The 87,466-nt window shown below is 53.0% G+C and carries 81 protein-coding genes, 1 tRNA gene and 2 pseudogenes (1 of these 84 running past the window's edge); 33 read left to right on the forward strand and 51 right to left on the reverse strand.

From position 1 onward, the window contains the following. Positions 1-756 carry the 3' portion of a hypothetical protein gene (locus ABIE64_RS11310; RefSeq protein WP_354377490.1) on the forward strand. The gene continues 162 nt to the left of window position 1, outside the view, so only the last 756 of its 918 coding nucleotides appear in the window; the start codon falls outside the window, past its left edge; it ends in the stop codon at positions 754-756. An 18-nt stretch (positions 757-774) separates the two neighbouring features. Here ABIE64_RS11310 and hemF read toward each other — a convergent pair whose 3' ends face one another. Both hemF and ABIE64_RS11320 read right to left on the reverse strand, forming a co-directional pair. Beyond that, positions 775-1,665, reverse strand: a complete 891-nt coding sequence (hemF, locus tag ABIE64_RS11315; protein WP_051682062.1) for an oxygen-dependent coproporphyrinogen oxidase — start codon at positions 1,663-1,665, stop codon at positions 775-777. Next, entirely contained in the window at positions 1,665-2,135 is a 471-nt protein-coding gene (locus ABIE64_RS11320) for a tRNA (cytidine(34)-2'-O)-methyltransferase (protein ID WP_037987335.1), read from the reverse strand. The genes hemF and ABIE64_RS11320 overlap by 1 nt, the downstream gene beginning before the upstream one ends. A 394-nt stretch (positions 2,136-2,529) precedes the next feature. Between ABIE64_RS11320 and petA the strand changes: the two genes are divergently transcribed. Genes petA through ABIE64_RS11335 form a run of 3 tightly spaced genes read left to right on the forward strand, consistent with a single transcriptional unit; the run spans position 2,530 to position 5,130 of the window. Further along, positions 2,530-3,081: a ubiquinol-cytochrome c reductase iron-sulfur subunit gene (gene petA, locus ABIE64_RS11325; protein ID WP_007090111.1), complete on the forward strand. Its 552-nt coding sequence runs from the start codon at positions 2,530-2,532 to the stop codon at positions 3,079-3,081. An 11-nt stretch (positions 3,082-3,092) separates the two neighbouring features. Next, a complete protein-coding gene (locus ABIE64_RS11330; RefSeq protein ID WP_007090112.1) occupies positions 3,093-4,361 on the forward strand; it encodes a cytochrome b in 1,269 nt (422 codons plus the stop codon). Next, positions 4,354-5,130 (forward strand): cytochrome c1, encoded by a 777-nt coding sequence (locus tag ABIE64_RS11335; protein ID WP_007090113.1) that lies wholly within the window; start codon positions 4,354-4,356, stop codon positions 5,128-5,130. The genes ABIE64_RS11330 and ABIE64_RS11335 overlap by 8 nt, the downstream gene beginning before the upstream one ends. Positions 5,131-5,230: 100 nt before the next feature. On the opposite strand, the gene ABIE64_RS11340 is transcribed toward ABIE64_RS11335, so the two are convergent. Further along, the gene (locus ABIE64_RS11340; RefSeq protein ID WP_065701723.1) at positions 5,231-6,064 is read right to left on the reverse strand and encodes a methyltransferase domain-containing protein; all 834 of its coding nucleotides are present in this window, start codon (positions 6,062-6,064) and stop codon (positions 5,231-5,233) included. 126 nt (positions 6,065-6,190) lie between these two features. On the opposite strand from ABIE64_RS11340, the gene gloB reads away from it, so the two are divergent. Then, positions 6,191-6,961, forward strand: a complete 771-nt coding sequence (gene gloB / locus ABIE64_RS11345) for a hydroxyacylglutathione hydrolase (protein WP_114093623.1) — start codon at positions 6,191-6,193, stop codon at positions 6,959-6,961. A 14-nt stretch (positions 6,962-6,975) separates the two neighbouring features. Here gloB and ABIE64_RS11350 read toward each other — a convergent pair whose 3' ends face one another. Then, complete coding sequence (locus ABIE64_RS11350) at positions 6,976-8,223, reverse strand: ROK family transcriptional regulator (RefSeq protein WP_354377491.1); 1,248 nt, start codon at positions 8,221-8,223, stop codon at positions 6,976-6,978. 223 nt (positions 8,224-8,446) lie between these two features. Here ABIE64_RS11350 and ABIE64_RS11355 point away from each other — a divergent pair, with 223 nt between their 5' ends. The 4 genes from ABIE64_RS11355 (at position 8,447) to ABIE64_RS11370 (ending at position 12,167) form a co-directional block, all read left to right on the forward strand. Next, positions 8,447-9,475: a sugar ABC transporter substrate-binding protein gene (locus ABIE64_RS11355; RefSeq protein WP_037987330.1), complete on the forward strand. Its 1,029-nt coding sequence runs from the start codon at positions 8,447-8,449 to the stop codon at positions 9,473-9,475. Between the two features lie 190 nt (positions 9,476-9,665). Continuing rightward, a complete protein-coding gene (locus ABIE64_RS11360; RefSeq protein ID WP_037987328.1) occupies positions 9,666-10,748 on the forward strand; it encodes an ABC transporter permease in 1,083 nt (360 codons plus the stop codon). Beyond that, positions 10,745-11,533, forward strand: coding sequence for an ATP-binding cassette domain-containing protein (locus tag ABIE64_RS11365; RefSeq protein WP_354377492.1), 789 nt, complete (start codon positions 10,745-10,747; stop codon positions 11,531-11,533). Before ABIE64_RS11360 ends, ABIE64_RS11365 begins: the two co-directional genes overlap by 4 nt. Positions 11,534-11,537: 4 nt before the next feature. Further along, positions 11,538-12,167 carry a nucleoside triphosphate hydrolase gene (locus ABIE64_RS11370; protein WP_354377493.1) on the forward strand — a complete coding sequence of 210 codons (630 nt, stop codon included), beginning with the start codon at positions 11,538-11,540 and terminating at the stop codon, positions 12,165-12,167. Positions 12,168-12,181: 14 nt separating this feature from the next. Here ABIE64_RS11370 and ABIE64_RS11375 read toward each other — a convergent pair whose 3' ends face one another. Then, the gene (locus ABIE64_RS11375; RefSeq protein WP_007090122.1) at positions 12,182-12,985 is read right to left on the reverse strand and encodes a class I SAM-dependent methyltransferase; all 804 of its coding nucleotides are present in this window, start codon (positions 12,983-12,985) and stop codon (positions 12,182-12,184) included. Positions 12,986-13,067: 82 nt separating this feature from the next. Next, entirely contained in the window at positions 13,068-13,937 is an 870-nt protein-coding gene (locus ABIE64_RS11380) for a LysR family transcriptional regulator (protein ID WP_007090123.1), read from the reverse strand. Between the two features lie 123 nt (positions 13,938-14,060). Here ABIE64_RS11380 and ABIE64_RS11385 point away from each other — a divergent pair, with 123 nt between their 5' ends. Continuing rightward, positions 14,061-14,654 (forward strand): cysteine hydrolase family protein, encoded by a 594-nt coding sequence (locus ABIE64_RS11385; RefSeq protein WP_354377494.1) that lies wholly within the window; start codon positions 14,061-14,063, stop codon positions 14,652-14,654. Between the two features lie 69 nt (positions 14,655-14,723). On the opposite strand, the gene phbB is transcribed toward ABIE64_RS11385, so the two are convergent. The 3 genes from phbB to ABIE64_RS11400 all read right to left on the reverse strand — a co-directional run bounded on the left by phbB (position 14,724) and on the right by ABIE64_RS11400 (position 17,535). Continuing rightward, complete coding sequence (gene phbB / locus ABIE64_RS11390) at positions 14,724-15,446, reverse strand: acetoacetyl-CoA reductase (RefSeq protein WP_007090125.1); 723 nt, start codon at positions 15,444-15,446, stop codon at positions 14,724-14,726. Positions 15,447-15,696: 250 nt separating this feature from the next. Continuing rightward, positions 15,697-16,869 (reverse strand): acetyl-CoA C-acetyltransferase, encoded by a 1,173-nt coding sequence (locus ABIE64_RS11395; RefSeq protein WP_037987320.1) that lies wholly within the window; start codon positions 16,867-16,869, stop codon positions 15,697-15,699. Positions 16,870-17,073: 204 nt separating this feature from the next. After that, complete coding sequence (locus ABIE64_RS11400; RefSeq protein WP_037987319.1) at positions 17,074-17,535, reverse strand: Lrp/AsnC family transcriptional regulator; 462 nt, start codon at positions 17,533-17,535, stop codon at positions 17,074-17,076. A 111-nt stretch (positions 17,536-17,646) separates the two neighbouring features. Here ABIE64_RS11400 and ABIE64_RS11405 point away from each other — a divergent pair, with 111 nt between their 5' ends. Next, a complete protein-coding gene (locus tag ABIE64_RS11405) occupies positions 17,647-18,672 on the forward strand; it encodes a nucleoside recognition domain-containing protein (RefSeq protein WP_354377495.1) in 1,026 nt (341 codons plus the stop codon). Here ABIE64_RS11405 and ABIE64_RS11410 read toward each other — a convergent pair whose 3' ends face one another. Then, the gene (locus ABIE64_RS11410) at positions 18,673-19,767 is read right to left on the reverse strand and encodes an alpha/beta fold hydrolase (RefSeq protein WP_258548364.1); all 1,095 of its coding nucleotides are present in this window, start codon (positions 19,765-19,767) and stop codon (positions 18,673-18,675) included. After that, positions 19,730-20,533 carry a hypothetical protein gene (locus tag ABIE64_RS11415; protein ID WP_114093613.1) on the reverse strand — a complete coding sequence of 268 codons (804 nt, stop codon included), beginning with the start codon at positions 20,531-20,533 and terminating at the stop codon, positions 19,730-19,732. Before ABIE64_RS11415 ends, ABIE64_RS11410 begins: the two co-directional genes overlap by 38 nt. 323 nt (positions 20,534-20,856) lie before the next feature. Between ABIE64_RS11415 and phaR the strand changes: the two genes are divergently transcribed. The 3 genes from phaR (at position 20,857) to ABIE64_RS11430 (ending at position 23,411) form a co-directional block, all read left to right on the forward strand. Continuing rightward, positions 20,857-21,471 (forward strand): polyhydroxyalkanoate synthesis repressor PhaR, encoded by a 615-nt coding sequence (gene phaR, locus ABIE64_RS11420; protein WP_007090134.1) that lies wholly within the window; start codon positions 20,857-20,859, stop codon positions 21,469-21,471. Positions 21,472-22,241: 770 nt separating this feature from the next. After that, positions 22,242-22,637 carry a helix-turn-helix domain-containing protein gene (locus ABIE64_RS11425; protein ID WP_007090137.1) on the forward strand — a complete coding sequence of 132 codons (396 nt, stop codon included), beginning with the start codon at positions 22,242-22,244 and terminating at the stop codon, positions 22,635-22,637. 135 nt (positions 22,638-22,772) lie between these two features. Further along, a complete protein-coding gene (locus ABIE64_RS11430; RefSeq protein WP_354377496.1) occupies positions 22,773-23,411 on the forward strand; it encodes an LbetaH domain-containing protein in 639 nt (212 codons plus the stop codon). A 46-nt stretch (positions 23,412-23,457) separates the two neighbouring features. On the opposite strand, the gene proB is transcribed toward ABIE64_RS11430, so the two are convergent. From proB to rplU, 4 genes are all read right to left on the reverse strand, one after another. Further along, positions 23,458-24,573, reverse strand: coding sequence for a glutamate 5-kinase (gene proB / locus ABIE64_RS11435; RefSeq protein WP_354377497.1), 1,116 nt, complete (start codon positions 24,571-24,573; stop codon positions 23,458-23,460). After that, complete coding sequence (gene obgE / locus ABIE64_RS11440) at positions 24,570-25,607, reverse strand: GTPase ObgE (RefSeq protein ID WP_354377499.1); 1,038 nt, start codon at positions 25,605-25,607, stop codon at positions 24,570-24,572. Before obgE ends, proB begins: the two co-directional genes overlap by 4 nt. Before the next feature lie 179 nt (positions 25,608-25,786). Further along, positions 25,787-26,047: a 50S ribosomal protein L27 gene (gene rpmA / locus ABIE64_RS11445; protein WP_007090141.1), complete on the reverse strand. Its 261-nt coding sequence runs from the start codon at positions 26,045-26,047 to the stop codon at positions 25,787-25,789. A gap of 30 nt (positions 26,048-26,077) precedes the next feature. Next, positions 26,078-26,389: a 50S ribosomal protein L21 gene (gene rplU, locus ABIE64_RS11450; RefSeq protein WP_007090142.1), complete on the reverse strand. Its 312-nt coding sequence runs from the start codon at positions 26,387-26,389 to the stop codon at positions 26,078-26,080. Positions 26,390-26,681: 292 nt separating this feature from the next. On the opposite strand from rplU, the gene ABIE64_RS11455 reads away from it, so the two are divergent. Then, positions 26,682-26,771 (forward strand) — tRNA-Ser (locus ABIE64_RS11455). A 305-nt stretch (positions 26,772-27,076) separates the two neighbouring features. Then, positions 27,077-28,117, forward strand: a complete 1,041-nt coding sequence (locus tag ABIE64_RS11460; RefSeq protein ID WP_354377500.1) for an AAA family ATPase — start codon at positions 27,077-27,079, stop codon at positions 28,115-28,117. Positions 28,118-28,238: 121 nt separating this feature from the next. Here ABIE64_RS11460 and mobQ read toward each other — a convergent pair whose 3' ends face one another. Then, complete coding sequence (mobQ, locus tag ABIE64_RS11465; protein WP_354377501.1) at positions 28,239-29,051, reverse strand: MobQ family relaxase; 813 nt, start codon at positions 29,049-29,051, stop codon at positions 28,239-28,241. 1,003 nt (positions 29,052-30,054) lie between these two features. Here mobQ and ABIE64_RS11470 point away from each other — a divergent pair. After that, complete coding sequence (locus tag ABIE64_RS11470) at positions 30,055-30,966, forward strand: Dam family site-specific DNA-(adenine-N6)-methyltransferase (protein WP_354377502.1); 912 nt, start codon at positions 30,055-30,057, stop codon at positions 30,964-30,966. Here ABIE64_RS11470 and ABIE64_RS11475 read toward each other — a convergent pair. The 22 genes and pseudogenes from ABIE64_RS11475 to mntR all read right to left on the reverse strand — a co-directional run bounded on the left by ABIE64_RS11475 (position 30,955) and on the right by mntR (position 56,625). After that, the gene (locus ABIE64_RS11475) at positions 30,955-31,698 is read right to left on the reverse strand and encodes a hypothetical protein (RefSeq protein ID WP_354377503.1); all 744 of its coding nucleotides are present in this window, start codon (positions 31,696-31,698) and stop codon (positions 30,955-30,957) included. The genes ABIE64_RS11470 and ABIE64_RS11475 overlap by 12 nt on opposite strands. Beyond that, positions 31,691-31,939, reverse strand: coding sequence for a helix-turn-helix domain-containing protein (locus tag ABIE64_RS11480; protein WP_354377504.1), 249 nt, complete (start codon positions 31,937-31,939; stop codon positions 31,691-31,693). The genes ABIE64_RS11475 and ABIE64_RS11480 overlap by 8 nt, the downstream gene beginning before the upstream one ends. A gap of 262 nt (positions 31,940-32,201) precedes the next feature. Further along, a complete protein-coding gene (locus ABIE64_RS11485; RefSeq protein ID WP_354377528.1) occupies positions 32,202-33,818 on the reverse strand; it encodes a site-specific integrase in 1,617 nt (538 codons plus the stop codon). Between the two features lie 24 nt (positions 33,819-33,842). Then, positions 33,843-34,043, reverse strand: a pseudogene (locus ABIE64_RS11490) (DUF6538 domain-containing protein); the annotation flags it as partial. 475 nt (positions 34,044-34,518) lie between these two features. Then, a complete protein-coding gene (locus ABIE64_RS11495) occupies positions 34,519-34,821 on the reverse strand; it encodes a hypothetical protein (RefSeq protein WP_354377505.1) in 303 nt (100 codons plus the stop codon). A gap of 882 nt (positions 34,822-35,703) precedes the next feature. Beyond that, the gene (locus tag ABIE64_RS11500) at positions 35,704-36,918 is read right to left on the reverse strand and encodes a CgeB family protein (protein WP_065701744.1); all 1,215 of its coding nucleotides are present in this window, start codon (positions 36,916-36,918) and stop codon (positions 35,704-35,706) included. Next, the gene (gene wecB / locus ABIE64_RS11505; protein WP_065701745.1) at positions 36,915-37,958 is read right to left on the reverse strand and encodes a non-hydrolyzing UDP-N-acetylglucosamine 2-epimerase; all 1,044 of its coding nucleotides are present in this window, start codon (positions 37,956-37,958) and stop codon (positions 36,915-36,917) included. The genes ABIE64_RS11500 and wecB overlap by 4 nt, the downstream gene beginning before the upstream one ends. Positions 37,959-37,960: 2 nt before the next feature. Beyond that, the gene (locus ABIE64_RS11510) at positions 37,961-39,022 is read right to left on the reverse strand and encodes an NAD-dependent epimerase/dehydratase family protein (protein ID WP_247643531.1); all 1,062 of its coding nucleotides are present in this window, start codon (positions 39,020-39,022) and stop codon (positions 37,961-37,963) included. 143 nt (positions 39,023-39,165) lie between these two features. Continuing rightward, positions 39,166-40,107, reverse strand: coding sequence for an NAD-dependent epimerase/dehydratase family protein (locus ABIE64_RS11515; protein WP_065701747.1), 942 nt, complete (start codon positions 40,105-40,107; stop codon positions 39,166-39,168). Positions 40,108-40,115: 8 nt separating this feature from the next. Next, positions 40,116-41,054: an NAD-dependent epimerase/dehydratase family protein gene (locus ABIE64_RS11520; protein ID WP_065701748.1), complete on the reverse strand. Its 939-nt coding sequence runs from the start codon at positions 41,052-41,054 to the stop codon at positions 40,116-40,118. Between the two features lie 53 nt (positions 41,055-41,107). Then, positions 41,108-43,021 carry an asparagine synthase (glutamine-hydrolyzing) gene (gene asnB, locus ABIE64_RS11525; RefSeq protein ID WP_065701749.1) on the reverse strand — a complete coding sequence of 638 codons (1,914 nt, stop codon included), beginning with the start codon at positions 43,019-43,021 and terminating at the stop codon, positions 41,108-41,110. Positions 43,022-43,028: 7 nt separating this feature from the next. Continuing rightward, the gene (locus tag ABIE64_RS11530; RefSeq protein WP_354377506.1) at positions 43,029-44,354 is read right to left on the reverse strand and encodes a glycosyltransferase family protein; all 1,326 of its coding nucleotides are present in this window, start codon (positions 44,352-44,354) and stop codon (positions 43,029-43,031) included. 12 nt (positions 44,355-44,366) lie between these two features. Further along, entirely contained in the window at positions 44,367-46,250 is a 1,884-nt protein-coding gene (gene asnB, locus ABIE64_RS11535; protein ID WP_354377507.1) for an asparagine synthase (glutamine-hydrolyzing), read from the reverse strand. Positions 46,251-46,260: 10 nt separating this feature from the next. After that, positions 46,261-48,813, reverse strand: coding sequence for a glycosyltransferase (locus ABIE64_RS11540; protein WP_354377508.1), 2,553 nt, complete (start codon positions 48,811-48,813; stop codon positions 46,261-46,263). Between the two features lie 11 nt (positions 48,814-48,824). Then, a complete protein-coding gene (locus tag ABIE64_RS11545; protein WP_083195715.1) occupies positions 48,825-49,736 on the reverse strand; it encodes a class I SAM-dependent methyltransferase in 912 nt (303 codons plus the stop codon). A 25-nt stretch (positions 49,737-49,761) separates the two neighbouring features. Next, complete coding sequence (locus ABIE64_RS11550; RefSeq protein WP_065701754.1) at positions 49,762-51,096, reverse strand: ABC transporter ATP-binding protein; 1,335 nt, start codon at positions 51,094-51,096, stop codon at positions 49,762-49,764. Next, the gene (locus ABIE64_RS11555; protein WP_139189974.1) at positions 51,089-51,898 is read right to left on the reverse strand and encodes an ABC transporter permease; all 810 of its coding nucleotides are present in this window, start codon (positions 51,896-51,898) and stop codon (positions 51,089-51,091) included. The genes ABIE64_RS11550 and ABIE64_RS11555 overlap by 8 nt, the downstream gene beginning before the upstream one ends. 64 nt (positions 51,899-51,962) lie before the next feature. Continuing rightward, positions 51,963-53,087 carry a DegT/DnrJ/EryC1/StrS family aminotransferase gene (locus tag ABIE64_RS11560; RefSeq protein ID WP_065701755.1) on the reverse strand — a complete coding sequence of 375 codons (1,125 nt, stop codon included), beginning with the start codon at positions 53,085-53,087 and terminating at the stop codon, positions 51,963-51,965. Beyond that, the gene (locus ABIE64_RS11565; protein ID WP_065701756.1) at positions 53,080-53,664 is read right to left on the reverse strand and encodes an acyltransferase; all 585 of its coding nucleotides are present in this window, start codon (positions 53,662-53,664) and stop codon (positions 53,080-53,082) included. The genes ABIE64_RS11560 and ABIE64_RS11565 overlap by 8 nt, the downstream gene beginning before the upstream one ends. Then, entirely contained in the window at positions 53,661-54,608 is a 948-nt protein-coding gene (locus tag ABIE64_RS11570) for a Gfo/Idh/MocA family oxidoreductase (protein ID WP_065701757.1), read from the reverse strand. Before ABIE64_RS11570 ends, ABIE64_RS11565 begins: the two co-directional genes overlap by 4 nt. Positions 54,609-54,848: 240 nt before the next feature. Continuing rightward, a pseudogene (locus ABIE64_RS11575) lies at positions 54,849-55,951 on the reverse strand (IS3 family transposase). 239 nt (positions 55,952-56,190) lie between these two features. Continuing rightward, positions 56,191-56,625, reverse strand: a complete 435-nt coding sequence (gene mntR, locus ABIE64_RS11580) for a manganese-binding transcriptional regulator MntR (protein WP_354377509.1) — start codon at positions 56,623-56,625, stop codon at positions 56,191-56,193. Positions 56,626-56,768: 143 nt separating this feature from the next. On the opposite strand from mntR, the gene ABIE64_RS11585 reads away from it, so the two are divergent. The 5 genes from ABIE64_RS11585 (at position 56,769) to ABIE64_RS11605 (ending at position 61,868) form a co-directional block, all read left to right on the forward strand. Beyond that, positions 56,769-57,743, forward strand: coding sequence for a metal ABC transporter solute-binding protein, Zn/Mn family (locus ABIE64_RS11585; protein WP_354377510.1), 975 nt, complete (start codon positions 56,769-56,771; stop codon positions 57,741-57,743). Between the two features lie 23 nt (positions 57,744-57,766). Then, entirely contained in the window at positions 57,767-58,567 is an 801-nt protein-coding gene (locus tag ABIE64_RS11590; protein WP_065701762.1) for a metal ABC transporter ATP-binding protein, read from the forward strand. Between the two features lie 39 nt (positions 58,568-58,606). Next, on the forward strand, positions 58,607-59,827 hold the full coding sequence (locus ABIE64_RS11595; RefSeq protein WP_354377511.1) for a metal ABC transporter permease: 1,221 nt from the start codon (positions 58,607-58,609) through the stop codon (positions 59,825-59,827). Then, entirely contained in the window at positions 59,824-60,774 is a 951-nt protein-coding gene (locus tag ABIE64_RS11600) for a metal ABC transporter permease (protein ID WP_065701764.1), read from the forward strand. The genes ABIE64_RS11595 and ABIE64_RS11600 overlap by 4 nt, the downstream gene beginning before the upstream one ends. Positions 60,775-60,947: 173 nt before the next feature. Next, a complete protein-coding gene (locus ABIE64_RS11605; RefSeq protein WP_354377512.1) occupies positions 60,948-61,868 on the forward strand; it encodes a hypothetical protein in 921 nt (306 codons plus the stop codon). A 14-nt stretch (positions 61,869-61,882) separates the two neighbouring features. Here ABIE64_RS11605 and ABIE64_RS11610 read toward each other — a convergent pair whose 3' ends face one another. Next, a complete protein-coding gene (locus ABIE64_RS11610; protein ID WP_065702139.1) occupies positions 61,883-62,956 on the reverse strand; it encodes a siderophore-interacting protein in 1,074 nt (357 codons plus the stop codon). Between the two features lie 199 nt (positions 62,957-63,155). Here ABIE64_RS11610 and ABIE64_RS11615 point away from each other — a divergent pair, with 199 nt between their 5' ends. The 4 genes from ABIE64_RS11615 (at position 63,156) to ABIE64_RS11630 (ending at position 67,553) form a co-directional block, all read left to right on the forward strand. Next, the gene (locus ABIE64_RS11615; protein WP_354377513.1) at positions 63,156-64,007 is read left to right on the forward strand and encodes a GNAT family N-acetyltransferase; all 852 of its coding nucleotides are present in this window, start codon (positions 63,156-63,158) and stop codon (positions 64,005-64,007) included. Positions 64,008-64,372: 365 nt separating this feature from the next. Continuing rightward, positions 64,373-65,146 carry a motility protein A gene (locus ABIE64_RS11620; protein ID WP_110252553.1) on the forward strand — a complete coding sequence of 258 codons (774 nt, stop codon included), beginning with the start codon at positions 64,373-64,375 and terminating at the stop codon, positions 65,144-65,146. A 50-nt stretch (positions 65,147-65,196) separates the two neighbouring features. Continuing rightward, entirely contained in the window at positions 65,197-66,093 is an 897-nt protein-coding gene (locus tag ABIE64_RS11625) for an OmpA family protein (RefSeq protein WP_354377514.1), read from the forward strand. 17 nt (positions 66,094-66,110) lie between these two features. Continuing rightward, positions 66,111-67,553 carry a pentapeptide repeat-containing protein gene (locus tag ABIE64_RS11630; RefSeq protein WP_354377515.1) on the forward strand — a complete coding sequence of 481 codons (1,443 nt, stop codon included), beginning with the start codon at positions 66,111-66,113 and terminating at the stop codon, positions 67,551-67,553. Positions 67,554-67,569: 16 nt separating this feature from the next. Here ABIE64_RS11630 and mutL read toward each other — a convergent pair whose 3' ends face one another. The 7 genes from mutL to ABIE64_RS11665 form a co-directional block, all read right to left on the reverse strand. Continuing rightward, a complete protein-coding gene (gene mutL / locus ABIE64_RS11635) occupies positions 67,570-69,513 on the reverse strand; it encodes a DNA mismatch repair endonuclease MutL (RefSeq protein WP_354377516.1) in 1,944 nt (647 codons plus the stop codon). 119 nt (positions 69,514-69,632) lie between these two features. Beyond that, positions 69,633-70,991: a M16 family metallopeptidase gene (locus tag ABIE64_RS11640; protein ID WP_065701770.1), complete on the reverse strand. Its 1,359-nt coding sequence runs from the start codon at positions 70,989-70,991 to the stop codon at positions 69,633-69,635. 2 nt (positions 70,992-70,993) lie between these two features. Continuing rightward, on the reverse strand, positions 70,994-72,415 hold the full coding sequence (locus tag ABIE64_RS11645) for a M16 family metallopeptidase (RefSeq protein ID WP_063093213.1): 1,422 nt from the start codon (positions 72,413-72,415) through the stop codon (positions 70,994-70,996). 187 nt (positions 72,416-72,602) lie between these two features. Then, a complete protein-coding gene (locus ABIE64_RS11650; RefSeq protein WP_007090157.1) occupies positions 72,603-73,181 on the reverse strand; it encodes a DUF3035 domain-containing protein in 579 nt (192 codons plus the stop codon). A gap of 50 nt (positions 73,182-73,231) precedes the next feature. Next, entirely contained in the window at positions 73,232-73,705 is a 474-nt protein-coding gene (gene lspA, locus ABIE64_RS11655; RefSeq protein ID WP_007090158.1) for a signal peptidase II, read from the reverse strand. Between the two features lie 69 nt (positions 73,706-73,774). After that, positions 73,775-76,615: an isoleucine--tRNA ligase gene (ileS, locus tag ABIE64_RS11660; RefSeq protein WP_354377517.1), complete on the reverse strand. Its 2,841-nt coding sequence runs from the start codon at positions 76,613-76,615 to the stop codon at positions 73,775-73,777. A 103-nt stretch (positions 76,616-76,718) separates the two neighbouring features. Then, entirely contained in the window at positions 76,719-77,675 is a 957-nt protein-coding gene (locus ABIE64_RS11665) for a bifunctional riboflavin kinase/FAD synthetase (protein WP_062948492.1), read from the reverse strand. 339 nt (positions 77,676-78,014) lie between these two features. Here ABIE64_RS11665 and ABIE64_RS11670 point away from each other — a divergent pair, with 339 nt between their 5' ends. After that, the gene (locus ABIE64_RS11670) at positions 78,015-79,232 is read left to right on the forward strand and encodes an MFS transporter (protein WP_147262267.1); all 1,218 of its coding nucleotides are present in this window, start codon (positions 78,015-78,017) and stop codon (positions 79,230-79,232) included. 101 nt (positions 79,233-79,333) lie between these two features. Here ABIE64_RS11670 and ABIE64_RS11675 read toward each other — a convergent pair whose 3' ends face one another. Continuing rightward, positions 79,334-79,768 (reverse strand): MaoC family dehydratase, encoded by a 435-nt coding sequence (locus ABIE64_RS11675; protein ID WP_082832855.1) that lies wholly within the window; start codon positions 79,766-79,768, stop codon positions 79,334-79,336. A gap of 242 nt (positions 79,769-80,010) precedes the next feature. Between ABIE64_RS11675 and ABIE64_RS11680 the strand changes: the two genes are divergently transcribed. Next, a complete protein-coding gene (locus ABIE64_RS11680) occupies positions 80,011-80,802 on the forward strand; it encodes a class I SAM-dependent methyltransferase (RefSeq protein ID WP_354377518.1) in 792 nt (263 codons plus the stop codon). Between the two features lie 12 nt (positions 80,803-80,814). Here ABIE64_RS11680 and ABIE64_RS11685 read toward each other — a convergent pair whose 3' ends face one another. Next, complete coding sequence (locus ABIE64_RS11685; RefSeq protein WP_354377519.1) at positions 80,815-81,711, reverse strand: sterol desaturase family protein; 897 nt, start codon at positions 81,709-81,711, stop codon at positions 80,815-80,817. 103 nt (positions 81,712-81,814) lie between these two features. Here ABIE64_RS11685 and ABIE64_RS11690 point away from each other — a divergent pair, with 103 nt between their 5' ends. The 4 genes from ABIE64_RS11690 to ABIE64_RS11705 all read left to right on the forward strand — a co-directional run bounded on the left by ABIE64_RS11690 (position 81,815) and on the right by ABIE64_RS11705 (position 84,749). Beyond that, positions 81,815-82,843, forward strand: a complete 1,029-nt coding sequence (locus tag ABIE64_RS11690; RefSeq protein WP_354377520.1) for a M23 family metallopeptidase — start codon at positions 81,815-81,817, stop codon at positions 82,841-82,843. Continuing rightward, a complete protein-coding gene (locus tag ABIE64_RS11695; protein ID WP_354377521.1) occupies positions 82,830-83,054 on the forward strand; it encodes a hypothetical protein in 225 nt (74 codons plus the stop codon). The genes ABIE64_RS11690 and ABIE64_RS11695 overlap by 14 nt, the downstream gene beginning before the upstream one ends. A 424-nt stretch (positions 83,055-83,478) precedes the next feature. Next, positions 83,479-83,805 carry an ACT-like domain-containing protein gene (locus tag ABIE64_RS11700; RefSeq protein ID WP_007090166.1) on the forward strand — a complete coding sequence of 109 codons (327 nt, stop codon included), beginning with the start codon at positions 83,479-83,481 and terminating at the stop codon, positions 83,803-83,805. Between the two features lie 80 nt (positions 83,806-83,885). Continuing rightward, positions 83,886-84,749, forward strand: coding sequence for an NUDIX hydrolase (locus ABIE64_RS11705; RefSeq protein WP_354377522.1), 864 nt, complete (start codon positions 83,886-83,888; stop codon positions 84,747-84,749). A 38-nt stretch (positions 84,750-84,787) separates the two neighbouring features. Here ABIE64_RS11705 and ABIE64_RS11710 read toward each other — a convergent pair whose 3' ends face one another. The 3 genes from ABIE64_RS11710 to ABIE64_RS11720 all read right to left on the reverse strand — a co-directional run bounded on the left by ABIE64_RS11710 (position 84,788) and on the right by ABIE64_RS11720 (position 86,633). Next, complete coding sequence (locus ABIE64_RS11710) at positions 84,788-85,267, reverse strand: hypothetical protein (RefSeq protein WP_065701776.1); 480 nt, start codon at positions 85,265-85,267, stop codon at positions 84,788-84,790. A 106-nt stretch (positions 85,268-85,373) separates the two neighbouring features. Continuing rightward, the gene (locus ABIE64_RS11715) at positions 85,374-85,835 is read right to left on the reverse strand and encodes a hypothetical protein (RefSeq protein ID WP_065701777.1); all 462 of its coding nucleotides are present in this window, start codon (positions 85,833-85,835) and stop codon (positions 85,374-85,376) included. A 135-nt stretch (positions 85,836-85,970) separates the two neighbouring features. Continuing rightward, the gene (locus tag ABIE64_RS11720) at positions 85,971-86,633 is read right to left on the reverse strand and encodes an NnrU family protein (RefSeq protein WP_354377523.1); all 663 of its coding nucleotides are present in this window, start codon (positions 86,631-86,633) and stop codon (positions 85,971-85,973) included. A gap of 224 nt (positions 86,634-86,857) precedes the next feature. On the opposite strand from ABIE64_RS11720, the gene ABIE64_RS11725 reads away from it, so the two are divergent. Continuing rightward, on the forward strand, positions 86,858-87,298 hold the full coding sequence (locus tag ABIE64_RS11725) for a GcrA family cell cycle regulator (protein ID WP_007090171.1): 441 nt from the start codon (positions 86,858-86,860) through the stop codon (positions 87,296-87,298). Positions 87,299-87,466: the final 168 nt, after the last annotated feature.

Raw genomic sequence — 87,466 nt, forward strand, 5'->3', positions numbered from 1 at the left:
TGCCGAAAATGCCGGGAAAGCAATCAATCGAACCTTTCGCTGATGAATTATACCCTGCTAAACGAAGCCCTGCATGCGGGCGGCATCAAGGCCGAGTTCGAACCCGTCATATCCCCCAATTCCGAGCGCAGCCGGAAAATGATTGCATCGGGGATGGCCGATATCAAAACAGACTGGGCCTTCAACATTTCCGGAAATGACGATTTCCTTAAAACTGATCCGCTTTTAAGAGCAGGCGAGATCGAGAAAGGCCTTTATGCACCGCGCGGATTTATGGAGGGCAAAGCCGATAACGCCCTGCCAGATATTCACACACTCCGGGCGGTGGGCATCCGCAACTGGCGACTGGACTGGCAGGTTCTTGAAAGTCTGCCACTGGCAAGCCTGACCAATGCGGCGACAGTCAAACAAATGTTTTCGATCATCAATGCCGGTCGTGCCGATTTCACGTTGCTTGAATTTTCATCCCGGCCGGATATGGGCCGGGAAGTCGACGGCATATGGCTGTACCCCATTCCCGGCATAAAGGTATCCCTGCCCGAAACGCAGCATTTCATGGTTTCGCGAAAACTGAAAGATGCCGATAAGGTGATCGAAGCCCTGAACCGCGGTATCAAGACATTGCGCGACAATGGTTTTATAAGGCTTTGCCTGATGAATAATGGCGTCATCCATCCCAAAGTCGAGGACTGGCACACATTGAACGCGACGGCAGAAACAATCGATAGGGATCATCCGACCGTTTCATCGCAGTGACAGCCCCCGCCCTCTGGCTTAAGGCCAGTTGGCCTCGGGCGGCAGGGACATCAGGATCGCCTCGGTATTGCCGCCGGTCATCAGACCAAAGCGCGTTCCGCGATCATGGAGCAGGTTGAATTCGACGTAGCGTCCGCGCTTGATTAATTGGGCACGGCGTTCATCGTCGGTCCAGGATTTGTTGTAATGGCGTTTGACCAGTTCGGGATAGATGTCGCGAAAGGCGCGGCCGACATCCTGTGTGAAGGCAAAATCCGCATCCCAGTCAGCATCGAGATAATCATAGAAAATCCCGCCCACCCCACGCGGTTCGTTCCGGTGCGGCAGGAAGAAATATTCATCGCACCATTTTTTGAACCGGTCGTAATAATCATCGTCATGCGCGTCACAGGCCGCCTTCAGCGCGCCGTGAAAATCGGCGGTGTCGGCATCCTGCGGGAATACGGGGGTCAGGTCAGCCCCACCGCCGAACCATGCCTTGGTGGTCACGATATGGCGGGTATTCATATGAACCGCCGGGACATGCGGTGAACAGGGATGGGCCACCAGTGAAATGCCCGCCGCCCAGAAATTCGGATTTTTATCCGCACCGGGAATTTCAGCGCGGAATTTTTCGGAAAATTCGCCATAAACGGTCGAGATATTGACGCCGACCTTTTCAAAAACGCGGCCCTTCATGACCGACATTTCGCCGCCGCCCTGATCTTCGCCATTCTGATCTTTGCCACGTTCCCAGCTTTTGCGTTCAAACCGCCCGGCCGGTTGATCGGCGAGCGGTCCGGTATAGCTGTCTTCGAGCGCCTCGAAACTGGCACAGATTTCGTCGCGCAACTGGCGGAACCAGTTCCGCGCCGTTTCCTTGTGCTCTTCGATCTTTTGGGCGATCAGATCGTTATCGGTGCTGGTCATCAGGCCTTCTCCGGGAAGCTGTTGGTTTGGCGCAGGGCTTCGCCCAATGTCATTGCCGTAGCCATCGCGACGTTAAGCGACCGCATTCCGGGTTTAAGCGGAATAACGACGCGGGCATCGACATAATCATGCACCTGATCGGGCACGCCACTGCTTTCGGAGCCCAGCATCAGAATATCATCGGGTCGATAGTCAAAATCGCAATAAGGCACCGCCCCCTTGGTCGTCAGCAATACCAGACGCCCGGGAACGGTTCCATCCTTACGCGCCTGCACAAAGCCGCGCCAATCGGCATGGCGTGTATAATCCGCCGCCCCCAGATAATCCATCCCCGCACGCTTGAGCGCCGCCGAGGTCAGAAGAAAACCGCAGGGCTCGATAATGTCGACGGGAACCCCGAGACATGCCGCCATGCGCAGGATGGTACCGGTGTTTTGTGGAATGTCGGGTTCGAACAGACAGATTCTCATAAGGCTTTATAGACTCGCAACATTTTCGATCTGAAATCCGGGCGCAAAACCTTACAAAATTACGCCGATATATCGCCATTAGACTTATTTGGAATAAGACGAGACAAGGATATAACCACTTGGTTGTGAATACGCCAGTCTGTTAGAAAACGCTACGTTCGCTTCGATTGTGCACCGCAAAACCAAATAGGCAAATCGAATGCGAACAATTTGCAACTCCAAGTTCCCCTTAACAAACCCCCTTTTTGTTAGTATACGAACCCGGTTTCAGGCCTGAAGGCTTTGGGGCAAAAGCATTGTTTGATTTCCATCAATGGAAATTAAAGGTCTTTGCCCTAAGTGTGCAGTTGGGCATTCCGCATGCCTGTTTTGGGGGCAGAAAGAGGAATACATTATGTCGCAAACGGTGCAATCATCCGGGGACCACACTCCGGACGAGAACCGCAGGGATTTTCTGACCCTGGCGACCACGGCAGTCGGTGTTGTTGGCACCGGCATGGCGCTGTGGCCGTTCGTGGACAGCATGAACCCGTCCAAGGACGTTCTTGCGCTGGCCTCGGTCGAAGTTAACCTGTCAAATATTCCGGTCGGTCAGGCCGTCAAGGTCATGTGGCGCGGTAAACCCGTATTCATCCGCCACCGTACCGAACGTGAAATCAATGAAGCCGAAGAGGTTTCCTTGAACGAGCTGGTCGATCCGCAATCCGATGAAGCCCGTGTCCAGAAAAAGGAATGGCTGATCGTGGTCGGTGTCTGCACCCATCTGGGCTGCATTCCGATGGGCACGGCAACCGGTGAGACACGCGGTGATTATGACGGATGGTATTGTCCGTGCCACGGGTCGCACTACGACACGTCCGGTCGTATCCGCAAAGGTCCGGCACCGCTGAACCTTGTCGTGCCGACCTACACCTTCCTCACCGACACGTCGGTTCAGATCGGCTAAGGAGCAGGTAGATGAGTGCACCCGTTTGGAATAACAAGGTAGTGAAATGGGTCGATGACCGTCTTCCGGTCTTCTCCATGTTGCATCACTCCGCTTATGAATATCCGACCCCGAAGAACCTGTCCTATATGTGGAACTTCGGTTCTTTGGCCGGTTTTGTTCTGGTGACGATGATTCTCTCCGGGATTTTCCTGGTGATGAATTACACCCCGCATGCCGATATGGCGTTCTGGTCGGTCGAGCGCATCATGCGTGATGTGAACTATGGCTGGCTGATCCGCTATATCCACATGAACGGCGCATCGATGTTCTTCATCTGCGTCTATATCCATATTTTCCGTGGCCTGTATTACGGGTCTTACAAAGCACCGCGTGAAATGCTGTGGTGGATCGGTATCCTGATCCTTCTGGCGATGATGGCAACCGCGTTCATGGGCTATGTCCTGCCGTGGGGCCAGATGTCATTCTGGGGGGCGACGGTTATTACCAACCTGTTCTCGGCCTTCCCGATCATTGGCGATCCGCTGGTGACATGGCTTTGGGGCGGTTTCTCGGTTGATAACCCGACGCTCAACCGGTTCTTCTCGCTGCATTACCTGATGCCGTTCGTGATCCTTGGTCTTGTGGTCCTGCATGTCTGGGCCCTGCACACCGTACGGTCGAACAACCCGACCGGCGTTGAAATCAAGACACCGCAGGATGCAATCGCGTTCCACCCGTACTATACGATCAAGGATCTGTTCGGTATGGGCGTGTTCCTGATCTTCTTCCTGTTCTTCGTGTTCTTTGCGCCCGACTTCTTTGGCGAGCCGGATAACTATATCCCGGCGAACCCGCTGGTGACCCCGCCGCATATCGTGCCGGAATGGTACTTCCTGCCGTTCTATGCGATCCTGCGGTCCATCGACTTCACCATCTTCGGTATTCCGGCAAAGCTGCTTGGCGTGCTTGCGATGTTTGCATCCATCATCGTTCTGTTCGTCATTCCGTGGCTTGATACCTCGAAGGTGCGCAGTTCGAAGTTCCGCCCGGTTTACAAGTGGTTCTTCCTGATCCTGTTCATTGACTGCTTTATCCTTGGATATTGCGGCAAGAAGGCCCCGGATGACTACTTCTTGGGGATCGAAGGGCTTAAAGTGATCACCGTTGGCCAGCTGGCAACGCTTTACTACTTCGCGCATTTCCTTCTGGTCATGCCGATTGTCGGTAAACTGGAACGGCCCAAACCGCTTCCGGCCAGCATCAGCGAATCCGTACTCAAGGGAGGCGCAAATGCGTAAGTTTGCATTGACCGCCATTGCTGCGGCATTCGCACTGAGCGCCTTTGCCGGCACATCGGCAAAGGCCGCGGGCAACGCTCCGGTTCCGGAAGCACAGGAATGGAGCTGGCAGGGGCTTTTTGGCACCTATGACCGGGCGCAGATGCAGCGCGGTTTCCAGGTTTACAAAAACGTGTGTGCCGGTTGCCACAGTCTTCGTTTCATAGCGTTCCGTAACCTGGAAGGCATCGGGTTTAACGAAGACCAGATCAAGGCCATCGCGGCGGAATACGATATTGAAGACGGCCCGAACGATGATGGTGACATGTTCACCCGTCCGGGTATTGCGTCGGACTATTTCCCGTCACCTTTCCCGAACGACAAAGCTGCCGCTGCGTCGAACGGGGGTGCGATTCCGCCCGATCTGTCATTGATGACGAAGGCACGCCTGCATGGTCCGGATTATGTTTATGCCCTGCTGACCGGTTACGAGGAAGAAGCACCTGAGGGCTTCGACCTTGCGGAAGGCAAGTATTACAACCACTACTTCCCGGGTCATCAGATTTCGATGGCACCGCCGCTTTATGATGAAGCGGTCGAGTACACCGATGGCACACCGATGACCATGGAACAGCACGCGCATGACGTGGTTGCGTTCCTGAACTGGACGGCACAGCCGGAACTTGAAGCCCGCAAATCAATGGGCATGAAAGTTCTGTTGTTCCTGATCGTTCTGACCGCGATGCTCTATGCGGTGAAACGCAAAATCTGGCGCGATATCGAACATTAAGCGTTCGCGATATCGTCAAAAATCAAAGGCCGTCGGGAAACCGGCGGCCTTATTTGTTGGCGCATCGCAAAGCGTCGTCGCACGGAACTGCCGCCTGTGATCAGGATTTGGGGTTGGCGGGCAGAGGTTCGGTACAAGGCAATGCGGTTTCGCACGCAATGTCAGCGTGATTTCCGCTGGAATGGTTGCCAGTCGAATGATTGCCGTCCGCCGGGCGCAGGGGCGGAACAGTCACAGGGATATGTACCAGCCTGCGTTTACGCGCCGGGGTGCCGGTGCTGGCGTAAAGCTGTTTTCCCGCTTCGACAATCGAAACCCCGGCAAAGGCCTTGAACAGACGCGATCCGACATTTTCGAATGCCTGCGACCAGCGCAGCAGAAACCGGCTTTGGGTCGGGGGCAGGAAAAGGGCGCGGCTGTGCTGCACGGGCAGGAACATGTTTTCGCGCATCAGGTTCTGAAGCTGTGACACGCTATAGGGATGGCCAAAGCCAAAGGGCGTATTTTCCGACCAGGACCAGAGCGAGCTTCGGTTGGGTGTGACCACCACGATCCGGCCGTTGGGGGTCAATACCCGCCAGCATTCGCGCATCAGGCGGCGCATGGAATCGGAATGTTCGACCAGATGCACCAACAGGATGCGGTCGACCGAGCTATCGGGCAGCGGCAGCATGGTTTCTTCGGTAAGGGCGACATGGTTGGGATCGCCCGCGGGCCACGGCACGCAGCCCTGCTGGCCGGGCATGAAAGCCAGCACGCGTTCCGCCTCGCCCATGAAGGGGCGCAGATAGGGCGTGGCATAACCAAAACCCAGCACGCGCATGCCGCGGACATCCGACCACATCACGCGCAAGCGGCGACGGATCAGGCGGCGAGCGGCCTGCCCGAGGCTTCCGGCATAAAAACGGTGAAGATCAACAACATCCTGACGCATGAAAATAGCCTAGAGCCTTTTCTGATTGGATTGAAGCGCAAAAACCTTGCACGATGCGTGATTGTTTTAAGAAGCCGCAAGCTGATAGGCTTGGCACATATTCCATTCACACACGCGAGGTCGGCCATGTCCGCAGGCGATGTCTTTGTCATTCCGTGCCTTTCCGATAATTACACCTATCTTGTGCGCTGCCATGAAACAGGTACGACGGCGATTGTCGATCCGGGCGAGGCAGGCCCGGTGATAAGCGCGCTTGAAGATCGCGGCTGGTCGCTTGATATCGTGATCAATACCCATCATCACAATGACCATATCGGCGGCAATGCGGAACTGATCACCAGATATGGCGCGAAACTGATTGGCCCCAAGGCCGAAACCATGCGCATTCCCGGCATGGATCAGACGGTCGCCGAGGGGGATGAGGTGATGATCGGTGTGCTTTCCGGGCAGGTCTTTGACGTGCCGGGCCATACCAGCGGCCATATTGCGTTTTATTTTCCGGCGGTATCGGCCCTGTTTTCCGGTGACAGCCTGTTTGCATTGGGTTGCGGGCGGTTGTTTGAAGGAACGCCAGCCCAGATGTGGCAGTCCCTGCAAAAATTTCGCAACCTTCCGAGCGAGACGCTGGTGTATTGCGGGCATGAATATACCCAGTCCAATGCCCGGTTTGCCGCAACGATTGAAACCGGCAATGTGGCGCTTAAGGCGCGCTGCGCGGAAATTGACGATCTGCGCGCACGCGGCATCCCGACCATTCCATCACGCATGGACAAGGAACTGGCAACCAACCCGTTCCTGCGCGCCGATCATGCATCGGTTGCCAGCGACCTTGGCATGGAAGGCGCAACCGCCACCGAGATTTTTGCCGAAATCCGCGGGCGGAAGGATCGGTTCTGACGATCCGGTCCTGATCAGGCCATCTGCTTGAACAGGACGTTCTGATCAAGCAGATAGCGCGAAAACAGTGGCAGGCTGGCGGCACCGATGGCACGTGCGGCACTGCCGACCGCACCCTGTTCGATATGCGGGGGGGCGATGCCTTGCAGGTCGAGTTTGAGGGTGGCCTTGCGCGTGGCATCGACGATTCTAGCACAGACATCTTTGGGGAAGCCGCCATCGACAATGACGGCTTCGAAATCAATCACCGAGCAGACCGAGGTAATGGCGATTGCCAGGCCGCGCGCGGTATGGTCAATCCAGAGGTCAAGGGTTGCGCCAAGCTGATGCCAGTAATCGGAATCCTTCCAAAGCAGGGCGGGATCACGGCCTTCGCGGGTCAGCATTTCTTCGAGCACGAAGATGGATGCCTGATCGATCAACTGGCTGGGATGACCGGATCGCGACGGGACAGGCATCGAGCCAAAGGCCCCGGCATTGCCGGTTTTACCAGCATAAAGCGCCTGATTGAGCACCACCCCGCCACCAATGAACGATCCGATAAAGAAATAGGCGAAGTCGGAATAATTCGGCCCTGCCCCAAATACCAGTTCCGCCCCGCAGGCCGCCGTGGCGTCATTCTGCTGAAAGACCGGGAACGGCACGATTTCGCCGATGATGTCGATCAGATCGACTTCACGCCAGGCGCTCATATCTTCGGGCGGGGCGCCGACTTCTTCGACCCAGTTCCACAATTCAAACGGGGCGGCAATGCCGATCCCGGCGATGCGTTGGCGATGCGTGGTTGACAGGTCGCACGACAATTGTTCGACCGAGGCGCGCACGAATTTGCGGATGCCGTCCGGGGTCGGGTATTTATAGGCTTCGTTCAGGCTCGCGCGGACAGTCCCGACAAAATCCATCAGGATCAGTTCGGCGCTGCGTCGCCCGATTTTAAGGCCGAATGAAAAAACGCCATCGGGATCAAGTGCCATCGGGATTGATGGTTTGCCAACCTTGCCGCGCACCGGATCGCCGCGTTTGAGCAAGCCATCCTTTTCCAGCGCACGCATGATCACGGAAACGGTTTGCGCCGAAAGTCCGGAAAGACGGGCAATATCGGCCTTCGACAATCCGACATTGCGTCGCACCAGTGACAGGACCAGCCGTTCATTATAGGCGCGCACGCGCAACTGGTTCGCACCCCCGCCCGGATGAAGCGGACGCGCCCCCTGTCCCTCATCCCCGGCAATGTCCGGGTTGATATACAGTGAAGGTGTCATTTTTATCCTCCCACTCGGGTTCTTTATTGCCCGAATGGGTTTGAGAGTGACAGGATTAATTAATAAATCAATCGGATTTATTAATTGACAGCCTCGAGCATTTGGTGTGTCGTAGGCAACAGACAGGCACAAAAGACGTGCGCAACGATACGTTCCACCTGTCGCAAAATGAACAAATCCGGCCCAAAGGGCTGATTATCAGGTTATTCCTGGGAGGAAACAGATGAAGAAGACTCTTGTTGGCGCCACCCTTGGGGCGCTTGCGCTTGGCCTTGCCGCTGCACCGCATGCTGCCAAAGCCGATGAAATCGGTGCCTGCCTTATCACCAAAACCGACATCAACCCATTCTTTGTGAAAATGAAGGAAGGCGCGCAGGCCGCGTCGGTTGCCAATGGTGTCAACCTTTCGACTTTTGCCGGTAAAATCGATGGGGACCATGAAACCCAGGTGCAGGCGATTGAATCCTGCATCGCATCGGGTGCGAAGGGTATCCTTCTGACCGCATCGGACACCAAGGCGATTGTGCCGGTTGTCAAAAAGGCGCGTGATGCCGGATTGCTCGTCATTGCACTTGATACCCCGCTTGAGCCAATCGACTCCGCCGATGCGACCTTTGCCACCGATAACTTCAAGGCGGGCGAGCTGATTGGTCAATGGGCCGCCGCCAAGCTCGGCGACAAGGCCTCGGATGCGAAAATCGCGTTTCTTGACCTGACGCCAAGTGCCCCATCGGTTGACGTTCTGCGTGATCAGGGCTTCATGAAAGGGTTCGGGATCGACATCAAGGACCCGAACAAAATCGGTGACGAAGATGATCCCCGCATCGTTGGCCATGACATCACCAACGGCAACGAGGAAGGCGGCCGCAAGGCGATGGAAAACCTGTTGCAGCAGGATTCCGAAATCAACGTCGTCTATACCATCAACGAACCGGCAGCCGCCGGTGCCTATGAGGCGCTGAAATCGTTTGGCATGGAAGACGGCGTTCTGATCGTGTCGGTCGATGGCGGTTGCCCGGGCGTTCTGAACGTTCAGGATGGCGTGATTGGCGCAACATCGCAGCAATATCCGCTTGATATGGCCTATAAGGGTATTGAGGCGATCAAGGCCTGGGCCGAAAGCGGTGAAAAACCAGCCAATACCGAAGGTCTTAACTTCTATGATACCGGGGTCAACCTTGTGACCGGTGATCCAGCCGAAGGTGTTCCGTCGATTGATATCGATGAAGGCATGAAACGCTGCTGGGGCTAAGCCCCTTAGCGTGACGATCTGATATTCGAGGAGGGCGGTCATAAACGCCGCCCTCTTGTCCCACAAAAAGGTTACACTTGGTCTGCCCCTACCCGATCCAAGCCGGTCATCAGAACCGGCGGGGGCATTTGATGAACTGTTGCGCATGATTTTTCGCAACCCATGTTCACGACCAAGCCGGGAGGAAGCGATGAGCGAACCTGCTCGCACATCTCGCACGAAACAGGAATACGAACAGACGCTTGACGCCAGCGACAAGGCGGTTGCGCAGTTCGACCATAAAAGCCGGAACTTCCTGGATGCCACGCAGCATTTCCTGCATGGCAATCCGACGATGGTGCCGGTGATCGTCCTTGTCATTTCGATTATCATCTTTGGTGCACTGGCGGGACCGAAGTTCTTTTCGCCGTTCAACCTGTCGCTGATTGTGCAGCAGGTTTCGATCATCGGCATTCTGGCCGCCGCACAAAGCCTTGTGATCCTGACCGCCGGGATTGATCTTTCGGTCGGTGCGATCATGGTTTTGATGTCGGTCATTATGGGGCAACTTGCGATCACGCTTGGCGTCCCCGCACCGCTTGCCATCCTGATCGGGTTTGTCGGCGGCATTCTGGCCGGGATGCTGAACGGGTTTCTCGTCACCCGCATCAAGTTACCGCCCTTTATCGTGACATTGGGCACGTGGAATATTTTCTTTGCGCTGAACCTTTGGCTTTCGGGCGCGCAGTCGATCCGCAGCCAGACATTGGATGAAATCGCACCGCTTTTGAAATTCTTTGGCGAAAGCATCGCGATTGGCGGGGCGCGGATCACCTATGGCTCGGTCCTGATGCTCGTCATATTTGCCGTCCTTTGGTACATCCTGAACCATACCAGTTGGGGCCGGCATGTTTATGCCATCGGCGATGACAAGGAAGCCGCCGAACTTTCAGGCATTCGCACCAACCGCACGCTTATCATGGTTTATGGCCTTGCCGGGCTTGTCTGTGGCATTGGTGCGTGGGCATCGATCGGGCGTGTTGGCTCGGTTTCGCCGCAAAGTTTTCAGGAAGCAAACCTGCAATCGATTACCGCGGTTGTGATTGGTGGCATTTCGCTGTTTGGAGGACGCGGGTCGATCATCGGGCCGCTGATCGGGGCATTGATCGTTGGAGTGTTCAATTCGGGGCTTCGGCTTGTCGGGGTTGATGTTCTTTGGCAGGTGTTTGCAATCGGCTGGCTGACGATTATTGCCGTTGCAATCGACCAGTGGATCAGAAAGGTATCGTCATGAGCACGGATAAAAAACCTGTCCTGACCGCACGCGGTATCGTCAAACGCTATGGCCGTGTGACCGCACTTGATCAGGCGGATTTCGACCTTTATCCCGGCGAAGTCCTTGCGGTGATCGGTGATAACGGTGCGGGAAAATCATCATTGATCAAGGCGCTTTCGGGGGCGATCACTGTTGATGAAGGCACCATCGAGCTTGATGGCAAACCGGTGCGTTTTTCATCACCGATGGAAGCCCGCGAAGCCGGGATCGAGACGGTTTATCAGAATCTTGCGCTTTCGCCGGCCCTTTCGATTGCGGATAACATGTTCATGGGGCGCGAGCTGCGCAAACCGGGCTTTATGGGCAAATATTTCGGGGCCCTTGACCATAAAGGAATGCAACGCATCGCGCGGGAAAAGCTTTCCGAGCTTGGCCTGATGACGATCCAGAACATCAATCAGGCGGTCGAAACGCTTTCGGGCGGGCAGCGGCAGGGGGTTGCGGTTGCCCGTGCGGCGGCCTTCGGATCACGCGTCGTGATCATGGATGAACCGACCGCGGCCCTTGGCGTCAAGGAAAGCCGCCGGGTGCTGGAACTTATTGCCGATGTCAAATCGCGCGGCATGCCGATTGTGCTGATTTCGCACAATATGCCCCATGTGTTCGAAGTGGCAGATCGCATTCATGTGCATCGTTTGGGCAAGCGGCTTTGCACGATCAATCCTGATGATTACAGCATGTCGGACGCGGTTGCCTTTATGACCGGGGCAAAGGAGCCGCCAGAAATATCTGCGGCGGCCTGAATTCATGGTGCCGGATATCGACACCCTGACGGCGATGATCAGGGCCAGACAGATTGGTGATCGACGCCTCCTTGTCGCGATCGCCGGAGCACCAGCCTCGGGCAAGTCAACCTTGTCCGAACGGCTTCATCACCATCTGGGGGGTGATGAAGCCGGGGCTGTTGTCGTGCCGATGGATGGCTATCATTTCGATGATGCCATCCTTTCTGCGCGGGGATTGCTGCCGCGTAAAGGTGCGCCGGAAACGTTTGATACCGGCGGCTTCAAACGCACGCTTGAAGCGATCCGTACCGATGATGGCGATGTTTATGTCCCGGTATTCGACCGCCATCTGGAACTGTCACGCGGATCGGCCCGATGCGTTTCACGAAGCCATCGCATTGTGCTGGTCGAAGGCAATTATCTGTTGCTCAACCAGTCGCCGTGGGATCAGTTGGCAAGCCTGTTCGACCTGACCCTGTTCATCGACACACCGCTTGCGGTTTTGGAAAAGCGTCTTGCTCAGCGGTGGCTTGACCACGGACATGACCAGCCTTCAGCGCGGCAGAAAGCATTGGATAATGATATCCCCAATGCCAGAACTGTTGCCGAGTACAGCAAGTTCGGCACAGCCATTATTATAAATAACGCCTGATAGGATGGTTTGAATTACCGTTCTTTTCGCAACACCAGCGTATAGCACATCGGGATCTGGACTTTCCTGTCTTCATAGATATCAAATTCAGTTTCCCGATTTGAATGCGGATATTCGTTAAAACGTTCCAGTTTTAATCCGGCCGCGACAGCCGCAGACACGATTTCGCCCATCGTGTGGCTAAACCACCATGAAACCGGCCCCTGCCCACCATCAGATCCGTCATACGTTATGGTATCTTCGTTTGCGTGTGGCCCACGGTCAAAATATGATTGAGACGGTGAAAACGGATCGGCAGAAGTCGGATCAAACATTTCAAGAAACGGGTGGGTTTCATAGATAACGAGCACCCCATCCCGAGCCAGCAGCCCTGAGACGGCATCGAAGAAACGTTTCAAATCCGGCATCCAGTTCAGAACACCAATGGTAATCAAACCAAGGTCAAAATCGCCCGGCGTGTCTTGCGGCAATTCGTAAATGTCAGCACAGAGAAAATCACATTTCCGTCCCGATAGATGCGCCAGCTTCCGGGCTTGCGCGAGAAATGCATCGGATTGATCAATCCCAAGCACAGTTTTTGCGCCCATGGCCGACAAGGACAGCACTTCGCGACCGTTATTGCAGCACACCTGCACGACGCGTTTTCCCACGACACCGACATCCTCCAACGTTTCCCGCAAGGTTTCGTCAAACGTCGAGAAATCGGCTTTCGCAACCTCGGCCAAAAGTCGTTGCCAGGTTTCACCGGCTTCATGCAATGGTGCAGAGGCATCCCATGCGGCACGGTTGGCCGATGTGTATTTTTTGTTCTCGTCCATGGCCCGCCCCACCAATATCATAAGTTGTAGTATTTCAACAATCACAACCAATACAGCGGACTGTCAAACGAACAATGCAGGATCACACGGATTTAATTGCCGGATTGCCAATCAGCACATCAGACACCCATTCGGCAACAACCCGCACACGCGGCACATGGCGCATGTCCTGATGGATCAGGAGCCAGATTTCGCGTCCCTCCGGCTCGATATCGGGTTTGCGCGTCAGCCCCGCGAGGCGATCTCCCAAACATCTTGGCAACAGGGCAAAGGCATTGGCCGAACATGCCATCGTCGCCATGATGGATCCGCGATTGGAACGGCTGATGGTGTGGCGATTGGGGAAATGGCGGTTGAGCCATATCTGTTCGGGCTTGTCGGCAAACGCATCGTCAAGATCGACCCACGGTGCATCGGTCGGGTCATCCATCCCGGCGGGACCATAAATACCGTATTCCATCACACCGATTTTCCGGATGTGAAATGCCCCGGTTTGTGGCCTGGCAAGGCGTAGCGCAATATCGGTTTCACGTTGCGGCAGGCTTAGATTGCGGTTGCCGCCAATCAGTTCGACGCAAAGGGATGGATGGTTTGATGTCAGTTCCCCCAGACGCGGGGCAATGCAGTTTTCAAAAATCACATCCACCCCGGCAACGCGAACAACACCCGATATTTCCGGACGGGCTACCTTTTCCGACAGAGTGCCATTTGCTTCGAGCAAGGTACTGACTTCGGCCTCCATCGCCCTTGCGGTTTTCAGAAGGCTTTGTGCGCGCAATGTCGGGCGCATCTGGCCATCCCGACGCAGCAGGACAGGAAAGCCGGTGGCTTCTTCAAGGCGGGCAATACGGCGCGCAATCGTCGTCTGGTTGACGCCAAGTTCACGCGCGGCCGCACTCATGGTATTTGCGCGGCAAACGACGGCGAATGTCCGCAAGGCTTCCCAATCCATGGATCATCAACCGGTTATAATTTCTGCATATACGCAGATCATATCTGCAAATTGACGGATTTAAACTGCAAACATGCAGATACATGATCAGGCCATTCAAATGACTTTGAAAGGACAGCCACCATGAGTGCACAATCCATCTTTGAAATTCTTGGCGTTGAACTTCCGACCGGATCGGCGCGGGATGCTGCATTGATCGTGATCGATGCCCAGGAAGAATATCGCAGTGGCAGGTTGAAGCTATCAGGGCTTGAACCTGCACTGGACAATGTGGCCCGCCTGATCGCCCATTGGCGCGCGCAGAACGGCACCTTGATCCATATCCAGCATCACGGACAGGGTCTGTTTGATCCCGAAGGTCTGTATGCCAAGATCATGGACGAAGTCGCCCCGCGCGACGGCGAGCCGGTTCTGACAAAGAATGTACCCAATGCCTTTGGCGGGACTAATCTGCGCGACCTGATTGATCAGGCCGGATTGAAACATGTGGTGCTGGCCGGTTTCATGACACATGTCTGCGTGTCGACCACCGCACGTTCCGCCAACGAACAGGGATTGCAGGTCACCATCGCGGGGGATGCGGCCACCACACGCGACCTGCCCGCAACATCCGACCACGCTACTATCCCGGCCAAGGAATTGCACCGCGCCGAACTGGCCATTCTGGCCGATGCGTTTGCCAAGGTTGTGACGACCGGGGATGTTCTAAAAGCTTGATTGTAAATGCAAAACACCCCGCAGGATTGCTGCGGGGTGTTTTGATGAGTGTGAGCGCAATCAGTACGATCAGAACATATGCTGTCCGCCATTGAGCGACAGACAGGAACCGGTGATGAAGCCGGAATTCGGGCCACACAGGAACAGAACGGCCTGTGCGATTTCCTCGGCCTCGCCAAGACGACCAACCGGGATTTTGGCGATGATGCCTTCCAGAACCTTTTCCGGAACGGCGGCGACCATGTCAGTATTGATATAGCCTGGCGCGATGGTATTGACCGTCACACCCTTGCGCGCGACTTCCTGTGCCAGTGCCTTGGTAAAACCATGCACCCCAGCCTTGGCGGCGGAATAGTTGGTCTGGCCGAGCTGACCGGCCTGACCATTGATCGACGAGATATTGACGACCCGCCCGAACCCGCGTTCGCGCATGCCTTCAAGCACCGGCTTGGTCATATAGAACAGCGCGCTTAAATTCGTTTCGATCACCGATTGCCAATGGTCAACCGACATCTTGTGCATGAAGCCATCACGGGTAATCCCCGCGTTATTGACCAGAATATCAACCGGCCCGACTTCGGATTCCACCTGTCGAATGCCATCCGCACAGGCATCGGCATCGGCAACACTCCATTTGAAGGTCGCAATGCCGGTTTCTTCGGTGAAAGCGCGGGCAGCGTCATCATTGCCTGCATAGTTTGCAACAACCGTATGGCCCGCTTCCTTGAGCGCCAGGCTGATCGCCTTGCCAATTCCGCGTGTGCCACCGGTTACCAGTGCCGTTTTTGTCATGGTCGCCTCCCTAAACTTCAGTCATCCAATTCATGTATCGGTATCCCGTAGTTTGCCCTTCTACGATATGCGAAATTTTAATCCACAAAACCAATTATAAACGTAACTTTATTTCCCATTCATGATTCATGTCACGTAAAATGCGTAAACTCTGGTCGAATTTCATCTGCGCCCGAGGGGATAAACAAACAGGGCAGCCCCCAAAGGAGGCCGCCCTGCACGTTTCATCCAATCAGATGGTTCGAAGCAATCAGCGTTCGACGCACAGTGCGACCCCCATGCCGCCGCCAATGCACAATGTCGCAAGGCCCTTTTTGGCATCGCGTTTCTGCATTTCGTACAGCAGGGTGGTAAAGACACGTGCGCCCGATGCGCCAATCGGATGGCCAAGGGCAATGGCCCCGCCATTGACGTTAACCTTGTCGGTATCCCAGCCCATGTCACGGTTCACCGCAATTGCCTGTGCGGCAAAGGCTTCGTTGGCTTCGATCAGATCAAGATCACCAACCGACCAACCGGCTTTTTCAAGTGCCTTGCGCGATGCCGGGATCGGGCCGGAGCCCATAACAGCCGGATCAACACCGGCAGTCGCCCAGCTTTTGATCGTCGCAAGCGGGGTCAGGCCGCGTTTAGCGGCCTCGTCAGCCGACATGACAATCAGGGCAGCGGCCCCGTCATTGATGCCCGATGCGTTACCGGCGGTTACCGTGCCTTCCTTATCAAAGGCCGGGCGTAGTTTCGCCATGCCTTCGAGGCTGGCACCATGACGCGGATATTCATCGGCATCAAAGACCACATCGCCCTTGCGCGAGGAAAGGGTAACAGGGGCGATTTCATCATTGAAGCGGCCGGATTTCTGGGCGGCTTCGGCCTTGTTTTGTGACGCGGTCGCGAAGGCATCCTGTTCTTCGCGGGTGATCTGCCATTTAGTGGCAATGTTTTCCGCGGTGTTGCCCATGTGATAGCCATTGAAGGCACACCACAGGCCATCCTTGATCATGCTGTCGATGAATTTGACATCGCCCATCTTGTGACCGGCACGCAGATTGGCGACGTGCGGCGACATGGACATGTTTTCCTGACCACCGGCAACGACGATTTTGGCGTCACCCGCCATGATCTGCTGGGCAGCAAGGGCAACGGTGCGAAGGCCCGATCCACAGACCTGGTTGATGACAAAGGCGGTGGCAGTATCGGGGATGCCAGCAGCGATTGCCGCCTGCCGTGCCGGATTCTGTCCGGCCCCGCCGGTCAGGACCTGACCGAAAATAACCTCGTTTACGGCATCCGCCTCGACACCGGAACGTTCCAGAGCCGCCCTGATGGCAACAGCGCCAAGCTCGTGTGCTGGGGTATTGGCCAGCGAACCGCTAAAAGCGCCGATCGGTGTGCGTGCGGCACCCACAATTACGACGTCTGTCATGAAACCCTCCGATTATATCTTGAATACGTTTTTCCCCGGACCTTTACGATCCTGATGATCGGACCTGCAATCCACCTACGATCTTATCGCGACGCAACAAAAAGCCAAGCATTGATACGCACCACTTTCGGACAGTTTTGTTTCCGGGTGTATGGGCCGGGCAAATCCGCGCAGATCGTTATCCTCATAGTTTGCCTGAAACGGCTATAACGCAACCCCGACTTCATCCTTTAATACCTCTGTCGCGATATAGGTGCGGTACCAGACGATGTTGTCGTCCGCGTCAAACAGGGTTTCGCATAGGGCGGTATATTCCGCCATGTCGCGCATATGCAGGACCAGAACACCGGTGACCTCGCCAGTGACAAGGTAGCATTGCCGAACGGCTTCAAGGGTGCGGACTTTTTTGATGAAGTCCTGCCGGTAGCGGTTGCCATGGCGATGAAATTCCAGATTGATCACCGCAATTAATGGCCGCCCGACCAGCGCGGGATCAATCACCGCCACGGTTTTGCGAATGACGCCAGCCTCGCGCAGCTTGGCAACACGGCGCAAGCAGGCCGATGGTGACAGGCCAACATGATCGGCAAGCGTTGCATTCGCGATATCCGCGCTTTCCTGCAATATCCGAAGGATTTTGGTATCGATACGGTCAAGGTCGGCCAATATATGCAACTCCGAAGCGCGGTATGATAAAAGTACGCTTTATTATTGCACGGAAACACGTGATTTCGCCGCACAATAATATATCGACTGTGCGAGGATGCGCATCGTTAAATGACTGCCCCACATATGCCCTTCGTACCACCCAAGAAGCCCGGAACCTCGCGCCCCATGCATCGCTATTTCCTGAATTTGCTAAACCGCAGCCAGCGTTTGTTCATCACCCTGATCAAGGTCATGTTACCCGTCATGATCATTGTGCGGATTGCCGATGAATTCGGCGCGGTTGCCTTTGCATCCGACCTGCTGTCCCCCATCATGAGCCTGATCGGATTACCGCCCGAAGCCGGTCTGATCTGGGCAACATGTGCGCTGGTCAGCATGTATGGCGCGGTCGGGGCGTTTATCGGGTTATCCGCCCATCTGGATATGACAGCCGCCCAGCTAAGCGCGCTTTGCGCGATGATGCTGTTTGCCCATGGGCTTCCAGTCGAACAGGCGATTGTCAAACGCGCCGGGGCCAGCCTGATCACGACCACGGCCCTTCGGCTTGGCGCGGCGGTGTTCTACGCCGCACTGGTGACATGGATCAGCAATACCACCGGCTGGCTTTCCGAGCCGGTTGATTTTTCTTGGATGGCGGGCGGCGAGACGGCTTTGGTCGCCACCGGTATGGATGGCTGGGTCGAATGGACCATCCAGACGATAAAATCGCTTGTTGTGACCTTTGGCGTGATTGTCGGCTTGCTGGTGTTGCTCGATATCCTTGATAAAACCGGCATTACCGAGCGCATCACGCGTGGCATGATGCCGATCCTGCGGATTTCGGGATTATCGCGCGACGTCGCCCCGGTAACAACCATTGGTGTGTTGCTGGGCCTGACTTATGGCGGGGCGCTGATCATTGACGAGGCGCGTAAAAAAAACTTCCCGCCGCGCACGCTTTTCCTATCGCTTTCTTGGCTGTCACTGTCACATTCGCTGATTGAGGATACGGCGATCATGCTGGCCCTTGGTGCGGATATCTGGGTCGTTCTGGTCGGGCGGGTGAGTTTGACATTGCTGATTATCGCCGCCCTCGCCCGCCTGACCCTGCGTTGGCAAACCAAACCGGTGGCGGCACCCGAAACCGGCTCCTGATTATTTCGTTTCCGCCAGCCAGTCGAGCACCGGTCCCCAGGTTGATTTTTCGGCGCGCGATCCGACCATCATGCCGATATGACCGGCCGATGGATGCAGTTCGGTTCGCACATCTTCCGGCAAGCTTGCGAAAAGGGCCTGTGCACTTTCAGGCGGGACGATCCGGTCATTTTCGGGGATCACGGCCAAGGTCGGGCAACTGATATCAGCCGGGTTGATATCAATGCCGTCGATCTGCCATTCGCCCTTGGCCGGTTTGTTTTCAACATACCAGCCAATCAGGCAATCAATCGCCACCCGGCGGGTCAGCGGCACACCGTCATTAAGCCAGTCTTCAAGCGCGACGAAATCATCGGCCTTGGCCGAATTGGCGGGGATGGAGGCAAAGCGGCGGAACTTTTCCCCGATCATGAAAGGATCGAGGCTGGCAAACAGGCTTTGCAGCACATCGACCGGCAGGCTGTCATGGATCGACAGCATATGGGGCAAGGACGGCGCGAAGGCCGCGGCAATGCGCCCCTGTGTCGGGCCAGCCGCCATGAAATCCCAAGGTGTCGCCAACAGCACCAGACGCGATACCTGTGCGGGGTCAAGCAAGGTCGCGGCCAGCGTGAGCACGCCACCCATGCAATAACCGATCATCGGCACCGGCCCGCCATTCATATCGGCGATGTCCTGAAGGGCGGTGACCAGACGGCCCGCGATGTAATCATCAAGGCCGTAATGGGTTTCTTCTTCGCCGGGATAGCCCCAATCGACCAGAAGCGGCCGATATCCGGCCTTGGCCAGAAACCGCGCGAAGCTTCGTTTTTTATTCAGATCAAGGATATAGGCACGGTTCACCAGAGACGGCACCAGCACGACAATGCCAAGCGGGCTTCTGGGCTTGGCTTCTTCGACTGCGCCGTAATCGCGGATGCGGGTTGCGCCGTCTTCCCAGATTACGGGCGCATCATCGGTCCCGCGTTTATAGCCATGTTTCTGATAGGCGCGCACACCGTCATGAAACGCTGACTGACTGGCAAAGGCAACACGATCCAGCGCCTGTGCGATATCGTCAGGATGATGTTTTTCGATCTCGTTCAGGAGCTTCATCGCCCGATCCTGGAGTTCCGGCCTCCAGGGCAGAAATTGTTTCCTGAAGATCGGCAATGCGGCGCGCGAGCTCAACCAACTCGTCATCTCGACCGCCAGATGCATCGCCAGCGGCCTTGGCCCGGCGCGACGATTGCTTGCCCTTTTCGGCGGGTTTGTCTGCTGTCGGTTTTGCGCGCTCATTTTTTCCCTGCCCCGATTTATTGCTTTTGCCTGTCTTGCCTTTGGTCGCTTCAGCCTTACCAGCCTCTTTGGCGGTCGTGCCCGGATCGGCCTTTTTATCGACATTGGCCTTGCTGGTCGCGCCGGTCATTCCGGGCATCGCCATTTTTGACATCTGATGGATCATGGCCGCCATGGGATTGGCCGCCGGGTCCATCGGTGTGCCCTTCATCATTTCCGGAAGCGTTTCGGGCGTCATACCGGGTATCATTCCGGACATCATTCCGGGGAACCCACCCGGCACAGCCCCCGGAAGAGCACCGGGAAAAGCCCCGGGTTTCTGGCCGGTCGCCAATTGCCCGATCAGCTTGCCCCATGCCTCAAATCCTTCGCCGATCCGCGATGTATCGGCCCCGAGCGATGCATAAAGCCGTCCGATGGCGCTCGCCGCGTCGGCACCATCGGCTGTCGCGGCAACCTGTTCGCGCCAAAGATCCATGAATTGGCGGGCCAGATGATCGAGTTGATCATCAAGTTCATCATCGAGGTTATCATTTGGCAGATCGTCGGGATCCTGATCCTTTTTCGCCCATGTGTCGGACAATGTTGCTTCCCCCGGTTCTGGTTCGGATCACGCAGATGACATGCGCCTTGTCGCTGGCAAACACTATAGGCGGTTCGGGCGTGTCCGAAAACGAAATCCATTGCTGCGCGGCAACAACAGGCATCGGAGGTTGTTTTTCGCAGCGCACATCGCGTTGAACACTGGACACATTGGAATTTACACGGCACTCTTGTGCACGCTTGAGCAGACGCAAAATTCAAAATGCTGCGCAACATTCAGATTTGTGCAAACGCAAACAAGGTATTTCATACCGCACTGCCCAAGCCAGACGTCCGGGAAACAGGGAAGCAGGGAATAACGTCATGACCACGAAAAAATCAGATGATCAGGATCGCGTCGTTATCAAGAAATACGCGAACCGCCGCCTTTATAACACTGCGACCAGTTCGTATGTGACGCTTGACCACCTCTCGCAGATGGTCAAGGACAATACCGATTTCGTCGTTTATGACGCCAAGACCGGAGAGGATATCACCCGTCCGGTCCTGACACAGATCATTGTCGAGGAAGAAAACAAGGGGCAGAATCTTTTGCCGATCAGCTTCCTGCGTCAATTGATCGGATTCTATGGCGACAGTCTTCAGGGCCTGGTGCCAAGCTATCTGGAACAGGCGATGCGGTCGTTTGCGCATAATCAGGAACAGATGCGCGAATATATGCAGGGCACGATGCAGGGGATTTTCCCGTTCGGCCAGTTCGAGGAAATGAACAAGCAGAACATGGCGCTGTTTGAACAGACCATGAAGATGTTTTCCCCCTTCCTTCAGGAAGAGGCCGACAAGGCCAATGCAAGTGCCGAGGCAGCCAAAAATGGCAAACCGGCAAAAAATGACGCATCCCTTGATGACCTGAAAAGCCAGCTTGAAGCCATGCAGGCGCAGCTCAACAGTCTGGTCAACAACAAGGCCAGCAAGTAAACGGCCCCAAACCCGTTCATTTCAAGGCATCACGCAGAAAGCTCCGGATTTTCCGGGGCTTTTTTTGTTTTTGCCCGCATGTGTTGCGGCATCATTCCTGCATAAACTTTTCATTAACGTTTTTCACCGCCCGGCACCTGTCGCAAGGCGGCAATTTTTGCCGGGTTCAAGCCCCTTTGAACGGAGTCCCTTGCATAAGGCCAGTTAAATACCCCGGTTGAACGCACAAAACCGCAAAATGACATGACAGCGATAACGCCGATCCCCTTGCCCCCGGCCCGCAGGCCCGACGCTGCAAGTAGTGGAACAGACGGCCCTGCCGGGATCGGGATGGATGTCACTGCACTGGTTTCGCCTGTACGGGAAATCGCGCAGAACGGTGGCGCATGGCTTGAACCCCATGATCCTGGGGGCAGTGCAGCATTTTGGGCGCAGCTTTTGGGCCAGCTCCTACCTCAGGAAAACCTTTTGCAACCTGCGGTCATTCAGGAATTGCATGCCAGCTATGCACGTCATTCCACACCTTACGGCTCAGAAAGCCATGTCTTTTTTTCGCCTAACGCACTAGACAACGACAGGCGAATTGACCTATATAGCTAGCTTCTGGCGGATCGCTGAGACTTCTATCTGACCAAAGTTCAGATATTTCTTGCAAGCAGACAACCTTCAAACCGGGTCACCCTGCTTGTGATAAATAGGCGAAATTAACAAGCCTGACAGCGTCCCGAGTGGGAATCAATAACTGGCGGTTGATAACGGAAAAATATGCAATGACTGAGATTGTATCAAACGAAGAACCGAAACGTGCTAATCGCGCAACCGATACGGACCGTTATGTCGGTCAGCGTATTCGCGAACGTCGCATCATGCTGGGTCTGTCCCAGCAGCAGATGGCCGATCTGATCGGCGTCACCTACCAGCAGGCTCACAAATACGAGCGCGGCATCAACCGCATTTCTGCCGGTCGTCTTTACGAAATCTCGCAGGTCCTGGGCGTTCCCGTCAGCTACTTCTATGAAGGTCTCGACGGCAACCAGGAAACCGAGCTTAATGCGCGTCAGCGCATGTGCCTTGAACTGGCGCGCAACTTTGCCAGCATCAAGCACGAGAAACACCAGGAAGCGCTGAGCCAGATGGCACGCGCACTGGCCGATCAGGCTGCCTAAGCCTGATCACTGCGATCTTCAGCATTGCTGCAAAAATCAGGCTGCCTTCCTTCGATGGCAGCCTTTTTTTGTGGCTGATCACAGGCACGATTTTTGTGATAGCGTCACGGCAAGACCAAGACAGGGGCAAACCGCATGACAGGCGATATCACACAATCCGGCCTGATCGATTTGATCGACCAGCAACGCAGCAAACTTGGCTATCTGTCGATATCGGCCCTTATGGCACTGACAAGGGCCGGGAATGCCATCCTTGATCCGTTTTCAACCCTGATCAGCATCCATGCCGAGATCGGGCGCGACAATATTTTCCATCCTGCCGTCCGGCTTGATGCCACCTCCCCGGAGATGCTTGAAATTGGCAGCCGAAATACGTTCTACGGCAACACTGTGATTGATGCCCGGACAGGACTGATCACGATCGGCAATGGCAATCTGTTTGGCGAGGGATGCGTCCATGTTGCCACCAACCAGCCCGGTGCAACGATCATTATCGGATCAGATGGCCGTTATCGCGGGTCAATCCATATTTCCGGCTTATCCGTTCTGGGTGATGGCAGCCAGATCCTTGGTAATATCATTGTCCGCGATGTGCAGCTTGGCGCGGGCGGATCATTTCGCCACCCGATTGCCGATGAACGCGGCGCGGTTTTAAAGGGGATTGGCGAGGGACGGGGGATTATCCTTGAAACAGGTCAGGTGATTGCCGGAAACGGCGCCCTTGCCCCCGAAAACGTCCGCATGCAGTCCTTTTATCATCCGGATGCAAAATAGGGGCAGCCGATGGCTACCCCTTTGTCGCAAAACCCATGTCCGGCATCTATTGGTCGGCAATCACCAGATCATCGGAATGGATGACCGCGTTGCCGCGGCTATATCCCAATGCGGTTTCGATTTCCTGAGAAGAATGCCCCTTGATCATGCGGGTTTCCTCGGCCGAATAGGACGAGATGCCGCGTCCGATTTCGGCACCATCCGCATCAAGGATGCGTACCGCATCGCCGTGCTTGAAGCTGCCATCAACACCGGAAATCCCCGCCGCCAGCAGATTTTTACCCGCACGCAACGCCTTGGCCGCACCACCATCAACGATGATCGCCCCACGGGCCGAAAGCGACGTTGCGATCCAGTGGCGACGTGCCGCAAGCGGGCTTTCGCTGGGCAGAAAGAGGGTATGGGGGCCGCCATCAAGCTGCGCCTTTAGCGGATGATAGATCGTGCCGCGCGCAATCATCATGCGGCACCCGGCTTTCATCGCGATTTCGGCGGCCTGCAACTTTGTCACCATCCCGCCGGAGCTGTACATCGTCGGCGCAGCACCGGCCATGCCCATGATTTCAGGTGTCAGTTCGCGCACGGTCGGGATCAGGGTCGCATCCGGGTTCTTGCGCGGATCGGCGGTATAGAGGCCATCAATATCGGAAAGCAATACCAGCATATCAGCCGAAATCATGTGCGCGACCTTGGCCCCAAGACGGTCATTATCGCCAAAGCGGATTTCTTCGGTCGCAACCGTATCGTTTTCATTGATCAACGGTACCGCACCGCGTGCCAGCAACGCATTCAATGTCCCACGCGCATTAAGGTAACGGCGGCGGCTTTCCATATCCTCAAGGGTCACCAGAACCTGCGCCATGATCAGGCCATTGCGGCCCAGTGCTTCCTGCCAGACCTGCGACAGGCTGATCTGGCCTGTCGCGGCAGCGGCCTGTTTGTCGGCCAGGCTGATGGTGCGGTGATCAAGCCCGAGCAAACGCCGCCCCATGGCGATCGCACCACTTGATACGACAATGACCTCGACCCCGCGTTCACGCAGAAGGGCGACGTCATCGGCAAGTGCTTCGAGCCAGGCGCGGCGAAGCTTGCCTGTATTTTCATCGACCAGAAGGGCCGATCCAACCTTGATGATCAGGCGTTTTGCATCTGCAAGGCTCACGGTTGGAAGCCCTCGTCTTCGCGGCCCTCCATCGCGCGGCGTTCGCGTTCACCGATGATGTGGCGACGCAATTCGCGATGGACTTCCTTGACCCCCTGCTGGGTGGCACCGGACACGATAAAGACTTTCTTTCCGATCCCCTTTTCAAGGATTTCGCACTGTTCCTCGACCATTTCCGGCAGAAGCTGATCGGCCTTGGAAAGGGCGACGACTTCGGGTTTGTCGATCAGGATATCGGCGTAACCTTCAAGCTCCTCGCGCACCGTGCGATAGGTTCCGACCGGGTCTTCGTCAGCACAATCGATCAGATGCAGCAGGACTTCGCAGCGTTCGATATGACCGAGGAACCGGGTCCCGATGCCCTTGCCCTCGGATGCACCTTCGATCAGACCGGGGATATCGGCCAGAACAAACTCGTGATCATCGATCTCGACCACACCCAGCTGCGGATGCAGGGTGGTAAAGGGATAATCGGCGATTTTCGGACGCGCGCTTGACGATGCGGCAAGGAAGGTGGATTTCCCCGCATTGGGCAAGCCGACCAGACCAGCATCGGCAATCAGTTTGAGGCGCAGCCAGACCGACATTTCCTCGTTCGGCCAGCCTTCTTCCGCACGGCGCGGGGCCTGGTTGGTGGAGGATTTGAAATGGGTGTTCCCCCGGCCTCCATCACCGCCGCGACACAGCACAAAGGTCTGCCCGGGTTCAAGCATATCGACAATCAGGGTTTCGCGGTCTTCTTCAAGGATCTGAGTTCCGACCGGCACCTTGATGGTGATCGAGTTGCCCGAACGGCCAGTCCGGTTGCGCCCCATACCATGCATGCCGATTTCGGCCTTGAAATGCTGCTGATAACGGAAATCGATCAGGGTGTTGAGGTTTTCGACCGCTTCGACAATCACGTCACCGCCGCGCCCGCCATCGCCGCCATCCGGGCCACCATATTCGATGAATTTTTCGCGCCGGAAGCTGACCGCACCGGCACCGCCGCGGCCACTGCGTACGTGGATTTTTGCTTCGTCGAGAAACTTCATAACCGGTCCTTTGGGCGATGCCCGTCAATCATTCCGCCCGGCCGGATCGCGATTTCGAAACAGATCGCCTCGCATCGACGGCACGGGAAATTTTCATATAACACATAAAACAAGGGAGGAATGATTGCTCATTCCTCCCTCGAAATCTTTGCTACGAATGAGCGCAGCCGACGGGAGGCTTACGCCTCGGCCGGAACGACACATACATAGGTACGACCCTTGAAGCCCGACTTGAACTGAACGTTGCCGCCAGCCGTCGCAAACAGGGTGTGGTCTTTGGCCAGGCCAACATTGTCGCCGGCATGGAACTTGGTGCCACGCTGACGAACGAGAATGTTACCTGCAACAACCGTCTGGCCGCCGAATTTCTTGACGCCGAGGCGCCGACCTTCGGAGTCGCGACCGTTACGGGAGCTACCACCAGCTTTCTTATGAGCCATGAAACTCTCCTAAAACTGCATCCCGGCCGATCAGGCCGTGATGTCCGTGATGCGCAGAACAGTCAGGTTCTGGCGATGACCATTTTTGCGACGGTAGTTATGCCGGCGCTTTTTCTTGAAAACGATCACCTTGTCGCCCTTGGTCTGCTCGAGAACTTCTGCATTCACAAAAGCCCCTTTGACCAACGGAGCACCAACCTTCGGCGCACCGTCACCAGCAACCATGAGAACTTCTTCAAGTTTCACGGTGTCACCGGCCTGGGCAGCGATCTTTTCGACTTTGATAACGTCGTTGGCAGCAACTTTATACTGTTTGCCGCCAGTTTTGATGATTGCATACATCGATATAGTTCCTGAAAAATCATTCTGGAAACGCACACGCGCGCTTCGGTGTCGCTGCTAACTGAAACCGAACCGCTGCGAGAGACGGGTGAAATACCTTTTTCGCCCGCCAGAGTCAACCGCAAAGCGCGTCATTTCCGGGCTTTGGCCATGGCCGGGGCGCATGGCAGAGGTTTGCTTCCCAACCCAACCCGGCCCAACCGGCAAAAGAGTTCGTGGAAAATACGTTTTCCCTCTTGCATTCTGCTTCAGGGATCGTTAAACAGCGCCTCGAACGCCAGACCACACATGCGGAGAGGTGCCGGAGTGGTCGAACGGGGCGGTCTCGAAAACCGTTGTACTAGCAATAGTACCGTGGGTTCGAATCCCACCCTCTCCGCCATTTTCCAGATAAAGCACTGAAAAACAAAGATTTTAGGCTGGCGCTGCAAGCGGCTGGTTTAAAAATCTTGTGTATCACGATTGTGTCACAGTCGCCAGCACATCCAATCCCCTTTTTTCTATTTTCAGGGTGGCATTTTCAGCAATGTCATCAATGGAAGACGGACGGACGGTTTTGTATAGAAAACCGTCCGTCCGTCTTCCTGTTGAAAAAAAATGAAGCGGTCTGTTGACTGAAATTTTTTTGAACGAATATCCGAAAAGTCAGCAATTTCGCTGACAGTTTTTTATAAGGATATTTTAATTATGTCATACATTTCCATTGGAAAAATCGATAAGTCCGCAGCCTTTGAAGCAGATTTCGAACCACGCTTCAAATTCCTCAGCGAAAAAGAACTCATAAGCCTTCCTGGCCCGCAATGGCTTGTTAAGCATCTTATTCCCACTAACTCCCTCATTCTGATGTATGGAGCGCCGGGAGCGGGGAAAAGCCATATTGCCCTTGCCCTGACGCAGAGCATTGCCAACGGATATGAGATTCTTGGACGTCGAACGAACAAAGCCAAGATTGTTTATGTTGCCGCCGAAGGTGCTGCGGGAGCCAGTAACCGGGTTGAAGCCCATCGGGTATATCGGAATATTCCAGAAGATTCAGAGGGGGATGTTCTTTATCTGGATTGCCCTGTTTCTCTCCTGCACGACAATGACCTTAAAAGCTTTGTCCTCGCCATCGTTCACAAGCTGGCAGGTCAGGAGATCGGTCTCGTATTCATAGACACACTTTCCAGATGCTTCGCCGGAGATGAAAACAGAGCCGACGAAATGGCACAACTGGTTTCAGCGTGCCAAATCATTCAGCGGGAACTGGGGTGCTCTGTTTGCCTCGTCCATCACGAAGCGAAACAAGGCTCAGCAAGAGGAAGCACAGTTCTCCCCGGTGCGGCTGACACCATCATCCACGTCACAGCAACCGACGGAAAAGGGTTTGAAGCCGTCATCGAAAAGCAAAAAGACGCCCCTGACGGGCTTGTCATTTCGGGCCATTATGATCTGGTAGAACTTGGGACAGATGAGGATGGGGAGTCAATTGAGGTGCCCATTGCCCTCTTTGATAAAATTTCCCCGCAAGCAAAAGGTAAAAGCAACGGACCAAAAGGGCGCAATCAGGCCATTGCATTAGAGGTTTTAAGTGAGGCGCCTCTGTCCGGCTTAACAGAAGAAGGTTGGCAAAACGCGTTTGCCGAATGCACCGGATCAGATAACCGTCGCGCCTTCCGGGATGCAAAGGCTGCCCTGATCCAGAGAAAATTGGTTTCGGAGGTTGGCGGAAAATTCATTGCGAACTGATTGCCTAGAATCAAAGCCAAAACCCAAAAGCCCGCCGTAATGGCGGGCTTTGGCTTTCCATCGGAAGAAATCACAATTTTCTTCACAACTGTTATATAGGTTCATTTACGAGAAAGCCAAATCACCTCTCTCGTGCCGCCTCTTTTCCTACCACGTCAATCATTGCGTTCGCCCCCTTGATCAGCCCCCCTCCAAAGTGCCGACCAGTCTGGTGTAAACCTTTGTTGACCGCCCTCGCCCAAGCGTTTTTCTTTGCTTTCGCTGTCATTCTTCCTTTTCTGTTCAGGCGGGTTTCGGATGGCCCCAAATGTTTTTGAGGCTCCAATGGAATTGCACCGAACGGCTCGGCCTGTCGCAAATATGAACGATGATCCAAAGCCGTATCAGCCCCACCCAATGCCAACGCTCGATTGCATATAGCTGCCCATTGGCTCCGCCACATCTCAATATGCTTGCGGGAATGCTGTTTCTGGTCGAGTTCCCTCGTTTTTACCCCCATACAGCCGCCCTCAATTTTTCTGGTCGTAACCATCAAATGCGCGTGGTGATTTCTTTGGTCTCCATCCTTGTCTGGGGAATGAATTGCGTAATCGACTGCAACACCGTGACGCGAGTGAAGCCAATGAGCGAAACTCTTAACAAGCTCAGCACGACGAACGTCATCAAGCTCACAGGGCAAGGCAATGACAATTTCGCGAGCAACAACAGAATTTTTCCTGTTTTCTGCGGCTTCTGCTGCATTCCATAGACTAGCCCTGTCACCCGGCCAGCCGATCACCTCAGAGGCCACAACGCCACGCCTACGCGTATAATTGAACCTCTCCCCAGTGCGCTCATCATCGAGTTTTTCGCCAGCTCTGTATGCCGCTGCTGCGACTGCACTGCGCCCGTCTCCTCGCCTTACGGACTGCACTGCCAAATAGAAAATTGCCATTCCTCCCCCTTGCAATCGCCAGATTGCTAAGTTGCGCCCTTACGAGGAAAGAAATGGGACCGAAACGGAGATTTTTCCAATGGAAACAATTTGATAACGCCACCACATCCTTTGAAAGCAATCAAGGAGGTGAAAATGTCATCGTCAATATCAGACAGAGATCGGAGACAGGCGAGAGCAAAAGAACAGCGAAACAAAGCTCAAGCGAAACGGGAACGAGAACGAATGAACGCCAAGCGGAGGGCTATACTGGCGAATGTGATGGAATGGGCGCTGATGGGGCCGGGAACAAACAGGAACATAGCACGCAAGCTTTTGCGCGATGCTCTAAATACCCCGGCAGATCGCAGAATGTTCGGGTTGGACTAACCTGATCGGCTGCGCTTCGGCGCTCGTTCTTGGTATGGGTTCCACCCCCAAAGGCAAAGGCGCAAAATCACACCCGGCGTCAGAAAAGAAGGTGTATCCATTGCAGGCCAGAGGGCTGCTTCATCAGGAAGCTTTAAAAATTGAGCTAGAGCCCGACGATTGGCCTTAGTCTGCCCCCTCACAAAGTCCTTTGCACTGAACAGGTGCTGGCTTGGCTGTGCTTCTTGCACCAGAGACTGATAAATCCCTTCCCGCTTTTCCCGCTCTCTCGTCCAATCACGTGTATTTTTCATATACCCGCCCCTATATCTTTCATAATCAACGATATAGGAGCGGAATCCTGATATTTCCAATTAATGGAACTGAATGCCAAGCGTTCTTATTTTTGAGCTTTCGCCACTTCAAGTTTGAAAGCAAGTGCCCTAACCAGCAGGTTTCAGCACAAAAATGTGTCCAAGAGGGCGACAACTCAAACCATGCAAGCTCTCCAAGTCATCAAGAGGCAGCTGCGAAGAAACGTCCTAAGATGGTGTGACAGCTATCATCATGTTGTGCATAATTCCTTGCGCTCAATGACATCACACCTTAAGATGACTTTAAGTAGCTATAACTGCAAAAAATCGGAAGACATAGAATGCAAAGCAGAGTCCCCCACGTAATACCGTATCAGGGCAGCAAGAAAGGATTGGCAGAGCGCATTTGCGCTTTGATACCCCGTGGCACAGAAGTGTTATACGAGCCTTTTGCTGGTTCGGCGGCTGTTACGCTTTATGCAGCATCGAACAACATTGCAAAGCATTACGTAATCTCCGATACGCTGGAGCCTCTGACCAACCTTTGGATTGAAATAATCAACAATCCGGAGGCAACGGCAAAAAAATATGAAAATGTTTGGTGCGGCGATAAAGAAATTGCATACGATCATTTTCTCGCCGTCCGCGATAGGTTCAATACCAGCAAAGACCCTATCGACCTTCTCTATCTGGTGGCGAGGTGCGTAAAAAACGCTGTGAGGTTCAACAAACATGGGAACTTCACGCAATCTGCCGATAAGAGAAGATTGGGAACAAATCCCAAAACAATGGCCAAATCCATCTTGGCAGCGAGCCACGTGCTAAAAGGTAAATCTACAGTTCTGTGCGGAGATTTCAGAGATAGCATTAAAAAAGCTACATCAAGCGATCTTGTTTACATGGACCCCCCGTATCACGGAACGACCTATGGCCGAGACAAGCGTTATTTCATGCAGCTGGATCGAGAATCTCTAACAGAGGGCTTGGAGTATCTAAACAACAAAAATGTTCCTTTCATACTGTCGTACGATGGAAAAACAGGCGACACTGAGTATGCAGAGGAACTACCGAGAAGCCTGATGATGGAGCGACTATGGATTTCGGCAGGCCGATCATCTCAAGCCACTCTGTCAGGCAGGGAACAAGAGACGGTAGAAAGCCTTTATTTATCAAGCCACCTATCGCATCACGCTGACAACTGGTGCCAAAAGACCGGCATCAGGACAGATCAGCAAGCATCACTATTCGCCTGATTGCGTTACTATTCGCCTAATTGCGTTTTTGACAAGCTCCTGGGGCGTGCACCTGTGTGACGCAGCCATCTTTAAGAACCTTTCGTATACAACACACTCACTCCCGGACCAGACAACATCCAGTCTGCGTTCGGGCCGAGTGGCTATATGGGTGTATGCCTCAGGGTAGGCCCAAAAACAGCTCTCACACACCTTTTTATCCTTTGATGTGCGGAAGTTGCTACAATTCTCACACGACCAACTTTTTGCGCGCTGTCCAGAAGCATCCAAGAGCATGTAATGCTCAACATCCTCACCAGCATCATTCCCTGCAACCTCGTAGGGGATACGGTGATCAATCTGCAAATATCTCGCATCAATTTGTTCATTCGTCAGGGCAGACTTGGAGCCATATCTGTCTATCAGCGCCCGCTTGAACTTGACAGAAAATGCCTTCCTGCCGCCAATGCGCCCCTTTACCCGCTTTCTGTAATCGAACTTATATGCCCCGATTGTTCTGCCTGTTGAACTGCTTAAAACCTTGTCAGTTACAAGGGGAATGCCATTTTCACGAACGTCACGCGCCGCTCTTGGGGGATGGTCATAACCATACTGGTCTTTCAGCTCTTCTGTGGTGATGTAACCATTTTTCATTATGTGGTCGATGACCGTTTTGGCACGTTTTGCGGTAATTGATATACACAGTTCGTAAAAATCTTGCGGCATTTCTTCGGGCTTAGGGATCTCACTCATAATCATCTACCAAAAGTTGAAATGGTTTCACACCGAAAGCAGACGCTAGAGCTTCGACTGTGGCGAGTGTTATATTTCTTTCCCCTCGCTCAACAGACCCTATATATGTTCTATGATACCCGCAGATTGCGGCCAATTCTTCTTGGGTTATTCCCATTTTGGTTCGCTCAACACGAACATTTCTTGCAAAAATGTCTTGCAAGATCACGGACTTCCGGCGCTGATTGCTCTCATTGCTCATGACGACTATTGGTAGCGCAAAGAACCCTATAAATCGACAGACTCTAAGTATCTTTTCATGAACCCCAAGGACAGATTGGCATTCATTACTGATCTCTATAGGCTATTTACACGCACCAATGAGCAGTGAAAGGCTTAACCTGAAGCGCAGGGCGAAACGATCTTACTGCAATCCAGCGGAACTCGGCACAAAGCTACCTGAATTTAACGAAGTCACCGGCGACTGATACAAGGACAGAAGCCCGAAAACTTTGCTGGAGTCATCAGCTGCTTTTTCCTGATTTTTTGTATTTTGGTGGTCTAATACTGGTGAAATTGACGCCTTCGAAGACAAGCATTTCTATCGCGGGTTTCAACCTTTCCATTGAGTAGGTAAGACCATCTGAATCTCGACCATATCGCTCGGATACCTTACCGCTTGAATGCCCCATAATGGCATCAACCAACAATTCGTTGACTTCTTTGTCCAGCAATTCCCGTCGAGCAGTGTGCCGGAAAGAATGGAATTTGATCCTGCTGTCCTCGATCCCAACAACTTTTCGAATATACCTTCCCCACCACGCAGACCAAGCCGAACTGATTGTATGCCCTTTCGCATTGACCTGATCGAAAACCCTGTTTTGATTTGTTTTGCGCTGATGCTCAACATAGTCGAGGAACCCCCATTCAATCAGTTTTGAATGCACCGGGATTTTACGACGCGAGGATTTTGTTTTTAGCTTTCGGGTTGAGTTAGGACGAATAAAGAAGAAATCCACATCTTTTTCCCGCCCGATGTCCTCAAGTTCGAGACCACAAACCTCGGTCAGTCGAGCGCCAGAGAACAAGGCTATCAAAGGCACCCAAAACCCTGCTTCTGATGCCCCTCCAAGAGGCCTTTCCCCCTCCGAAAATACTGGAGATCTGATTATTTTTTCCACTTGTTCCGGCGAGAAGAAAAGCACTTCCTGCTCATCCTCATCTTCTTTGGCTTTTCTAACTGCGACACCGTTAGCAACATTGCGATCAACCATACCTTCCTGACAAGCAAAGCCCAGAATTGCAGCGATTGCAGCAAGAGCCTTGTCCTTCACCGTTTGAGGCCTCAGACGAGGAATGTCATCTCTGCCTTCCAGTGACATAATCAGCGCTTTGGTATCCATTGCCCTTTGTGCTTGGGTCATTCTCGCCGGTATCTTTTCAACCTCGTCCCTAAAATCCCGAATATGACTCGTCGTAATTTCGTCAACGGGCAAATCACCTATGAGATCACAAAAGCGCTTAACGTGTGTTCCGAAATCTGCCGCCGTTCTCTCCGTCGGGGCTCTAAAGCGACGCCATTTCTCAAAAACTTGTGTTAGGCGCAACCGGTTGCTCGAACTTGGCAAGGTTGTGGCTTTTGGCGTTTCAACAACAGGTGCGACCTCTGATGCTGGGCAATCCTGATCGTCATCCTCGTCGGGAAGAATCCCCGTGCTAAGCTGGAAAAGTCGCACCAGTTGATCCGTTGAGCTATCGGAAAACAACGGGTCTTGGATGTCCATCTGAAAACGCCCTTTATCTGCATCCGCTGCAAGGCGATTAGCTTCACGTTTTGCACGCAAAAAACCGTGGCCCAATTTTCGGTAAACAGCATTCCCTTGGTCGTTGAGGTCAAGACGATCGTTCAGCAATAGTGCCTTCCAAAGGTCCCCTTCAACTGCACTGAAACCACCATTCTGAAGGTTGTCCGCAATTTCCGATTCGACCGCATCACGGTTTTTGATCCGTTCAGCTAGAATCTCTTTTGCTTCTTCGCGATGCATATCCGGTATGTCGGAAATCTGACGCCAAAAGAAATCCTCCCCACACTCATTTTTAAAGAAAGTGCGGATCATTTCGACAATCTGCCGGTCGTTCATACTGGGGCATCCTCTTATCCGATGGAATAACGCATACGCACGAGTATGCAGCCCAAGAGCTGCAACTTTTGCAAGCGAAAAGTTGCGAGTTCGGAGGCTAAATCTAAGTTCTGATTGATTAATTCTGGTTTTCAGATCGAGGGGAATCCGCATTCGGAAGTAGTATACTGCCCCACGCCGAAAAATATGGCTCTGTCTGCTCAATGTGTCACACTCCTGTGTCACACCGCTTGACAAGCTAACCTTTTGTTTTTATTTATCTTCAATGTGTTGAGAGTGGAGTTTCACATATCATAAGTGTCCCACCCTCTCCGCCATTTACACGTTCGCACCAGAGAAGATTTAGCTGTTGGGAATCCTTACCCCCCCTCCCACAACACTTCCAAAGCGATCCAGAACTCTCAAGAAACACATATTCAAGCGCCACAAGGGATCTTGGAAAAGAGACGCCTTACACCAACCAAGGCAGCACTCTGCATAGTAAAGCACTGTAATTGCTATAACATACTGTCGCTGGTATCTGCTCCCGTTTGAAAAATCCGGTTTCAAGGCACACCCAGTCGAATTCCACTACAAAGACGAAAATCGACGCAGAGTCGTTTGACAGTTGAGATCAAAGCCAAGAACCAATGGAGATTAATATATGGCGTATATTGGATAGAGACAGAGTCACAGGAGCGACAAGACCACATATCACTCATTATTCAAGCAGGACAACCTGACGAATCACAATATTCTGAAAATATTGCTCATACCCTGGAGAACACCCCTCTTCCGAGAAATCAAATTTCGACATATTAGTACTACTTGGATCGAAATCAATATATACAATCTCTCCATCTTTTTTCTTATGCATTCTAGGCAATACATCAAGAACAGAAAGTTTTTTTCCTTGACCAAAGTATCTTTGCAACTCTTGAGAGCCTATTGCCCCCCCTCCATTGTTACCATAATAGCCAACCATGGATCGAAAACGACCCATCTCTTCAATTCTTCTATCCAAATCTTCACTGTAGAATGGCTATAAGAGATCAAATTTGGAATTTGAGGGCTATAATTGTAGGCCTCAACCGCTCTTGCTTGGAATGCATCAGTAAACAAAGATGCATGTAGAAATATGTCCCGAAAGCCTTGGCACAGAACTACAAAATCGCCACTCATAAGCTGGCTCATTTTATCTTCAAATCCAAGATCAAGAAATGATGCATAACTTTTAGTTGTTGGCCCCTGCATCAAAGGCTTTTCCCATAATTATTCGAGAAGCCCTGTTGCATACCGCACCTCTCTAAACTGACTATTCCCTGTAGGTTGATATTCGATGCTTGCAGCCCCCCCCCCCAGCAAAGGCTATTTGCTCCGAGTCAACATCAATAGAGCGAGTAACACCGACTGAGCGCCGGCTAAGTATCGAATATCCCCCTTGGTGAACAAAAGAAAATGTCGCGTCCAACCATCCCTGCGACTGCCTAACCAACTCGAAATATTCACCATTTAAAAAACAATAATCGAGTATTCGTGGTCCTCTGGCTCATTGACCAAGGGAATACGAACGCTTCCATCGACAACTTTGAGAGCTATCTTTTCTTCTTGAAATTCTATAGAACTTATCTTAGACGGGACATTCGGCAAAACAACGTATTCAACAGATTCAACATCCTCACCAAACACCATTTCCAAATAATCTTTTGTTTGACGATATTCTGAAATGAAGTCATTTCTGAATTAACTTTTATCTTGCTCTGAAAAATACGGGATAAAATCATAATTATACACAAATGCAGCGAGAACCGCAGACATTGTCAGCGCACTATACAGAAGTACTACTCTACTTAAGAACGCCATGCTGTGTTTTTTTTCAATAAAATGACCCACCTTTAGATTTTTATTAAAATCCTACAGCAATAAGAAGTTCTGCAATTCGATGATCATACGTGTGATAGGCCATCACATATTGGTGCGCATTTTTGGCGATGTTGCTCCGATAGTTTACATCACCAAAACGGTCCAGCACGTCATCAAGATTGGAATAGTCTGACGCCAAAGAGATATAATGCTCGTCGGCCTTTAGAATATCGTTATATCGCCCGTTCACCAGTATCTGGCACGTCTGGGTTCCGATTGCGTCGAAATGCCTTGATGAGATGCATTTAGCATAGAACGGCGGACGAGGACGACCTTCGAAAAAGGTCGAATAAATCTCACCAAACTCCATTTGCTCATTAAGTGAAGATTCGTGCTGTACCATGCCCGAACTCAGCACTTTTCTCAAAAACGCTCTAATCTGCCACGGCAATTTATGACCGATTTTTCGAAGCGGAGAGTCATTTGGAATAACCAGAACCTTACCCTTGGTGCGTTCTGCGGTCCATGTCCGGATTTCGTTTATGATCGCGTCGTCTCGTTCCACCCACCAGGACCCAGCTTCACTTGAGACGGTGCCTCGACAGTTATTGAGAAACTGCGCCCATCCCTTTCGGTTCAAGCGCTCCGTGCTGATATTGACGTTCAGCCCCTTTTTTGACATCTCAGGTGACGAAAATAGGTCATGCAAGTTATTACGCTCGCCATCCCCCAGATGAGGCAAATAGCGAACAGCACGAACCCCAATGTCGATTGCGCGATCTGCATCCGACAATACCGGGTAAAACGCATCCGGATTGAGAGCGTGTGGAACAGCCAGCACCGAGTTCTCGACCAAATCCCCCCAAAGAAACTCTCCGGCTTCAAGGGGAAGCTGCGTCGCGATGAAATCTGGTCTGATTACGGCCAAGACATCACGCTTGGCTCCAATTGGAGAACCGGGCAAGTTCACTTCGTTACCAACAAAACTCACCAGTGTTCCGCGACGATCTGCTAGAACATTTGCAAACGGCTCCAAATAGATTGTGGTGTCGCCGTTAGTCGAGTGCAGTAGAACAATCAGATCGGCCTCAGAAACTTCTTTTTTTAAGTCGCTCAGGTTGCCTTTCTGACAGATATTGATCTTCGTTACAGCGAATCTGCTGCTTCGTTCAAAAGCCTCAGTCCAGTCGTCATAATAAGAAAGCCGAGTGGTGTATTCGGCATAGAGAAGCAGCGTGCGTATTGAAGAAGAGCTCATGACGCACGCAAAATTTTCTCGACGATGACAAACGCTGCACGTCCGTCACCAAACTCGGTAATTTCTTTGCGTGGGCCGGCCTCTGGCCCTTTCCACAAACGATTCCATCCCGCCTCGATTGTTTCGGGCCACTCGGTTTCACTGCGCAGGGTAACGCAGGGTTTGGCGTGGAAATAAGCCTCTTTCTGCAACCCTCCGGAATCTGTAAAGACCTGCGTGCAATTGGCAATCAATCCGGCCATCTCCAGATATCCAACCGGGTCGATAATATCAATCCCGTCAAGCGAGACGCCGAACCGCTCGGCTGCGGCTTTTGTTCTTGGATGCAAAGGCAAAACAATCTTCATTCCAGCGGAGTTGTCGCGCAGGAATTCAATCACTTCGCTCAGGCTTTCCGCACTATCTGTATTCTCCGCACGGTGTATCGTCGACAGCGTGTAAGGAACGCCTTTCAAAGAAGCGACAAGCGCACTATTCGGGTCCGCATTGAAACGTTCAATTGCGTCACGGGTCGCGTCATACATGACATCGCCAACATGATGGACCTGATCGACTACGCCTTCATTTGTCAAGTTTTGGACCGCAGCAAATGTCGGACAGAACAGAATATTGCTGACATGGTCTGTAAGAACCCGGTTCACTTCTTCTGGCATTCTACGATTGAATGACCGCAGACCGGCCTCGACATGAGCAACTGGAATATGTAGCTTTGCAGCTGCCAATGCACCAGCCAAGGTTGAGTTCGTATCACCGTAAACCAGAACCCAATCTGGCTTTTCTTCGACAAGAACAGTTTCGATCTTTTCGAGCATACGGCCCGTCATTTGACCGTGATTTCCGCCGTGGACGTCAAGTGAATATGCGGGCTTAGGAATTCCAAGCTCATCGAAGAAAATATCCGACATATTCGCGTCGAAATGCTGGCCGGTGTGTATCATCACCTCCTGCACATCAGGCGTCTGGTCAATGGCACGGGTAATCGTTGCAGCCTTTACAAACTGAGGGCGTGCGCCAACGACCGTAACAACCTTGGTTGGCATTCCTACACCCGATCCATGAAGTAGTCGTGCTGCTTGATGCATGCCTCGATGGTGGATTTGTTCTGGTTCATCCACGTAACAGTGCGCTCAATCCCCTCTCGGACACTAACACTGCATTCAAATCCAAGTTCGCGAAGAGATTTCTCGGTTGAGCCAAACCGTTTACCAGAACGGTCCCAATCACGAGCAGGCTTAAGATCTACCGGTGTTTTATTCCCGGTTACCTCGTTAATGATGGTCGCAAGTTCGAGAATGGACGTCTCCACACCGGACGCAAGATTATAAATCCCGCCATCTTCGCCCTTGGCAGCACAAGCCATAAGGCCGCGCGCCATATCTTCCACAAAAATGAAATCGCGACTGGCATTACCACCATTATCAAGTGGCAAGGCTTCACCATTCATAGCCTTCCAGATGAATGTCGGAGTTACGTTACGCCAGACCGTGTGTACTGTTCCACGCCATTCGCCTGCGCCCAAAATCTCACGCGGGCCATAAACATTCTGGAAGCGCGCCTTAACAATCGGCAACCCATGACGGACCCAGTAGTAGTTGCCGTACAACTCGCCTATCAGCTTGGATATTGAATACGGGCTGTCGTGGTAAAGTGACACCGGGGCATCTTCAGATGTTGCAGATGCTTCGTCGAATGTTTTTTCAGCGACCGCGCATCCTGCAGCAGCGTAAACAACCTTCTTGAGTGATTTAATATCTTTGAGACGTTCGAAAAGCTTCAGACTGGTGAGGGTATTGTTTTCATGATCGGCCATGGGATCATGGATCGACGACTGGTTACCGTGGTAGCAGGAGAGATGCCAAGCATATTCCAAATCATCAGGCAAATTTTTCAGGATCTTGTCACTGGTGATAGAACCAAAAACGAAGGTTACTCTCGGATCATCAACAACGTTGGAAATGTCCGACGAGAGAAGGTTATCAACAATGATGATCTCTTTGGGATCTTGTTCAAGCAGTTTCAGGACGAGGTTGCTACCCACGAAACCTGCACCACCAACAACCAGAACTTTCTTGCCGTTGAACTTGGAAAACTCTTTATCAAGCACTGAACTACCCGCCATTTATTTCTTGAGTCAGCCCCTGTGTCGGTATTTACAACAACCAATACAGAGAGATTACATTCCACAAAACTGTTTCTAAACAATAATGAAACACCCCGATCCACTCCTGCGGACCGGGGTGTCCCCAACTAATTCCTACCCTTGGTCGGGTCAGCCAAATGGCTGTGGATCGCACTCACACCATAATTGTCATACCACTTAAGCATATTGCTTATGGTATCTGCGAAATTCACACGCGCCTTCCACCCGAACGCTTTTTCCGTTTCGGATGGATCAAGGACCACAGCGGGAACGTCGTCATCACCTACAGGTACAACTTTCACCGGCTCATCCAACGTCACACCGAGATGCGCAACCACAGCATCGAAGATGTCTTTGATTGTGTGACCTTCACCGGTTGAAACGTTATACACGCCCGTTGGCGCATCGTCCTGCAAAACCAAGTCCATCAGATCAAAGAAATCGCTCATATCCAGAAAATCGCGAACCGTGTCCGAACAGAAGCAGGATTTTCCATCTTTCAGGCGAGTGTAGAAAGTCGGGATTGGACCGATTGCCAATCGCGGACCCGTGACATTGGCCAGTCGCAACGAGACATATGACAACCCTGACATCGCAAGGTATTGCTCGCCTGCCGTCTTCGAAATGCCATAGCTTGTGAAAGGTGCAGTCGGCGCATCGGCAGGAATTGGAACAACCGCCGGTCGACCATAGCAAAGCGCGGTCTGAAAGTTGATAAAGCGCCGAACGTTATGCGCTTTCGCAGCATTCACAACATTGATCGTTCCGATCACATTGGTGTGTGTATCTTCAGTCCAGTCAGTCAAGTCCTTATAGGCTGCTGCGCTATGAATGACGTAGTCAGGCTGGAATTCAGCAAAGACTTTGTCGACAAGGCTGCTGTCAGCAATCGTGCCTTCAACAACCTTAAGCCCGGCAACGTCGGGAACGACTTCCCGACGCCCCGTTGCAAAATTATCGACAACCAGAATCTCGTGCCCCTGCGGAAGGAGCCGTTCAATCAGGTTTGAACCAAGGCAGCCTGCACCACCAGTAATCAGTATTTTCATATCGAGACTTACTTTTTAGCGTCGTGCTTAAGGTGAGTGTATCCACCGTGAACGCCGAACTCCTGATAATATTCAACACCAAGACGGACGGTTTCTTCAAGCGGGGTAAACTCGATATCGCCGAAATCAGCAAAGGTCCGAGACGGGTCAAGCAAAATTGACTCAGCATCATCCGGACCAAGGTCCCGAACATCCGGTTCCGGATATTCATTGAGCTTCATGGCCTTAACAACCGCATCATACAGCTCAATGATTGCAACGTCTGTTCCCGATGAGAAGTGGTAGGTGCCACTGCCTTGACCATCAGCAGCTTTCACCGCATAACGCGCCAAGTCACCAACAAACACGAAATCACGACGCGACTTTGTCACGAAGCACTGTTTGCCCTGGCTCAGTCGATCAAAGAAGATTGGCAGCGGTCCGCTTACGTTGCGCGGGCCAATTACGTTTGCGAGACGGAAAGTTACGTAATCAATCCCTGAAAGACGAAGATATTCTTCGGTCACAGTTTTGGAGATCGAATAGCTGGAATTGTCCGCATTGATTGGGTGTTTCAACGTAACCGGCTGCTCGTTCGGTTTAACACCATAGCAAAGAGCAGTCTGGAAATAGACGAAACGGCCTACGCCAAATTCCTTCGCAGCATTTACCAGGTTCGCACCGCCAACACAGTTGGTCATAGTGTCGCTGTACCAGTCAGACGGATCTTTATAGGAAGCTGCGGTATGAACAATCACGTCTGGACGAAAATCACCGATCAGCTTGTCGATCAAGCCCTTGTCGGCAATCGAGCCTTCAACAGCGGTCAGATTTGGGTGCGCTGACAGGTGCTCAGGACGACCAGTCGCAAAGTTGTCAATGCTGACAACCTCGTCACCACGCGCCAAAAAGAGTTCTGCAATGTGAGACCCAACCTGTCCACAACCGCCAGTAATAAATGCCTTCATAAATCCTAGACCCTATTCCAAAGTAGTTCCCTGCATACAAACGAAGTATGCGTCTAATTCAACATCGCACGATATTCGCTGGCCTTATCATGGAACTGCTGATGCCACAATTCCAGACTGAGTAATCCCCATGTCTTACGCGAAAAACGACCTGCTTTATCAAAGTTCCTCAGAACGGCGTCGTAATTAATGTAATCACGTGAACGCGCCTTTGAACCATGGAAAATATCGCGAACCATTTCGTTCAGCTCCCCGGCAAACCACTCGCGAAGGGGAACCGGGAAGCCCATCTTGTCTCGACGTTGCAACAATCCCTCAGGCAACACATCTTTGTATGTCTGTTTGATCATATGCTTCATATGGCCACCTTCAAATTTGACGTCTGCCGGTACGGTCGCTGCAAACTCAATAAGAGGATGATCCAGAAGCGGTACGCGGCTTTCCAAACCGTGCGCCATGCTCATTCGGTCTTCCACCTGAAGAAGAGCTGGCAGCAGACACTTGAAGTCAAAATGGGTCATGCTGTCAAAATAGGCTTCCTTTCGGACGTTCCCGCGATTGTTAAATATCGCCTTGAAGTCTTCGAAAACTTTTTCCTTGCTCAATGAGCTCCAATCAACTTCATCAACCATATCGGTTGACCTATCAACCAACCGGAAATAGCGAGCGTCAATAGACTCAAACAAACCTTCACGCCAAAATTCTTTGATCAGCGGCTTGTATTCACGCAAAACGCCCAAGTTTGGAATAATCGATTCAGGCGTAACGACGAAATTACCGTTTTTATAGGTCCCGTCGATCGCAGCCTTAATCGCTTGCTCGAAATAGGCAACAACATACCGGGCGTATCCGCCGAAAATTTCGTCCCCGCCCTGACCGCCTAGGACGACCTTAACATGTTCGCTGGCCAGCTTTGAGACCATGTACTGTGGAAACGACCCTGGACCTGCTACCGGAACATCAAGATGATAAATTACCTTTTCAATATTCTCACGGAAGTCTTCTGCGGTGATATCGATCTGATTGAGCTCAGAGCCGCATTGATCAGCAGCTATTTGCGCATACCTGCTTTCATCATATCCGTCAAAACAGGTAAATTTCCCGTGGAAGGCCTGATTATTCTCTGGCGCATGTTGCCGCGCCAGGATCGCTATAAGGCTTGAGTCAATGCCGCCAGACAAATAGCTGCCGACGGGCACATCGCTTCTCAGATGGACATCAATTGAGTCATCAAGAAGTTCTCTCATCTTACCATCAAAGTAAGAAGCAGTGTGATCATAGTCGATTTCGTAATGGACGTCCCAGTAGCGCTCGACCCGTACCTGGCCGCGTTCTACAATAAGCTGATGGCCTGGCATCAATTGCTTCACACCTTCAAACAGAGTGTGCTCGCCAATTGTGTACTGGAAGGTCAGGTATTCGGCAAAAGCCCCTGCGTCGGTACGAATATCGGGAAGCAGCGGCAGCAACGCCTTAATTTCCGACGCAAAAATCAGGTTGCCCTCAACTATAGCATAGTAAAAGGGCTTAATCCCGAAACGGTCACGTGCCGCCAACAAGCGTTTGCGTTTTTCGTCCCAAATTGCGAACGCAAACATGCCTCGAAAATGCTGAACACAATCAGTGCCATACTTTTCGTAGGTAGCAAGGATTGTTTCAGAGTCTGAAGAGCTTTCGAACGACCATATCGGAGACAACTCTTTCTTAAGCTCAATATAATTGTAGATTTCGCCATTGAACGTTAGAACCGTATCATTCGGTGCTGTCATCGGCTGAGCACCATGATCGGTCAGATCAATGATCGAAAGACGGCGGTGAGCAAGACCAACACTCTTATTTTTTGCAGACCAAGTGCCTGCGCCATCTGGGCCGCGGTGTGCGATCAACTTATTCATTACATTAAGTTTATCATCCAGACGGCCCAACTCCGAACCGCGAAGAGAAATAATCCCAGCAATGCCGCACATCTTAACCTTACCCCCAACCGAACAAAATTTTTCTAACGAAAGGCTTTATTTTACATTCTACGATCTGAATCAACCGTCGGAATACTGGAGACTTCGAATTACGCATAGCCCCTTTGAATTTGCCCCACAATGACGATAGGGCAATAGCAAACCTCATTCGGTACTTAAACCCCAAAGATTTTTTATCAGACGATCGCTCTATCTCAGTAACGAACTTCAGTCCCATATCAGCCTTTCTTGGAATATTAAGCTTCTCAAAGCTGGCCGATATTTCTTTGTCAAAGGCAGCTATAAAAGTCTTCAGTGTCCATTTTGAAGAAAGAGCCACTTCTTCATGCGCCGCCATTATTATCTTGTTCGCCTTCGCAGGGTCGCGAATAAAATCGACAACTTCCTTCATATTTGAATGGTCACGAGAGAGAACTAAAAAATGCCTGTTAGGCTCAAGGACCCCCGAATACTCTCCGTCGTACATAATCATCAAAGTTTTCAGGCACGCAGCTTCGAAACAACGCGGTGAAATTGCCTTGATAACAACTGAACCGTCACGCCCTTCCATGAATAGCTCTTGAACTTCGCGGAACGTTGCTTCGGGATAAAGCCTTACATATTCTTCAATCTTGGAAGATACATGGCCTGTGAAATCAATAAAGCTTGCACCACTTTCTGTACCCAGCACAGCTTTCGAGTTGGCCAGAAATGAGTTCCACTTTTCACCATACAGACGGCAGGATTCCTCTGTAGAAATATCACAAGTTAATTTATATTTACGCGCATCCAGCAAGAAATTTTCGGCGATTTTCCACTTCTCTTGACTGAACTCACCATACCAAGCAGGTAGCTTTCGGGCCCGGTATCCCACGTCGACAGGCCTGTCCAAATAGTTGGGGACAGTGCGCGACAACAAGTGCTCGGGAACAAAGCCGGTCAAAGTAGATACAAAGCGTACTCTCGTAAAATCAACATTGCGATACACCTGCTGGGCTTGAAAATTATTCAATATAGTAAAGACAAGATTAATTCCGAGGTCATTTATCGCTGCACTAGTTTTGTCAGCCCATCTCATTTCATCCTGAACAAAGGCAGCCTTTAATCCTTTGAAATCTGATACGTCATTAAAAACCCCTTTTGATACGTACTGTTCATTAGATATAATTACAGAATAGTGAAAAACTACTACATCAAAAGTATCAAAGTTTATATTCATCGACTTCGCGGACATAACGTCCACTAAAGCAATTCGATGCTGGCTCCAGTTCTTAAACGCAAGAAGGTGATCATTCACAGTTCCTGCTTCTCGCCCAACATTTGAATAAAGAACAATTATATTCATTTTAGTATCCGACTAACTATCAGCCAGCGCGGCAGGTCCCCCGCTTCTCCACCATCCACGGTCGTTCAATTCGAACCATTCGACCAAACTAATCCATTTCCAGAGAGCCCAAGAGTTATTTTTCCGACCGCCCAGATGCTCTTCCCACAACTTAAGCACTTCATCTTGATAATATCCGTCAATCCCGCTTAATCTATCGTCGGTGATCCTCTCAAAGCACCAGTCTTTCAACTCTCCCCTCATCCAGTGATCCAGCGGAGCAGCATACCCAACTTTGTCAACCCGCCACCTGATACTCTCGGGGACGATGCCCGCAGCACATTCACGCAGGATCCTCTTTTGCCACCCGTCTCGAATATATGCGTCATCAGGTAGGCTCATGCAAAGATCAGCGAATTCGTAATCCAGAAAAGGCAGGCGCGCCTCTCTTGAAAAGGCCATAGAGTTCCGGTCAGCATACCGCAACAACATAGGCAAGCTGTTATAGGTGACAGCATCAAATAGAATTCTCCTAAGATCACTATTTTCAGCCCCCAAAGCCTTTTGATCCTTTGAGCCTCCTCGAGCTTTCTTTTTCTGTATAAGTGAAGCAATTTCTTCGTTACTGAACGCAACTTGTGCGTTGAACCGACGCTCCGGCTTTTTGTACCCCTCAGATGCTGAGATGAGCCTGCCATTAAACGCCTGCGTCTCTTTCATTGCTACATCGAAATATCCTTGATCAATAAGATCAAGCTGACGTGTCTTAAAATAATATTGATAACCGGCCAGCAACTCATCAGCCCCCTGCCCATCCAATAAGACCGTCACGTTGTTTTCCTTTGCCAGACGGGCAACACACCACTGCAAATAGATAGACGCCGAGAGAAAAGGCTCCTCCTGATGCCAATGCAGCATCAATGAGTCTTTCTTAAGTCCTTCCGGGTTGGGCGATACCTTCAATGAGTTTACGTGCGTAAATTCTTGGACAGCATCAATTTCATTTTCTTCGGAAATATCTGCATCATCGGGAAAACAGGCAGAAAATGTATGTTGTGTGTTAATATTGCTTTCATTTTGATTAGCAATGATGCCGACGATTACAGACGAATCCAGCCCACCAGATAAGCTAGAACCAACAGGAACATCAGACCGAAGCCTCATTGCCACGCTTTTTTCAAGCTTGGCCTTGAGATCCGATACCGCATCTACATCCCGAACGACGGAATAATCAGGCGTCCAATATTTCCATTCCTTGATATTCCGACCTTCAACAGACAACCATCTCGCCGTTGCTGCGGGGAACCTTTTAATATTTACAAAAAATGTGCGCTCGTCATTCTCGTACCAGTCACCCTTGGCGTAGGCCGTAATGCTTTGGTCATCGATGGTAAGATCAATAAGCGGATGCGCTGTAATCGCCTTCATTTCAGAGGCAATGACCACAGTACTTAGATCTCCGAAACCAATAAAAAGTGGTTTTTCACCGAAACGATCTCGCGCGACAAGCAACCGTTTCTGCAAACGATCATAAAAAATCAAAGAGAACATACCATTAAGTCTAGATAATGCACCCTCCCCCCACTCTATCAACGCAGTAAGAAGTACTTCTGTATCGCCAGATGTTCTGAACTTGTGCCCAAGCTTTGACAGTTCTTCCTTGAGTTCAATAAAATTGTAGATTTCCCCATTGAACACCAATACATATTGATTACAAGCTGACACCATCGGTTGATTGCTCCCCTCAGAGCAATCAACAATCGAAAGTCTTCTATGCCCAAATGCGACCTTACGTTTGGGCGACATCCACTCGCCACAGGCATCGGGTCCTCTGTGTCTCAACCTGTCGCGCAATTCGCATAACAATTTTGTCTCGACAGGTACTACCGGAGACAATATCCCCACAATTCCACACATGACGCGCCTGTTACAAAATATTAGTGACCATTTTTTCTTTTATCTTCGCAGGTATTCTCTGCCAAACAGCACGGCACACTGCGTACAGACATTTATTGTTTTGGATTGTCCCGACAACGTATTTACGAATTACGCACTTGACGTTCTTTCTGTTTATGCTCGGAATTTTTATCGTTAGCCATCCCCCGGATTTTTTGAAATGAATCTTGGAGATATTAGCCAACAACTCTTTACGATCAACGACTCCAAGAGGCAATGGCGGCATAATCTGCTTTACCACGGTATCCCCCGGAACCTGATCGACATATAACGCAAAAATATTGTTTTCCCTAGGCCATCTTATGTAGCGACTAATGACCCGGTCAAAATTCTCAACAAAGGTTTGGTAACTGTATCGCCCGGTATTGATTACATCTTCATAAGCTTTGGCGGTCATATTTTCCAAAAATTCGTGATTTTCCAAAAGATCAAATATTTCATAAATATTTGAAAAATCTTTTTTCAAAGGAATATAGTGCTCCCAAGGCCGAACAACCCCGGAATAGTCCCCCTCGAACAAAACGAGCGCCGTTCTTAACTTTATTGCTTCGAATATCTTAGGAGAAACTTGATTCATGACAATCTCCCCTTCGACGCTGGAAACAAGCTCAAGAGCTTGATCGTAATAGCAGTCCGGTGATAGCCTCTCGCTCATTTTCTTTAATTGATCGGAAATTCTTCCGTCAAAATCAAAGACATTGGAGCCACTTTCAGTTCCCAGCGTTGCCCTGCAACTTCCCAAGAATCTATACCATTGATCCCCGTAAACTCGAAATTGATCATCGACTTCTATATCGATAGACACTGCTTTTTCTTGAGCCAACTTCTTTACTTGCTCACCGATGATATACTTGTCATATCCAAGTTGACCATAAATCGGTGGCAACCGACGCCCACGATAGCCAATCCGGACCTCTCTTTGATCCAAAGGAATGCCAAAGTCCTCAATCCCCGGGCTTTCGGGAACATATCCGGTCAAATTGTTGATAAACTTTGTTCCTGGAAACCGATAAGAAGGATATACCTTTTCGATGTAGTCTTCCGGCACACAGGTGTAAACAATATCGAAACCTAGCGTCTCGATGTAGGAACGCGCTCTTTCGGTATTCTCATATTCATCTTGAATAAAGAGTATCTTGAGTCCGTCAAAGTTTCTCATTTTATTGAAAAACTTCTCTTGCAGATGTCCAACTATAGATAGCCGAATCGAGTAATGCAAAACAACGCAATCAAATGACGAAAAGTCGACCTCGCCTGGATCCGCAGATAAAGCCTGCCAATCATAAATCGAGCATGGGATGTTGAATATGCGGCTGGAGCTGTACTTCGTAAAAGCAGCAACGTGTTCTTGAACCGTTTTGGTCTCAACAGCACCTGCGTCGTATAAAAATGCGATATTTGCGCTTTTTTGATTGCTCTTATTTATCTCATCCTCGATTTTCGCCAACAAAGCATTAAAACGGGAATTATATGAATTCTCCTGAGCAACCTTTCTACGCAGATTCTTGGCCTGACCATCACTCGACACAAACTGCAATTTTACAATCTGCTGCACAAACTCATCTGAATTACTTGCAATTGCGAAAGTATCGGGATGCTTTTGCAGGGCATCAATTGGAACGCTAACAACGGGTAAATCGCATGCAACATACTCAAAGGCCTTAAGAGGCAGAGAATTTTTAATCCAGGCATCGACATAGAATGGGATCAACCCTACCGTCGAGCATTTCAATTCCAAGTAAAGATTCTTGCGGTCTAGCGCCCCCAAATAAATGACGTTTGGCAGCTCTTTGATCGCTTTCCAATCTTTATTGCGTGTAGTTTCTTCCCCTATAAACTTGAATGTCCAATCGTCAAGGCTTTCAACCAAGGTGCGGATCATACCAAAGTCAAGCCGATCGTTCACCCCGCCCTGATATACAGCAATTTTATCAGAATCCCTGCGTGACACGGTCTCTGGCACAACACTATCAATGAAGCCCAGATCACAACCATTCTCAATTACTTGCATGTTCTTAATAGCAGGAATTGCGCGTGCATAAGAGTTAGCGACACCATTACTACATGCAACAACCATATCGACCTTCGGCAAGATCCATCGTAAGGACTTTCTTATGTCGTGGATGCCATCTTCCCAAACTTTGGTATCGGTGAAATAATCTTCAGTTGCGTGATAAACTCTAAATCCTGAACTTAAAGATTCTATCAATAACTTATAGTTAATGGGGTCGTATACCCACACAATCGGACGCCGATACCCGCGGGCGCGCAGAATTTTCTTGATAGTAGATACATCTCGCAACGTGAGTTGCACACTCACATTGACCAATTCAATATTTTTATACTGGGTATCAACAACCCGAACTTCCGATGATATTGTATTCTTATGCTGAAAGAAAAGAACAGGCAGGCTATCTGCAAACCTAGTAGCGTAATGAAATCTATTACTTATCGCCTCTTTGTCCCAGTCGGACCAAGTCAGCATAAGAACGCAATCAAAATCATCAGAAATAGAATAAAACATATTTATAATCTCTAATATCCAGACTTTAATTCAATATGCTTTTCTTTTACTGCTTCCACAACAATCTCATGAGGCCGCATAAATACCCGACACAGCAAACTATTCCACTTATTTACATCAGACGGATTACCTATCTTTTCCAATACTTTCTTTTGAATTAACTCGTAAATCCTCTTAAATGATTTATTATCCATATAAATATCTCGAGGAGTAAAAATACTATATCCATCAATATGATATTTTCTGATCGAGAAACCTGCATCTACGAACATGTCGCGCAACAATTTTTTATTAAAGTTTCTCAAATGGACATACTCATATTTACATCCCATTTTCGGAGAATACTTTAATAAAGACTCCCGGTAAGGCACTCGAATATACGCCCTACCTCTTACTTTCAATGACCGATTAACACTAATAAGATAGGATCCAACATTCAAGACATGTTCCATTACATCGGTACTGGTAACAATATCAAACTCGTTAAGATACGGTAGGTTTTCTGCGTTAGCGAGAACCGGTTGAATCGATCTTTTATTCTCCATTCTCTTAAGATATGGAAGGGAGATATCAACAGCAACTACAGATTCAGCTCCTGCAGAGACAAGAGCTTTAGCAAGAACACCTTGACCAACCCCCAGCTCACAAACACGAGAACCTGTAACGTTGCCAATATACTTTAGCATATTGTTTGCTTGGTGGCCGATATACGTCCGATCCAAAATGGATTCAGACAAGTCATCTTCAGCAATTTCATCGTAGTTCGTCAGGTACTCTTTGAATGCCCGACTCTCGCGATCCGACTGGCTTAGCATTTCTACAACGCCACCAACTCGTCCCGAGCCCCAACCACAAGACGCACACTCATGTCCTGCGTCTTCTCGTGCGCGGGTTACATTGTAACAATTCGGACAAGAATTCATTCTTAACCCCTAAAACCTATTTGTATTAGTTTTGACTATCCATCCATTGCCCAGTCAAAACTATCTTCGATTTATCGCGCATAGATGACTTAACACTCACACATTGTGCTCGCGAAAGAATGTCATATCGCAGAGCGCTTTCTGGACATGCGAGGTCAAAATTCTTATACAATCCACAAGACAGGAAGTAACGTCCCTCCCCAATCGGATTTGTATCAAGCCAAAATTCGACTTTCTTAATGCTACCGCTAGATAACTGATAGTCTTGCTCCGGCTGCACAACTTGACACACCAAGTTACCGACATCATCGTACAAAACAAACAGACAAGAACAGCCGTGAGACCGATCATCTTCACAACAAACTTCAGCAACTAGCCTGACGGGTTCCCCAGTAGAAAAATGATCGATAACCAGACCGTCAGAATTGGTAATATAAGAGCTGTCAATTCTCAACGGCCCTTCACCCCCCCATCTCGAACCGCCAGCCGATGATTTGGGCGACTGCTCATTCGTCGACAAGGATGCATTCTTTTCAGCATCCTTGTTCATCCTCATGATGCGCTCTTCATACTGGTTCACCACAGTGAGCGGGTCACCGGAGGTCAGTATCTGGCCGTTATCGATCCACAGAGCTTTATTCGCGAACTGGAGAATTTGGCTCATGGAGTGTGAAACGATCAGCAAAGTTGCCCCTGAGTCCGTAAGCCGCCGAACTCGTTCTGCTGAGCGAGATGCAAAGTAGGCGTCTCCAGCTCCAAGCACTTCATCAATTATGACAATATCTGGTTTAATCGCAGTTGAAACCGCAAACTGCAGCCGGGCCCTCATACCGAGAGAATATGATTTCATCGGTTGGTTCAAAAAATCGCCAAGCTCACAAAAACTGACGATATCATCAATAGCAGCATCTAGCTCTGATGCAGGCAAACCACTATAGGCCAGCGCTGAACGAATGTTCTCCAGCCCAGTAAATTCCCCATGAAAACCTAAGCCCGTCTGCATCAAGGCCTGAACGTTACCGTTAACCTCAATTTTGCCGGTGGTCGGCGCAAAGTTACCGGTAATCAGCTTCAAGAGTGTTGTTTTACCAGCGCCGTTTCGGCCAATAATACCAACTCTCTCACCTTTCTTGATGTCCAAATTAATGCCATTCAGAGCACTGAATGTCTTATAATTCAATCGCCGCCAAAAGCGCAACCAAGATACGCCCAAGACGTCCAGCGCCTGATCAGAAAAGCTATCATAAAGCTTATACTCCTTCTTCACATCACTCAGACGAATGGCAATATCACTACCAACCAAGGAGCTAGAGCGCTTTGCCCCTCCTGCTTCCACTGAAGCTTTAATTGAATTATGCATAGTCGAAAAACACCGTCTTTGCGCGGGAGAACACATACGCACCAAGAACAAAACTGCCGATGCCAAACACACTAATGCCCAGTAAAATTGGCCATGGCGGCAACATGCCGAGCACAATCAAACTTTGGAAAGAGATCACAAAATACGCCAGCGGATTGAAGTATATAAGAACAGCAAGGGAACTCGGCAGCATATCGGGCGTATAGGCAATCGGACTGGCCACTAACAGGAGAATAGTGACATAGGTCAATATTTGCTGAATGTCTTTCAGAACCAAATTCGCAAGTGACAGTATCCACGCTATGCCCGTAAGAAACATTGCCAACAAGGCCATAACAACGGGTACGAGTAACCAGGTCCAGAACAACTGCCCGAGGAAAACCGTTGCAACAGCGATTATACCAATACCAATCGCCAAGGTTACCAGTGACACAACAACTTCACGCAGCGGCACTAATTCGGCCGGGTAAACTGTATTCAGTAGAATATCCTTGTCTGCAGACAAGGAAGTTGTCGCCAACATCAACCCCTGACTAAAGTTAATCAGCGGTACCAGTCCCGAAAAAATATACAGGACATACAAACCCGGCTCCATATCGGGCGGACGGACGCGAAAGACAACCAAGTATATTGCGGCATAAAGAGAAAGTAGCAACAACGGGCCCAAGACAATCCAAACAAGCCCAAGCACAGAGCCGGCGTAACGCTGGCGCAATGACGTATTTACGGCAGCAAATAGCAAGTGGCGCCGCGACCATATCAAGGTAATCGGAGAGAAAATAAAAGTCGGCTCTTCACGCATTTTTTTGCCAATAGCTTCAGAGTAGAAGAAATTGATTTTCACCCAAGGGTAAACAACAATTTTGCTAGTTTAGGCTTGCTATAACAACGTCGGTGATCCGCTGCAGCTGTTGCTCATCAAGGCCAGGGTGCATCGGAATACTTATCACTTTTCGCGCAAGATTTTCTGAGACATTCATGCCATCCCCCAAATTCGGGAACGACTTGTATGCTGTCTGCATATGCATCGGCACAGGATAATAAATTGCCGTTGCAATACCATGCTCCCGACACGCATTTTCGATCAACGACCTGTCCTCTGCCACAATTGTGAACTGGGCCCAGACAGATTTATACCCTTGCGGTACCTTTTGGCACGATACGTAAGGAGACAGCGTTTCTGTGTAAAATGCCGCGACTTCATTTCTTATTGCTATTTCACTTTCAAAAATCGAAAGTTTTTCTAACAATATCGCCGCCTGTATCGTATCCAGCCTGCTGTTCAATCCAATTCTTACGTTATCGTATTTGTCTTGCCCCTTGCCGTGAAACCTCAAAGAACGCAGCTCTTCGGCTTTTTGAGGTTCATCAGTGAAAATTGCTCCTCCGTCGCCATAGCATCCCAGTGGTTTCGCTGGAAAGAAGCTCGTGGTTGTATAATCCGCCAACACACCGGTGCGACACCCATCAATCTCCGCCCCAAAGCTTTGAGCCGCGTCTGCAATCAGGACCATGCCTTCTCTGGTCGCTATTTCGCGCAAGGCATGATAATTCGCCGGCAATCCAAAGATATCAACAGCCACAATTATCCTCGGCCGCAACCCAAGTGCCTTCGCCTTTTCGATACCTGCTTCGAGACTTGCCGGATCAATGTTGAATGTGCGCGAATCAACATCAACCAATATAGGCGTAGCCCCAGTGCCAGGGACAATTTCAGCCGTCGCAACGAAGGTAAAAGACGGTGCGAATACGGCATCTCCGTGACCAACACCTTCGGCCATCATCACAAGCGACAATGCATCAGTACCATTTGCACAAGTTACAACGTGTTTTGCACCAGTGAACTCTGCAAGTTTCTCTTCGAGCTCCGCAACCTCGGGACCCAGGATGTACTTTCCATGATCAAGAACCCTGGCCACAGCTGCATCAATCCGGTCACGAATACGTTCCTGCTGCGCCGCAAGGTCAATGAGCGCAATCTGTTTAGTCACTTGTTACTTCCTCCAAGAGGCCCTCAGCCACTTCCCGATATTTTCTGCCCTCACGCGGGCATACCAGATCCTCTCCCAGCATTTCACCTGCATGACTTGCCCACCCGATACGTCTTGCCGGAACACCTGCCATTACTGCGAACTTGGGAACATCTCGTGTTACAACGGCCCCGGCACCGATAAAGGCGTACTCATTTATCGTCACACCGCAAACAATCGTGCAATTCGCACCAAGAGATGCACCTCGCTTGACCAGTGTACTCTTGTATTCATCCTTTTTTTCAACCCCGGCACGCGGATTGATTACATTGGTGAACACCATACTTGGACCGCAGAAAACTTCGTCTTCCAACGTTACGTTGTCATAGATCGAGACATTGTTCTGGACCTTCACCCGGTCCCCAAGAACGACCTTGTTCCCGACAAAAACGTTTTGCCCCAAGGAACACCCGGCACCTATGCGCGCACCACCGCACACATGAACCCAATGCCAAATACGACAGTCTTCCTTGATTAACGCGCCCTCATCCACGATCGCTGTCTCATGGATAAAGGTTGATGCACCAATGGTTGTCATAGTTTCACGTTCATGCAGAAAGGATGGAAATCACCAGAAAGCGAGGCCGGTGTCATCTTGCGAATGTCATAAACTGTTTCGATGCAAGCTCGGGCATCTTCAATACCAAACCCGCCACCTGCAAGAATGTCACGATAACTGTCTGTATGCAATTCGGTGAAGCCATCCGAGAATTCAAGCTCTTCGTCTTCAATGAGAATGGAGCGATAGGTTCTCTTACCCGCTGACTTTGCGTCTGCCGGGAGATATTCCGGGTTGATCGACAAGAACCAGCGCACACGAGCATGATCATATTCCAGATAACCAGATGCAACATCAGCCTCATGCAGGTGTACGACATTGTTTCGAACATCACCAAACACCCACCCGAGCATATCAAAGAAATGAACACCAATATTCGAAGCGATACCGCCGGACTTTTTGACATCGCCCTTCCAGCTTACACCATACCAGTGCCCACGGGACGTCAGATATGTCAGATCAACATCAAAGACCTTGTCTTTCGGTGCATTGGCAACCTTGTCACGCAATGCCTTGATTGCCGGATGCAGACGAAGTTGCAGAATGTTGTATATTTTTGCGTCACCCTCGCGCTCGATTTCCGACAGTGCATCTATGTTCCAAGGTGTTAGCACCAAGGGCTTTTCACAAATCGCGTGCGCCTGATTACGGAGTGCGTGACGGATATGAGCATCATGCAGATAGTTTGGAGAGCAAATACTGAAATAATCAACTCCTGTGCCCTGACGTCGCAACAGGTCTATGTGCCGGTCAAAACGCTCGAATTCCACAAAGAAATCCGCATCCGGAAAATGACTGTCAATGACGCCCACTGAATCATTGGGATCAAATGCTGCAACCAGGCTGTTCCCAGTATCCTTGATCGCTTTCATGTGGCGTGGAGCTATATACCCAGCGGCACCAACCAATGCAAAGTTCGTCATTTTTGTCCTTCATTCTCTCATATCAAGCAAGGCTCAGGGCAGACACTTCTGCACAAAAACCCCACATTACACAATAGTATTTTCTCGTCAGAGGGTACTCAACCAGAACAAAGCGAAACGGGAGAAAACACCCCACTCAAAAGCATAGGTCATCGCTTCAAGTTCTTTAACTTACATGCTTAGAAGCACTGACCCTCCCCCCATATCAGTCTCACTCATAGGGTGAGTGCTTGGTTTGATTTAAGTGCCATACCCTGAAGGGACCGCAAGGGGCCTTGGGCTCGTTGCGGCCCCTCTTACAGGGCCGTTGAATGCCTGCGCAAACTGAGCCGGTGTTTGATAGTTGAGCAAGGAGTGGGGCCGGATGGTGTTATAGTGTTTCCATCAGGCCTCAATGATCTTGCGGGCTCCGTGGATGCTTGCAAACCAGTTCTCATTTAGGCATTCTGTGTCGGTTTGCTAGGGTGGATAAACCGTAGCTTCACCCCGGTTTTGTACGACCATTCAAACATCGCCCGGGAAGTCAGTTTAGGGCCGTTGTCATGAACCAGTTCGTCCGGATAGCCATGGATAATGGCCAGTTGATCAAGATATCGGGTGAGCCACTTGCCAGATATCGAGACGTCAACAATTTGGCCTAGACAGCCCCGCGTACAATCATCGACGATATTCAAGACCCGGAACCGACGTCCGTTCCACAGGCCATCCGAAACGAAGTCCAAAGACCAACGTTGGTTGCGGCGAACGGCTGCCTTGAGAAGAATGCGATCCCGATGCGCCAGCCGTTTGCGTTTGCGGCGACACACCTGAAGGCCTTCTTCACAATACAGGCGATAGATTCGCTTGGCATTGACCACGAGACCTTGCCTTGCGCAGAAAGACATGCAGGCGCAAATAGCCATAGCGGCGATACTGACCTGCCAACACCTTGAGGCGTGACCGTGCCGGCGCATCATCCTCTCTTCTGGAAGCATAATGCAAAACCGCGCGGCTGATCCCGACAAGCCCGCAGGCGCGGCGTTCGGTAAACTGGTGCTCTGCTGTCAGGTGAGCAACCGCCAAACGCCGCGACGCAGGCTTTAAAAGCTTTTTGCCAAAAGATATTTCAGAGCGGCGTTGTCGAGCATCGATTCCGCATACAGCTTTTTCAGTCTGGCGTTCTCTGCCTCAAGTTCACGAAGCCGCCTGGCATCGGATATCTCCATCCCGCCAAACTTCGACTTCCAACGGCAAAAGGTATGCTTGGCAATACCATGACGGCGGATGATATCCTTCACCGCAAATCCCGCTTCCTGTTCCTTCAAAACCCCGATGATCTGTTCTTGCGAAAAGCGCTTCTTCATCTCGAGTTCTCCTTTGCCTTAGTTTGGAAAACTCACTCCAAAAATGCGACTGTTTTCGGAGAGAAGGTCAGCACTACTGCCATTGAGCAAGAGCACTTGCCTTAACAGCGATATTAACTGAAGCAGCAAAAACCTGGGAGAAAAAACGAAGGAGAGAACCGGCCCAAAGCCGTTTGAATCTAAAGAAGTCCGCACCCTCTATTTGAGGGTTACTCATTTAGTAGGCAAACAAAACTGCGCTAGAGGGAACTCTTAGATGCAAGCTCAAAAACCGCCAAAGTCTCCTCACTCACATGATGCTCGATCCCCTCGGCATCAAATTCCGCGATAGCAGGGTCGACGCCCAATGCGATCAGGAAATTATAGACGATCTCGTGGCGCTTGCGGCATTTCTCGGCAAGCTCCTTACCCTGATCGGTCAGAAAAATCGAGCGATATGGGCGTGATGTGACAAAGCCGTCACGCTCCAGGCGCTTGATCGTATTGTTGACCGTCGCCGCCGTCACGCCAAAGCGTTCGGCAAGGGCGACGGATCGCGCCTCGCCTTCTTCCTGGATCAGGTCGGCGATCATTTCGACGTAATCCTCGGTTACCTCGCGGGCATGGGCGTCGCGCAATTGCGCAAAAACTTCGGCCTTGTTGTGTCGCGGATGACGCGCAGTCGGATCGCCCATTCACAGCTCCTTTGAAATCCCCAAGGTCTTCATATCAACATAGTGTGCAAAAATCAATTTAGCCTTGACTAACTTTAAAAGTCCGCACATAAATAGGGGATATTGGCAGACTGATTTTAACTTGCATCACAGGACCGCCTCACATGTCGCTTCGCCGCATCGCCCGGAATTTCGGTTTTGCCCTTGCTGCCGTCTGCGGCTTTGTTGCCGTTTCGGTGACAGCTGCCTCTGCCAAGCCGATTGATGTTGTCGCCACGACATCCATGATCGCCGACGCGGCGCGTCAGGTTGCAGGCGACCGCGCAAAGGTCACCGCCCTGATGGGCCCCGGGGTTGATCCGCATTCCTATCGCCAGACACGCAGCGACATTGCCGCCATGGCGCGCGCCGATCTGGTTTTGTGGCATGGCCTGTATCTTGAGGCACAGCTTGAGGAATTCTTCCTTGATCTGGAAAAGCGCCGCAATGTCATTGCCGTCGGCGAAGCAATCGACAAGTCAAAGCTTCTGAGCCATGCGCAATATAAAGGCCGCTATGACCCGCATGTCTGGATGGACCCACAATTGTGGGAAACCGTGGTGCTGGCGGTTCGTGATGCGCTGATCAAGACCGATCCCGAGGGCGAGGTCACCTATCGCGCCAATGCCGACAAGCATATTGCCGATATCGAAAAGCTGATTACCTACATGCAATCGGTCACCAAAACCGTGCCGGAGAAAAGCCGAGTGCTGTTGACCGCGCATGACGCGTTCAGCTATTTCGGGCGCGGCTATGATTTCGAGGTTCTGGGCATTCAGGGCATTTCAACAGAATCCGAAGCCGGCCTTCGTCGGGTCGAGGAACTGGTCGACACCATTGTTGATCGCAAGATTGCCGCGGTCTTTGTTGAAAGTTCCGTGCCGGAGCGTAATGTGCGCGCCCTGATCGAGGGGGCCGCCGCACGCGGCCAGAAAGTTGAAATCGGCGGCACGCTGTTTTCCGATGCCATGGGAGAGCCAGGCACCTATGAAGGCACCTATATCGGCATGATCGACCATAACGCGACCCTGATCACCCGTGCGCTTGGCGGCGATGCCCCGGCCACCGGGATGCAGGGCAAACTGGCCGCTGGCTCCTGAGCCGCGCCACCGAAGGAACTGTCATGAGCAACGCAGAACTGATTGCAGAAGCCGGAAAGATCGTTGATGTCGCGGGCAAGGATGCGCCGCTGACGGTGCGTGGCCTTACCGTATCCTATGGCAACAAACCGGCGGTCTTTTCCGTCGATGCCTCTATCCCGGCGGGCTCCATGACCGCGATTATTGGGCCGAACGGGGCGGGCAAATCGACCTTCCTGAAAGGGACACTTGGCGTGATCCCCCGGCTGTCTGGCGAAATACGCATTTTCGGCAAACCGTTTCACGAGGCACGTGACCGGGTGGCCTATGTGCCGCAACGCGCCAGTGTTGACTGGGATTTCCCCGCACGCGTTATCGATGTCGTCCTGATGGGGCTTTATGGCTCGGTCGGGCTGTTTCGTTTCTGGCGGGCGCGCCACCGCCAACAGGCCATGGAATGCCTTGAACGCGTCGGCATGGCCGACTTCGCCACCCGTCAGATCGGGCAGCTTTCCGGCGGTCAGCAGCAACGCGTATTCCTTGCACGCGCATTGGCGCAAAATGCCGAATTTTACCTGCTCGACGAACCCTTTGCCGGGGTCGATGCCGCAACCGAACGGGCCATTGTCGCCGTCCTTAAGGACCTTAAGTCCGAAGGCCGGACAGTTGTTTGCGTGCATCATGACCTATCCACGGTTGCCGAGTATTTTGACCGCGTGCTTCTGATCAATGTGCGCCGCATTGCCGAAGGCCCGGTCGATACCACCTTTACCGCCGCCAATTTGCAGGAAACCTATGGCGGGCGACTGGCGACCACGCATATCGATGAATTGCGTCTTGCCTGATCAAATGCCCGTCTTGGCAAAGCCATCGGAACCACTCAGATGAGTTTTCTTGATTACTTCATAAGCGCCCTTTTCCTTCAGGCCGGATATAACAGCGCCCTTGTCGCGGTTGGGGCCGGGTTGCTGGGCCTTGCCGGGGGTGGTGCCGGTGCGTTTATTTTCCTGCGCAAACGAGCCCTTGTTTCCGATGCGATCAGTCACGCCACCCTGCCCGGTGTTGGTATTGCTTTCATCTTGATGGTTGCCTTTGGCGGGGATGGCCGCTGGTTACCCGGATTGATCATCGGATCGGCCATTTCATCGGGCATCGGGCTTTTGATGGTCGAATGGATCACACGCCAGACCCGCCTGACCGAGGATGCCGCAATCGGGGCGGTTCTGTCGGTTTTCTTTGGGCTTGGCATCGTTTTGCTGACGATTATTCAAACCATGTCGTCAGGCCGTCAGGCCGGGCTTGAAAACTTCCTGCTGGGATCGACCGCTGGCATGCTGATCAGCGAGGCAACCACAATTGCGATTGCCGGTGCCCTTGCCACCGCCTTTGTTTTCATGCTGCGCCGTCCGATGACGCTAGTGGCGTTTGATCCGGAATATGCCGCAACAACCGGTATCAATGTCCGTCATATTGATCTGGCCATGATGGGGCTGGCGCTGATTGTTACCGTGATCGGGCTCAAGATCGTCGGTCTGATCCTGATTGTTGCCCTGCTGATCATTCCGCCGGTTACCGCCCGGTTCTGGACCAATCAGGTCGGACCGATGATCGGTATTGCCGCCGCCATTGGCGGACTTGCCGGTTATATCGGGGCGGTGTTTTCGGCCGCCGCCGCCTCGCTCCCGACCGGGCCGATCATTGTTCTGGTGGCGTTCGGGTTCTTTGTCTTTTCCGCATTGTTTTCACCGCTTCGTGGCGGTCTGGCATCGGCCCTGCGTCATTGGCGTTTCCAGCGCCGCGTGCATCGCCGTCAGGGGCTTTTGGCACTGGCGCGACGCGAACCGATCTATGATGGATTTACCCTTCGCATCCTGCGTCAGTCCGGCATGATACGGCCTGACGGGGTGGCAACCCTGCGTGGTAAAACCGCATCGCAAAAGGCCGCCCATGACGAAGCAAGATGGGCGATGGCGCGGCGCATCCTGCCCGATGATTCAGCGATTGAACGCTATGACGGTCTAACCCCGATCGAGGATATGATGACACAGGATCAGATCGACGAAATCGACCGCGTGATTGCCGAACAGACCGGAGCCCCCGCATGATCGACAATCTGATCACCGCCCTGGGTGCTGAATTTGTGCAACTCAGCCTGACACCAATCGTGATCGGTATTCTGGGTGCGGTTGCCTGTGCCCTGCCCGGGAATTTCCTTTTGCTGCGTCGCCAGGCCCTGATCGGAGATGCGATCAGTCATGTCGTCCTACCCGGTATTGTCGTGGCATTTCTGGTAACCGGCACCATCACGGCCGTACCGATGATGATCGGTGCGGGCTGTGCCGCCATTGTTGCCGTCATCGTGATCGAGCTTGTCAAACGGCTTGGCCGGGTTGAGCCGGGGGCCGCGATGGGGCTTGTTTTTACAACCCTTTTTGCCGCCGGTGTGCTGCTGCTTGAAATCACAGACACCAGTTCGGTGCACATCGATGTGCAACATGCGTTGCTGGGCAATCTTGAAAGCCTGATCTGGTTTGATGCCGAAGGATGGCAATCGTTGCTTGACCCGGCGGCCCTGGCAACCCTTCCGCCCCAGTTACCGCGACTGGCGGTCGTTCTTTTGGGGATCGTGCTGTTCATCACGCTATTCTGGAAAGAATTGAAAATATCGACCTTTGATGCCGCCTTTGCCGAGGCGATTGGCATTCGAACCCGTGTGCTGGGATTTGCGCTGGTTGTCGCCACCGCAATTGCCGCAGTTGCCGCCTTTGATGCGGTCGGATCGATCATTGTGATTGCGATGTTTGTCTGCCCGCCTGCCGCAGCCCGCCTGATGACCAACCAGCTTGGCTGGCAGATCGGATGGAGCGTTGTGTTTGCCGTAATTTCGGCAGTTCTGGGTTATGTTTTTGCCGGATACGGGCCGGGCTGGTTCGGGTCGCCCTATGCGGTCAGTGCGGCCGGCATGATCGCCACGATTTCCGGTATTATCCTGTTGCTGGCCTGTCTGTTCGGACCGCAACGCAAACGTACCGGCCAGCGCGCCGAAGCGTAAAGGAGGCTTGCATGACAATGACAAAACTGACCGGATCAACACTTGATCTTAAACGGGCATCGCGCCGATTGGCAAAAATCCGCCGCGCGATTGCCGCCGCCCGCAAGCTGGGTGCCTGAAACCGGCATCAGTTTGATCTCGCCCTGAGCCTTCCAGAACGGCATACTGGGAGCATGGTGAAATCTGTATTCTATCGCTATCTGTCGACTGCCTGTTTTAGCTGTCTGCTGTCGGGCATGGCGGGTGGCGTGGCATTACCTGCAAAAGCACAGGAATTCAGAACCCTTGCAGACATCGAACGTGACCTGAACCGTTATGAAAAGGTTGCACTGCACAGTTTCGCCGACCGTGCTTCCTTTCTGTCGATCATTGATCGGACGCTTGGCCTTGGTAACATAAAAGGTGTGGATCTGCTGTTTGCCAAACTGCCGCAGTCGCCCTTTACCGTATCGGGACGCCGCGGCAACAATCAGGCAGTACCGTGCCAGATTTTCATTCCGGCAAAAATCGCACCGGGTAGCGGGACTGAAATTTTCGCCGACCTGATGCGCGGCTGGTTTGGCAATCAGCTTCACTATTCCAGCAGTGCCGATCTGACCTATGGCTGGTTGATGCGCCACGAAGTGCGCCATTGCGATCCGTCACATTTCGGCGATGGCGGCACCAAGGAACGCGATAACGAAATCGAAGCCGATCTTTTCGCGCTGAACGTCATCACCGATCCGGTTGTTCGTAAAAAGCTGGCGCAGGATGCGCTGGCATTTCGCATGATCACCGCGACCCTGTTTGCCAGCAGCAGCCATATGACCGGCCTGTCACTGAAACGTGCATTGCATGACACACAATCAGGAAACGATCCGACGGCTGCCGACGAAATGGCGGCCTTTCTTGCGGCGCGACAACAAGTCTTCGATCACGCCAAAGCCATCACCACAGGCCCCCGTCCGACCAATCACGATATCATTCGCGCCGTGATCGAACTGGCAGGCACGCAACAAGGCAATCTGCTGGTTGCGGAAATTCTGGTCGACCTTGATCAGGCCATCGCCCATTTCGCCCCCGAACTGCACGACCGAAGCAAATCAGTCCAATAGCACCTGAACAAAAATCAGGCCGTCTTGCGCCAGAAGGTCATGGCGAGACACTGATCACGGTCAAGGCCGACTTCCTTCCGCCATATCTGATGAATGGATTTATAGCTGGCCTGCTCGACCCCGGCCCAGCAATAGACACGCGCCCGATCCTTGGGCACTTCGATACGGCTGACCGCCTCGCGGATCGGACTGGTATCGGTTGCGGGATGGGTATCACGACACACCCATTCAATCGCGATCCGGCTTTTGGTGGCCAGATCGATGATGTCAGCCGAACTTTGTATCTCGATCAATGCATGTCCGCTGGCATGTTCGGGCAGTTCTTCAAGATAACGGCCAATCGCCGGAAGGGCGGTTTCGTCACCTGCAAACAGGAACCAGTCGGCATCGGGCAGTTCCCCACCCAGCGGCCCGGTCATGCCGATCCGGTCCCCCGGTTGCGCATGAAGCGCAAAGGCAGACCCGGGGCCGTTATCGCCATGCATGACAAAGTCCACCTCGATCCAGCCTGCCTTGGCATCGATCCGGCGGATGGTGTAAACCCTTGGCGCAACCGCATTTTCACCCTCGGGCCAGACCACCATACCATTGGGGGCCAATGTCGGCCATTGCGGTTCGCCAACATCACGTGGCGGGATCAGAAGGCGCATGTGAATGCCATCGCCATCGTAAAATTCCAGATCATCCCCCGCCAGCCGCAACCGGCGCATATGAGATGACAGGTCCGTCACACCAATCACACGAAGTTCCCGGAAGTTCGGCAGCTTGCCGTTGCTTTCCCCCGCCCCCTTCCAGCGGCAGTCAAGATCGGCTTCGGGTACGATGCTTTGCAGGATGGCAATAAGTGCGGCCTTCATCTGTGCAACACCGGCCTCGCTTTTTGAGCCGACTTCGATATCAAGGTGCTTTTCACCGGGCTGCAAAGTCAGATGCCCGACCGAAAGTGAAATCTTCGCACCGTTGTCATCGTTCGTCACATCGCAATCATGTTCGGCATAATAAGCTGCAACCGCGTTTGCGACATCGGCACTTGCGCTCAGAACGATGCGGGTTTTGGCAATCAGCGGGCTGTCAGACTTTACAGGCATCAGATGACTTTCGGTGGCGGTTGGGGGCAACGATTGACCGTGCATCATTGATAATAAAACTGATAGGCATTCTCAATAAAATTATTGTCATTGCAATCGTCGGGTCATGTTACATCATGGCCCGACCCGCACCGGTCGGATGCGTGCACCAATGCATGAATGACCGGAAGTCCATGATCCATAAAGACGAAACAATGCCATGACCGATAAAATCCGCCGCCTGAAGTCCTTTGAATTCGCCACTGCCGTTGATTGGGCCGCACAGGAAGGCTGGAATCCGGGTTTTTCGGACGCGGATGCGTTTTTCAATACCGATCCGCTGGGCTTCTGGGGGACGTTTGACAAACAGGGGCTGGCCGCCGTGATTTCAGCCGTGCATTACAATTCGGATTACGGATTTGTCGGCTTTTACATCTGCCGCCCTGATCGTCGCGGCGAAGGCCTTGGTTTGCGGCTTTGGGAAACCGTGCTGGGCGAGGCGGTTGCCAAAACAATCGGTCTTGATGGCGTTGTCGATCAGCAGGAAAACTATCGTAAATCTGGCTTTGAGTTGGCCCATCGCAACCTGCGCTTTGGCGGCGTGGTTACGGCACAAAACCCGCAAAACGACGACCTGTTCGAACTTCTGATCAATGATATCGCCATCATTGATGCCTTCGAACAGACCTGCAAACTGTTCCCGGAAAGCCGGATCGAGTTTCTGCGCGGCTGGATTTCTGCGGAAAAGCACACCGCACTGGCCCTTCGCGGCCCGATGGGATTGCGCGGCTATGGCGTGATCCGGCCGTGCCGCACCGGGCATAAGGTCGGGCCGCTTTTTGCCGACAATATCGACGATGCCCGCACCCTTTTCCATGCCCTGCTTGCCACCCGCAAGGAACAGGATCAGCCGGTCTATCTTGATATCCCCGATGGCAATGAAGCCGCCCGTGCCCTGGTCGAAGAACACGGCATGCAGGCGGAATTTGAAACCGCGCGCATGTATCGCGGCAAAGCCCCAGAACTCAATCTTGAAATGACGTTTGGCATTACATCGTTTGAATTAGGCTGACTATCCTTACCGGTGGGTTGAGCCCCCGACAAAAGTCGACTAACAAACGTATAGTATGTCCTAGACATTCGCGATAAGCATATAAGCGGATCGGGAAGGCACAGATATGGATTGTTCGCGCCGAGCGAACGAATTATGCCGGATTTTATCCGCTTGCTATGGAAAATCCGTCTGCAACCTCCCAATTTGATGGATTGAAACGGAAAATATAACCGCCAACACCATGACACGTATCAGGGGTACCGCGTTTTGATGTTTGCCAGAACAGAATGGTTGCCTGACAGCCTTGAAGAAAGATTGCCTTTTTCGATCCCGAACCAGCTTTTGCCGCATGAATTCATAACGCCGGAAAACGTATAAGCATCATGGATATTGCAACACTTATCGGGATCGTCGCCGGTATGGGGGTTATCTTTGGCGCCATCCTTATGGGCGGCAGCCTGAATGCCTTTGTCGACCTGCCATCGATCATGGTTGTTTTTGGCGGCACGGCGGCGGCAACGCTGATTAAATTCCCGATGCGTGATGTGATCAAGTCGCTGAAGATCGGGATCAGGATCGCCTTCAAGAACCCAAAGGAAGATCCGCTGTCGATCTATGAAAAGGCCATCGAACTTTCAACACTGGTGCGCAAGAACGGCCTTCTGGGGCTTGAGAATGTCGAGATTGAAAACGACATCATGGCGCGCGGCATTCGCATGTGTGTCGACGGCCACAGTGGCGAAGTCATTCGAAGCTCGATCTCGAGCGAGGTCGAAAAATCGATCCAGAATGACGAACTTGGCGAACTGATGTTCCGCGGGATTGGTGATACCGCCCCGGCCTTTGGCATGATCGGCACACTGGTCGGTCTGGTGCAGATGCTGGCCAACCTGTCGGACCCCGATGCCATCGGCCCGGCCATGGCGATTGCGATGCTGACCACTTTTTACGGTGCGGTTCTAGCCAACCTGATTGCGCTTCCGGTTGCCGACAAATTGGCCCTTAAGGTCGAACAGCTTAAAAGCACCAAGCAGCTGATTATCGAATCTGTGGTCCAGATTCAATCAAGCCAAAGCCCATTGGTGATGAAGGAAATTCTTGGTCCCTATTTGCCGGGCGGTATTCCCAAAGATACCGACAGCGAAGGCAGCGAATAAACCGCGCAACATTCATTTACGACAGATACATAAGGCAACAGGCGTAGAAGATGGCAAAGAAACCGGCAGCAGGAGCTCCCGCATGGATGGCGACATTCGCCGATCTCATGTCATTGCTGCTCGTGCTGTTTGTGCTGTTGCTCACCTTTGCCGAAATGGATGTCATCAAATACAAACAGATTGCCGGATCGGTCAAAACCGCGTTTGGCTTTAGCAAGCAGGACGAACTGGCCGGTGTTGTCGAACTTGATGGTTCGATCCTTGGCAAGGCGCTGAAACAGCCGACCCCCGACACCCCCCGCATTGTTTCCAATATCCCGCCCGTCGAAACGCCCGAGGTCGAGATAAAGGAAGGCGACAGCAAATCTGAAAAGGCCGAGGCCCTCGAAGAAACACTGGAAACCGTGCTTCATAAAATGGGCATGACAAACCAGATCGGCGTTGATCGAAAAGACGGCGACGTGGTTGTCCGTTTTCCGAACGAGATTGCCTTTCCATCCGGCTCTTCGGGGATGACAGCAGAATTTGCGGCCATCCTGAACCGGCTTGTACCGGTCATCAACCAGACCGAAGGTCAGGTCGTGGTTTCCGGCCACACCGATAACATTCCGGTATCGTCAAATTCGCCCTATATCTCGAACTGGGATCTATCGGCGGCGCGGGCCACATCGGTCATCCATTACATGATTGATCAGAATGGTACCGACCCGGCCCGCATGGTTGTGCAGGGCCACGGTGACAGCCGCCCGATTGCCGACAACAGCACGCCCGAAGGCCGGGCACAGAACCGACGCGTCGAAATCATGATCGAAATGGTCGATGACGCCGGAAACAATAGCGGCGCGACGACATTCGGACCGACCGGTGGCACAAACACGGAAACAGGCAGTGATGGCATTCCATCACCCGAACAACGTCGAAGCTTTTCAGTACCGGGCAACCAGTAATCATCGGATGCAACCGGGTGACAAAACCCGATAAAGCAGGCAAGCTTGGTGGAATGACAACGCGGTCGCCAAAAAAACTATCCGTCCTGTATGCCGATTACAGTGACCGGAACATCAAGGCAGTGCAGACAGCACTTGAACCGCTGCATCTGGCGGCCTTTCATGCGAGTGACGACCGCGACGCCATCATCGAACTGACCCGTACGCACCGCCCGGATCTGATCCTGATCGGTCTTTATCTGGACGGTATTCGCGGTATTTCGACCATTCGCGATCTGCGTCAAAGCGCGTCGGATGCCGATCCATTCTGCAATCAGGTCCCGGTCTTGCTAGGCGCGCCAAAACTGGATCGTCGCGCCATGCGCGATGCGGTCGAAGCCGGGATTGAAGGCGTCTTTCGCCAGCCGGTCGACGCCGATCGTTTGCGCAAGATCGTTCAAACCGTGATTAAAAAGCCGCGCCGCTTCGTATTCGAAGGCAATTATTTCGGCCCGGCACGCGAAGGCGATAATATCGCCGAACCATCGCGCAAAATACGCCAGCCCCGCAATGCCAGCGCCCTGATCGACCGCGAGACTGAAAAACCGGCCCGACGTCATGACGACATCAAATCGCCTGAACCTGCCGAGGAACCGGCATCGGACCAGAATGGTGAAAAGCCCGCAGCCAAACCGCGACCGTCGCGGTCCGTCACCCTGAAACCTGCGATGCACTCCAAAACATCATCACGCAACGCTGCCACGGTCACACAGACGTTGGACACCAAACGCTCCACCAGTGCCAAGATCGGCATTGAAACCTCTGATGCCAAACCGGGGAAAACGCAGCGCGACTATAACCTTGATGCGGCAGAATCCGTGCGCGCGGTGCTTTCCCCCGTACCGCAACCGATTGAAACCGCCAAACTGACCGATGACGCAGACCCGGTCGACACCAGCATTGATGAAAAGCTGGTTGAGATCGATCTGACCGAAGCCCTTAAGGGGCATCGGCTTTGGGTTGATACCGGCGGCAAGGAGGGGGCGATGATGTCGATCCGGCACGCCGATCTGCGCGATGCCGATCTTGAAGGCATCGACCTGACCCGATGTGCCTTGCCGCATGTGTCGTTTCGCAATGCCAATTGCAAAAAGGCGGTGCTGCGTCGTTGCGATATGACGGCGGGCGATTTCATCGGCTGCAATCTGGATCATGCCGTGCTTGCCGCCACCCGTCTTTCCGGTGCCAGCTTTACCGATGCCATCTTGCGCAACACGGTGTTTCTCGGCTCTGATCTGTCAGGTGCGACATTTCGCGGCATGACCCTGCACAATTGCGATCTGAGCGGAGCCAATCTTGCCCAAACCGATTTCCGCGATGCCGATCTGTCCACGGCCAAGGGATTGTTCGCAGAACAGATCCAAGGCGCACGGATCAACGCCAATACCCGCCTGCCACGTGACATGAAGCTCAAGGATTAAGGATCAGGCTTAAAGCCTAGCGCCGACCAAACATCTTTTCGATGTCGTGCAGTTTCAGTTCAACATAGGTCGGGCGGCCATGGTTGCACTGCCCTGAATGCGGGGTGGCTTCCATCTGGCGCAATAGTGCATTCATTTCATCAGCATTGAGCTTCCGCCCGGACCGCACCGACCCATGGCATGCCATGGTCGCGCAGACATACATCAGCCGGTCCTTAAGGGCCATGCCCTGCCCCAGTTCGACGATCTCGTCGGCCAGATCGCGCACCAGCCCCGCAACATCAACCTTGCCCAGCATTGCGGGCACTTCGCGCACCACCAGCGCACCGGGGCCAAACGGCTCGATCACCAACCCCAATTCGGCAAATTCTTCGGCACGCTCAGCCACCCGTTCGGCAGATGCCTCGTCCAGTTCGACGACTTCGGGCAACAGCAATCCCTGCCGTTTAACGCCATTTTCCGCCAGATCGGCCTTCATACGTTCATAGACAATGCGTTCGTGGGCGGCATGCTGATCAACAATCACCAAGCCATCGCGGGTCTGGGCGATGATATAGTTTGCATGCACCTGCCCGCGCGCAGCGCCCAGCGGATGATCAACAAATTTGGCGACATCAGTGTCGTCGATCCGTGCCGACGGGGCAGCACCGGCATACCCGCCACCATATCCCCCGGCCAGCGCACTGGCGGCAGCCGCGGCAAATCCGCCATTATCACCGCCGGTCTCTCCACCGGCAAAATCACGCCCGCGATCAAACAGGCCACCAAACGAGGTTGCCGGTGCCTGTGCCGCGTAATCGCGCTGTATGGCTGCCGAACCTGGATGGCTGGGTTGATAGGACCCGAAATTATACCCGCCCGAGGCGGGGCGCCCGCCGCCATAGGGCAAGGATGGTCCGTCACCTTCGCGCCGGGCTGCGCCCAGCGCCATATCGGCCACCGTGGTCGATGCCCGGTGCCCGGCCCCGGCCAAGGCGTGTTTGAGCGCGCCGACGATCAACCCACGAACCATGCCCGGATCACGGAACCGGACCTCGGTTTTGCCAGGATGGACGTTGACGTCAACATCACGGGGCGAAAGTTCAAAAAACAGCGCCAGCAACGGATGACGGTCGCGCGCCAGAAAATCCTGATAGGCCCCGCGCACCGCCCCCTGCAACAGCCGGTCCTTGACCGGGCGGCCATTGACAAACATGAACTGCATCTGCGCGTTGCCACGATTCAATGTCGGCACCCCGGCATAGCCGGTCAGGCGAATGCCTTCGCGTTCTGCTTCGATCTGAAGGGCGTTATCCTGAAATTCACGGCCCATAACTGCCCCCAGCCGTTTCAGGCGGGCATCGAACAAATCACCTTCGCAGGCCGGGTAATTCAAAATCTGCTTGTTGCCGTCCCCCGACAGGGTAAAGCCAACATCGGGCCGCGCCATCGCCAGCCGATCCATGATTTCGCGCGCATACATCTGTTCGGTCCGCGCGGTTTTAAGAAACTTCAGCCGGGCGGGTGTCGCATAGAAAAGGTCGCGTACCTCAACTCGCGTGCCAAACGGGTGGGCCACCGGTTCCGGTGCGCTTTTCGCCCCACCTTCAACCGTCAACGTCCAGGCATTTTCCGCCCCGCGCACCCGACTGGTCAGGCGCATCCGTGATACCGATCCGATGGATGGTAAGGCTTCGCCGCGAAACCCCATAAAACCGATATTGAACAGATCATCATCGGGCAGCTTGGACGTCGCGTGACGTTCGACCGCAAGGCCAAGTTCATCGGGCGTCATGCCCTTGCCATCGTCAGTCACCGACAACAGGGTCCGCCCACCATCGCGCAAGGTCACGTCTACCCGCGTTGCCCCGGCATCCAGCGCATTTTCCACCAGTTCCTTCAACGCCGCAGCCGGGCGTTCAACCACCTCACCGGCGGCAATTTGGTTGATCAGGTTCTGGGGCAGGACGCGCAGGGTCATGAAGGGAAATGCTCGTTAAATCGGGGTGATATTATTGTGATTGAAACGAACCTATCAAAGCACAAAGCGCGGCGAAATGCCTTTCACCGCGCTTTGTACATTTTAAAGTCAGGATCGGCTTAAAACGCCAGATCGCCTTCGGGTTTGCCCACCACCGTCACGGTAACATTGGCCGGATCAAGCAGTTCGCTGGCAACCCGGTTGACGTCATCAAGGGTGACGGCCTCGACAAAGCTATTGCGTTTATCAAGGAAGTCCTTGCCCAGTTCCTGCATCTGCATGCCAACCAGCATGCCCGACAGGTTGCCAAGGCTGGTAAAGCGCAGCGGGAAGGCCCCGGTCAGATAGGATTTGGCGTTATCGAGTTCTTCCTGCGACACGCCTTTGTCCTTCATCTTCTGCCATTCATCGCCAATAATCGACAGGCTTTGGCCGATGGCATCGTTGCGCGTCGCAACTCCGCCCGTGATCAGCTCAGCCTTGTCCATATCGGCCAGATAGCTGTATACGCCGTAAGCAAGGCCGCGCTTTTCACGCACTTCCTCTGTCAGGCGCGATGAAAAACCGCCGCCGCCAAGGATATAGTTCATGACATAGGCGGCATAGAAATCCGGGTCCTTGCGCGCGATACCCTTCTGGCCCCAGACTGCCTGGCTTTGCGGGATGTCCTGCTGAATGACCTCGATCCCGCCAAATTTTGGCGTGACTTCGGGAATGGCCGGAAGGTCGCTTTTGTCCGGCAGACCGCCAAAGGCTTCGTCAAGCAATGGGCCGAGTTCCTCGGCCGTGATATCGCCCGCGACCCCGATCACCAGATTGTCGCGCGCCATGGCATGACGGACAAATTCACGGAAATCATTGGCATTCAGGCTACTGACCGATGCCATCGTTCCCGATACCGGATTGGCATAGGGATGATCACCAAAGATCGATTTGAAAAACGCCTTGCCGGCAATATCGCCCGGATCATTTTCCGCCCGGCGCAAGCCCGAAATCACCTGTGCACGGATGCGTTCAACCGCCTCGTCGTCAAAGCGCGGCTCGGTAAGCGCCAGACGCAGAAGATCAATCGCCGTGTCGCGTTCGCGCGTCAATGTCACCATTGATCCGGAAAAATCATCGCGACCGGCATCAAAGGAAATGCTGATCGACCGGTCTTCCATTTCGGTGCGGAAGGTCTGGCTGTCCATTTCGCCAGCCCCCTCGTCGATCAGGCCCGACACCATATTGGCAAGCCCCCCCTTGCCTTCCGGGTCGGTCGCGGAACCGGCCCCCTTGAAGGCAAAATCAACCGTCAGAAGCGGGTTCAGGTGATCTTCGATCAGCCATGCGGTAATGCCGCCATCCGATGTGACTTCCTGTACCTCGACAGCCCTTGCGTGGCTGGCAAATGACGTCATCAACAGGGTGGCCGATGCCAGCCCCAGCAGGGTTTTGCGCATTTTCATTACCGGAATTGTCTTTGCAATATAGCTCATGATCAATGCACCTCCTGCTCGCCGGTGACCGGCGCGGTTGGCATGCCGTTCACCGGGCCGCCTTCGGGCGGCTGCAACCAGCCGGTTACTGAACGTTTATCGTCAAATACCGATTTGGCAGCTTCGTTGACCTGCTCGACCGTTACCGACTTGATCCGATCCGGCCAGCTTTCAACCTGATCGACGGTCAAACCAACCGCCAGCGCTTCGCCCAGGGTACGCGCAGCCGCCGAAAGGGAGTCACGGGCGAAAACCGCACTATCAAGAAGCTTCTGCTTGGCACGCGCCAGTTCTTCCTCGGTCACGCCATTTTCCGCAACCTTGGCAATTTCGGCATCTACCGCCTTCTCCAGATCGGCCAGTTCGACACCGTCGCGCGGGACGGCATACAGGCCAAAGCTTGCCAGATCAACCGCAACCGGGTCATAGAAAGTCCCGGCACTGGTCGCAATCGACTGATCGACAACAAGGGATCGGAAGAAACGGCTGGTCGTGCCCGATCCAAGGATTTCGCTCAGGACCTCAAGCGGGGCGGCCTGATCGGCATTTTCGCTGTTGTAGGACGGTGCAAGGTAATAACGCGACATGGATGCCTGCCCGACGCGCGGATCGGTCAGCGTTACCTTGCGCGGGGCATGCTGGGTCGGTTCCTTGACACGGTGGCGGGTGGCAACGTCGCCCGCCGGAATGACACCATAATATTTTTCGGCCAGCGGTTTAAGCTGATCCATGGTGATGTCCCCGGCCACGACCAGAATGGCGTTATTGGGCGCATACCATTTGCGATAAAACGCCAGCGCGTCATCGGTCGACAGGGTTTCCATCTCATTGAGCCAGCCGATGATCGACCGGCCATAGGGATGGGCCATATAAAGGGCAGCCCGCATCTGTTCACCCAGAAGCGCACCGGGATTGTTATCAATCCGTGATCTGCGTTCTTCGATGATCACGTCGCGTTCGGGTAAAACCACATCATCGGAAAGCTGAAGATTCTGCATCCGGTCGGCTTCCATCTGCATGACCATTTCAAGCCGGTCACGCGCGATATTCTGGAAATACCCGGTATAGTCCCATGCGGTGAATGCATTGTCATTGCCGCCATTGCGCGCAACGATCTTGGAAAAATCACCCGGGGCAATGTCCTTCGTACCCTTGAACATCAGATGTTCAAGGAAATGGGCAATCCCTGATACGCCCTCAGTCTCGTCGGCGGATCCGACCTTGTACCAGACCATATGGGTTACGACCGGGGCGCGGTGATTTTCCACCAGCACAACCTGCATGCCGTTATCAAGGGTCATGGTTTGCGGGCTGAAAACCGCCGCCCCGGCCAAATGGGGGCTCAGGATCATAAGAACAGCGGCAAGCAGGCCAATTGGCCCGCGCGCAAATATCGAAATCGGGGATCGGGTCGGAAATGTCATTACGTCATCCCAATGCTATAAGCAGGATCGCCAGGAAGCAGGCAGGGTGCCTGATCTATACGGCAACGGACAAGTTTTGATTAAGAACTGAATATGACAGAACAAGGGCGCGGAAAGACCGCGCCCTGCCATAATTCGAATTTTGTTCTATTTCCGGGACAACTCACCGGAAAGTGACCGCAACACCCTAGAAGATATCTTCCAGCCAGCCTTTCTGACGGCGTTCGATGACCGGTGTTTCACCTTCGGAAACCGACTCACCCAATGCCTGCTGATCGCGGATGCGCTTGGCTTCGGCTTCGGCATCAACCTGGGTGCCAAATTGCGGTTTTTCCTGCCAGAAGATCAGCTTGTCGACGACGCTGTCGCTTTCTTCGATAAAGATCGATGTTTCACGATCAACCGTGGTGCGGATTGCCGGATCGGCATATTGCGCGCCCGACTGCGACAGCAGGGCAACCTGCCCCTGACTGCGATTGCCATCGGTGATATCACGCTTGACCGCGTCCGGGTCTTCACCGGTCAGGATACGACGCGCCTGATCGGTGGTCGTGCCGGTCTGCGGGCGCGGTGCGCCCGGTTCCGGAACACGCAGCGTGAAATCAGGCGGCAGGCTCAGCGGTGCACGGGAAACAACCTGAAACTCGTCCGGAGCCGTTTTGTTCAGACCAAACGTTTCACGCGTTGATTCACAACCGGACACGGCAAATGCCAAACCGCCCAGCAGCGCAACTTTGAAAATCGATGTCGATAGTTTCCGGGCCATTGATGCCTCTTTACCACTCAGTCTCCGGCACGGAATTGCCGGATCAAAAATTACCTGGATGATTTTTTACCGCCAAACAGGGAATCGATCAACAAAAGGACTGCACCAATCGTAATTGCGCTGTCCGCAATGTTGAAAACCGGCCAATGATAGCCTGCAACATGCATATCGATAAAGTCGGTTACCGCCCCGTGACGCAACCGGTCAACAAGGTTGCCAACCGCCCCGCCAACCACAAGCGCCAGCGCAATGCCCAACAACCGGTCGCGCGTCCGCCACATCCAGATCAGGAAGCCGACGGTAATTGCCGCCGTCGCCAAAATCATGACCCACGGCGCCTGCCCCTGGAACAGGCCGAATGAAACGCCACTGTTCCATGCCAGCAGGAAATTCATGAACGGCGTGACTTCAATCACGCGATGCGGGTTTGACAATCCGTCAATCGCCAGCTGCTTGGTCCACTGATCGACGGCAAAGACAACCGCAATAATGACCAGCCCAAAGACAAAGGCACGATGTTTCATCAACACTCTTTCTGTCTTGCCTGAACACGGTCTTCCGAATGGACAGACCAGAACCGGAAACGGGCCGCCTTATTGGGCGGCCTCGATCCCCATTTCATCAACGGCATCAGCACAGCGCAGGCACACGGTTTTGTGCACCGGGTGGCTGCCGACTTCGGGCAATGTCTGCCAGCAACGCTCGCATTTCTCGCCCTCGGCCAATGCCGGAACCACACCAACGCCGGTAACTTCTTCAAGGGTATAGGCCCCTTCGGGTGCGTCGCCGGTGATCAGTTCTACATCAGATGTGATGGCGATTTCGGCAAGATTAAGGCCATTAAGCGCTTCGACATATTCCGCCGTTGCATAGACCTTCGGTGCGGCATCAAGGCTGGCCCCGATGCGTTTTTCGGCACGTTCCAGTTCCAGCGCACCGGTTACAACGCGACGCAGCTTGCGGATTTTTTCCCACTTGGCGGCCAGCGCGTCGTTTTTCCAGCCATCCGAGATCGTGTTGAACGTCTCGGAATGAACCGAACTGTCGGCACCATAGCGCGCGCGCCATGCCTCGTCGGCGGTAAAGCACAGAACCGGTGCCAGCCAGCGCACCAGACTGTCAAACACGCGGTCCATAACGGTACGCGCCGCACGGCGTTTGGCACTGCTTGGCGCGTCGCAATAAAGCGCGTCCTTGCGGATATCGAGGTAAAACGCCGACATATCAAGCGCACAGAAGTTATGCAGTTCGATAAACAGCGTATGGAAATCGAAATCCGCCGTCGTCTTGCGCACCAGATCGTCCAGCTTGCTCAGACGATGCAGAACCCAGCGTTCCAGTTCCGGCAATTCGTTATCCGCAACCTTTTCCGCCTCGGTAAAGCCGTCAAGATTGCCCAGCAGGAAACGCAGCGTATTACGCAGGCGGCGATAGATGTCCGAATGACGTTCGATGATCTCGTGGCTGATACGCAGGTCATCGTGATAGTCGGAACTGACCACCCAAAGACGCAGGATATCCGCACCAAGCTTGTTGATGATGTCCTGGGGCGCGATGACGTTACCAAGCGACTTGGACATCTTGCGGCCTTCGCCGTCCAGAACGAAACCGTGCGTCAGAACCGCGTCATACGGCGCACGGCCGCGCGTGCCGCAGGATTCCAGCAAAGAGCTATGGAACCAGCCGCGATGCTGATCCGACCCTTCAAGATAAAGGTCGGCCGGCCATTTAAGGTCCTGGCGTTCTTCAAGCACGAAGGCATGGGTCGAACCAGAATCAAACCAGACGTCAAGAACGTCGGTGACCTGTTCGAAATCCTTGGCATCATATTTGTCGCCCAGGAAATATTGCGCATCGCGCGTGAACCACGCGTCGGCACCTTCGGCACAGAATGCTTCGTAGACGCGGTCAAGTACACCCTGATCACGCAGCGGTTCACGGGTGTTTTTATTGATGAATACCGTAATCGGTACACCCCACGCACGCTGGCGCGAAACGCACCAGTCCGGGCGGTTGGCAATCATCGAATGCAAACGGTTGCGACCAGCTTCCGGCACAAAGCGGGTCTCATCAATCGCCTTCAACGCCTTTTCACGCAGGTCATTATCCTTCATGGAAATGAACCATTGCGGTGTGGTGCGATAGATAATCGGGGCCTTGGATCGCCAAGAGCACGGATAGGAGTGCTTCAGACGCCCGCGCGACAGCAATGCGCCAACTTCGATCAGTTTGGCGATGACCGCCTCATTGGCATCGGCTTCCTTGCCGTTTTCATCATAGATGCGTTTGCCGGCAAACAGCGGCACGGTCGGGTAATAAGCCCCGTCGCCATCCACCATTTCCGGCACTTCAAGACCATATTTCAGACCGGTCTGGTAATCGTCCGGGCCGTGCGTCGGCGCGGTATGGACAAAGCCGGTACCGGTATCGGTCGTGACATAATCCGCGGCCAGAAGCGGTACGTCAAACTCATAACCCTGCCCACGGAACGGATGGGCAGCAACGGTGCCTTCAAGGTCGGAACCTTTAAAATTGCCAACAACCTTGTGTCCGGTGATACGCCCCTGCTTGCAAACGTCTTCGACCAGATCGGCACAGATCGCCATTTTCTCGCCGACCTTGGCCCAGGCTTCTTCGGCGGTTTCGGTCACTTCGATCACGACATAGTCGATCTCGGCCCCGTACGAAATTGCGCGGTTGCCCGGAATGGTCCAGGGGGTCGTCGTCCAGATCAGGATCGTCGCATCGGAAAGGGCTTCGACCCTGGATGAAACAACCGGGAACCGGACATGGATCGTTTTGCTGGTATGGTCGTGATATTCGACCTCGGCCTCGGCCAGGGCGGTCTTTTCAACCACCGACCACATGACCGGCTTCGAGCCCATATAGAGCGAGCCGTTCATCAGGAATTTGCCAAGTTCACGGGCGATCGATGCCTCGGCCTTGTAATCCATGGTGACATAGGGATTGTCCCAGTCGCCCATCACGCCAAGACGTTTGAATTCCTCGCGCTGGATATCAAGCCATTTCTGGGCGAACTCGCGGCATTCCCTGCGGAATTCGGCGATGGGAACATCATCCTTGTTCTTGCCCTTGGCACGGTACTGTTCTTCGATCTTCCATTCGATCGGAAGGCCGTGGCAATCCCAGCCCGGAACATAAACCGCGTTCTTGCCCATCATCTGCTGCGAACGGGTGATCACGTCTTTCAGGATTTTGTTGAGTGCATGACCAATATGCAGGTGGCCGTTGGCATAGGGCGGACCATCATGCAGGACAAACATTTCGCGATCCGCCGAAATACCGCGAATTTTGCCATAGAGATCCTCTTTCGCCCACTGTTCCAGCAGGGTCGGCTCCATCTTTGGCAAACCCGCCCGCATCGGAAAATCGGTCTTGGGCAGGATAACGGTCTTTTTGTATTCGACACTCATCGTGACGGTCCTGTCGTCTTTAAACAAATTACAAGGGCGAACCCCCGGTGATACTGGCTGCCCCCGTAAAGGCGCGCGGATCATAACGGGTTCGACAACAATTTCAAATCTTGCCGAGAATCTCTTTGGCGGCAATCACATCCGCAGCGATCTGGGCTTTCAGTGCGTCAAGCCCATCGAACTTCTGTTCGCCCCGGATAAAGCCGTGCAAACGCACGCGAACGCGACGGCCATAGATGTCCTGATCGAAATCGAACAGGTGGGCTTCAAGCCCGGCATCCGCATCCCCGCCAAAGCTGGGGCGCACACCAATATTTGCGACTCCGTCGATCCAGCGTTCGACGGTTTCATCATTTTCTTCCGATATCAGGCCAAGCTCGACGGCATAAACACCGAATTTCGGACGCAGATGATTGCCAAGTGCGACATTGGCGGTCGGAAAACCAATCGTGCGGCCGCGCTGATCGCCCTTGATCACCACACCGGCAACTTCCCACGGGCGCCCCAGCAAATGGGTCGCATCCTGCGGGCGGCCTTCACGCAATGCCTGCCGGATCGCGGTCGAGGAATAGATGATCCCGTTATCATGCGTAACCGCCTCGATCGCCGTCACCCCGAAACCGGATTTTTCGCCGATTTCACGCAGCAGATCGACATTTCCCGCCCGGCCCTTGCCAAAGCAGAAGTCCCAACCGACAACGACATGGCGCACACCAAGTCCATTCACCAGAATGCGTTCGATAAACTCTTCGGCGCTCATCGCGGCAAAATCGCGATTAAACTCGGCTTCGAAAAACAGATCGATATCCAGATCGGACGCCGCCGTAATCCGGTCATCGGCCGATGTCAGACGGAATTCGGGTTCGCCTGCGCGGAACAGCATCCGGGGATGAGGTTCGAACGTCAGAATGCCCAGCGGTGCATTCAGATCGCGAGCGATCTTGCGCGCATGATCAAGCAACGTCTGATGGCCCAGATGAAGGCCGTCAAAATTGCCAATCGCAACAACCGCGCCACGCGCGTCATTACCCAGATTGTCAAAAGATCGAAAAACGCGCATCCGCGCCGGTCTCTCTTTTTTGCTCGTCATCATGCCGGCAGATCGCATATCCGCACAGTCCAGCGGGCAGCTATAAAGCGCGCAAGCCCGAAGCGTAAAGACTTTTCCGACAAAAAGCGTCTGGCTGCTGCTATGCGCCCGGATCATTGTGGTCGCAGATTTTTAAAAAATCGCGCTGTTTTACCCCTTGACCTCAACTTTACTTCAGGATGCAGGATCATTGTCACGCCCCCCGACAAAGGGGTTTCAACCAATACCGGTAAGCGATCAGAACCTTTTGCACCACCACACGGAACCCCGGCCTGCCTCGCGCCAATCAACCCGATCGGAGACTGCCCTGTGACTGACCAGCCCCTAACACGCCAGCAAGATATGCCAACCGAAACACCAAGCCTTTCGATCCGGATCACCATGCTGCTTCTGGCGTCGCTGACGATCATGTCGGGCGCGCTGATCGCGACATCGCTTCCGGGGATCGAAGCCCGCTTTGCCAATCATGAAAATGTCGTGATGCTCAGCCGCCTTGTCCTGACACTGCCCGGCCTGTTCGTTGCCATCGGTGCGCCCTTTGCCGGGGCGATTGCGGATCGGATCGGGCGCAAACCGCTGCTTCTGGTGTCGCTTCTGCTCTATGGAACCGCCGGTGCATCGGGCCTGTTTGCCGACAGCCTGTCTGGCCTTCTGATCGGTCGGGCGTTGCTTGGTCTTGCGGTTGCGGGAACCATGACCACCGCCACCGCCCTTGTCGGCGATTATTTCAGCGGTGATATGCGCGACCGTTTCATGGGATATCAGGTTGCCTTCACCGGACTTGGCGGGCTGGTTTTTATTGCCGGCGGCGGTGTTTTGACCGAACTGCACTGGCGTAGTCCCTTTGCGGTCTATGCCATTGCCTTCCTGCTGATCCCGGCGGTTCTGAAAGTATTGTATGAACCCGAACCGGTCCGGCACGAACCTGGACACGTTCCCGCAGATGATGTCACCCGGCGCGATATTCTGCTGGTCGCATTATTCTGCCTGATCGCCGCCCTTAACAGCACGGCCTTCTACCTGATCCCGACCCAGATGCCATTCTATATCGAAAAACTCGGCATTGCGCCCGCCAGCGGCACCGGTCTTGCCATGGGCCTATTGCCACTGGCATCGGCCATCGCATCACTTAATTACGGACGTCTGCGGCGTCACTTCACCATCCCGGCCCTGTTTGCCATTGGTTTTGGCATTATGGCAGTGGGCATGAACCTGATCGCCCTGACCCAGGATTATTTCGGCATTGCCGGTTCCATCGGATTGACCGGGTTGGGATTGGGCATGGTGATTTCGAATATGATGGCCGGTGCCATGGCGGTCGCCCCACCATCCATCCGTGGTCGCGTTGCCGGGGTGCTGACGGCCAGCATCTTTATCGGCCAGTTTCTATCCCCGCTGATCAGTCAGCCATGGGTGGATGCGTTTGGATACCGCGCGATCTATCACGATATGGGCATGCTTGTCGGATGTTTCGCCGTGGTCGGACTGCTGACCGCCATCAGACGCCGGATCAGCGTCACCGCCTAGGGCAAAGCTCCACCCCGCCCCCGTGCCGATGGGGTTTCCTGATCCGGATGCTGGCGCGATGTCCGTCGCGCCAGCTTTTCTCTGCGGGTGTCTTCCTGTTGTCAGGCTGCGGCGCGCGATGGCACCATCACCATCGCCTCGCCCGCGATCACGCATTTATCGCCAACATAACAATTGGTTTCCAGAACCACCCGACGCTTGGGCGCGATGATCTCGCGCACCGTAACCTTTGCGGTCACAGTATCGCCAATACGGACCGGTGCCTTGAACTGCAAATTCTGCGACAGGTAAATCGTGCCCGGCCCCGGAAGACGCGTACCCAGCACGGTTGAAATGAAACCGGCTGACAACATGCCATGCGCAATGCGGCCTTCAAACATCGTGGTTTCGGCAAATTCCTGATTAAGATGAACCGGGTTGGTATCGCCGGACAATCCGGCAAACATCACGATATCGGTTTCCGTCACGGTTTTGGCGTAACTTCCGACCATGCCGATCTCGATATCTTCAAGATACAGCCCTTCCAGTCCGTTCATCTCTCTCATTTCCTGACTTTCCTTGCCTGTTTCTGATCGCTGCGTCTGACTTCTGATTTATTTTTGCGCCGCAGCATTCGCAATATTATTTCGCGTTTTCTTTTTTCGGCAATGGGTAATTGGTTGAACAGGGTAATTTCACAGGCTTGCCATATCCGGCGGAACTGCCCAAATGGGGACTTCCGTCCTGCACCGTCACGGTGCAAACTGCCCCTCAGAACAACAAATTGCGGAAAACGTCCATGAATGCGACCACTGCCGATATCTATGAAATCGCCATGGGCCGATGGAGCCGCCGCCTATCGCGCAACTTCCTTGATTTTGTTGCGGCACCCTCCTGCGGTTCGCTGATTGATGTCGGCTGCGGTACCGGCAGCCTCACACTCGCCGCCGCCACGCGGTACCCAAAGGCACGCATTGTCGGGGTCGATCTGATCCCGGATTACCTGTCCGAAGCGTTGCTTAGCGCCGCACCCAATGTCAGCTTTGAAACCGGGGATGCCAGCAACCTGCCCTTTGGCGATGACAGTTTCGACACCGCCTTTTCGCAATTGCTGTTAAACGATCTGGAAGGTCCGGCGGGTGCTGTTTCGGAAATGGTTCGCGTCACCAAACCGGGCGGGCGGATTGCAGCAAGTGTCTGGGATCGTGCCGGGGGATTATCCTTCATCCGCCTGTTTCTCGATGCCGCGGCCGTGATCGCCTATCCGGCAGGCGATGAATTGCGCAGCAGGATTTTCGACATCCCCTATCAAAGCGAAGACGCCCTGTTTGATCTTTGGTCCGATGCCGGTTTGCGTGATGTCGATACCGCAACCCTGTCGATACGCATGGATTTTCTGGATTTCGAGGATTACTGGCAGTCGCTTCTGGGTGCGCACAGCCTGATCCGTGATTTCTTTACCGGCCTTGATCCCGAATTGGCCCTGCAGCTGCGCACCGCTACCGAACGGTCCTATCTGGGGGGCAAGGATGATGGTCGCCGTTCGCTGGTGGCATCCGCTATGGTTGTGCGCGGTATCGTCGGGGAATAGGCGACGATTACATCAAGACCGGCGAAACGGCATCCATAATACCGACCAAAGGCTTTGACTGCGTTTGTCGCGAAATTCCTCAAGTCCGATCTGCATGTCATGATCATTGGTCTTGGTATGGTCGACATAACTGACAAACAGCCGGTCCCAAACCGACAGGATATTTCCGTAATTGCTGTTGGTTTCGCGCATCAGGCTGGAATGATGCACCCGATGCATATCGGGCGTTACAATCAATCGGCGCAATAACCGGTCAAACCCGCCGGGCAAATGAACATTGCCGTGATTAAACAGCGCAAATCCGCTTAGCATGCTTTCATAAATCACCACCGCCCACGGATCAGCCCCCAGCAGGATCACAAAAGCCGATTTATAAATCGCTGATGCGACAATTTCGAACGGATGAAACCGCACCGCGGTCGAGACATCAAATTCGATATCGCAATGATGCACCCGGTGAAACCGCCAGAAAACCGGCACGATATGCGTCAGGCGGTGCTGCCAGTAAACCGCACAATCAAGTGCGACGATTGCAATCAGGCCACTCAGCCACCCGGGCAGGCTCATCAATTCCTCGGTCTGATTGATCACGCCCCAGCCCTGCTGCCCGGCCAGAATGGCCGCGGCAATCATCGCGGCCCCGATGGTGAATCGGGTTAATGCAGCCCCCATCAACAGCAAACCGAAATTGGTCAGCCACCGCCCCGGGTTGCGCAACCCACCCGCCGGACGATAAGGCATGAACGCCTCCCACATTGCCATCACGACAAGGATGGCGGCAAAGATAACCAGTCTTAAAAGCCCGGCCTGTTGGTCCATCATGTTCCTGCCAAATACCAGGGTGGTGACGACGATTGTGTCTTTATGGTCATAGTCGATGATATTGAAACAATACAGTACCTTGCCCATCGCAAGTCCATCACCATTATGTTAGATGAAGGATGTGTGACGAAGCAGTCCTGTCAAAAGCGGTTTCAAAACCGACGGTACAGGGCACCGGCAGGAGGATTTGATGGGGCAGGCGACAGGACGTATTGCGGCAGGTTTATTCGGGGTCCTGATCCTCGTGCCGTTCGCGACCATCGCCCGCGCGGATGGCCCGCCTTTTGACCTGCCGGTCGATTGCCTTTATGGCCAGTGCGATGTGGTTCATTATGTCGATCACGATCCCGGCCCTGAAATCCGTGATTTTGCCTGTGGCACTACCACCTATGAAGGCCATCGCGGAACCGATTTTTCCATTCCTGACGAAGCCACCATGATTGGTGGGGTCGAGGTCAATGCAGTTGCTGCCGGAACCGTGATCGCCACCCGCGACGGGGTCGAGGATATCGACGCCGGCCGTCTGGTCGGGGATGCGCTTAAGGGGATCGAATGCGGCAATGGCATTCTGATCAACCATGATGACGGCTGGCAAAGCCAGTATTGCCATCTGCGCCGCGGATCGCTGGCGGTGAAAAAAGGTGATACGGTCGAACGCGGTCAGACAATCGGACTGATCGGCATGTCCGGTCAGGCCACCTTCCCGCATCTTCATTTCAACCTGCGCAAGGATAACCAGCTGGTCGATCCGTTCAGCGGCACGCCGATGGGTGCCGTCACCCCGCAGGATTGCAATGCCAGTAACGCCGTTCTCTGGACCGAGGCCGCCAAGGAACAGATGTCCTATCGCGCTATAACGCTTTATGCGTCGGGATTTTCGCCGGCCAAACCCAATGCCACCGACATTAAACGCGGCTATGGCAAAAGCAGCGAACTCCCCGCCTCAAGCCCCGGCCTGTTTTTCTGGGCTTATCTGATTGGTGCCAGCAACGGCGATATCATCCGTTTAAGCATGGATGGCCCGAACGGCATTGGCGGACACCGCGATTTCACCATCAATGTCGAAAACGATAACGGCCCGCGCGCCAAGTGGTTTTATGTCAATATCAACCGCCCCGGTGATCGCTGGCCCGCAGGGGCCTATCGCGGTGAAGTCACCTTTACCCGCCCCGGCCAACCACCCAGGGAAATCGGCATCACCGAGCTTGCCATTCGCTGACAACGCCGCCGATAACGCTGCGGATAACATCGACATTGCCGACGGGTATCGCAGCACAGCATGCCAATATCGCGGGAATCGGCAGCAACTGAGCCACGTGCCAATTCCGATTCTCGCGTTTTTTATGCGCCGCACCATCAACCTTTGGTTATTTATGACCAAAACAAGCACAGAAAAGCTGGCCTTTTCCATCAGGTTGAAAGTTTTTTGACGTTTTTATCAGGACAGCACTTGTATCGGGACCATATGCCTGCATATATTTCAATCGTGCACCGTGTGGTGCATTAAAAGATACCTGTCATAAGACGGAGTAAAAATGATGAATAAGCGCAAAGCCGTTGCTATCGCCATTGCCCGTGAACAGCAGATCGCCCGTTCGATGGAAATCCTGTTTGCTGGCACCATTCTGGCCCTGATTGCATCGCTCCTGATCCTCTGATCTTTATCCAAGCGCTTTGTCATTTTACCGGTCGTTAGCCAATCGGGGATAACGACCCGAAAGTTCAAGAACATCTTCATGAACAACCGCCGCCTTTTCATCGTTGCCATTACGCGAATTACCAGCCCGGTGGTCTGAGGACCCCGGGACGTGTCTTTTCGCCTACTGGATGCAATGAAAATGTGTGTGCATTGTCATGACCGATCATGCCTTTCTCGCGCCGCTTGAAAGCGCGCAGCCGACCAAATCCGTTTATTGTTTCGCCGTTCACGCCGCCGCAGAACCCGATGTTATGCCGCGTGTGCTTGAACTGTTTTCCAAACGCAATCTTGTCCCCGCAAGCTGGCATTCCACCGTCGCCGACAGCCATGCCGGTTTCAGCGAATTGCAGATCGATATCCAGATTCAGCAACTCGAAACCAAAGTTGCCGAACATATCGCGCGTTGCCTGCGTCAGATCGTGCATGTGAATACGGTTCTGACATCGGAAAAGGGTTATTCCAACTCTGCCCTTGGCGCTTAGGCCTTGGACGCTTAGTCTGTCTGGGTCGCGGCACTGCAACATGATCGTGTTGCAGTGCGCCCCAACCGACGGAGCCCGTCTTGACCTATCTTGATCATATCAAAGCCTGCAACAACGCCAATCCATCGCGCTATGTGCCATTCCGCATTGATGGAATGTCTCTGGGTGCCTTGCGTCCGGACTTTGCCACCGCCCTGTCCGCACTTGGCCCGGACTTTGTCCGCGATGAAAATGGCGAATTTTGCTTTGCGCCACATATCGGAACCCTTGATGACCGCAACCGTTCGCTCGATAGCGCCACCAAGGCGCTTTGCGATCAGGGCATCATCCGTCGCCTGCATGGCGAACGGTTCGATATTCGCCCGACACTGGGTCACGATCCGCTGTGTCAGTTGGATCGGTCCGCCATGCCCTATTTCGGATTCCGGTCCTGGGGTGTGCATATGAACGGCTATGTGCAAAAAGATGATGGCATCCATATGTGGATTGCCCACCGTGCCAAGGACAAACCGACCTATCCCGGCATGCTCGACAATATGGTTGCAGGCGGCCAGCCGACCGGACTTGGTTTTCTTGAAAACATGATCAAGGAATGTGCCGAAGAAGCCGCCATCCCCGAAAACCTCTCCAGAAATTTGAAACCGGTCGGTACCGTTTCCTATCTTTACGAAACCACCGAAGGGCTAAAGCCCGATGTCATGGTCAATTATGATCTGGAATTGCCCGCCGATTTCGTGCCGCGATGTGCGGACGGCGAAGTCGAACGGTTTGAATTGATGCCTTTGGCCGAGGTTGCCGAAATCGTACGCAGCAGTTTTGATTTCAAATTCAATTGCGCGCTGGTGATCATCGATTTCCTGATTCGCCACGGCTTCCTGACCGCCGACAATGAACCGGATTACAGCCAGCTGACCACCGGGCTGCATCGCAATATTTTCCGATAGGGATTTGTTGATTTGTCCCGCGCAAAAGCGCCCCAAACTTACTGTTTGGTCGGCGGACCGCCCATAAGCGCCCCAACCGCCATCAGGGTCAATTTGGCGCGCAATTCCGGATCAAGCTTGTCCAGATCTTCCTGCTTGTTGCGGATGGCAACCAATGCTTCGGAAATCAGTTTGGCGCGCGCATCGTCGGCTGCACTTGGCATCCGGCTTTTCTTTTTGCCGATCTTGGCATCGGCGGCTTCAAGAGCCTTAAGGATCGCGGCCTGCGGATTATCCGACTGTTCTGTCAGGGTCTCGGCCAAGGCCTGTGCGCGGGCCTCCTCAAAGGACATGCCACTTTCCTGATAGGCCATCGCGCGGTCTTCGATCCGGCGTGCCTGTTTGGCCTGGGCAGCACTGCGTGCGGCCAGTTCGGGATCATTGAGTTGAAGGGACTGTGCATCGCCATAGGCCTTAAGGGCCTCCCGTCCGCGTTTTCCTACGAAAACGCGCAGCAGCGTCTCCTTGAGCATTCCCATCAATCGTTCCTGCTATGGTTTGGTTGCCCGCATCACAAGGCAACCATCATGCACCCAAAGGGTTTCAAAATCATTGCCTGCGGCCGGCAAGCAATATCGCAACGCCTTATATATGTTGCGCAACCCGGTCTTCTTCAATCTCAAGAATGTAACCGACCAGCGCCTCGCAATCATCCGTTCCCAGATGTTCAAGATCAAAGACGAAATCAACATTGTCACGCGCCGGGTCATCGGTTTTCCCGACAATGCCGAATTTGATATATTCCGCATCAAGGGCGGCCAGCGACGATATCACATCGGCTACCCCCACCCGGTCTTCAGCCGTCAGCGACAAACGGATCAGAACCAGAATATCGGCATCGCAATCCACCGCCTGACGGGCAATCGATTGTGCGTCGGAATTTTTCGGGGCGATATCAACGTCAAACCCGCCATCGGCAAACAGGGTCGCGACATGCTTGTGATGGGATTCTTCCGCCGACGATGCCGTCGCCAGAAGCAGTCTGGGGTGGCGGCCTTCCATCTCGGCGAAACGGGCAAGATTGGTCGCAAGTTCAGGAGACGTCATAACACCTCACAGAAATAACCTGTCCAGGATGGACATTCTGCGAACCAGTATTCCAATGAAACCTTGGAACTTCAAGCGTTGCGGCAAGGTTTTCTGCATCAGACCTCACAACCGCAAAATGCGGTCAATGGTGGTTCAGCTGCCGATTACCGCCGATGGATCAACCCCGATGACATAGGGATGCGCCCAAAGGAGCACGACATAAAGCAGAATTCCCAGCCCGATATCGCGCCAGCCAAGCGCGCCTTTGGCAAGCCCCGCGACGTCAAACCGTCGAGTCCCGTCAAGGATTGCCTTGTATTCGGCCACGTCCATGTGGCGGGCGCGGATTTTTTCCATCCGCCAGAACCCGGCAATGGCAAAAACCGTCGCCCCGCCAAAGAACATGAAAGCCACCAGATCACCATTGGGCACGATATGCCCAAGTCCCCACAACATCATACCCAAAAGCAGCGGATGACGGGTCAAACGGTTGATCCCCGGGCGCGCCGGATCAAAGCCCTTTTTTCGTCCTATCGACAACGGACAGGGTTGAATAATCGCCGCAGCCCACAAAATACAGGCAGGCAGCATGAAGGTCAGCGTCACATGGTTTTGCCAGATTTCGTAGGGCCACAGCGCGATGAAGTCCGCATGACGCACTTCATAAATCACCCACCCCAGCAGGAACAGCGACGTGACCGAAAACGTTATAATATATGCCGTATGACCGATCCTTGCCGTGATCGCACCGCGCAGAAGACCGGGCACGATATGCCCCGCCATAAACACCGCGACTGAAACGAAAAACCATGTCAAATGACGATCTCCCCTTTACATTGACGCGCTGTCATGCAAATTGCGCATCTTTCCGCGTGCAGCAAACCGGTCGTCAAACTGGTCCCGATTGGTCCAAAATGGCTAAGACCCTTGCGCCGCGTGATATTAGCGGATACGTCTGTATCCCTGTTTGACTTCGGACAATAAGCACCTGCCTATGGATTTTCCACCGGGCAGACAAAGAAACACGGAATATACTCGAAATGAGCTGGACGCCGGAAAAGATTGAACTGCTGACCTCGCTCTGGAATCAGGGCTGGACCACAGCACGCATCGGTGAAGAACTGGGCGTTGGCAAAAACGCCGTCGTTGGCAAGGCACACCGCCTTGGCCTGCCCAAGCGCCCCTCCCCGATCCAGCGCCGCGCCGAAGAGAGCGAGCCGAAAAAGGCACCGACCCCGAAAGTACAGAGCAAAGGTATCAGCATCTTTGATCTCGGTGCCGGTATGTGCCGCTGGCCGTTCGGTGATCCGGGCGATGAAGACTTCCATTTCTGCGGCAAGAAATCTGTGCCGAGCAAACCTTACTGCGACGAACATTGCGCAGCCGCCTATCTGAACGGCAAAAACCCGCGCGAAGACGGCCCGCGGAATGTTCCGGGTCGCCCGAATGCGCCGCATATGTCGCACGGTCCCAAAAAGTAACAGTCTGGCTGTCGCTGACCTTCACGGTCTTCGCGCACGCCCAATTAAAAAGCCGCCCTCTTCCGATGGGCGGCTCAGACTGCTGACAAAGTCCTCGCCATTGGCGGGGACTTTTGATTCAATGGGGAATGCTTAAGAAACCCAGCCCACATCAAACCGAACTAGAGA

Origin of the sequence: Thalassospira sp. MBR-102, assembly GCF_040549275.1 — a bacterium.
Classification (GTDB): Bacteria; Pseudomonadota; Alphaproteobacteria; order Rhodospirillales; family Thalassospiraceae; genus Thalassospira; species Thalassospira xiamenensis.

What these genes read in the sequence shown, in the direction of transcription:
- hemF (WP_051682062.1), bottom strand. Translation starts at nt 1,665, where the DNA reads ATGACCAGCACCGATAACGATCTGATCGCCCAAAAGATCGAAGAGCAC.
- ABIE64_RS11320 (WP_037987335.1), bottom strand. Translation starts at nt 2,135, where the DNA reads ATGAGAATCTGTCTGTTCGAACCCGACATTCCACAAAACACCGGTACC.
- petA (WP_007090111.1), top strand. Translation starts at nt 2,530, where the DNA reads ATGTCGCAAACGGTGCAATCATCCGGGGACCACACTCCGGACGAGAAC.
- ABIE64_RS11330 (WP_007090112.1), top strand. Translation starts at nt 3,093, where the DNA reads ATGAGTGCACCCGTTTGGAATAACAAGGTAGTGAAATGGGTCGATGAC.
- ABIE64_RS11335 (WP_007090113.1), top strand. Translation starts at nt 4,354, where the DNA reads ATGCGTAAGTTTGCATTGACCGCCATTGCTGCGGCATTCGCACTGAGC.
- ABIE64_RS11340 (WP_065701723.1), bottom strand. Translation starts at nt 6,064, where the DNA reads ATGCGTCAGGATGTTGTTGATCTTCACCGTTTTTATGCCGGAAGCCTC.
- gloB (WP_114093623.1), top strand. Translation starts at nt 6,191, where the DNA reads ATGTCCGCAGGCGATGTCTTTGTCATTCCGTGCCTTTCCGATAATTAC.
- ABIE64_RS11350 (WP_354377491.1), bottom strand. Translation starts at nt 8,223, where the DNA reads ATGACACCTTCACTGTATATCAACCCGGACATTGCCGGGGATGAGGGA.
- ABIE64_RS11355 (WP_037987330.1), top strand. Translation starts at nt 8,447, where the DNA reads ATGAAGAAGACTCTTGTTGGCGCCACCCTTGGGGCGCTTGCGCTTGGC.
- ABIE64_RS11360 (WP_037987328.1), top strand. Translation starts at nt 9,666, where the DNA reads ATGAGCGAACCTGCTCGCACATCTCGCACGAAACAGGAATACGAACAG.
- ABIE64_RS11365 (WP_354377492.1), top strand. Translation starts at nt 10,745, where the DNA reads ATGAGCACGGATAAAAAACCTGTCCTGACCGCACGCGGTATCGTCAAA.
- ABIE64_RS11370 (WP_354377493.1), top strand. Translation starts at nt 11,538, where the DNA reads ATGGTGCCGGATATCGACACCCTGACGGCGATGATCAGGGCCAGACAG.
- ABIE64_RS11375 (WP_007090122.1), bottom strand. Translation starts at nt 12,985, where the DNA reads ATGGACGAGAACAAAAAATACACATCGGCCAACCGTGCCGCATGGGAT.
- ABIE64_RS11380 (WP_007090123.1), bottom strand. Translation starts at nt 13,937, where the DNA reads ATGGATTGGGAAGCCTTGCGGACATTCGCCGTCGTTTGCCGCGCAAAT.
- ABIE64_RS11385 (WP_354377494.1), top strand. Translation starts at nt 14,061, where the DNA reads ATGAGTGCACAATCCATCTTTGAAATTCTTGGCGTTGAACTTCCGACC.
- phbB (WP_007090125.1), bottom strand. Translation starts at nt 15,446, where the DNA reads ATGACAAAAACGGCACTGGTAACCGGTGGCACACGCGGAATTGGCAAG.
- ABIE64_RS11395 (WP_037987320.1), bottom strand. Translation starts at nt 16,869, where the DNA reads ATGACAGACGTCGTAATTGTGGGTGCCGCACGCACACCGATCGGCGCT.
- ABIE64_RS11405 (WP_354377495.1), top strand. Translation starts at nt 17,647, where the DNA reads ATGACTGCCCCACATATGCCCTTCGTACCACCCAAGAAGCCCGGAACC.
- ABIE64_RS11410 (WP_258548364.1), bottom strand. Translation starts at nt 19,767, where the DNA reads ATGAAGCTCCTGAACGAGATCGAAAAACATCATCCTGACGATATCGCA.
- phaR (WP_007090134.1), top strand. Translation starts at nt 20,857, where the DNA reads ATGACCACGAAAAAATCAGATGATCAGGATCGCGTCGTTATCAAGAAA.
- ABIE64_RS11425 (WP_007090137.1), top strand. Translation starts at nt 22,242, where the DNA reads ATGACTGAGATTGTATCAAACGAAGAACCGAAACGTGCTAATCGCGCA.
- ABIE64_RS11430 (WP_354377496.1), top strand. Translation starts at nt 22,773, where the DNA reads ATGACAGGCGATATCACACAATCCGGCCTGATCGATTTGATCGACCAG.
- obgE (WP_354377499.1), bottom strand. Translation starts at nt 25,607, where the DNA reads ATGAAGTTTCTCGACGAAGCAAAAATCCACGTACGCAGTGGCCGCGGC.
- rpmA (WP_007090141.1), bottom strand. Translation starts at nt 26,047, where the DNA reads ATGGCTCATAAGAAAGCTGGTGGTAGCTCCCGTAACGGTCGCGACTCC.
- rplU (WP_007090142.1), bottom strand. Translation starts at nt 26,389, where the DNA reads ATGTATGCAATCATCAAAACTGGCGGCAAACAGTATAAAGTTGCTGCC.
- ABIE64_RS11460 (WP_354377500.1), top strand. Translation starts at nt 27,077, where the DNA reads ATGTCATACATTTCCATTGGAAAAATCGATAAGTCCGCAGCCTTTGAA.
- mobQ (WP_354377501.1), bottom strand. Translation starts at nt 29,051, where the DNA reads ATGGCAATTTTCTATTTGGCAGTGCAGTCCGTAAGGCGAGGAGACGGG.
- ABIE64_RS11470 (WP_354377502.1), top strand. Translation starts at nt 30,055, where the DNA reads ATGCAAAGCAGAGTCCCCCACGTAATACCGTATCAGGGCAGCAAGAAA.
- ABIE64_RS11475 (WP_354377503.1), bottom strand. Translation starts at nt 31,698, where the DNA reads ATGAGTGAGATCCCTAAGCCCGAAGAAATGCCGCAAGATTTTTACGAA.
- ABIE64_RS11480 (WP_354377504.1), bottom strand. Translation starts at nt 31,939, where the DNA reads ATGAGCAATGAGAGCAATCAGCGCCGGAAGTCCGTGATCTTGCAAGAC.
- ABIE64_RS11485 (WP_354377528.1), bottom strand. Translation starts at nt 33,818, where the DNA reads ATGAACGACCGGCAGATTGTCGAAATGATCCGCACTTTCTTTAAAAAT.
- ABIE64_RS11500 (WP_065701744.1), bottom strand. Translation starts at nt 36,918, where the DNA reads ATGAGCTCTTCTTCAATACGCACGCTGCTTCTCTATGCCGAATACACC.
- wecB (WP_065701745.1), bottom strand. Translation starts at nt 37,958, where the DNA reads ATGCCAACCAAGGTTGTTACGGTCGTTGGCGCACGCCCTCAGTTTGTA.
- ABIE64_RS11515 (WP_065701747.1), bottom strand. Translation starts at nt 40,107, where the DNA reads ATGAAAATACTGATTACTGGTGGTGCAGGCTGCCTTGGTTCAAACCTG.
- ABIE64_RS11520 (WP_065701748.1), bottom strand. Translation starts at nt 41,054, where the DNA reads ATGAAGGCATTTATTACTGGCGGTTGTGGACAGGTTGGGTCTCACATT.
- asnB (WP_065701749.1), bottom strand. Translation starts at nt 43,021, where the DNA reads ATGTGCGGCATTGCTGGGATTATTTCTCTTCGCGGTTCGGAGTTGGGC.
- ABIE64_RS11530 (WP_354377506.1), bottom strand. Translation starts at nt 44,354, where the DNA reads ATGAATATAATTGTTCTTTATTCAAATGTTGGGCGAGAAGCAGGAACT.
- asnB (WP_354377507.1), bottom strand. Translation starts at nt 46,250, where the DNA reads ATGTGTGGAATTGTGGGGATATTGTCTCCGGTAGTACCTGTCGAGACA.
- ABIE64_RS11540 (WP_354377508.1), bottom strand. Translation starts at nt 48,813, where the DNA reads ATGTTTTATTCTATTTCTGATGATTTTGATTGCGTTCTTATGCTGACT.
- ABIE64_RS11545 (WP_083195715.1), bottom strand. Translation starts at nt 49,736, where the DNA reads ATGAATTCTTGTCCGAATTGTTACAATGTAACCCGCGCACGAGAAGAC.
- ABIE64_RS11550 (WP_065701754.1), bottom strand. Translation starts at nt 51,096, where the DNA reads ATGCATAATTCAATTAAAGCTTCAGTGGAAGCAGGAGGGGCAAAGCGC.
- ABIE64_RS11555 (WP_139189974.1), bottom strand. Translation starts at nt 51,898, where the DNA reads ATGCGTGAAGAGCCGACTTTTATTTTCTCTCCGATTACCTTGATATGG.
- ABIE64_RS11565 (WP_065701756.1), bottom strand. Translation starts at nt 53,664, where the DNA reads ATGACAACCATTGGTGCATCAACCTTTATCCATGAGACAGCGATCGTG.
- ABIE64_RS11570 (WP_065701757.1), bottom strand. Translation starts at nt 54,608, where the DNA reads ATGACGAACTTTGCATTGGTTGGTGCCGCTGGGTATATAGCTCCACGC.
- mntR (WP_354377509.1), bottom strand. Translation starts at nt 56,625, where the DNA reads ATGGGCGATCCGACTGCGCGTCATCCGCGACACAACAAGGCCGAAGTT.
- ABIE64_RS11585 (WP_354377510.1), top strand. Translation starts at nt 56,769, where the DNA reads ATGTCGCTTCGCCGCATCGCCCGGAATTTCGGTTTTGCCCTTGCTGCC.
- ABIE64_RS11590 (WP_065701762.1), top strand. Translation starts at nt 57,767, where the DNA reads ATGAGCAACGCAGAACTGATTGCAGAAGCCGGAAAGATCGTTGATGTC.
- ABIE64_RS11595 (WP_354377511.1), top strand. Translation starts at nt 58,607, where the DNA reads ATGAGTTTTCTTGATTACTTCATAAGCGCCCTTTTCCTTCAGGCCGGA.
- ABIE64_RS11600 (WP_065701764.1), top strand. Translation starts at nt 59,824, where the DNA reads ATGATCGACAATCTGATCACCGCCCTGGGTGCTGAATTTGTGCAACTC.
- ABIE64_RS11605 (WP_354377512.1), top strand. Translation starts at nt 60,948, where the DNA reads ATGGTGAAATCTGTATTCTATCGCTATCTGTCGACTGCCTGTTTTAGC.
- ABIE64_RS11610 (WP_065702139.1), bottom strand. Translation starts at nt 62,956, where the DNA reads ATGCCTGTAAAGTCTGACAGCCCGCTGATTGCCAAAACCCGCATCGTT.
- ABIE64_RS11615 (WP_354377513.1), top strand. Translation starts at nt 63,156, where the DNA reads ATGACCGATAAAATCCGCCGCCTGAAGTCCTTTGAATTCGCCACTGCC.
- ABIE64_RS11620 (WP_110252553.1), top strand. Translation starts at nt 64,373, where the DNA reads ATGGATATTGCAACACTTATCGGGATCGTCGCCGGTATGGGGGTTATC.
- ABIE64_RS11625 (WP_354377514.1), top strand. Translation starts at nt 65,197, where the DNA reads ATGGCAAAGAAACCGGCAGCAGGAGCTCCCGCATGGATGGCGACATTC.
- mutL (WP_354377516.1), bottom strand. Translation starts at nt 69,513, where the DNA reads ATGACCCTGCGCGTCCTGCCCCAGAACCTGATCAACCAAATTGCCGCC.
- ABIE64_RS11640 (WP_065701770.1), bottom strand. Translation starts at nt 70,991, where the DNA reads ATGAGCTATATTGCAAAGACAATTCCGGTAATGAAAATGCGCAAAACC.
- ABIE64_RS11645 (WP_063093213.1), bottom strand. Translation starts at nt 72,415, where the DNA reads ATGACATTTCCGACCCGATCCCCGATTTCGATATTTGCGCGCGGGCCA.
- ABIE64_RS11650 (WP_007090157.1), bottom strand. Translation starts at nt 73,181, where the DNA reads ATGGCCCGGAAACTATCGACATCGATTTTCAAAGTTGCGCTGCTGGGC.
- lspA (WP_007090158.1), bottom strand. Translation starts at nt 73,705, where the DNA reads ATGAAACATCGTGCCTTTGTCTTTGGGCTGGTCATTATTGCGGTTGTC.
- ileS (WP_354377517.1), bottom strand. Translation starts at nt 76,615, where the DNA reads ATGAGTGTCGAATACAAAAAGACCGTTATCCTGCCCAAGACCGATTTT.
- ABIE64_RS11665 (WP_062948492.1), bottom strand. Translation starts at nt 77,675, where the DNA reads ATGCGCGTTTTTCGATCTTTTGACAATCTGGGTAATGACGCGCGTGGC.
- ABIE64_RS11675 (WP_082832855.1), bottom strand. Translation starts at nt 79,768, where the DNA reads ATGAACGGACTGGAAGGGCTGTATCTTGAAGATATCGAGATCGGCATG.
- ABIE64_RS11680 (WP_354377518.1), top strand. Translation starts at nt 80,011, where the DNA reads ATGAATGCGACCACTGCCGATATCTATGAAATCGCCATGGGCCGATGG.
- ABIE64_RS11685 (WP_354377519.1), bottom strand. Translation starts at nt 81,711, where the DNA reads ATGGGCAAGGTACTGTATTGTTTCAATATCATCGACTATGACCATAAA.
- ABIE64_RS11690 (WP_354377520.1), top strand. Translation starts at nt 81,815, where the DNA reads ATGGGGCAGGCGACAGGACGTATTGCGGCAGGTTTATTCGGGGTCCTG.
- ABIE64_RS11700 (WP_007090166.1), top strand. Translation starts at nt 83,479, where the DNA reads ATGACCGATCATGCCTTTCTCGCGCCGCTTGAAAGCGCGCAGCCGACC.
- ABIE64_RS11710 (WP_065701776.1), bottom strand. Translation starts at nt 85,267, where the DNA reads ATGGGAATGCTCAAGGAGACGCTGCTGCGCGTTTTCGTAGGAAAACGC.
- ABIE64_RS11715 (WP_065701777.1), bottom strand. Translation starts at nt 85,835, where the DNA reads ATGACGTCTCCTGAACTTGCGACCAATCTTGCCCGTTTCGCCGAGATG.
- ABIE64_RS11725 (WP_007090171.1), top strand. Translation starts at nt 86,858, where the DNA reads ATGAGCTGGACGCCGGAAAAGATTGAACTGCTGACCTCGCTCTGGAAT.